Annotated in this window: 101 protein-coding genes (2 of these 101 cut by a window edge); 40 read left to right on the forward strand and 61 right to left on the reverse strand. The window is 50.2% G+C overall.

Translation table 11 applies throughout. From position 1 onward, the window contains the following. From ABD028_RS13845 to serA, 4 genes are all read left to right on the forward strand, one after another. A protein-coding gene (locus tag ABD028_RS13845) for a hybrid sensor histidine kinase/response regulator (RefSeq protein WP_343845666.1) crosses the window boundary here: on the forward strand, positions 1 to 1550 show its 3' portion. 70 nt of this gene lie to the left of the window's left edge; the window shows 1550 of its 1620 coding nt (coding positions 71–1620); its start codon lies off the left edge, out of view; it ends in the stop codon at positions 1548 to 1550. Then, on the forward strand, positions 1528 to 2133 hold the full coding sequence (locus ABD028_RS13850; RefSeq protein WP_343845668.1) for a 5-formyltetrahydrofolate cyclo-ligase: 606 nt from the start codon (positions 1528 to 1530) through the stop codon (positions 2131 to 2133). The genes ABD028_RS13845 and ABD028_RS13850 overlap by 23 nt, the downstream gene beginning before the upstream one ends. A gap of 45 nt (positions 2134 to 2178) precedes the next feature. Further along, positions 2179 to 2832 carry a ribose-5-phosphate isomerase RpiA gene (gene rpiA, locus ABD028_RS13855; protein WP_343845670.1) on the forward strand — a complete coding sequence of 218 codons (654 nt, stop codon included), beginning with the start codon at positions 2179 to 2181 and terminating at the stop codon, positions 2830 to 2832. 174 nt (positions 2833 to 3006) lie between these two features. After that, positions 3007 to 4236 carry a phosphoglycerate dehydrogenase gene (gene serA / locus ABD028_RS13860; RefSeq protein ID WP_343845672.1) on the forward strand — a complete coding sequence of 410 codons (1230 nt, stop codon included), beginning with the start codon at positions 3007 to 3009 and terminating at the stop codon, positions 4234 to 4236. Positions 4237 to 4565: 329 nt separating this feature from the next. Here the strand turns inward: serA and ABD028_RS13865 are convergent, their stop codons facing one another. Beyond that, positions 4566 to 4853 carry a HigA family addiction module antitoxin gene (locus ABD028_RS13865; RefSeq protein WP_343845674.1) on the reverse strand — a complete coding sequence of 96 codons (288 nt, stop codon included), beginning with the start codon at positions 4851 to 4853 and terminating at the stop codon, positions 4566 to 4568. Positions 4854 to 4863: 10 nt separating this feature from the next. Continuing rightward, positions 4864 to 5142, reverse strand: coding sequence for a type II toxin-antitoxin system RelE/ParE family toxin (locus ABD028_RS13870; RefSeq protein WP_102797461.1), 279 nt, complete (start codon positions 5140 to 5142; stop codon positions 4864 to 4866). A gap of 454 nt (positions 5143 to 5596) precedes the next feature. Between ABD028_RS13870 and ABD028_RS13875 the strand changes: the two genes are divergently transcribed. After that, the gene (locus ABD028_RS13875; RefSeq protein WP_343845675.1) at positions 5597 to 5848 is read left to right on the forward strand and encodes a type II toxin-antitoxin system Phd/YefM family antitoxin; all 252 of its coding nucleotides are present in this window, start codon (positions 5597 to 5599) and stop codon (positions 5846 to 5848) included. Beyond that, positions 5845 to 6099: a Txe/YoeB family addiction module toxin gene (locus ABD028_RS13880; RefSeq protein ID WP_343845676.1), complete on the forward strand. Its 255-nt coding sequence runs from the start codon at positions 5845 to 5847 to the stop codon at positions 6097 to 6099. The genes ABD028_RS13875 and ABD028_RS13880 overlap by 4 nt, the downstream gene beginning before the upstream one ends. A gap of 8 nt (positions 6100 to 6107) precedes the next feature. Here the strand turns inward: ABD028_RS13880 and ABD028_RS13885 are convergent, their stop codons facing one another. From ABD028_RS13885 to ABD028_RS13910, 6 genes are all read right to left on the reverse strand, one after another. Then, positions 6108 to 6293, reverse strand: coding sequence for a hypothetical protein (locus ABD028_RS13885; protein ID WP_343845677.1), 186 nt, complete (start codon positions 6291 to 6293; stop codon positions 6108 to 6110). Between the two features lie 72 nt (positions 6294 to 6365). Then, a complete protein-coding gene (locus ABD028_RS13890) occupies positions 6366 to 6824 on the reverse strand; it encodes a hypothetical protein (protein WP_343845679.1) in 459 nt (152 codons plus the stop codon). A gap of 89 nt (positions 6825 to 6913) precedes the next feature. Further along, positions 6914 to 7687, reverse strand: coding sequence for a hypothetical protein (locus ABD028_RS13895; protein WP_343845681.1), 774 nt, complete (start codon positions 7685 to 7687; stop codon positions 6914 to 6916). Positions 7688 to 8854: 1167 nt separating this feature from the next. After that, the gene (locus ABD028_RS13900) at positions 8855 to 9238 is read right to left on the reverse strand and encodes a VOC family protein (protein ID WP_102797465.1); all 384 of its coding nucleotides are present in this window, start codon (positions 9236 to 9238) and stop codon (positions 8855 to 8857) included. Beyond that, complete coding sequence (locus tag ABD028_RS13905; RefSeq protein ID WP_343845683.1) at positions 9231 to 9875, reverse strand: RNA polymerase sigma factor; 645 nt, start codon at positions 9873 to 9875, stop codon at positions 9231 to 9233. The genes ABD028_RS13900 and ABD028_RS13905 overlap by 8 nt, the downstream gene beginning before the upstream one ends. Before the next feature lie 730 nt (positions 9876 to 10605). Further along, positions 10606 to 12420: an alpha/beta fold hydrolase gene (locus tag ABD028_RS13910; protein ID WP_343845685.1), complete on the reverse strand. Its 1815-nt coding sequence runs from the start codon at positions 12418 to 12420 to the stop codon at positions 10606 to 10608. Positions 12421 to 12883: 463 nt separating this feature from the next. Here ABD028_RS13910 and ABD028_RS13915 point away from each other — a divergent pair, with 463 nt between their 5' ends. The 5 genes from ABD028_RS13915 (at position 12884) to ABD028_RS13935 (ending at position 20562) form a co-directional block, all read left to right on the forward strand. Continuing rightward, entirely contained in the window at positions 12884 to 14878 is a 1995-nt protein-coding gene (locus ABD028_RS13915; RefSeq protein WP_343845687.1) for a winged helix-turn-helix domain-containing protein, read from the forward strand. Between the two features lie 62 nt (positions 14879 to 14940). Next, complete coding sequence (locus tag ABD028_RS13920; RefSeq protein ID WP_343845689.1) at positions 14941 to 15582, forward strand: methylamine utilization protein; 642 nt, start codon at positions 14941 to 14943, stop codon at positions 15580 to 15582. Beyond that, entirely contained in the window at positions 15575 to 17938 is a 2364-nt protein-coding gene (locus ABD028_RS13925) for an EAL domain-containing protein (RefSeq protein ID WP_343845691.1), read from the forward strand. Before ABD028_RS13920 ends, ABD028_RS13925 begins: the two co-directional genes overlap by 8 nt. Beyond that, positions 17923 to 19125, forward strand: a complete 1203-nt coding sequence (locus ABD028_RS13930; RefSeq protein ID WP_343845693.1) for a hypothetical protein — start codon at positions 17923 to 17925, stop codon at positions 19123 to 19125. Before ABD028_RS13925 ends, ABD028_RS13930 begins: the two co-directional genes overlap by 16 nt. Positions 19126 to 19305: 180 nt before the next feature. Next, the gene (locus ABD028_RS13935; protein WP_343845695.1) at positions 19306 to 20562 is read left to right on the forward strand and encodes an outer membrane protein transport protein; all 1257 of its coding nucleotides are present in this window, start codon (positions 19306 to 19308) and stop codon (positions 20560 to 20562) included. 48 nt (positions 20563 to 20610) lie between these two features. Here ABD028_RS13935 and ABD028_RS13940 read toward each other — a convergent pair whose 3' ends face one another. Together ABD028_RS13940 and ABD028_RS13945 are read right to left on the reverse strand one after the other, a co-directional pair. Further along, on the reverse strand, positions 20611 to 20988 hold the full coding sequence (locus ABD028_RS13940) for a hypothetical protein (RefSeq protein ID WP_343845697.1): 378 nt from the start codon (positions 20986 to 20988) through the stop codon (positions 20611 to 20613). 108 nt (positions 20989 to 21096) lie between these two features. Continuing rightward, complete coding sequence (locus ABD028_RS13945; RefSeq protein ID WP_343845698.1) at positions 21097 to 21810, reverse strand: tRNA1(Val) (adenine(37)-N6)-methyltransferase; 714 nt, start codon at positions 21808 to 21810, stop codon at positions 21097 to 21099. 186 nt (positions 21811 to 21996) lie between these two features. Between ABD028_RS13945 and ABD028_RS13950 the strand changes: the two genes are divergently transcribed. After that, positions 21997 to 24213, forward strand: a complete 2217-nt coding sequence (locus tag ABD028_RS13950; protein ID WP_343845699.1) for a S9 family peptidase — start codon at positions 21997 to 21999, stop codon at positions 24211 to 24213. Positions 24214 to 24275: 62 nt separating this feature from the next. Here the strand turns inward: ABD028_RS13950 and ABD028_RS13955 are convergent, their stop codons facing one another. From ABD028_RS13955 to ABD028_RS13970, 4 genes are all read right to left on the reverse strand, one after another. After that, on the reverse strand, positions 24276 to 25817 hold the full coding sequence (locus ABD028_RS13955; RefSeq protein ID WP_343845701.1) for a putative bifunctional diguanylate cyclase/phosphodiesterase: 1542 nt from the start codon (positions 25815 to 25817) through the stop codon (positions 24276 to 24278). A 19-nt stretch (positions 25818 to 25836) separates the two neighbouring features. Next, positions 25837 to 26211 carry a PH domain-containing protein gene (locus ABD028_RS13960; protein WP_102797476.1) on the reverse strand — a complete coding sequence of 125 codons (375 nt, stop codon included), beginning with the start codon at positions 26209 to 26211 and terminating at the stop codon, positions 25837 to 25839. A gap of 100 nt (positions 26212 to 26311) precedes the next feature. Further along, positions 26312 to 29188, reverse strand: a complete 2877-nt coding sequence (locus ABD028_RS13965) for an EAL domain-containing protein (protein ID WP_343845703.1) — start codon at positions 29186 to 29188, stop codon at positions 26312 to 26314. A 65-nt stretch (positions 29189 to 29253) separates the two neighbouring features. Continuing rightward, positions 29254 to 30150 carry an aldo/keto reductase gene (locus tag ABD028_RS13970; protein WP_343845705.1) on the reverse strand — a complete coding sequence of 299 codons (897 nt, stop codon included), beginning with the start codon at positions 30148 to 30150 and terminating at the stop codon, positions 29254 to 29256. A 195-nt stretch (positions 30151 to 30345) separates the two neighbouring features. Here ABD028_RS13970 and ABD028_RS13975 point away from each other — a divergent pair, with 195 nt between their 5' ends. Continuing rightward, complete coding sequence (locus ABD028_RS13975) at positions 30346 to 31341, forward strand: serine/threonine dehydratase (RefSeq protein ID WP_343845706.1); 996 nt, start codon at positions 30346 to 30348, stop codon at positions 31339 to 31341. Between the two features lie 58 nt (positions 31342 to 31399). Next, positions 31400 to 33055 carry an amidohydrolase gene (locus ABD028_RS13980; protein ID WP_343845707.1) on the forward strand — a complete coding sequence of 552 codons (1656 nt, stop codon included), beginning with the start codon at positions 31400 to 31402 and terminating at the stop codon, positions 33053 to 33055. A gap of 16 nt (positions 33056 to 33071) precedes the next feature. Here ABD028_RS13980 and ABD028_RS13985 read toward each other — a convergent pair whose 3' ends face one another. From ABD028_RS13985 to ABD028_RS13995, 3 genes are all read right to left on the reverse strand, one after another. Next, positions 33072 to 33830, reverse strand: coding sequence for a LytR/AlgR family response regulator transcription factor (locus ABD028_RS13985; protein WP_343845708.1), 759 nt, complete (start codon positions 33828 to 33830; stop codon positions 33072 to 33074). Beyond that, positions 33827 to 34855, reverse strand: a complete 1029-nt coding sequence (locus tag ABD028_RS13990) for a sensor histidine kinase (protein ID WP_343845709.1) — start codon at positions 34853 to 34855, stop codon at positions 33827 to 33829. Before ABD028_RS13990 ends, ABD028_RS13985 begins: the two co-directional genes overlap by 4 nt. A gap of 143 nt (positions 34856 to 34998) precedes the next feature. Beyond that, positions 34999 to 35748, reverse strand: a complete 750-nt coding sequence (locus tag ABD028_RS13995) for a LytR/AlgR family response regulator transcription factor (RefSeq protein ID WP_343845710.1) — start codon at positions 35746 to 35748, stop codon at positions 34999 to 35001. A 530-nt stretch (positions 35749 to 36278) separates the two neighbouring features. Here ABD028_RS13995 and ABD028_RS14000 point away from each other — a divergent pair. Beyond that, on the forward strand, positions 36279 to 39329 hold the full coding sequence (locus ABD028_RS14000) for a TonB-dependent receptor domain-containing protein (RefSeq protein ID WP_343845711.1): 3051 nt from the start codon (positions 36279 to 36281) through the stop codon (positions 39327 to 39329). A gap of 53 nt (positions 39330 to 39382) precedes the next feature. Here ABD028_RS14000 and ABD028_RS14005 read toward each other — a convergent pair whose 3' ends face one another. From ABD028_RS14005 to ABD028_RS14100, 20 genes are all read right to left on the reverse strand, one after another. After that, entirely contained in the window at positions 39383 to 39595 is a 213-nt protein-coding gene (locus ABD028_RS14005; RefSeq protein WP_343845713.1) for a DUF1653 domain-containing protein, read from the reverse strand. A 3-nt stretch (positions 39596 to 39598) separates the two neighbouring features. Continuing rightward, positions 39599 to 39934: a DUF3703 domain-containing protein gene (locus tag ABD028_RS14010; RefSeq protein WP_343845714.1), complete on the reverse strand. Its 336-nt coding sequence runs from the start codon at positions 39932 to 39934 to the stop codon at positions 39599 to 39601. Positions 39935 to 39983: 49 nt separating this feature from the next. Beyond that, on the reverse strand, positions 39984 to 41540 hold the full coding sequence (locus ABD028_RS14015) for a M17 family metallopeptidase (protein ID WP_343845715.1): 1557 nt from the start codon (positions 41538 to 41540) through the stop codon (positions 39984 to 39986). Between the two features lie 68 nt (positions 41541 to 41608). After that, a complete protein-coding gene (gene dinB, locus ABD028_RS14020) occupies positions 41609 to 42679 on the reverse strand; it encodes a DNA polymerase IV (RefSeq protein WP_343845716.1) in 1071 nt (356 codons plus the stop codon). Between the two features lie 73 nt (positions 42680 to 42752). Further along, entirely contained in the window at positions 42753 to 44750 is a 1998-nt protein-coding gene (locus tag ABD028_RS14025; protein ID WP_343845717.1) for a methyl-accepting chemotaxis protein, read from the reverse strand. Positions 44751 to 45021: 271 nt separating this feature from the next. After that, the gene (locus tag ABD028_RS14030; protein ID WP_343845719.1) at positions 45022 to 46980 is read right to left on the reverse strand and encodes an alpha/beta hydrolase family protein; all 1959 of its coding nucleotides are present in this window, start codon (positions 46978 to 46980) and stop codon (positions 45022 to 45024) included. A gap of 205 nt (positions 46981 to 47185) precedes the next feature. Continuing rightward, positions 47186 to 47419, reverse strand: coding sequence for a (Na+)-NQR maturation NqrM (nqrM, locus tag ABD028_RS14035; protein WP_102797491.1), 234 nt, complete (start codon positions 47417 to 47419; stop codon positions 47186 to 47188). Between the two features lie 8 nt (positions 47420 to 47427). Further along, a complete protein-coding gene (locus tag ABD028_RS14040) occupies positions 47428 to 48435 on the reverse strand; it encodes an FAD:protein FMN transferase (protein ID WP_343845721.1) in 1008 nt (335 codons plus the stop codon). Positions 48436 to 48520: 85 nt separating this feature from the next. Next, positions 48521 to 49753 (reverse strand): NADH:ubiquinone reductase (Na(+)-transporting) subunit F, encoded by a 1233-nt coding sequence (gene nqrF, locus ABD028_RS14045; RefSeq protein ID WP_102797493.1) that lies wholly within the window; start codon positions 49751 to 49753, stop codon positions 48521 to 48523. A 22-nt stretch (positions 49754 to 49775) separates the two neighbouring features. Then, complete coding sequence (gene nqrE / locus ABD028_RS14050; RefSeq protein WP_102797494.1) at positions 49776 to 50384, reverse strand: NADH:ubiquinone reductase (Na(+)-transporting) subunit E; 609 nt, start codon at positions 50382 to 50384, stop codon at positions 49776 to 49778. A 3-nt stretch (positions 50385 to 50387) separates the two neighbouring features. Next, the gene (locus ABD028_RS14055) at positions 50388 to 51020 is read right to left on the reverse strand and encodes an NADH:ubiquinone reductase (Na(+)-transporting) subunit D (protein WP_102797495.1); all 633 of its coding nucleotides are present in this window, start codon (positions 51018 to 51020) and stop codon (positions 50388 to 50390) included. A gap of 13 nt (positions 51021 to 51033) precedes the next feature. Continuing rightward, entirely contained in the window at positions 51034 to 51792 is a 759-nt protein-coding gene (locus ABD028_RS14060; RefSeq protein ID WP_102797496.1) for a Na(+)-translocating NADH-quinone reductase subunit C, read from the reverse strand. Next, positions 51782 to 53008, reverse strand: a complete 1227-nt coding sequence (locus tag ABD028_RS14065) for an NADH:ubiquinone reductase (Na(+)-transporting) subunit B (RefSeq protein WP_343845725.1) — start codon at positions 53006 to 53008, stop codon at positions 51782 to 51784. Before ABD028_RS14065 ends, ABD028_RS14060 begins: the two co-directional genes overlap by 11 nt. A gap of 3 nt (positions 53009 to 53011) precedes the next feature. After that, on the reverse strand, positions 53012 to 54352 hold the full coding sequence (locus ABD028_RS14070) for a Na(+)-translocating NADH-quinone reductase subunit A (RefSeq protein WP_343845727.1): 1341 nt from the start codon (positions 54350 to 54352) through the stop codon (positions 53012 to 53014). A gap of 479 nt (positions 54353 to 54831) precedes the next feature. Further along, complete coding sequence (gene fabV, locus ABD028_RS14075) at positions 54832 to 56010, reverse strand: enoyl-ACP reductase FabV (protein WP_343845729.1); 1179 nt, start codon at positions 56008 to 56010, stop codon at positions 54832 to 54834. 123 nt (positions 56011 to 56133) lie between these two features. Next, complete coding sequence (locus ABD028_RS14080; protein WP_343845731.1) at positions 56134 to 57231, reverse strand: TRAP transporter substrate-binding protein; 1098 nt, start codon at positions 57229 to 57231, stop codon at positions 56134 to 56136. Positions 57232 to 57260: 29 nt separating this feature from the next. Continuing rightward, complete coding sequence (locus tag ABD028_RS14085; protein ID WP_343845733.1) at positions 57261 to 58628, reverse strand: TRAP transporter large permease; 1368 nt, start codon at positions 58626 to 58628, stop codon at positions 57261 to 57263. After that, positions 58628 to 59158 carry a TRAP transporter small permease subunit gene (locus ABD028_RS14090; RefSeq protein ID WP_425542111.1) on the reverse strand — a complete coding sequence of 177 codons (531 nt, stop codon included), beginning with the start codon at positions 59156 to 59158 and terminating at the stop codon, positions 58628 to 58630. Before ABD028_RS14090 ends, ABD028_RS14085 begins: the two co-directional genes overlap by 1 nt. A 95-nt stretch (positions 59159 to 59253) precedes the next feature. Next, on the reverse strand, positions 59254 to 59577 hold the full coding sequence (gene bolA / locus ABD028_RS14095) for a transcriptional regulator BolA (RefSeq protein WP_102797503.1): 324 nt from the start codon (positions 59575 to 59577) through the stop codon (positions 59254 to 59256). A gap of 218 nt (positions 59578 to 59795) precedes the next feature. After that, the gene (locus ABD028_RS14100; protein ID WP_343845736.1) at positions 59796 to 60395 is read right to left on the reverse strand and encodes an alpha-ketoglutarate-dependent dioxygenase AlkB family protein; all 600 of its coding nucleotides are present in this window, start codon (positions 60393 to 60395) and stop codon (positions 59796 to 59798) included. A 27-nt stretch (positions 60396 to 60422) separates the two neighbouring features. Between ABD028_RS14100 and ABD028_RS14105 the strand changes: the two genes are divergently transcribed. Together ABD028_RS14105 and ABD028_RS14110 are read left to right on the forward strand one after the other, a co-directional pair. Continuing rightward, positions 60423 to 61550 carry a methyltransferase gene (locus tag ABD028_RS14105; protein ID WP_343845737.1) on the forward strand — a complete coding sequence of 376 codons (1128 nt, stop codon included), beginning with the start codon at positions 60423 to 60425 and terminating at the stop codon, positions 61548 to 61550. 11 nt (positions 61551 to 61561) lie between these two features. Next, on the forward strand, positions 61562 to 62155 hold the full coding sequence (locus ABD028_RS14110) for a peptidylprolyl isomerase (RefSeq protein WP_425542112.1): 594 nt from the start codon (positions 61562 to 61564) through the stop codon (positions 62153 to 62155). Positions 62156 to 62293: 138 nt separating this feature from the next. On the opposite strand, the gene ABD028_RS14115 is transcribed toward ABD028_RS14110, so the two are convergent. Further along, complete coding sequence (locus tag ABD028_RS14115) at positions 62294 to 62569, reverse strand: hypothetical protein (protein WP_343845738.1); 276 nt, start codon at positions 62567 to 62569, stop codon at positions 62294 to 62296. A gap of 64 nt (positions 62570 to 62633) precedes the next feature. Between ABD028_RS14115 and ABD028_RS14120 the strand changes: the two genes are divergently transcribed. Beyond that, positions 62634 to 62921, forward strand: a complete 288-nt coding sequence (locus ABD028_RS14120; protein ID WP_343845739.1) for a hypothetical protein — start codon at positions 62634 to 62636, stop codon at positions 62919 to 62921. Between the two features lie 16 nt (positions 62922 to 62937). Here the strand turns inward: ABD028_RS14120 and djlA are convergent, their stop codons facing one another. Continuing rightward, entirely contained in the window at positions 62938 to 63783 is an 846-nt protein-coding gene (gene djlA / locus ABD028_RS14125; protein WP_343845740.1) for a co-chaperone DjlA, read from the reverse strand. A gap of 282 nt (positions 63784 to 64065) precedes the next feature. Between djlA and ABD028_RS14130 the strand changes: the two genes are divergently transcribed. From ABD028_RS14130 to ABD028_RS14160, 7 genes are all read left to right on the forward strand, one after another. Continuing rightward, on the forward strand, positions 64066 to 66279 hold the full coding sequence (locus ABD028_RS14130) for an LPS-assembly protein LptD (RefSeq protein WP_343845741.1): 2214 nt from the start codon (positions 64066 to 64068) through the stop codon (positions 66277 to 66279). An 11-nt stretch (positions 66280 to 66290) separates the two neighbouring features. Further along, positions 66291 to 67571, forward strand: coding sequence for a peptidylprolyl isomerase SurA (gene surA / locus ABD028_RS14135; protein WP_343845742.1), 1281 nt, complete (start codon positions 66291 to 66293; stop codon positions 67569 to 67571). 4 nt (positions 67572 to 67575) lie between these two features. After that, positions 67576 to 68565, forward strand: coding sequence for a 4-hydroxythreonine-4-phosphate dehydrogenase PdxA (pdxA, locus tag ABD028_RS14140; protein WP_343845744.1), 990 nt, complete (start codon positions 67576 to 67578; stop codon positions 68563 to 68565). Continuing rightward, entirely contained in the window at positions 68562 to 69368 is an 807-nt protein-coding gene (gene rsmA, locus ABD028_RS14145) for a 16S rRNA (adenine(1518)-N(6)/adenine(1519)-N(6))-dimethyltransferase RsmA (RefSeq protein WP_343845746.1), read from the forward strand. Before pdxA ends, rsmA begins: the two co-directional genes overlap by 4 nt. Continuing rightward, entirely contained in the window at positions 69365 to 69736 is a 372-nt protein-coding gene (gene apaG, locus ABD028_RS14150; protein ID WP_343845748.1) for a Co2+/Mg2+ efflux protein ApaG, read from the forward strand. Before rsmA ends, apaG begins: the two co-directional genes overlap by 4 nt. A gap of 2 nt (positions 69737 to 69738) precedes the next feature. After that, entirely contained in the window at positions 69739 to 70548 is an 810-nt protein-coding gene (locus ABD028_RS14155; RefSeq protein WP_343845749.1) for a symmetrical bis(5'-nucleosyl)-tetraphosphatase, read from the forward strand. A gap of 198 nt (positions 70549 to 70746) precedes the next feature. Further along, positions 70747 to 72771 carry a HAMP domain-containing methyl-accepting chemotaxis protein gene (locus tag ABD028_RS14160; RefSeq protein ID WP_343845750.1) on the forward strand — a complete coding sequence of 675 codons (2025 nt, stop codon included), beginning with the start codon at positions 70747 to 70749 and terminating at the stop codon, positions 72769 to 72771. A gap of 299 nt (positions 72772 to 73070) precedes the next feature. On the opposite strand, the gene folA is transcribed toward ABD028_RS14160, so the two are convergent. From folA to rplU, 4 genes are all read right to left on the reverse strand, one after another. Further along, positions 73071 to 73613 carry a type 3 dihydrofolate reductase gene (folA, locus tag ABD028_RS14165; protein WP_425542113.1) on the reverse strand — a complete coding sequence of 181 codons (543 nt, stop codon included), beginning with the start codon at positions 73611 to 73613 and terminating at the stop codon, positions 73071 to 73073. Further along, entirely contained in the window at positions 73570 to 74733 is a 1164-nt protein-coding gene (gene cgtA / locus ABD028_RS14170; protein ID WP_343845753.1) for an Obg family GTPase CgtA, read from the reverse strand. Before cgtA ends, folA begins: the two co-directional genes overlap by 44 nt. A 172-nt stretch (positions 74734 to 74905) precedes the next feature. Further along, a complete protein-coding gene (gene rpmA, locus ABD028_RS14175; RefSeq protein ID WP_102797516.1) occupies positions 74906 to 75163 on the reverse strand; it encodes a 50S ribosomal protein L27 in 258 nt (85 codons plus the stop codon). Positions 75164 to 75178: 15 nt separating this feature from the next. Then, positions 75179 to 75490 (reverse strand): 50S ribosomal protein L21, encoded by a 312-nt coding sequence (gene rplU / locus ABD028_RS14180; RefSeq protein WP_102797543.1) that lies wholly within the window; start codon positions 75488 to 75490, stop codon positions 75179 to 75181. A gap of 219 nt (positions 75491 to 75709) precedes the next feature. Between rplU and ispB the strand changes: the two genes are divergently transcribed. Then, positions 75710 to 76681 (forward strand): octaprenyl diphosphate synthase, encoded by a 972-nt coding sequence (ispB, locus tag ABD028_RS14185; RefSeq protein WP_343845755.1) that lies wholly within the window; start codon positions 75710 to 75712, stop codon positions 76679 to 76681. Positions 76682 to 76785: 104 nt separating this feature from the next. Continuing rightward, complete coding sequence (locus ABD028_RS14190) at positions 76786 to 78240, forward strand: amidohydrolase family protein (protein ID WP_343845756.1); 1455 nt, start codon at positions 76786 to 76788, stop codon at positions 78238 to 78240. Positions 78241 to 78316: 76 nt separating this feature from the next. On the opposite strand, the gene mdh is transcribed toward ABD028_RS14190, so the two are convergent. After that, a complete protein-coding gene (gene mdh / locus ABD028_RS14195) occupies positions 78317 to 79255 on the reverse strand; it encodes a malate dehydrogenase (RefSeq protein WP_343845758.1) in 939 nt (312 codons plus the stop codon). A gap of 296 nt (positions 79256 to 79551) precedes the next feature. Here mdh and argR point away from each other — a divergent pair, with 296 nt between their 5' ends. Then, entirely contained in the window at positions 79552 to 80019 is a 468-nt protein-coding gene (argR, locus tag ABD028_RS14200) for a transcriptional regulator ArgR (RefSeq protein ID WP_102797520.1), read from the forward strand. 278 nt (positions 80020 to 80297) lie between these two features. Here the strand turns inward: argR and ABD028_RS14205 are convergent, their stop codons facing one another. Together ABD028_RS14205 and ABD028_RS14210 are read right to left on the reverse strand one after the other, a co-directional pair. Continuing rightward, a complete protein-coding gene (locus tag ABD028_RS14205; RefSeq protein ID WP_343845760.1) occupies positions 80298 to 81464 on the reverse strand; it encodes an endonuclease/exonuclease/phosphatase family protein in 1167 nt (388 codons plus the stop codon). Between the two features lie 106 nt (positions 81465 to 81570). Beyond that, on the reverse strand, positions 81571 to 84765 hold the full coding sequence (locus ABD028_RS14210; RefSeq protein WP_343845761.1) for a TonB-dependent receptor: 3195 nt from the start codon (positions 84763 to 84765) through the stop codon (positions 81571 to 81573). A gap of 317 nt (positions 84766 to 85082) precedes the next feature. Between ABD028_RS14210 and ABD028_RS14215 the strand changes: the two genes are divergently transcribed. The 6 genes from ABD028_RS14215 (at position 85083) to ABD028_RS14240 (ending at position 91391) form a co-directional block, all read left to right on the forward strand. Beyond that, positions 85083 to 85952 carry a substrate-binding domain-containing protein gene (locus ABD028_RS14215; RefSeq protein ID WP_102797522.1) on the forward strand — a complete coding sequence of 290 codons (870 nt, stop codon included), beginning with the start codon at positions 85083 to 85085 and terminating at the stop codon, positions 85950 to 85952. Beyond that, positions 85949 to 86896 (forward strand): hypothetical protein, encoded by a 948-nt coding sequence (locus ABD028_RS14220; protein WP_102797523.1) that lies wholly within the window; start codon positions 85949 to 85951, stop codon positions 86894 to 86896. The genes ABD028_RS14215 and ABD028_RS14220 overlap by 4 nt, the downstream gene beginning before the upstream one ends. Before the next feature lie 105 nt (positions 86897 to 87001). Then, positions 87002 to 87625 (forward strand): uridine kinase, encoded by a 624-nt coding sequence (gene udk / locus ABD028_RS14225; protein ID WP_102797524.1) that lies wholly within the window; start codon positions 87002 to 87004, stop codon positions 87623 to 87625. Between the two features lie 24 nt (positions 87626 to 87649). After that, the gene (locus ABD028_RS14230; protein WP_343845763.1) at positions 87650 to 88858 is read left to right on the forward strand and encodes a NupC/NupG family nucleoside CNT transporter; all 1209 of its coding nucleotides are present in this window, start codon (positions 87650 to 87652) and stop codon (positions 88856 to 88858) included. Positions 88859 to 88881: 23 nt separating this feature from the next. After that, positions 88882 to 89721: a 2OG-Fe(II) oxygenase family protein gene (locus ABD028_RS14235; RefSeq protein ID WP_343845765.1), complete on the forward strand. Its 840-nt coding sequence runs from the start codon at positions 88882 to 88884 to the stop codon at positions 89719 to 89721. Positions 89722 to 89765: 44 nt separating this feature from the next. Beyond that, positions 89766 to 91391 (forward strand): alkaline phosphatase family protein, encoded by a 1626-nt coding sequence (locus ABD028_RS14240; RefSeq protein ID WP_343845767.1) that lies wholly within the window; start codon positions 89766 to 89768, stop codon positions 91389 to 91391. 243 nt (positions 91392 to 91634) lie between these two features. Here the strand turns inward: ABD028_RS14240 and ABD028_RS14245 are convergent, their stop codons facing one another. Together ABD028_RS14245 and ABD028_RS14250 are read right to left on the reverse strand one after the other, a co-directional pair. Beyond that, complete coding sequence (locus tag ABD028_RS14245; RefSeq protein WP_343845769.1) at positions 91635 to 92057, reverse strand: hypothetical protein; 423 nt, start codon at positions 92055 to 92057, stop codon at positions 91635 to 91637. A gap of 244 nt (positions 92058 to 92301) precedes the next feature. Then, positions 92302 to 93219, reverse strand: coding sequence for a Dyp-type peroxidase (locus tag ABD028_RS14250; RefSeq protein ID WP_343845771.1), 918 nt, complete (start codon positions 93217 to 93219; stop codon positions 92302 to 92304). Between the two features lie 45 nt (positions 93220 to 93264). On the opposite strand from ABD028_RS14250, the gene ABD028_RS14255 reads away from it, so the two are divergent. Further along, a complete protein-coding gene (locus ABD028_RS14255; RefSeq protein ID WP_343845773.1) occupies positions 93265 to 93465 on the forward strand; it encodes a hypothetical protein in 201 nt (66 codons plus the stop codon). A gap of 300 nt (positions 93466 to 93765) precedes the next feature. Here the strand turns inward: ABD028_RS14255 and ABD028_RS14260 are convergent, their stop codons facing one another. After that, positions 93766 to 95034: an ammonium transporter gene (locus tag ABD028_RS14260; protein ID WP_343845775.1), complete on the reverse strand. Its 1269-nt coding sequence runs from the start codon at positions 95032 to 95034 to the stop codon at positions 93766 to 93768. 20 nt (positions 95035 to 95054) lie between these two features. Beyond that, entirely contained in the window at positions 95055 to 95393 is a 339-nt protein-coding gene (glnK, locus tag ABD028_RS14265; protein ID WP_102797098.1) for a P-II family nitrogen regulator, read from the reverse strand. 251 nt (positions 95394 to 95644) lie between these two features. On the opposite strand from glnK, the gene ABD028_RS14270 reads away from it, so the two are divergent. Further along, a complete protein-coding gene (locus ABD028_RS14270) occupies positions 95645 to 96553 on the forward strand; it encodes a phospholipase A (RefSeq protein WP_245921649.1) in 909 nt (302 codons plus the stop codon). Here ABD028_RS14270 and ABD028_RS14275 read toward each other — a convergent pair. The 6 genes from ABD028_RS14275 to dbpA form a co-directional block, all read right to left on the reverse strand. Then, positions 96522 to 97448: a M28 family peptidase gene (locus ABD028_RS14275; RefSeq protein WP_343845777.1), complete on the reverse strand. Its 927-nt coding sequence runs from the start codon at positions 97446 to 97448 to the stop codon at positions 96522 to 96524. The two genes, ABD028_RS14270 and ABD028_RS14275, sit on opposite strands and share 32 nt — an antisense overlap. Next, the gene (locus tag ABD028_RS14280) at positions 97448 to 98608 is read right to left on the reverse strand and encodes a tetratricopeptide repeat protein (RefSeq protein ID WP_102797101.1); all 1161 of its coding nucleotides are present in this window, start codon (positions 98606 to 98608) and stop codon (positions 97448 to 97450) included. Before ABD028_RS14280 ends, ABD028_RS14275 begins: the two co-directional genes overlap by 1 nt. Positions 98609 to 98815: 207 nt before the next feature. Next, entirely contained in the window at positions 98816 to 100405 is a 1590-nt protein-coding gene (locus tag ABD028_RS14285) for a M28 family metallopeptidase (RefSeq protein ID WP_343845780.1), read from the reverse strand. A gap of 1 nt (position 100406) precedes the next feature. Continuing rightward, positions 100407 to 100832, reverse strand: coding sequence for a hypothetical protein (locus ABD028_RS14290; protein WP_343845782.1), 426 nt, complete (start codon positions 100830 to 100832; stop codon positions 100407 to 100409). A gap of 103 nt (positions 100833 to 100935) precedes the next feature. Further along, positions 100936 to 102765 carry an ABC transporter ATP-binding protein gene (locus ABD028_RS14295; protein WP_343845784.1) on the reverse strand — a complete coding sequence of 610 codons (1830 nt, stop codon included), beginning with the start codon at positions 102763 to 102765 and terminating at the stop codon, positions 100936 to 100938. Positions 102766 to 103103: 338 nt separating this feature from the next. Then, on the reverse strand, positions 103104 to 104480 hold the full coding sequence (dbpA, locus tag ABD028_RS14300) for an ATP-dependent RNA helicase DbpA (RefSeq protein WP_343845786.1): 1377 nt from the start codon (positions 104478 to 104480) through the stop codon (positions 103104 to 103106). Between the two features lie 187 nt (positions 104481 to 104667). On the opposite strand from dbpA, the gene ABD028_RS14305 reads away from it, so the two are divergent. Then, positions 104668 to 105492, forward strand: a complete 825-nt coding sequence (locus tag ABD028_RS14305; RefSeq protein WP_343845788.1) for an ion transporter — start codon at positions 104668 to 104670, stop codon at positions 105490 to 105492. A 14-nt stretch (positions 105493 to 105506) separates the two neighbouring features. On the opposite strand, the gene ABD028_RS14310 is transcribed toward ABD028_RS14305, so the two are convergent. Both ABD028_RS14310 and pyrC read right to left on the reverse strand, forming a co-directional pair. Further along, positions 105507 to 106337, reverse strand: a complete 831-nt coding sequence (locus ABD028_RS14310) for a substrate-binding periplasmic protein (RefSeq protein WP_343845790.1) — start codon at positions 106335 to 106337, stop codon at positions 105507 to 105509. A 4-nt stretch (positions 106338 to 106341) separates the two neighbouring features. Continuing rightward, positions 106342 to 107385: a dihydroorotase gene (gene pyrC, locus ABD028_RS14315; protein WP_343845792.1), complete on the reverse strand. Its 1044-nt coding sequence runs from the start codon at positions 107383 to 107385 to the stop codon at positions 106342 to 106344. Positions 107386 to 107634: 249 nt separating this feature from the next. On the opposite strand from pyrC, the gene ABD028_RS14320 reads away from it, so the two are divergent. Beyond that, positions 107635 to 110571, forward strand: coding sequence for a two-component regulator propeller domain-containing protein (locus ABD028_RS14320; protein WP_343845793.1), 2937 nt, complete (start codon positions 107635 to 107637; stop codon positions 110569 to 110571). 22 nt (positions 110572 to 110593) lie between these two features. On the opposite strand, the gene ABD028_RS14325 is transcribed toward ABD028_RS14320, so the two are convergent. Then, the gene (locus tag ABD028_RS14325; protein ID WP_343845794.1) at positions 110594 to 111925 is read right to left on the reverse strand and encodes a serine hydrolase domain-containing protein; all 1332 of its coding nucleotides are present in this window, start codon (positions 111923 to 111925) and stop codon (positions 110594 to 110596) included. A gap of 134 nt (positions 111926 to 112059) precedes the next feature. Here ABD028_RS14325 and ABD028_RS14330 point away from each other — a divergent pair, with 134 nt between their 5' ends. Together ABD028_RS14330 and ABD028_RS14335 are read left to right on the forward strand one after the other, a co-directional pair. Next, positions 112060 to 112434 carry a hypothetical protein gene (locus ABD028_RS14330; RefSeq protein WP_102797111.1) on the forward strand — a complete coding sequence of 125 codons (375 nt, stop codon included), beginning with the start codon at positions 112060 to 112062 and terminating at the stop codon, positions 112432 to 112434. Continuing rightward, positions 112413 to 114767, forward strand: coding sequence for a fatty acid cis/trans isomerase (locus ABD028_RS14335; protein WP_343845796.1), 2355 nt, complete (start codon positions 112413 to 112415; stop codon positions 114765 to 114767). The genes ABD028_RS14330 and ABD028_RS14335 overlap by 22 nt, the downstream gene beginning before the upstream one ends. On the opposite strand, the gene ABD028_RS14340 is transcribed toward ABD028_RS14335, so the two are convergent. Together ABD028_RS14340 and pdxR are read right to left on the reverse strand one after the other, a co-directional pair. Beyond that, positions 114764 to 114970: a DUF3955 domain-containing protein gene (locus tag ABD028_RS14340; protein ID WP_172449374.1), complete on the reverse strand. Its 207-nt coding sequence runs from the start codon at positions 114968 to 114970 to the stop codon at positions 114764 to 114766. The two genes, ABD028_RS14335 and ABD028_RS14340, sit on opposite strands and share 4 nt — an antisense overlap. A 55-nt stretch (positions 114971 to 115025) precedes the next feature. Then, positions 115026 to 115343, reverse strand: the 3' portion of a protein-coding gene (gene pdxR / locus ABD028_RS14345) for a MocR-like pyridoxine biosynthesis transcription factor PdxR (RefSeq protein WP_343845798.1). The gene runs 1122 nt beyond the window's last position; only the last 318 of its 1440 coding nucleotides appear in the window; the start codon falls outside the window, past its right edge — the gene reads right to left on this strand; it ends in the stop codon at positions 115026 to 115028.

Raw genomic sequence — 115343 nt, forward strand, 5'->3', positions numbered from 1 at the left:
ATACTGATGCTGAGCAGGCCTTTGACGACCTGGCGAAATTGGCCGCCCAATTGTGTCAGACCCCCATCGCTCTGATAAGCCTGGTGGACCCGTCCCGGCAGTGGTTTAAGGCCAAAGTCGGTGTCGAGGCCTGTGAAACCAGCCGGGACATCGCTTTTTGTGCCCATGCAATCTTGCAAACAGAGCTGTTTGAAATAACGGATGCCCGGCAAGATCCACGCTTTGCCAATAATCCGCTGGTCACCGGCCCGCCGCATATCCGCTTTTATGCCGGTACCCAGCTTGTTACCCCGCAGGGCCATGCCATCGGCACCCTTTGCGCCATCAGCGATCAGCCCAAGTCCCTGACTCAGGAACAAAGGCAAGGCCTGGAAAGTCTGGGCCGGGCGGTTATTTCGCAGATGGAGCTGCGCCGCAAACTTAAAGATATCCGTCGTATCAATCAGTACAAGACCGACTTTCTGTCGAATATGAGCCATGAGTTACGCACCCCGCTGAATGCCATTCTGGCCTTTAGCCAGCTAATGCAGGAACAGCTTGCCGCCGGTCAGATGGGTGAACAGTTTGGTGAACATTTGCAACACATTCAGTTCAGTGGTCAGCGCCTGCTGGCACAAATTAACAATGTGCTGGATCTAAGCAAGGTGGAAGCCGGTAAGATGCCACTGCATCGGCAGGATTTTAACGCCAGATTGTTTTTCCAACAGGTACACGGCATGTTAAGCGGTCAGGCCCATCAGAAGGGTTTAGCGTTTGACTTATGCCTGGACGAGCAGCTCCCCCAGTGGCTGCATATGGACATGGAAAAGCTTGGGCAAATCCTGACCAATCTGCTGTCCAATGCGATTAAATTCACTCCCAGCGGCAAATCCATCACCACCCAAGTGCATGTTAACAAAGAGCACCTGTTGGTGGCGGTAAAAGATCAGGGCATAGGGATTGCTGAGGCAGATCAGGCACGGCTGTTTGAACGCTTTGAGCAAGCCGACAGCCCGGCCCGCAAACAAGGCACCGGGCTGGGTTTGTCCATTACCAAAGCCCTGGTGGAATTGATGGAAGGCCGTTTGCAGTTGCTGAGCGAACCAGGCAAAGGCACATTAATTAAAGTGCAGTTTCCGCTGCGACTGGCGATACGCAAAAACAGTGATTCGGTGCTGGAGCTGCCGCAAGCTTACAGAAATCAGCAGATACTGGTGGTTGAAGACGACCCGATAAATCAGGAAGTGGCCAAAGCCATGCTCAGCAGTCTGGGGCTGCTCTGTTTACTGGCCGACAGCGCCGAGCAGGCCTTTGAATTAATGGCACAGTTCGAACCTGACGCGGTGTTTATGGATATGAATTTACCCGGCATGAACGGTTTGCAAGCCGCCAGCCTGGTGCGTAAGAAGCATCCCAAGCTGCCCGTAGTAATGTTATCTGCGGATTTGCATTTACGTGATATTGCCGGGCAGCAGCAGGCCGCCGAACTTGACTTTTTAAGCAAACCCATGGAAAAACAGGCCATTATTTCTCTACTGGTAGACAGGCTTGAAGCTAAGGAATACGCATAATCCACAGGCCCTGCGCCAGGCATTGCGTCGCAAGCGCCAGGCATTAAGCCCGCAACAACAACAGCAGGCCTCCGCCGCTCTGCTTGAGCAATGCCAGCGATTGGCATCCTTTCAACAGGCCAGCCATGTGGCCCTGTACTTGGCTAATGACGGCGAACTGGACCCTGCACAAGTCATTCAGCATTGCTGGAAAGCAGGCAAAGCTGTGTATTTACCGGTCTTGCATCCTTTTTGTGCCGGCAACCTGCTGTTTATGCGCTATCAGGCCGATAGCCTGATGATTGCCAATCGCTATGGTATTGCCGAGCCTCGCCTGGAATGTCCGGGCCTGTGCCCGGTTGGTCAACTGGATATGCTGTTTACCCCACTGGTGGGCTTTAACCAGCAGGGCAATCGTATGGGCATGGGTGGCGGTTATTATGATCGCACCCTGGCCCCGCTTAAGCGCCAGCCAGCCAATGTAGAGGTAGTGGGCCTGGCACATAACTGCCAGCAATGCGATAGCTTACCCGTGCAGCCCTGGGATATCCCTATGCATAAAATTATAACGCCCGACAAAATCTTTCATTTCCAAAGCCAATAACATTCAGGGATGATATAGCCATAGCTGAAAAAGCCGGACCGAACCATGAACCAGAATGAACTAAAAAAAGCCGCGGCCATGGCCGCACTGGATTTTATCCAAGACGATGCCATTGTGGGTGTCGGCACGGGCTCAACCGTGGCCTACTTTATTGAAGGGCTGGGTAATATAAAGCACAAAGTACAAGGTGCGGTATCCAGTTCTGAAGATTCCACCAACAAACTGAAAGCCCTGGGTATCGAAGTATTTGAGCTCAACAATGTTGATAGCCTGGATATCTATGTGGATGGCGCCGATGAAATCACCGCGCATAAACATATGATCAAAGGCGGCGGCGCCGCCCTGACCCGGGAAAAAATCGTCGCGGCAGTAGCAAAAACCTTTGTTTGCGTGGTTGATCAAAGTAAACAAGTGGATGTACTGGGGCAATTCCCGCTGCCGGTGGAAGTGATCCCCATGGCCCGTTCCTATGTGGCCCGTGAACTGGTCAAACTGGGCGGTGATCCGGTCTGGCGCCAGGGTGTGGTAACCGACAATGGCAATGTGATTCTGGATGTACATAACCTGACCATCCTCAATCCGGTGGAACTGGAAGGCCAGATCAACCAGATTGCCGGGGTAGTAACCAATGGCCTATTTGCCCGGCGCGGGGCCGATATTGTGCTGGTTGCAGGTGCAGGTGGCGTCAAGCAACTCTGAGCCGGATTATGCCGGCGCCCTGGGCGCTGGCCGAAAACGCAGCAAAATTCCCTTTTCCAAAGCATTCAGTTCTGTTATTTTAGCCGTCCAGACGCCTATTAAGCAGAATGAACAGGCCGGTATCAAGCCTGCGCCATTCAATCCCAAAGCACGCAAACCAAGTTGGAAAGTTCGATGAGCAAAGTGTCACTGCCAAAAGACAAGATCCGTATTCTGTTATTGGAAGGGTTGCACCAAAGCGCCCTGGAAACCCTCAAAGCCAACGGCTACACCAATATCGAATACCTGAAGACCTCCCTTCCCGAAGCCGAGCTTATTGAAAAAATCCAGGATGTGCATTTTATCGGTATCCGCTCCCGCACTCAGCTAACTGAGTCGGTGATTGATGCCGCGCAGAAATTGGTGGCCATTGGCTGCTTCTGTATCGGCACCAACCAGGTGGATTTAGATGCCGCCCAGCGCCGTGGTATTCCGGTGTTTAATGCGCCCTTCTCTAATACCCGTTCGGTAGCGGAGCTGGTGCTAGGCGAAATTCTGCTGCTGCTACGCGGTATTCCGCAGAAAAATGCCCAGTGTCATCGCGGCGGTTGGGACAAAAGTGCGGTGGGTTCGTTTGAAGCGCGCGGCAAAACCCTGGGCATTATCGGCTACGGCCATATCGGCACCCAGCTCAGCATTATGGCCGAGCATATTGGTATGCGCGTGCAGTTTTACGATATCGAAGACAAACTGGTACTGGGCAATGCCCGCCAGATCAAAAGCCTGAATCAATTGCTGAAAACCTCAGACGTGATCAGCCTGCATGTGCCGGAAACCCCACAAACCAAAAATATGATAGGCCCGGCCGAATTGGATGCCATGAAGCAGGGGGCGATTTTAATTAACGCTTCACGCGGTACGGTAGTGGATATCGATGCCCTGGCCGACAGCATTAAAGAGAAAAAGCTCTCCGGTGCTGCCATTGATGTGTTCCCGGTCGAGCCCAAATCCAATGACGAAGAATTTATGTCGCCGCTGCGTGGCCTGGATAATGTACTGCTGACTCCACATGTGGGTGGCTCTACTCAGGAAGCGCAGGAAAATATCGGCATTGAAGTGGCCGGTAAACTGGCTAAATATAGCGACAACGGCTCTACCCTGTCGGCGGTCAATTTCCCGGAAGTATCATTGCCGGAGCATCGCGGCCGCTCACGCCTGCTGCATGTGCACCGCAATATTCCCGGCGTGCTGACCAAGATCAACCAGGCCTTTGCCGAGATGGATATCAATATCGCCGCCCAGTATCTGCAAACCAATCCTGAAATTGGTTATGTGGTAATTGATGTGGACTCTGATGACGCTGACCAGGCGTTTCAGCGTTTAATGACAATTGAAGGCACGATTAAGACCCGCATTTTGCATTGATTTTTGCTCCCTGCCGGGAGCCGGATTGTTTGAAATGCCGTTCACTTGGTGAACGGCATTTTTTGTCTTGGGTATGCATTAGTTTAGAAAAACCACAGAGGCACAGAGAACACAGAGTGAACTAGCTTCTATTTGGGGTTTTGTTTTCTCTGTGACCTCTGCGTCTCTGCGGTGACAACGTATCTTTGCCGAAGCCATTATTCACCGCTGAGGCGCAGAGAACACGGAGTTTGTACTAGCTTATATTGGGGGTTTTGTTTTCTCTGTGACCTCTGTGTCTCTGTGGTGACAACGCATTTTTTGCGGAGGATAAAGCAGCTTGGGCCGCGTCAGGCTGCAACAAGCTTCTTCACATTAAGCTCTTTGCGATGCTGTTCGGCATGCCAAAGTTGATATTGAGACTGCTGAATTAACCAGCTTTCTGCCGAGGTATCGAAAGCGATAGAAAGCCGGACCGCCATTTCTGGGCTGATGCCAGCCTTGCCATTCAACACGGCACTCAGCGTTTTACGGCTAACACCTAATGCCTCTGCTGCGGCAGTAACAGAAAGGCCAAGAGGCTCAAGACAAAGCTCTCGCAATACTTCACCTGGGTGCGGCGGGTTGTGCATTAACATTGGTGGTACCTCAGTGATAATCTTCGTAGTTCACGATCTCGGCATCTCCGTCTTCGAACCTAAAGGTCACCCGCCAGTTACCACTGACAGTTACTGACCAGATTCCGGCACGATTACCAGAAAGTTCGTGCAAGCGAAGACCGGGTAAGTCCATATCTTTAGCGTTCAACGCTGCATTCAACCTACCGAGAATCAGTCGAAGTCTCCTTTCGTGAGCGGCCTGAATCCCTGCAGTGCTGCCGGACTTGAAGAATTTTGCCAAGCCCTTGTGTTTGAAACTTCGAATCATACCTTGAATGTACCCTGTAACGTATCAGGTGTCAAAGCGGCCAGGACCGCTTAGGGGAGAGCTTGCTGACTTATTCTGGTTATTTCTGCTATACCAACAACGGACGTTTAATTTGGTCCTGACCGTTTAAACAATAATTCACCGCAGAGGCGCAGAGAACTCTTAGTTTTCAATAGCTTATACGTTGGGCTTCTATGCCTCTGCGGTGAAGATTTATCTGCGCAAAAGTATAAAAACCACAGAGGCACAGAGAACACGGAGTGAACTAGCGTCTATTTGAGGTTTTGTTTTCTCTGTGACCTCTGCGTCTCTGCGGTGACAACGCATCTTTGCAGAAGGTTCGTGATAGAAAAAGTGAGCCACCGAAATGAAGTACAGCAAAGACTCATCTGTTGACAAAGTGATTTGACCCGACCAATATACGTACAGATTCATGTACATGTACAGGTTACATATGAATAGCATCAGCTATACAACTGCCCGTAGCAATCTTGCTAAAACAATGGAGCAAGTTTGTGCCGACCACGCCCCCATAGCCATTACCCGCAAAGGTGAAGGCGCAGTGGTAATGATCTCGATGGAAGACTACCAAGCGCTTGAAGAAACCGCTTACCTTCTTAGAAGCCCCAAGAATGCACGCCGTTTAATTGAGTCTGTCGCAGAATTGGAACAAGGCAATGGTAAAGAAAGGGCACTTTCTGAGTGAAGCTAATTTTTGCCGAGCACGCATGGGAAGACTACCTATATTGGCAAAAAACCGACAAGCAAATAGTCAAACGGATCAACCTGCTGATAAAGGAAATATCCCGAGACCCCTTTGAGGGAATTGGCAAGCCCGAACCACTAAAACATGCCCTGTCAGGCTATTGGTCGCGCAGAATTAATGATGAACATAGAATAGTTTATAAAGCCCAGGATGATTCTATTTTAATTGCCCAGCTTCGTTATCATTACTGAAGCCAGGCTTAGAAAAAATCATCATTCTTTTTCACCCAATAATAAATGGGGATAGCTGATATTATTAAGATTGATGTTAGTATTATCGCTTTCCCTGCATCTACTTGTTCTAATTCACCAATAACAAAGAAGAATCCGATCATAAAAACCGAATAAACAGACCATATACTCCAAAAAGCTGTTTTCTTACTCATAACAATCCTTTTTATAAGACGTGTTCTTTCTTAATTAAACATTTAAACACTGCAAACTAAACCAAATATTTATTAGTTCGTTGTAATTTTTTTGTTTGCAGAAATTCTCACTCTATACATATGAGGTTCGCCTTCTTGATAGTGCCATACAGCAAAAACAGCAATTTCATTTTCCCGTTTTCTCCCAGCAACCACAAACCTCTGGCCAATTTCGGTAGGCCAATATTGGTCTTCTTCAAACCAGGGTAAACCATTGATGCCGCATTGCGGTGTTAGTGTGGCATCAATAAAGGTTGAATGGTTTCCTTTGATTCCTTCTTGTACTTCAAACACAAAACCTGTGTAACCTTTCACAAGGTCTGCTTGCCCTGGTTGACGGTATAACCTAACCACTTTTCCAACAAAGACCAACTCTGCTTCTTCAACGGCTAGGAGAAACTTGTCCTCAGCGGACCATCCCTCAAGATAGTTTTGTGAGCAAGCCCATCCCAATTCGCAGATAAACAATAGAAGGAGTAACAGGTGCCGCATGGTGATCTGCTAACGTCTGCCTTCAGCCGACCGCTTGGAGCGAATGACCGAAGGGAAGTAGCGGAAAGTGGGTCGGCTGCAAGGCATTGTTATGCAACAACACCCAAGAGAACCAGCAGTTTCTTTGCAGATGAAGAAATGCTCTCGATAGATTTAAGAGATTCCGCGTAAGATTTTAATAGTGACTTTTTCGGTTTTTCCTTTTTTGCTTCTTCGGTGGCAGCTTCGATTTGCTCGTTAACTTCCTGCTTTTGAGCAGGACTAATGCTTGAGTCATTATCCACTACCGAACGCATATCTCGCAGCAGTTCAACTAGAGCCTTGGATTCTGACTGATGATTTAATTGCAGCGTGTTATTTCCAGATCCGATGGCTAGGTTTGAGTTACTAACACCACCCTCTATCTTTGTAATATTCGTATCATTTCCCATAAGCATTACCTCCTGAGCCATTACGTTTACAATTTGTTGAATTTTTGCCGCTTCACTTAATTCAAGCTCTCCGGTTTTCAGGTCACTTCGAATGTATGGCTCGTCTGAAATTGCCACCCGAAACTCTGCTTCAACACCTAAACTCCGAAATTCTTCCGACCCTAACATTGAAAGAATAAAGCGCTGAGCTTCAGCTGCTGTTCGAGCTTTAACAGCGAACGATATTTTTGTGCAGCCATACCCGCCACCTACAGCTACGAGCTGTATTCGAAATTGCTCAGAGATCATACTCTGAAACCAACGAATACGTTGATAATCCGAGCGATTGAAAGTTCTAAACGAAATCAGACGGACAACAGGCCAATGAGTGTGACTGACGGGCAATGATTCCTTTCTTTCCACCGCAAGTAGTATTTCTTCTAACTTATCCAAGCTAAGGGCCACCCATTAGTTGTTTCTTGTCATAACAGTTTAATAGACGGCGCTTCGCCGCACTTTTACATGTTCATTTTTTAGCATGCCTATAAGCCTTTGCCTAGCATGAGTTTTTTTAGGTTTCACCAAGATAGTGCCGGGGAAAGACGGACTTGTTCCGTACCATTGCTGTTATACGGCTTTGCATCTGAAACTTTATCAACACACAGTTTAAAGTCGTTATCACAAGGTGGCACATGCGCCGCAATCCTCGCACTTGCGATAGTCAAAAATTCGCAGGTTTTATGTAGCACATGTTTTTCTCAAACAGATCGATGATGCCCTTAAGCGGCCCGAGCCGCTTTATCCCCCGCTTAAAATTCCCGGTCGGTTCAGGGCGCTGCTAAAAGGCGGGCAATTTGCTGGGAGAAAATTGAGTGGAAGACGCGTCTGGGATGGCATCGCCCGGAATTTGCGAGAGCGCGCAGCAAATTCAGATGCCATCGAGAGGGCAGAGGATGCCCGAAGTGGACTTTTGATTGAAGGCAGGAAGCCGTAAATCAAAACGTTTTCACGACCGCCTTTTAGTAGTGCCCTGAGCTGACGTAGTTGGGAATCCAGCGGGCGCGCTTTGAAAGCCACGTCCCTGTGGCTTTTCCTTCGGACCAGCATAAAGCTGTCCCAAATTTTTCCTGAAAATTTGGTCTTTGCGTCTCGTTTCTTTACCGCGCAGTAAAGACAATCTGGTCTGGAACCAGATGAAACAGCTTTCGCTGGCCCGTAGGGCAACAGGCAGGACGTCTGTTGTAAATGGGACTGGCGTGCCATGGAGGGCACGTCATAAAAGACAAGGAGGTCATGTATCAAGCATTTTACAGGCAATTATTTCTTTATCACGAAAAGGCCCAAACCGGCCTTCGGCCGATCTTAGAATACCTCTCACAGTGACGCGGAGGCGCAGAGAAAAGCGCGCGGAGGTATATACTGCTTCAGTTGCTCTGAGCTCTCAGCGACTCAGCGAGAAAGGCTTCTTCGTGGTGAAACAGATTTTTTACCTGTAGTGGTATCAGGAACCAGATGAAACAGCTCTCGCTGGCCCAAAGGCAAAGCCAAGCGCACCAAAGTACGCCCGGCTTGCCCGCCAAGTGATAGAACGATCACTCAGCACTACCTAAACAAAAAAACTCACTTAAGCCGACGCGGCACCCCATCAGACTGATACATAGATATCTGATGATTATCCGGGTCAGCAATTTCAGCAGACCAGCCACCAGGTGCATGACTCACCGGCGTGACGATAGTGACACCTTTTTCCGACAGAGCGGCGACCATATCATCAATGCCACCATCGGGCAGGTCAAACACAATAATGGGGCTGTTGCCTGGTCGCGACTCCTGTTTAAAAAACAGCAGTTCCACCTCATTGGCAGTTTTAGCTAATAGCCAATCACCGTCTTCCCCTTCCATTCTCTGAATGTCCAGCCCCAACGCGTCGCGGTAAAACGCTTCGGTCTTTTCAATGTCGTTTACGTAATAACAGATAGCGCCAATTTTACTTTGACTAAACATTGTCTTTTTCCTCTTTTTGGGTTGATATCACCCTATGTTGCCGCGCAGGGCCATTTTGTGAGCCAAGCATAAAAAGATGTCCGTCCGGATCATGACTGGCTAGTGTGACATGTTGCCGACCAGGCAGTTTGAGCAATGCCTGGCGTATCCGGCCAAACGCCAACCCGCTTTTTAAACCTTTAAGTTCCAATACATGGCTGCCGTCGAACAGACGCCAGCGCCGTTTAATCTGCACAATACGTTGGCGCAGTGCCGCATCGGACAATCGCAGAAGCCAGGCAATTTCAGCCTTGGTGTGCCCGGTCAAGGCCAGCAGCGCGGTCGTTTTAAGGCTTGCAGGTAAGGTGTTAACAAAGCACGTGGTGGATACCTCGCTCTGTGTTTGGACATCGCCCAAATAGGCAAAGGAGGCTTCCCGCTTTCGTCGTCTTATTGCCGTTCTGGCACAAAAGGCAGACTGATTGCGAATAGCGCCCATTAACCAACGGCGGTTATCCACACAAGACATATCCGTTCGGCCTGTCTCGACCGCCGCGAGCAGCGCGGTCTGAAGCAGATCCTCGGCTTCATCGGCATGCCAAGCCAGCTTATGGGCATAGCCCAGAAGTTCGCTGTAGTATTTATTTTTTGTTATCACCAATGATATGCCCCAATCTCAGGGTACTGCCAAGCATAGCCAGTATTGAGAAGCACTGTCCTTGTCTGTTGTGGTATTAGAAACCGTTTTATCCCAGTGACGCAAGCCAGTTCTCAGTTCGCAACCCCGGCACCCGCTCAAATTCACTGAGGTTACCAGCCATAAATATCAAGCACGAACCACACGAACTGGCCTTTGGCCGATACCTGAATACTTCTCGCTGAGACGCTAAGGCGCAAGGAACAGCGCGCAGAGTATTTAGCCCCATCAACCACTCCGTGTTCTCTGTGCCTCTGTGGCTTTTAATCTTTCTGCGCAAATGGATAGTCACCACTGAGGCATAAAAGCCCAGCACATAAGCTATCGAACACTTTGCGTTCTTTGCTCCTTAGCGGCTCTGCGAGAAAGTCCCCTGTATTTCGTGCCTTTCGTGGTAGAAATAAGAAGCAGATCACGAACTACACGAAAAGCACGGACTAGCCTTTGGCCGATACCTGAATACTTCTCGCTGAGACGCAAAGGCGCAAAGAACAGCACGCAGAGCATTTAGCCCCATCAACCACTCCGTGATCTCTGTGCCTCCGTGGTTTTTATACTTTTGCGCAGATAAATCTTCACCACTGAGGCACAAAAGCCCAGCATATAAGCTATCGAACACTTTGCGTTCTTTGCTCCTCAGCGGCTCTGCGATAATGACTTTCGTGCCTTTCGTGGTGAAAAAATTGAATGACTACTGCCCCTGCGCCACCAGCCAGTCGATGGCTTGTTGAATCACCTCGGGGTGCTGAAACATCACCATATGATCGGCCTGTTCCAGGCTGATATACTGACCACCGGAAAACTCGGCCAACTGTTTGCTCCAGGCGCTGCCTTCCTGTTGCCACAAACGCAATGCTTTGGCGTTATCCGGATTATTCTGAATATCCTGTTCTTCAAAGTCAGAATCAATCACGCTGACAGGCACAGAAGCAGGCAGAGGCAAAGCGGCATAGGCATCCAAATCGGCACTATAACCAGCAATCTCTCTGGCCCGGGTTTGCTGATGACCAACCAGCAAGCGCTGCTGGCTAAGTACGTCAAAGAAGTTCCAATCCATCAGCGCAGCACTTTGTTCAGGCAGTAAGGCGGCCACTTCTTCTCTTTCCACCACCAGTTTCTGCCAGGTGCGCTCGGTCCAGTTGCCTGCGGCAAGATGCGGTAACAGGGCATCCAGATTGGCCAGGTACCAGTCAGCGGGGTAGCCTTTGTATAGCGCCAGAGAATTGGGCAACGGAATATCCGGGTCAATCCATAACATGCCGCGCAGATTAATATCGGCATGATGATGCTGGTAAAACTGACTGGCACTGATACTGGCATTGGAAAAGGCCACCACAATCAGTTCTTTTTCATTCAATGCGTTTAGAATGCCGTTTAAATCCTGAGCAACACGGCCGAAGCTCACCTCTTCACTGGCGTCACTAAAGCCATTGCCCAGACGATCCATGCTATACACCCGGTAATGCCTCGCCAGATAGGGCTGCAGCAGTGCAAACCAGGCTGAATCTGCAGAGTAGTTATAGTTAAACCCTGGTAACAGCACGATAGCCGGGCCATCATTCGACAATCCCAGAGCCCGCACATGAAACTTTTGCCCCTCTACCTCAATAAGTTGCGAATGCTCGGGTAACTCAGGCTGCTCCAGCGCACCGAAAAAGGCCAGGATCCTGGTGGTGGTATCAAACCCGGCAAACTGCCAGGTATGAGCGCCACCTTTAATACTAACTAACTGGGCTTTTTGCTTACCATTGCTGTAGTGAATCAGGTCGACATTTGGGCCCAGGTTTTTCAGCATCGGATTCGGCAGACTGAAGTTGAGTGCCGCTAATCTGGCGATGGCATCTGGGCTGGATAGCAGACCGAAGTTAGCATGCGTACTGCCCTGATAAGGCAATACGCCGTCGGCTTTACCATGCACCATCATAATAGAAACCGGTTTCTGCATGGCACAACTCAGGGCCAGTTGCCTGGACATCGGCGCAGCAACACCCGCGATGGCTTTTACCTTATGGCCTAAGTTACAAGCCACATTCTGGGCAAATAACGCGCCCTGGGAAAAGCCTGCAGCATAGACTTCGCCTTCCTGGATAGTATAACGCTGGCCGATATCTGCAATAATCTGCTCAATAAAGCCTAAGTCATCCGCCCCTTTGCGATGGGCAATATTGCAATCGCAACCTTCGTTCCACTCCACTTCTTTGGATTTGGGGTAGGCCACAATATAGTCTGAACTATGCCGTTCAAAGCGCGAGAGGCTGCGCATCCCGGCGCTGTCACCGCCAGAGCCATGAAAGGCCAATAGCAGTTTATAAGCCTTGCTCTGGCTGAAGTTGTCCGGCAGCGCCAATAAGTATGTGCGGTCACCCAGCTGAATGGTTTGGGCATCGGGACTCTCCGGTGCGACGGGTGAAGGTGAGGTTCCGCTTTTGTCAGACGAACTACAGGCTGACAGAGTAAATAAGGTGATTGTCAGGGCCAGCAGCCCCCCCAGTGATCGCAGTTTCATAGCATGCTCCTTGTTAAGTCAGCAAAAGCTATCGAAGCGCAGAACATGACGACATCACTGGCACTGATATTTATGTGATGAAAACCTGATGATGGCTAAAATACGGCCAATCGCACGGATAGAAGGCCGCTACCCACTGTTTGCATGGGGTCGCCTTCGCCAATCACTTTTACTTTATCCATCAACAGGTTGCCCACCACAAAGTGCCTTACCAGGCTACAATCACGAAGATCTCAATTGCTTCCGGCAACAGTGTCGCGCCGCTGAACCTAACTATTGTCGAAACAACAACAGGCTGTTAGTTTGAATGGCACCTTGGCCACAACCACCTGCCCTTAACAGACTTCAGCATTAGCGTCATTGTTAAGCCCGCCAAAACCTAAATCAGTGTGACTTTGGCAATATCATTGGCCGTGAACAGAGCTTATGAAAAATAAAAGATACAAAGCATGGAGATAAGCGCTTGGAATTAACCGCCACTGAAATTCAGTTGGGACCTTTAACCCTTTATCGCCACAGCCGCGAGCTGTGCCGTGATAAGCGCAAGCTGATTTTGGAACCCAGGATATATGCACTGCTGGAACAATTACTCAGCAGCCCTGATCACCTGGTAAGCCGCGACCACCTGATTGCCACCGTCTGGCAGGGGCGGGTTGTCAGTGAAAGTGCGATTAACCGGGCCATATCCCAGTTACGCAAAGCCCTGGCCGAACTGGACCCAGAAAACGACTATATTGAAACCCTGCCGAAACTGGGTTACCGGCTAAAAGTGATGCCCAGGCTGACCAGGCCAACTCCGCAACTCACCAATCACAAGTGGCAAATAATGTCTGGCGCTTTGGCGTTACTGGCTGCGCTGTTATGGTTCATCATCCCGGCTGATGCCCCACCCCGTCCGCCCAGCCCTTTGCTTATCGCGGATAAAAGCGTTCACCCACTCACCGGCGATGACGGGCTGGAATTTGATGTGAGCCTGTCTGGCGATGGTCAGTCTGTGCTTTTTCATAAGGCAGATAACAAGGGGCGGGTACAGCTTTGGTTACAGCACAATCAACAAAGCAGCCAACTGAGCCAAAATCCGGCCGAGCACCTCTCAGCCAAGCTCAGCCCGGATGGCAAGCAAGCGGTATTTGTACAACGGCATGAACAAGATTGCCGGGTGATGCTGGCCGATCTGGCGCCTTTTAGCAGCCGTCCGTTATTTGACTGCACCCCGGACAATGGCATTCGCTTTGCCTGGATGCCTGACAATAAAGGCTTCTATTATCGCTACCGGCAGGACAAGACCCAGCCCTATGCCATGTATCTGTATCGTTTGGATACCGGCATGAGTCGTCAACTCACCCTGCCCGCCAATGCCGGTAATGGCTTGGGCGATATTGCCATGGCGGTGGGGAATGAAGGAGACAGCCTGTTAGTTGCCACTTACCAAAGTCCGCAGCAAAGCATTCTGACCTGGTACAACAGCCAGGATATGCAGGTGGTCAGCCGCCACGAACTGGCCATGGGAGTAAAAGATATGCAGTGGCACGCCGCCAGCGGCAGCGTTATTTTTAGTCACGGGGCGTATTTGTATCAATGGACTGGCGAACAGGTTGCGCCTTTATTTTATGCCGGGCAGACGGTGCAATCTTTTGCCCTGGCGGGGCAGCAGCTTATTTACAGCGACCTGTTGCAGCGTACCGGCATCTGGCAGAAGTCGCTGCCCGATGGCGCGTTAGCAGCACAGATCAACAGCTCCAAACTGGATTTGCTACCCAGGGTGAGCTATGACGGACAGCAGCTGGCTTTTATCAGCACCCGTCAGGGCAAACATCAAATCTGGTTGCAATCCGGCCACAGCCCCGCCCGGCTGCTGGCGGATTTACCGGCGGGTTTTACCCGTTTAAGCTGGCAACTGGATGATTCTGCCCTGTTGTACAGCCACCAGGGTGCGGTCTATCAGGTTGAAATTCACAGCGGCCAGGTAACCCAACTGCTACCCGAACAAACCCAGGCGTATGTGGTTAACCCGGCAGCGGATAATGCCTTGCTGTACAGCAGCACAAAAAGCGGCGACTGGCAGCTTTGGCGATGGCATCCTGCAACCGGCCACCAACAGTTAACCGAACAAGGCGGCTATAGCGGTTGGCTATTCAACGGTAAGCTCTATTTCAGCAAGTTTCATCAACCGGGACTCTGGCAAAAACGTCTGGGGGCTGAGCAGGAAACACAGGTTATTGAGGATTTTTCCATCATTAACTGGCTGAACTGGCAAGTTCTGGACGGAAAAATCGCCTTCTATCGTCAGGACCAGGGGGTATTCTTATTTGACCCACAAACCCAGATATCAACATTATTGATGGCCCAGCAGGCCGACTTTATTCACCAATACAGTCTGACCACCGACAGGCTGTTTTTCGTGCGGGCCGACACAGCGCAAGGGGATTTGTATGGTGTAAGGCTAAGCACACCATAATAGGTTTACCCTTTGGACAATACAGGTATAGTAGGAAGCACCTATCGAACGAGCCGTACGCCATGATACTTCGATACGCTATATTGATATCTGCGCTATTCAGTCTGTCGCTACAGGCCGCCAGGCTGGATGTCAGCTTAAAAACCAGTGACGATTCTGTGCTGCCTGGCACCGTGGTTTATCTGACCTCCGCACAACCCCTTCCCCCGGCTTCAGAAGGGGCTACAGCGGAGATGGATCAGGTCAATAAGCAATTTAAGCCGCATATTCTGGTGGTACAGAAAGGCACGCAGATTCGCTTTCCCAATTCCGATTCCATTCAGCATCATGTTTATTCCTTTTCGCCTGCTAAAACCTTTGAACTGAAGCTATATAAAGATCATCACCCCGCCCCTCTGCCCTTTGACAAAGCGGGGCAGGTGGAACTAGGCTGCAATGTACATGACTGGATGCTTGGCTACATTATGGTGGTGGATACCCCCTACTTTACCCAGCTAAACAAGCAGGGCCAGGCCAGTCTGGACGTACCAGCAGGTGATTACACACTGCATATTCGACACCCGCGCATTCAGGATGACGCCGCCAGCCTGGACCAGGCTGTCACCATCAAGGGCAACCAACAGGTGCAACTGCGCCTTAATCAGCCGCTTTTACCCGGTGCCGATGACTTTGAAGATCAGGACGAGTTTTCCGGCTATGAATAACCTCAGCAAATGGCTACCCGACAGCTCATTGCGCACCCGCATGCTGCTGGTGTTTTTGCTGATCCTGGCGGTGATTGTGGTGGTCACAATAGTGACAGTGCAGCAAGCCACCTATCGCCATTCCACCGGCCAGGTATTGGCCCATGCCAAAACCTCGGCCATGGTGGTACAAGACAAAATTCTGAATCAAAGCCGCCAGCTACAGGCAGCTCTAGACACCCTGGGCAAAGATTTCAGTACTAAACAACTGATTGCCAGTGGCAGCGAGGACCCGGCTTCGTTGGTCTCCGCTTTGGGTAATCATCAACGACGTATCAATGCCGATTTAAGCTGGGTACAGAATAACCAACAGCAGATTCTGGCAACAACGGCATCCTTTATCACATCCCCCCTGCCACCCGAATTAGCCAGTAGCAGCAATATCAGTTGGTTTCGATTAGGCAGCGATTACTACCTGGTTCAGGCAGTGCCAGTTCGCTATGTGGAAAGTAGCCCGACCATCAACGCCTGGTGGTTTGCGGCAATTAATGCCAGACGTTTTATCAGTGAGGAACTGGTCACTTTGACCGATATGCAGATCAGCTTGTTTTCGCCCGATGGACAACTGCTGGACAGCACTCTGGATGAAGAACTGAAAAACGGCCTCAGCACTGGGCAACTGCAATGGGACAGCGGTCTCAACCTGGTCAATCTGGGCCAGGGCAAACACCTTGATGAGTATATTTACGCATCATTCAATATCGGTGAGCAGCGGCTTAGTCTCAAGCTGTTACTGGCCAGCCCGGCTGACAATGCTTATCTTTCGTACAACAGTCTGTTGGTACAGCTTATTTTGTTATTGGCCATTGCCGGTCTGCTGGCGCTGCTCGCTGCAGTGATCATCTCCAACGGCATTACCCGCCCGCTGACCAGGCTGGTGCAGGTCACGAATAAAATCAGTCGCGGCCAATATGTGGAAACCGTGCCAGAGTCCTCAACCTCAGAGATTGCGTCTTTGTCTGTGGCCATTCAGGACATGCAACAAGGTATTAAACAACGTGAACTGGAAATTCAGCAACTGGCTTATTTCGATGCCCTGACCGGGTTACCTAACCGTAACCAGTTTATTGACCATTTACAGCAACTTATTCATAACGGCCAGACCAATGCCGCGGTGCTGATGATGGATCTGGACAGGTTTAAAGACATTAACGATACCCTTGGCCATGTGACCGGTGACCAACTTCTGCAACTTATCGCAGAGCGGCTGGCAAACCTGCAATTAAGTAACCTGTTTCCAGCCAGGCTGGGTGGCGATGAGTTTGGTCTTATCTGGCTGTGTCAGGACTCATCGGCGCTTACGCCGTTACTGGAGGCGGTGGAACAGCTTTTTGAACAGCCTTTTATGCTGAAAACTCTGCGTATGGAACTGGATGCCAGCATTGGTGTGGCACGTTTTCCTGAAGATGGCCAGGACCCGGCCAGCCTGCTGCAATGTGCGGATATTGCCATGTACAGTTGTAAAGGTAAGCACCAGGGTCATGCCGTATACAAAGCGGAGTTGAACAAATATTCGGTGCAGCGCTTGAGCCTGATGTCGGAATTACGTGGCGCTCTGGGTGAAGGGCAGTTACAGCTCTATTATCAACCTAAGCTGGATCTGGCACACAACAAAGTGGTGGGTGCAGAGTGCCTGGTCAGATGGATTCATCCCATCCATGGCTTTATTCCACCGGACCAGTTTATTCCCCTGGCCGAGCAAACCGGTGCTATCCGCGAACTCACCCATTGGGCGTTGCGCAGTGCCTTAGTACAGCAGCAGCAATGGCAGGAACAAGGCTATACATTGAATCTGGCGGTGAATATCTCGCCGTTAGATTTAGTTGATATGAAACTACCTGATGTCTTAAGTGAGCTCGCTGACATATTGCAGCAACCGCAATTGAATCTGACCCTGGAGGTGACAGAAAGCGCCGTAATGAGTGATCCAAGCACTGCTATTGATGTGCTGGAAAAGTTGCGGTCGATGGATTTAGTTCTGTCTATTGACGATTTCGGTACGGGTTATTCTTCCATGGCACAACTGAAGAAAATGCCGGTGCAGGAACTGAAGATAGACAAGGCCTTTGTGCTGGATCTAGCCAGTAATGCAGACGATCAGGTAATGGTCAGAACCTTTATCAGCCTGGCCAGACACCTGGGACTGGATACCGTGGCCGAAGGTGTGGAAGATGCGAAAACGCTGAGCCTGCTCAGGCAAATGGGCTGCACTAAAGCACAAGGTTATTATTTAAGTAAACCACTGCCAGCCAATGCGTTTTTCCAATGGTTGCAGGAATACCAGCACAAGGAGACACGGGTTTGCGAGGATGGTTAGCCCTGCTGACAGTTGCGTCCGGCCTGAGCCAAGGTGCTGAAATATCCGGCCTGCTGCAGGTTAACCTGCTGGCCGCTGACAACCTGGATAGTTACCAGCAATATGGTACCGGCATATTACGCGAAGACCACAGCGGTATTCACCTTCAGCAGGCGTTAGTGCGGGTTGAGCAGGATCTGGTCAGCGGCTTTTCTGTGGATCTGGTGGCAAATCTGCATAGCGACGGCGAGCAGCATGTCGGTCTTAGTCAGATGCAGCTTATCTATAAACCTCTGATGCCTTCGCAAACTAAGTTTAAGGGCCGGGCGGGCTTCTTTTATCCGGATATGTCACTGGAAAACCCCGAGCTGGGCTGGCTATCGCCGTATCAGTATACCCAAAGCGCGATTAATTCCTGGCTAGGTGAGGAACTGCGCATCCCAGGTGTAGAGTTTTCCCTCTATTCTCCCGGTCGCCAGCGTCATAGCCCCTGGTCATGGGAAGTCAATATGGGCGCATTTCGCGGTAATGATCCGTTAGGCACCCTGCTTAGCTGGCGGGGCTTTGCTTTGCATGACAGGCAGAGTTTGCACCAGGACCGCATCGCCTTTGCCCCATATCCATCAGTGGTGGATCCTGGTCGCACCAATCACCCCGATTGGGTGGAACCTTTTCATGAAATTGACGGGCGTACCGGTTACTACGCCGGTGTGCATCTGGATTATTATCAGCACAGTAACCTGCGCTATTACTATTATGACAATAATGCCGATCCACTGGCCGCCAATGATCAGCGCCTGTATGCCTGGCACACCCGTTTTCACTCACTGGCCTTGTCCCACCGCTTTGGCAATGACACGCGCATTATCGGCCAGTGGCTGAAGGGCGACACAGAAATGGGCACCCGTTGGGTGTTTGTCAATTTCGACGCCTGGTATCTGCTGCTGAGCCATAAATGGAACAAACATCGATTCAGCTTAAGGCTGGACAGTTTCAAAGCCAGAGAAGACGATAAGTGGGCCTGGGACCCAAATAACAGCGACGGGCGCGCCCTGACCCTGACCTGGCGTTACGACCTCAGTCCTCACTGGCAGGTGGGACTGGAACATCATGTCAACCGCAATACCGCAGCCAATCGCCCTACTCTGGGTCAGACCGCTAAACAGAATCAACAGCAGAGTCTGGCCGTGGTGCAATATCGCTGGTAAACCAGTTCAGCACCGCACCAGGCAACATCACATTAACAAAACTGCTGACATTTGCAGCGAACGCGCCGACATCTATCGCTTAGTTACAGGAAAACTAAGACAAATACCTTATTATCCCCCGCCCTGATTCCGTATGATCAGGCTGTAATCCTTTCCTCTGGCTGTAACTAAAGAGACAAGATGACTTTTAATAAAACTTTACTAGCAAGCAGTGTTGCCCTTCTTTCTTTTAATTCTTTCGGCGCCGCCTTCCAATTGGCCGAACAAAGCGCATCCGGCTTAGGACGCGCCTTTGCCGGTGAAGCCGCTATCGCCGAAGATGCCTCAGTAGTGGCGCGTAACCCGGCCCTGATGTCGGTGTTTACCAACAACCAAATGAGCCTGATGGCCACTTATGTTAACCCGGATGTCAGCCTTAAGGGCACCGGCGCGCCGCCTTATGCCGATGCCAGCCAACTGAATAACGACAGCATTGCGCCTACTGCCATTGTACCGGCTGGCTATCTGGTGATGCCGATTAATGAGCAATTTGCCTTTGGTTTTGGTGCATTTTCCAACTTTGGCTTGTCTACCGAGTTTGCCGATGACTACGCCGCCGGGCAGTTAGCCGGTAAAACCGAAATCGTCACGGTCAATATGAATGCCAGCCTGTCGTACAAACTCAACGAACAATTCGCTATTGGCGCTGGCATTAACTATGTGTATGCCGATGCCAAAATCATCCGCCATATGGGCACCACACCATTACCTGTGCCGGCGCAAACCGAAGCGGTACACCTGGAAGGTGACGACTATGGATTTGGCTGGAACCTGGGAGTAAGTTATCAAAGCGCTCCAGGGCACAGATTCGGCCTGCACTATCGCAGTGAAACCGATATTAAGTTCGCGGGTGAATACAGTAACCAGCTACCAGCCCAGCTTGGTGGCCTGGCCGGGCAAAGTCTGCCTGGCTCGGTGGACATCAGCCTGCCGGCCATGGCTGAGTTTTCCGGCACCCATCAACTGGATAAGCAGATTGCCCTGCACTATAGCGTGATGTGGACCCAGTGGAGCAGTTTCGACAAATTGGAAGCCATGGTGCCTGGCCGTGATACGCCGGTTTTCCATAAGCAAGAGAATTTCTCAAACTCCTGGCGCTACGCCATCGGCGCTGACTACCAGCTGAATACCGACACCAAATTGCGGGTGGGCATCGCTTACGACGAAACCCCGGCAGACGAAAACCATATGTCCATCTCCATTCCTGACACCAATCGTCTGTGGCTGAGCGCTGGCGCCAAGCATCAATTCAGCGCAGCCTCGTCATTGGATGTAGGAGCAAGCATTCTACGCGGCGTGAACCGTCGTTTCAGCGAAGCCGACAGCCTGGGCGAATGGCAGTTTGAATCTGAAGGCAACGCTTATCTGTTTGCCGTACAGTACAACCTGGCGTTCTGATAAGCCTTCTGCAAGATAGAAAAAACCGACCTGATGGTCGGTTTTTTGTTAGCAAAAAGCTCGCACTATATGAGGTACGGCGCGGTGCTGCTTGGACAGGCGGATCTGATCGCGTACCCGGTCAGCGGGATAGCCGAACAGGCCGAAGCGATTACCTTTGTTGTGACTGATCACCACCACGTGGTCCGGCACTTTCTGGATGCAGCCGGAAAACGGGTCAAGAACAGGGATTTGATAAGGTTCCAGTTGGATAATGCCCATGCGCTTTCCGTCAATATAGGAATAACGGTCAAACACCGGCTTATCCAATATGGCATAAACGGCAAATTTGGGGATCTGGACGCAGCGGCCTTGCCACTCCAATTCCACTAGCTGCAAAGTATCAAACAGAGACAGGATACTTTCGGGTAACTTGTTGGCGTACATAGCTTCCCCCCAATAATGTTGTAGTCAGTTCGTCGTCGCTTTTCTCTCTCAGGTAAATAAAAATAAGGAATAAACAATTCTGACTATAGTCGGTTACTGCAATTTAATCTAAAAGTTAAGATAAAAATCCCGGCACAGCTGTCGGTATGCCTGACTATAATCACTATCTGACTGATGTATACAAAGGGTTTCAATCACGGGCTGCGACTCTTTAGCCGCCAGTTCCACCAACATGCGCACCGGTGCTTTATCAGGCTGGCTTTGCAACAGCAGGCAGCGCTGCAACAATAGCCCTACTGTTTTGCCAAGTTCAATCAGCGTTTCAGCTGGTTTAACAGGCAAAACATAGGCGAAACGCCCTTGTCTGGTCAGCAATCCGGCCACCGCCGCTATTAGCACCGAATGTTCAAGCTCACTGGTGTGTCTGGCCTGTTGTCTTTGCCGGGCAAACTGTTGACCGTGGGGGAAGTAAGGGGGATTGCTGATAATCAAATCATAGTGTTTGTGCTGTTGCAATTGCTGCAATGGCCGCTGTTCAAACACCAACTTATGCGGCCAGGGGCTGAGCCTGGCATTGTCCCGGGCTTGCGTGATTGCGTTGTGGTCTATATCTATGCCCAGAATCTGTACTTCGTTGTGGGATTTTTGCGCCATCATCAGCGCCAGCAAGCCACTGCCGGTGCCGATATCCAAAATAGTTTGGGCTTTGTTAGGGTTCACCCAACTGCCCAGCACAATACTGTCGGTACCCACTTTCATAGCACACTGGTCATGGGCGACAAAAAACTGCTTAAAGGCAAAGCCGGGGCGACGCTCAGGCAAAATACTGTAACTCCATCATTTGGCTAATCAACGCTTGTCCTACCAGTCCACTGGCCCCGAGAACCAGCGCAGTAAACGCTTTTGTTTGTGTCACAATGTACCTGCCGAACAAGAATCAATAGAATAGCCTGCGCAATGACCGCCCAGGGCATCAGGCGGCTCTATTAAATCAGGATACAGATAAAAATGAAAAGATTAGCCACCCTACTCGGACTGGCGCTAAGCGTCAGCAGTGTTGGGCTGTCAGCGGAACAGCTCAGTATAGAACGTATATTCTCTTCTCCATCTTTGGATGGCGGTGCGCCGGTTAAACTGAAGATTTCGCCCGATGGCAGCCGGGTGACCTTCCTTAAAGGCAAAGAATCTGACTATGAACGCTACGATTTGTGGGAATACCATATTGAAAGTGGCACTACCCGCCTATTGTTTGATTCCGACCAACTGCACAGTGGCCCAGAAGAATTGTCAGATGAAGAGAAAGCCCGACGCGAGCGTTTGCGTCTGCATGGCAGTGGCATCGTAGACTATCAATGGTCAGATGATGGCAAAGCCTTGCTGTTTCCGCTGGCCGGTGATGTGTTTTATTACCGGCTGGGCGACAAGCAGGCCAAGCGCTTGCTGGAAACGCCGGAGTTTGAAACCGATATCCGCTTTTCACCGAAAGCCAATTACATCAGCTTTGTGCGTGAACAAAACCTGTATGTGCTGAATATCAAAAGCGGTGAGGAACATGCCCTGACCACCGACGGTAAAGGCCCCATCAAGTATGGGATGGCCGAGTTTGTAGCCCAGGAAGAAATGGGCCGTATGACCGGCTACTGGTGGTCACCGGATGAAAGCCAGATTGCTTACACCCGAATTGATGAATCGCCGGTTGAGGAAATCACCCGCAGCGAAATTTACGCCGACTCCATCAAAATGATTACCCAACGTTATCCAAGTACCGGCACAGCCAATGCCAAAGTCGCGCTGGCGGTGGCCAGTCTCAACGACAAACAGCCGCATTGGCTGGATTTGGGGGATAACCAGGATATTTATCTGGCCCGAGTGCGGTGGATGCGGGATAGCCGCAATCTGACCTATCAATGGCAGAGCCGTAACCAGCAAAGTCTGCAGCTTCGCCAGGTCAATACCGACAATTGGGCACAAAAAACCTTATTGGAAGAAACCGCCGACACCTGGGTCAATCTGCAGGATGATCTGACCTTCCTGAAGCACAGCCCCAGATTTATCTGGCCTTCTGAACGGGACGGCTTTAAACATCTGTACTTGTATAACAATGACGGCAAGCTGGTGCGTCAGCTCACCAAAGGCAATTGGGTGGTGGATGACATTGCGGCGGTAGATGAAACCAATAAACTGGTGTACTTCACCGGACGCAAAGACACGCCATTAGAAAAACACTTATACAAGGTCAGTCTGGAGGGCGGCGAAGTCAGCCGGGTGAGTCAACGCGGTGGTTTCCATGGCGTCAGCTTTGACAAAAAGGCCCAGGTCTATGTAGACCGATTCTCCACCATTAACACCCCGCCACAAGTCAGTCTGCATAAAGCTGACGGCAGCCGTCTGGCCTGGTTGGAAGAAAATGCCATAGATGAAAACCATCCCCTTGCCGCCTACCAGACGCAGTGGATAAAGCCCAGTTTTGGCAGTTTTACCACCGACGAAGGCGTGGAACTGTACTACCGTCTTTATACCCCCAAAAAGCTGCAGGATAAGCATCCGGCTATTGTTTATTTATATGGCGGCCCGCACGCTCAGGTGGTCACCAATAGTTGGGCAGGTAGCCGGGGGCTGATGTTCCAATATTGGGTGAATAAAGGCTACGTGGTATTCAGTCTGGATAATCGTGGCTCCAATTACCGGGGTAAGGCATTTGAAGACGCCATTTACCGTAATATGGGCGATGTGGAAGTGCGTGATCAGGTAGAGGGGGTGAAATTCTTACGCCAATTACCGTTCGTCGATGCCAGTCTTATTGGCGTACACGGCCACAGCTATGGTGGTTATATGACCCTGATGAGCATGTTCAAGGCCGGCGACTATTTCCAGGCTGGCGTGTCTGGCGCACCGGTCACCGACTGGCTGTTGTACGATACGCATTATACCGAGCGTTATATGGACCACCCCGACCATAACAGTGATGGCTATGAAAAATCCTCGGTGTTTCCTTACGCTAAGGACCTAAAAGGGGATTTACTGATTTACCACGGTATGGCCGACGACAATGTACTGTTTACCCATAGCACCAGGTTGTACAAAACCTTGCAGGATCTGGCCATTCCCTTTGAGGTAATGGACTATCCAGGCAAAAAGCACGGTATTCGTGGCAAGCAGACCCAAATTCACTTAAACCGCACTATTACTGGCTTCTTTGAGCGCCATTTGGGCAAAAACCTTTAATCTAAGGGCGGGAAAGGCGGTATGCCTTTTCCCGCTGCTCTCAACTGCATGGCCAGTGGCTCTCAGCCTGAAGCACTCACTCCAACCGTTACGCTTTGCTGTTTTTGCATAAAGCTGACCAGCTCTTCTATCCCCATTGGCATTGCCAGTAAATAGCCCTGCGCCTCCTGACAGCCGCAAGCTGTCAGACATTGCAATTGCTCCTGGGTCTCCACACCTTCGGCCACCACACTGATACCAAAGCCCTTGGCCATGGCTGCTACGGCCTCAACAATGGCAATAGTGCGTGGCTGCTTCATCAGGTCACGGATAAAGGCACGATCGATTTTGACTTCATCAATCGGCAACTCTTTTAGCATCATCAGCGACGAATAGCCTGTGCCAAAATCATCAATGGAAAACCTTAACCCCTGTTGCTTCAGGCGTGCCAGTTGCATCACGCTGGCTTTTAAGTCTGTCAGGGCTGCTGTTTCAGTAATTTCCAGTTGCAAGTAAGGTAGTAACGGTGAGGCCTTGTCCAGTTCCAGCTGCAATGCATCCATCAGCGCAGGATTATTAAACTCTAACGCTGAGATATTCACCGACACCCTGGGTAGCCCCTGTCCCAGCAAGTTATAAGATGTCAGATCCAGACAAGCTTGCCGCACAACAAAAGCGGTCAGTGCAGAAATCAGGTTATGCCGCTCCGCCAATTGGATAAAGTGCTGCGGAGAGATCCAGCCCTGCTGAGGATGGCGCCATCTTAACAGCACCTCACAGCCACTGATTTTACCACCTGGTACATGGAACTGTGGTTGATAAACTAACGAAAGACTTTTATTTTCAATGGCCTGACGTAAATCAGCGAGTAAATTCTGGCGTGCCTGTTCGGCTTCTGATAGGGCACGGTTGAATAAACGAATACTGTCCGGCCCCTCTTCTCTGGCACAAGCCAAAGAGGCAGAGGACGCCAGTAGCAGTGCCCGGGCATTGTCACCATCATCCGGCCCCAGAGCCACACCAATGCAACAACTAACATCAAGATTCAGTCCTGCTGCCACATCCGCAAAATAGCCGTTTAAGCTGAGCGCATACTGTTCCCAGTTTTGATTCTGCGCCCTGACCTTGCGAGCTACCACAAACTGGTCTGCACCCAGTCTGGCCAGTAACGTATCGGCCTGGTAGCAAGCCCTTAATCTGTCCGCCAATGCGCGTAAAAAAGCATCGGCTCCGCGATACCCCAGCGCCTGATTGAGGGCTTTGAAATTATCGATATCCAGATGTAGCAATAATACCTTTTCGCCGCCGTTGCGGGCTGATTTGAGCATATCTTTCAGGTAGGTGATAAATTGGTGATGCCGGTAAAGGTTTGTTAATGGGTCGCGCTGATCGAGCCGCTCAAAGCGTTTTAACGCCAGTCGAATCAGCCAGTACAGCAGCAGGGCATTGACCGCCACATAAAACCAGCCTTTGTAAGTTTGCAGTTGGGTGAGCAACTGGGTATCTGGCACCGCGCGCTGCAAAGCCAAGTCAGAAAATAATATCCAACTGGCGCCCAGAATCAGGTACGCAAGAGCAATAAACGCCGCCACACGCGACGCCTTTTTGATGGTAAGAAATGACAAGGAGCGGATCGCCTTGGCCCTAGTTAAACATCCAGTTGGCCAGACTACGCTGTATGCCCACTGCGGTATTCTTTTTCAGTTCCTTTTTGATCGGCTCTGCGCTACCGGAGATCCAGATCTGCAGTTCTGCATCCATATCAAAATGGCCGGCGGTTTCTACCTTAAACTGGGTAATAGCGCGGTAAGGAATAGAGTGGTACTCCACTTTTCTGCCTGTCATACCCTGCTTATCAATCAGCAGCAATCGCTTGTTAGTAAATACATACATATCCCGGATCAACTTATAAACCCGGTCAATCTGTTCAGTATCGGCCAGAATGGGTGCCAGCTCTTCGGCGACCTCACTCTTATCCACTTCCGCAGCATTGCCCAGCAGGGCATCCAGAAATCCCATCCAGTATCCCTTTTAACGTTATGTTCCCTAAGTAATATCAGAGATACGTGGCAATGACCAGATTCAGACTGTGAGGAGCTGTTTATCTTTTATGCCGGATCTAAGATGCCAAAGCAGAAAACTCTCTCAGTAAGCTGTGTAGCGGTGCAGGCTTACCCAAGGCAAACCCCTGACCATAACCAATACCTAATCCGGCCAGCGCCTGGCGGGTTTCCTGGTCTGAGACGAACTCGGCAACGGTCAGCTTACCCATACTGGTGGCAATTTCGTGAATGGCTTTGACCGTGGCGTAGTCACTGCGATCCCGGCACATATTACGTACAAAGGAACCGTCAATTTTTACATAGTCAACAGCCATGTTTTTCAGGTAAGTAAAGGAACTCATCCCTGCGCCAAAATCATCCAGTGCGAAGCGGCACCCCAGATCACGCAGTACATCGATAAAACGGCTGGCGGCGGCCAGGTTAGTCACCGCTGCTGTCTCAGTGATTTCAAAACAGATTTTTTCCGGCGGTACCGACGAATGTTTAAGGCGCAGCACAATCTTATCCAGAAACTCATCATTGCCCAGGGTCATGCCGGATAAGTTAATCGCGCACTTATCCAGCACATCAAGGTGGGCCGGATGTTGCTCCAGCGCGTTGATAGTCTGGTTAAAAACCCATTCATCCAGTTTATTCATTAAGCCGTAGCGTTCAGCCACCGGAATAAATATACCCGGATTAAGGTACTCACCCTGCTCGCTGAGCATGCGCACCAGAATTTCATAGTGACGGCCACAGGCGGGTTGGTTAAGCGGTTCAATGACTTGATAAAATAGTTCAAAGCGATCCCCCAGCAGGGCCTTTTGAATTTCGTTCACCCACTCCAGCTCGCTTTGCTGATAGTTCAGTTGCTGATCGCTTTCGTCAAATACGTGGTAGCGATTGCGGCCAAGGTTCTTGGCGCTGTAACAGGCGTGATCGGCGGCCTTAATCAGTTCTGTGCTGCTGATGGTGCCAGCCGTTATTTCGGCCACGCCAATACTGGCACCAATATGAAAGACCTTATCTTCCCAGACAAAACGAAAACCGCGAATGGCATTCAGCATCTTACCAAGCTTATCCAACACTTCTTTTACGGCGCAATCAGCGTATACCAGACAGAATTCATCGCCTCCAACTCTGGCCAGAATATCGGCAGATTTCAAAGAAGTAGCGAGCAGATTCGCCACCTGCCGGAGCAATTCATCCCCCGCCTGATGACCACAAGAATCGTTGACCAGTTTAAACTGGTCCATATCGATGTAGCACAGCGTCGATACCGACTTTTGTTCACGCACCAAGGCCAGGCGTTCTTTTAGCAGCCTGTCAAAGGCGTAACGATTATACAGGCCGGTAAGCTGATCGTGATTCGCCTGATAATACACCTGCTGCTGCAAGGCTAAATCTGCGGTGACATCCCTGCCAATACCTTCAATGGCAATAAGCTTGTGTTCATGGTCAAACACCGGCGAATCACGATACTCAATATGCCGAATTTCACCATTTTTATTGAAGTACTCCACTACATAGGGATCAGGACGCTGGCCGCTGTGCAGTTGCTCACGAATCTGCTCGATGTTCCCGGGGTTGCGTTTGACGCAGTGTCGGTAGTTCAGTTTAAAATATTCCGGACTATAGCCAAGAATGTCCTGCACGCTGCTACTGACATAGTTAATCCGTCCGGCCAGGTCGTGGGAATAAACAAAGTGACCATTTAAGCCATCCACCAGTCGGCGGAATTTCTCTTCGGACTCTTTTAAGGCCTGCTGATTTAAGCGTCGGGCGGTGATATCACGAATGGTGACGGCGATACCATTACCGGCTTTGACAATTTGAATCTTGATCCACTGGGCCAGAATCAAATCACTGGAGGTTTCCAGATATTGTTCGTGGGCTTTACCGGTTAGGCACACCTGAATACAAAGTGGCAACAGCTCAGCATGTCCCAGGGCTTGAAGCTGCTGCGACAAGGTAGATTGCACCAGATACGGAGAATCGGTGACAAAGATCTTTCGCGCGACCTGATTAGATTCGACCAGTTCAAAATCAATAATGTCTTTGTGAGCGTCCTGCACAGCCTGCAGCACTAAAATAGCATCAAGGGACGATTCACTGGCCGCTTTGTAACGCTCCTGCGACTGATTGAGCTTAAACGCACTGCGCAGCTGACGGCGTAGAAAAATACTGATGACCAGCGACATCAATACGCCGATGGCCATAACAATACGACCGATTTCAAAACCGCCACGATTACCCTGCAGTTTCAGCAGCCACTGGCGACCGGCAAATTGCAGTTGCTGCTCTATGATAGGTTCACTCTGGTGCAGTACACCATTGGCCATCAGGCGATGTTCGCCATCCTGTAACGTCAGACTGAAGTCAGAGCCGATCAGCTCGCCCACCATAACAGCCAGAGTGGCCTCAAGATCAAAGCTGGCGGCCACAAAGCCATAACTGGGGTCATAAGGATTAATCGCGCGCCCGACCACGGCGACATAACGCCCCTTATCGTTGCGTATCAGCGCATTGACAAAATCCACGACGGGTGTTTTACCCAACTCTAATCCCAGGTCGGACAAAGGACGGTACAGCAGGCGGGAGCGATCTGCGCCTTTGATATTCCATTGCACCAGTTGCTGTTCATCGGCCCAGACAATATCGTCAAAGCCCGGCAGGACATGTTGCATGGTCACTGCATGGGCATTAAACCAATCGGTTGGATTAGGGTGATTTTCCGGCCAGGTGATCATCAAATCTTTTAATGCACGCTGGCGGTCAGCAGAGAAAACTTCAATACTGTTTGCCACTTGCTGGGCAACCACTTTGGCTTTGGCTGCCAGACGTCTCTGCTCCTGGTTTTCCAGGTACAGGCTAAACAGGCTGAAAATCAGGCACAGAATCAGAAACAGGGCAAAAGGTAACCCGTTAACCCTGTCCAAAGGCTTAAACCGCATAACCTCTGAATCTACGAAGGCGTTAAAGGCGCAGTCTAGCCCGCTTTGATGACAGTATTATGACCTCAGGGCACTTTGTAGCCGCGCGCGGCTTCCAGCAAACTAAACCATTGCTGACGGGTCAGACTGATAGACAAGGAGGCCGCCTGGGTACGCACTCTGTCGATATTGCCACTGCCAATGATTGGCATAATCTGACCGGGTATGCTCAGCACAAACGCCATTAATATCTGATCGAGACTGGCGCCGGACTCCTCAGCTATCGCACCAGCACAATCCCTTAGCGCCTTATACTGAAAGTCGTGAAATACCCCGCCGCCGCCCAGGCAGGACCAGGCCATAGGTTTAACACTGTGCTGCTGAAGGAAATCCAGGTTGCCGTCGAACAAATAGTCCGTGTGTACCGCGCTGATTTCCAATTGATTGGTCACTAAGGGGAAATCCAGTCTGGATTGCAGCAATGCGAATTTACTGGCACTGAAATTAGACACGCCGAAGTGTTTGACCTTACCGGCTGCTCGTAATCTGATAAAGGCTTCTGCCACCGCATCGGCATCCATCAGCGGATCGGGACGATGGATCAGCAATACATCCAGATACTCTACCGCCAGCTCCTTTAGCGAGCGTTCTGCCGCCGCCACGATGTAGTCGGTGTCATTGTTGTAATGCACCACCCTGACATCGGGCTGTTTGTCACAGGGAAACAAAATACCGCATTTGGACACCACCTCAATTTTATCTCTTAGTCCCGGTGCCAGCTTAAGGGCCTGGCCAAATAAGGCCTCCTGGGTAAAAGCACCATATACATCCGCATGATCGGTCGTGGTGATGCCCAGTTCCAGGCCCTGCTCTACAAAGCGGACAATGTCCTGTGCATGCATATTCCAGTCGGTTAGTCGCCAGTAGCCTTGCACCATGCGGGAGAAACTCAGTTCATTGTTAACCAGTTCTACACGTTGCATATTTGTTCCCCTGCAGCCAGATGGCTTCAATCTTTAGTCCAACCATTGCGGCATGGTAGCAGAATGCCAATGTGCTGGGCTATATGCATCAACCCTGGATTGGTAAACCAGTTGCACCACTCCCGTAGCCATTATTCCCCACCACTTTCACCAGCAAAGATGATAAAGTCCGGCTTCGCCATACGAGGAGCTAACATGCCACTGCCAACCTTCGACGATGTGCTTGCCGCGTCACTGCGTATTAAGCCTCATGTGCACCGCACCCCCATACTGAATTCCAGCCTGCTCGACAGTTGGCTGGGCCACAGGGTGTATTTCAAAGTAGAAGCCCTGCAGCGAATTGGAGCCTTTAAACTGCGCGGTGCCATTAATGTGCTGAGCTGGCTAAAAGAGCAGAACGAACTTCCGCAACAGATTGTCGCCAACAGCTCCGGTAACCATGCCCAGGCGGTGGCCTATGCCGCGGCACAGTTTGATATTCCTGCCACCATTTACAGCACCAAAACGGTTTCCAGGGTCAAAGCTGCAGCAACCCGTTTCTATGGTGCAGAACTGGCATTATTTGATACCCGGGTTGAAGCAGATGCTGCGGTGCAGGAGGCAGCTAAACAACCTGGAACCTTGTGGATCCCACCCTTCAACCATGCGCAAATTATTGCCGGCCAAGGCACCGCCGCCCTCGAAGCCCTGCAGGATCTAAAGCAGGTAGATGGCGTGTTTGCCCCGGTGGGCGGTGGTGGTTTGATGTCTGGTACATTATTAGCCTGCCGTGCACTGTGCCCCGACGCTCAGGTTATAGGGGCAGAGCCGCTGGCAGCCAATGATGCCGCCAATTCGCTACGCGCGGGGAAAATTGTTGCCCTGCCTGGACCTGCCAATACCCTTGCCGATGGTGCGGCCACGCCTGCTGTCGGCGATCTCACCTTCCCTTTCTTACAACAGCTGGATGACTTCTACGAGGTAGACGAAGCCCAGATAGCGTATTGGACACAATGGCTGCAACATCTGTTGAAAATTCATGTGGAACCCACCAGCGCCATGAGCATGGCTGCAGTGGCAAGTTGGCTGCAGGAACAAGACAAACCCAGCACCGCACTGGTGATTCTATCCGGTGGCAACATTGACCAAAGCCGAATGCAGGAGATTTGGCAGACCGATTATCTCAGTCAGCCACCGATCCTAAGCGAATAACAAGGGTTGGTTGTTATAAGGCTTCATGTTAAAAATAAGTAAAAACGGAATTAGCCCTATGACAATCCGCCCCATCTGGTTTGCGACAGTACTCACTTTCAGCTTGTCACTGCAAGCCACCCCCACCGCTATTACGCAAGTAAACGGCTACCACATCACGCCAATGCAGGGCCTAGAACGCTTCGACACCCTGGTATTTAACGAGGGTAAAGTGCTGGCAACAGGCGACGCCGACCTGTTACTTCGCTACCCACAGGCAAACGTTGTTAATGCTAAGGGTAAAACGCTGCTACCGGGTCTTACTGACGCCCACGGTCACCTGTTAGGCCTGGGCGAAAACCTACTGCAGGTTGATTTGCGCGGAATTGGCAGTGCCAGGGACTCGGTGGCCAAAGTCAGTCAGTACTTTGCCCAAAACGCCAAACTTGACTGGGTGATAGGCCGGGGCTGGAATCAGGTGCTGTGGCCAGATAAGCAGTTCCCTACTGCCGCGATGCTGGACGAGTTTATCCCCGACACCCCGGTGTGGCTGGAGCGAATTGATGGTCATGCCGCCTGGGTTAACAGTAAAGCGCTGGCTCTTGCCGGCATCAATAAAGATACCCTGGACCCACCTGGTGGGCAGATTATCCGGGATAACCTGGGCCAGCCAACCGGCGTTTTGATAGATAACGCCATGTCTTTAGTGGCCGAGCGTTTGCCCAAAGCCAATCACAATAAAATGCAATCCGCCCTGACAGCGGCCACTGCGCACTTATTGTCACTGGGTATCACCAGTATGCATGATGCAGGTATCGACAAAGCCACCTATAACTTTTATAAAGCCCAGGCACAGCATGGTAAATTAGCCATTCGCATCTACGCCATGCTCTCTGCCAGTGATACCGAACTGGCCACAATGCTAAAGCAGGGCCGTTACCATGACGCACAAGATAAGCTTTGGGTACAAAGCGTTAAAGCCTATGCTGACGGTGCGCTGGGTAGCCGGGGTGCGGCGATGCTGGCTCCCTATAGTGACGACAAACACAACAACGGCCTATTGCTGACCCCGGAAGATAGACTGCCAGAGCTATTTGACCTGGTATTAAACGCCGGATTCCAGCTCAATGTGCACGCCATAGGCGATCGAGGCAACCGCCTGGTACTGGATAATTTAGCCAGTGCCTATACCAGGGTTGGAGGCCGGAATTTGCGCAATCGAATAGAGCACGCGCAGGTTGTCAGCCTCGAGGATATTCCTCGCTTTAAGACCCTGAATATTATCGCCTCGATGCAACCGGTACATGCCACCAGCGACATGAATATGGCCGAAGACCGTATAGGTAAAGAAAGACTGCAAGGTGCCTATGCCTGGCAAACCTTCTTAAAACAGGGCACGGTATTGGCTGCGGGGTCGGATTTCCCGGTGGAGCTGGCCAATCCCTTCCATGGCTTGCATGCCGCCGTGACCCGCCAGGATCATCAGGGCAGGCCCCCACAAGGCTGGCACGCCGAAGAAGCGCTAAGCATAGAGCAAGCCCTGCGCGCTTTCACCCTGGATGGCGCTTTTGCTGCGCATCAGGAAGACATTCTGGGTAACCTGCAGCCGGGTAAATGGGCGGATTTCATTCTGATTGACAGGGATATTTTTCAGGCGCCAGCTACTGAGTTATGGCAAACAAAGGTATTACAAACCTGGGTGGCCGGTGAGATGCGTTATAAATCTGCACCTTAAGTGTGACTAGCAGGCGTCACTTCGCCAGTAATTCAGAAATGTTAGCCTGAGTCATGCCGGGCAGACTGAAAGCCTGACCACTTGTCAAAGTGACGCTGCATTGCCCGTTATCGTCTGAGCTTAAGGCACTGATTCTATCCTTGCGCACCAGCCAGGTCTTATCAAGGCGGATAAACATATGATGTTGCAACTGAGATGTGACATCGGATAACGAATCCAGATGCAACACTGTGCTACCATCACTTAAATACAGTCTTGCATAGTCCGCCGTCATTTCAATGGCGTCCAGCCGCTCTGTTTCCAGGATACTGAGCCGTCGCTTCTCCCTGATCACCACCTTGCTGTTTAAGCCATTCGTCTTATGCTCGGCAATATGCGCTACCACCCGGCCAATCTCCTGGCAATCTACATACTGTGCATCTTGCAAACGCTGCCAGGCGCGCCTCAAGGCTCGGTAAAAGCGTTCATCATCATAGGGCTTGAGCAGATAATCCACCGCACTCAGTTCAAATGCGTTGATAGCATATCGATCATAGGCGGTAACAAATACAATGACACAATTGTCGCCGAACCTTTCGGCCAATCGAATACCATCCAAACCTGGCATCTGAATGTCCAGAAACACCAGTTGGCACTGATGTTCTTCAAACAATGCCAGCGCCTGATGGCCGTCGGCCGCTTCGAAAACCGCCTCAATTCCAGCCTGATTCTGCAACAACAAGCGGATGGACTGACGGGCCAGACTTTCATCATCGGCAATTAATACCTTGATCACGATGTCGTCTCCGCGGGTAGTTCCAGTACAGTTTGAAAATAACCATTTTCCAAAGGTTTAAGTTCCAGCCGAAACCGCTGGCCAAACATTTTGCTGAGCCTGTCCCGGCAGTTTTTCATGCCTATCCCAAAACCGTTGTGCTCATCCTGTCGCGGCACTTTGTTGATCAGTTGAATACATAGAGTTGTGTTGTTTTTATGAATACTCAGTGACAACAAATTTTTGTCAGATTCTAACTGTGAACCATGTTGTACTGCGTTTTCAACCAGCGGTTGCAAAATCATAAAAGGCACATTTAACGCCAGGCAATCCTCTGCCACCTGAATTGACGTTTCCAGTTTGTGTTCAAAGCGCATCTTCTGAATAGTTAGATAACTTTGTATAAACTCCATCTCCTGCGTCAGACTAATCAGTTGATTTTGTTGATTTTCCAGGACTTTTCTAAGCATTAAACCCAATTCACTCAGGGCCAGTATGGCTTTGTTTTTTTCATTCAAACGAATCAGACTGGCAACGGTATTGAGTGTATTAAATAGAAAATGCGGATTTAACTGTGACTTGAGCGCTTGCAATTCCAGTTGATACAACTGTCTCAACAGGCTTTCATTCCTGGCTTCTTCACTTTTAACCCGTTGATAGTACTGCATAACGAATCCTAAGCTGACAATGGCCGAAAAGATAATGAAATCCAGATGCCAGGCCCCCCGTCGAAGCAATATAGCAAAGGCCTGTTCAATCTCTTCCAGCCCAAAACCGCCAATTTCCACAAAAGCCAGCATCGGTGTGGCCAGAAACACAAATAAGCAAAGTGTCACCAACCATAGCGCGCTTAACCAGGCAGCTCTGAGCACCCAAGTTCTTACATTTTGTGTTGAGATTAATTTGGTCGCGGCAATGATCAGCGGAGACAAAAAAGCCCAGGGGATCCACCACGGCAGGTAGTACAGCCAGACTTGCCCCCATTCGGAATGTTTTCCCGAATCCACCATACTGCGAAAGCTGAGATCGGCTGAGTAGGTGTTCATTAGCAGCCAGAAAACCAGTCCGGACAACCAAAAGCGCCAACCGGGCACTTGCCGTAAAAAAAGTGCGAGCATTCAATGATTCAAAAAGAGGACATCAGAGGGGATTATTCACCGGGCAAGGGGTGAAAAGCAAATCTGCCCGGTCAATCCAACAGCTCGGCGAGCTTATGCTTATTTCGTCTGGAAAGGGTCAGTTCCTGTCCACCTCTTAAAATGACGGTATAGTCTCCTTTCTCATTAGGTCGGAGCTCTACAATTCTGTCCTGACGAACAATACAGGAACGGTGAATACGGATAAAAAGCTCCGGGTCCAACTGTTTTTCCAGGCTGGTCAGGGTTTCCCGATGCAGCAATTGCTTGCCGTCTTTAAGATGAACTTCAGCATAATTTCCAGCCCCCAGAAAATAGTCTACAGACTCAACATCGACCAGACGAATTCTGCCCGGATCACGAATCACCAAACGCGATTTATAGCTTGATATCTTTGGAACATTAGGCATGTTCATCAATCTATGAAAATAGCTCAGTTGTCTGTTAGCCAGCTTCTCTCTGGCTTTATCCAACGCTAGATAGAAACGTTCATCATCATAAGGCTTAAGCAGATAATCCGTGGCATTGGCTTCAAATGCTTGCACAGCAAACTCGTCATAAGCCGTAACAAACACAATAACACAGCGCCCACCCAACCGCTCTGCCAGCTCCAGTCCATTGATTCCTGGGATCTTGATATCAAGAAACAGGATGTCCGGAGATTCCTGTTCAAAAAGCTCCAGTGCATGAATGCCGTCTGCGGATTCCAAAATCCGGGTAAAAAACTCACCCTGCTGCTGAAGTAATAAAATAATGGCTTGCCGGGCCAATGGCTCATCATCAACCACCATTACTTTTGTCATGACAGCCTCCTTTCCATACAACCATCCTTATGGATATCGCCTCAACCTGTCACCCCTCAATACCTATTCATCTTCCTACCAGCAACTATCCGGCACTGGCAGATATTCTCATTACCGGTTGTCAGCGCCCTAAAGGAGCGGTGACAACCAAGCGACAAGCAGACTCTCCTTCAGATAAACAAACGAAGATAATTGAAAGTCATCGATAAATTCGTCGCGATTATTTCTCATTCCTACTTAGCATTGCAACTGCTGACTTGGTAACGAAATGCGTCAAAGAGACGCCAACCGAACAATTCTTACGAATCTTTCACAATCGCCTAGCGCACAGGATTTTGCGACCAGATACAGATACGTCTAATTCATCCCTGATAACCCACCTTTCATCACAGGAAACCCGACAACAACGTATCACAGCTATCCGATTTATCGCCCTCCACCTAGCTTATGGTCAGATACCGGGGCACTACCCGTGCTCCTTGCTATCTGAAAAATAAAAAAAGTAACAATATGTTAATAGGGAGAAACACATGCAAAAGAGGCTATTAGCCAGGTCTGTAAGCCTGGCGCTAACCTTAGGCGCTACCTCGGGAATGTTGTCAACTCAGGCAGTGGCTCAGGAAGGCAATACGGCAGAACAAGCAGTAGAAAAGATTTCAGTCACCGGCTCCCGTATCCGCAACCCGGATATGATTGCCAATAGTCCAATGCTAACAGTCGACAGCGACGAAATCGGCAGCCGAGCAGACATCACACTCGACACATTCTTAAACACCTTACCGCAGGTTAACCCCGCAGGCGGCACAACCTCCAATAACCCAGGCAATAATGGTCAGTCCAATATTGACCTGCGTGGTCTGGGCTCCAACCGAAACCTGGTATTGGTAGACGGACGCCGGGTCATGGTATCTGCATCAGATATGACAGTGGACTTAAACACCATTCCAGCGGCCATGATCGACAGTATTGAGATTATTACCGGTGGTGCTGGTGCGGCCTATGGTGCAGATGCCGTTTCCGGCGCGGTCAACCTGAAGCTGAAAGATGACTTTGAAGGCTTCCAGTTTGATATCAATCACTCCAATCATATGGAAGAGAAAGATGCTGAAGAGTATGGCTTTTCAACTCTGTTAGGAGCCAATTTTGAGGATGGTCGTGGTAATGCCATTATCGCTTTTGACTATTCAAAGCGTGAGGGCATGATTAAGTCACAACGTCCCTTCTCAGCCAATGCGACTTCCACTACCACCTTCTTCCCTGAAGGTATCTACAATATTGGTGGTAATGGTCCCAGCCAGGCAGCGGTCGATCAGGTATTTGGTCAGTATGGTATCGCAGCAGGAGCAGTACCAGCCGGACAAAGTATTATTGGTTTTAATACCGACGGCTCACTATTCTCTGCAGGGGTGTTTAACCAGCCCTATAACGTAGAAAACTGGCGTTATCCGGTGGATTTAGGTGTAAATAGCACTCTATTTCCAGACCGCTACAGCTATAACTTTGATGCAGTAAACATTCTGGTATTACCGCTGGAAAGAAAAACCTTCTCCACCAAGTTTGATTACCAGGTGTCCGATTCAACCGAGATTTTTGCCACAGCCGGATGGACGAACTACAGCTCTGAGGCAGCTTTGGCTCCCACGCCGTTCCCAACGGTATTTATCCAGGGTGTTAATGGTACAGATCCCAACGCTGCCATATCCAAATACGTAGAGCCTGACGGTGCAATTGGTTTTCAGTTAGTCGTCCCCACAACCAACCCCTTTATCCCGGATGATTTCAGAACCATATTAAACTCCCGGACCGGTGATAACCCGAATCTGGTTGGTTCCGGCGCCGATGAAGCCTTCCAAATGCGTCAGCGCTCACTATGGGGCGGCCTGAGGACCTCTGAATATGACAACACGGTTATTCAGTACACCTTAGGTGCGCGCGGTAATTTCAATGACTTCTGGAGCTGGGAAGTCTATGGCATGCAGGGTAAAACTACCGTTAAGGAAAGCCAGACCGGTAACCTGGATACCCAGAAAGTGCAGAACCTGATTGAAGCCGCGGATGGCGGAGCCAGTATCTGTGAAGGTGGCTACAATCCATTTGGCCGTAATGAAGTTTCCCAGGCATGTAAAGACTACATGACCATTGGTGCTACGGTTGCCACTGAGTATGACCAGCAAATTTTGCAGGGCTTTGTATCTGGTGATCTATTTGAAACCCATGCAGGTATGGCTAGCTTGGTTGTGGGTTACGAAGTACGTAAATTTGAATATGACTTCGATCCAGGCTCACTGAGTGGTCCGGTATCCGGTTTTAATACCCAGGATGCGGCTGGCGGCAAAAACCAGTTTAACGATATCTTCCTGGAAGCCTTCTTCCCATTGGTTGACGGCATGCCATTCGCTGAATCTGTCGATCTGACATTGGGCTATCGTACCTCTAAGTCTAAGTTTACTGACACAGTGAAGAAAATTGAGGGTGACTCTGACACCAACTCTGCCTACAAAGCCGAGCTTAGCTGGAACATGGGTGACAACCTGCCCAGAGTCAGGGCGTCTTATCAGCGTGCTGTACGTGCCCCTAACTTTGGTGAGCTATTCGACGGTTCTGCTTCCAACCCGCAGTTCTTCGATCCTTGCTCCGTTACATCTGAGTTCAGAAAAGCAAACGGTGATGCCGGAACGGCGCTTTGTAAGGCAACAGGCGTAGCCGACCCTGCGACTTTCGTGCAGACTCCAGGCGGCCAGGTATCTATTGATATCACAGGTAATGTAGATCTGAGCCCCGAAAAAGCTGATACCTTTACCCTGGGTGCGGTGCATACCTTTGAAAATGGTCTGAGTATGTCTTTGGACTACTATAAGATTGATATTGACGATGCCATTATCGATGCCAACGTTAACCTGATTATTGCCGATTGCTACAATTTCTACGGCAATAATTCCAGCTTGAGCGCAGATTATAACTCCTGTCAGTTTATTCAACGTTTTGGCGGTGATGACATATTAGGTATGGCCAACCCAGAGCCAGGCAGTGGTGGTGCCTTGCCAGGTGTAAACTCAGGCTTTATCAAAACCTCAGGTTTTGACTTCCAGGCCGGTTACAACTTTGAAGCCAGTTGGCTGGGCGGCGCCAGTGTTAACATGAACCTGTATGTTAACCATGTTATGGAATACAAAACCAAAGAACTGCCATTCCTGCCGGCCATTGATTATGCTGATACCATCGCCTACTTTGGTGTAAATCTGGGACAATCCTTCCCAGCATGGAAAGCTAACTTCAATACCATGGTCAGCTTTGACGATTTCGATTTCGCACTGCGTGGACGTTACATCGACGGTATGGACAACCGTCTGAATGTTGAAATGCCGCTGGAAATCGAACCCACCGGTACAGATGCAGTGATGTACTGGGATACGTCATTGACCTACCATATGACAGAGAATCATAGTTTACGCTTGGGTATCAACAACCTGTTTGATCAAGAGCCAGAAACTTATGCGCCTAACGTTCAGTCAGGTACAGATCCGTCTCTGTATGACGTAGTGGGCAGACGTATCACTGTGTCTGCCAGCCTGAGGTTCTAAGGCTAAGACCTGATATAAGTAAACCGAAAGGGTCCCAGATTTGGGACCCTTTTTTATTCTTCTAACAAGGTAAAACGCGAAACATTTTGTCCGCCGACGTGCACCGTCTCGATAAACATGGCCAGTGGTCGAACCCATAGCCCCTTTTCACCATACAAAGGCCTGTATACCACCAGCTCTGATTCATCTTCGCTATGGCGAGCCACACCAATGACTTCGTAGTCCTTACCTTTATAATGCCGATAGCGGCCAGGTTTCACTGACATAGGTTACTCCAGATATTGATTAAGTTCGGGCCTAATCGGCATAGGTTTAATGGCTGAAACATTAGCGCCGCCAGTATTCCCCACCGGCACCCATAACCGGGAAAACAACAAGGAAGCCAGAATGCGCACAGTCTGGCCAAGCCACTCCCTTACATCGCGGCGTTTTATCGCCACCTTTAACATCCACCAATGACTCAGGGTATGGCGTCTGGTACTGGGCTGGCCCAGTACATGGGCGTTCTCCAGATAATAAAACGCGGTTTGCCAGTCAGCCTTGAAATAGGCGGCTCTGGCCAGTTGCATTTGATGCGCAAAGCCTGCTGAACGCTTTGGTGACATAACTGACTCCACGGTTTTACTAAAAGGCAGCGCCTTCTGGCTTACCAGATTAAGCCTTGGGCATGTAACGGGCTGCCAACGCTGTTACCGGGGCAGCGGACGGTTTACCGTGCTGCCAGTCCCCGCCTTCCACACCACTGCCGGCAATATCAATATGGGTATACGCCAAAGGTTTGCTGCTACTGCGTTCGTGTTTATCCAGCCCGGCGGCAATACTTAAAAACGCAGCGGGAAACTGATGACCTCTGGCCGTCACTGCGGAAGGGCCATTATTGGATGACAAAATATCATCGGCTTTGCTGCGAGGCCTGACAAAATCAAAGTCTTCCCGGCGCAGCCGTGAGGTTTCACCCGGGTCGCCCCACTTATCACCGATTTCACACAAGGCCTCACCACATCCATGGCTGCGTGCTGTGCCATTTTCAACATAGGCCGTGTAAGGTCCATATGCTCTGGCGGCATGCCCCGTCAAAGTAGCAACCGAGAACAAGCTTGGGGCCAATGCGTCCTTGGCATCGTCGCGCAGGTGGGACAGCAAATCAGCCAGCACCAGGCGGCCTTCGGCATCGGTATTACCAATGCGCACCCTGACACCTGCATGACTGCGGATAATTTCGTCGGCCACAAACGCATCAGAGCCAATGCTGTTGCGCACAGCGCCTATTTCAGCAATGGCTTTCACGCCTTTAGGCTGATAACGGGCCAGGCTCAGCATAAAGCCAGCCACGGCCGCCGCCCCGCCTTTGTCTCGGCTCATACCGGCCATATGTCCATCGGTTTTAAGGTCTGCGCCACCGGTATCATAGGTTATGCCCTTACCGGCCAGTAGCAGGGTATTTTCAATCTGCCCCTGGCCACAATATTCCAGACGTATGACCCTGGGTTGATGGCGTGTAACATGGGTGGATGCCCTTGCAACGGCATGCAGCAGCGGATAATCCTGTCGCAGTGTTGCATCATCACTGATAACAGACACTTTAATAGATGTGCCTGCAAAGGCTTGCTGGCAATACTCGGCAAAGCGTGGCGGCGCCATACGTTCAGGTTCAGTACCGCACAGATCCCGGGCCAGCCGACGCCCGGCTTCCACGGCTTCCAGCCAGGCACAATCAACAGAGTTGGCACTACACAGGCCGATACTCTGCACCGGCTCTATGTCAGTTTCATCCAGCGCTTCACGCGCTTCCAGAGGTTGCCACAAGGCCTGACAGGCGGCCAGATAAGCCACTTCCATTGCATTGGCAAAGGTAGGTTTATCAGGTAATTCACCCAGAATCAGCAGCGGATTTCGCGCACCAGCGTCTCTGGCCATTAATACAGCCTGCTTGGCCGCATCAGCAATACGTCGCACATCATCGGTATCACGTTCCAGTGTGCCCACAGGGGCGAAAATCAGTCGGTTTCCAGCCAATCCGGCGGCGGCCATCAAAACCACTTCTTTGCCGGTTCTGTTATCCACCTGGCTATGCTGACGAATAACCTCTGTTAATGGTGGATGGTTGATTGTACTGATGTCAGTTGCCAGTACTATCACTGCATCCCAGTTGCTGTTGGTAGATATTGCGAAAGACGGGTTGGATTCAGCCAGAGCTTTAGGAAACGCCATTGATAACCTCATTAACGGATTTGCCAGCGGCAAACGAAAGGAATAGTCAGCCTATTTTGCCTGTGCCGTTAATGACACTCAACAGCAGGCAGGGGAAGTTCCAGTTGTAGGTTGTCAGTTTCTGTTGGCAGCAATACATGTAGTCCAACCAGACGTATTCCACGTCCGGCCTGACGATGCAGCGCTTCACTGAGCAGATCACGAAAAAAATGCTGATCCAGTTTACCCAGACGATGCTCAACGGTGGTTTGCTGAAAATCTGCAAATTTCAGCTTAATACCCTGATTCTGAATGGCCAGATTGGCCTGGCACTGACCCAGCCTTTTGCGCAGACGGGGAAACAACGACTCCACAACCTGCCAGCACTGCTCAAAACTGCGAATATCCTCAGGCAACGTCACTTCCACCCCCACAGATTTTCGTTGTCGGTCATGACTGACGTTGCGTTCATCCAAGCCATGCGCACGTTGCCACAATACCGGACCAAACTTGCCAAATTGCTTAAGCAGCTTATCGAAGGGGTAAGCGCGTACATCTTCACAGGTTCTGAGGCCGAGATTTTGTAACCTTTCCCAGGTGACCTTGCCAACGCCGGGGATTTTCTTCAGTTCCAACTGGCGAACGAAAGCATCCAGTCGAGCGGGCGGGATCACACAAAGACCGTCGGGTTTGTTGATATCGCTGGCAATTTTAGCCACAAATTTACAGGGTGCCACCCCCGCTGAGGCGGTCAGTCCGGTTTCGGTCAGAATGGTCCGGCGGATATCTTCGGCAATGCGGGTGGCACTGCCATCGAACAGACCAACATCACTGACATCCAGATAAGCTTCGTCCAGTGACAAGGGTTCAATATGCGGAGTGTAGCGGTTGAAAATTTCGCGAATTTGCCGCGACACTTCGACATACACATCCATACGGCCACGCCGTAGCACCAGATCAGGACAAAGCTTCAGTGCATGCGCTGTGGCCATAGCCGAGCGTACACCATATTTACGCGCCACATAGTTGCATGTCGAGATAACACCACGTCGGTCTGCACTGCCACCAATCGCCAGCGGTACATGCTTTAAGGCAGGATCGTCACGCATTTCCACCGCAGCGAAAAAACAGTCCATATCGATGTGGATAATCTTACGCACCAGCTGACAGAATAACTGTATATGAATACAGTTATTCTGTCTTAGCTGGAGAAAATGTCAACACCCGTGGCAGTTATACTTTGAATTGCTTGAGGACCTTATCCAAACCAAGCGATAAGGATTTAAGCTGCTGGATACTTTGCTCCACATCTTCCGATTCATGCACCGATTCATCAGCCAGTTCACGCACATGACTGACATTTTTAGCCACCTCCTCGGCTATCTGCGCTTGCTGGCTGTTGGCGGCGGCAATACTGTGCATTTGCTGCTGGATACTGCCAATATCGGTGAGCGCCTGTTCCAACACCTGGCGGATCCTGCCAACCTGCTCAACGCCGCTGTCCGCCTGTTGATTACAGCTCTGCATAGCTTGGTTTGCCTGACGGGCACTGGCTTGCAGGCGTTCGATAATCTGTTGAATAGAGCGGGTGGACTCATGGGTACGGCTTGCCAGCGTTCTCACTTCGTCAGCCACCACGGCAAAACCACGTCCTTGTTCCCCGGCTCTGGCCGCTTCTATGGCGGCATTCAGGGCCAGCAGGTTAGTTTGCTCGGTGATATTACTGATCACTTCCAGCACTGAACCAATGGTATCGGTTTCCTGCTCAAGCTCGGTAACGACCTGCGCAGACTGACTAATCTGGGTAGATAGCGCTTCTATACCTGCAACAGCCTGAGTAACCTCTGCGCTGCCTTCTTCCATTCGTTGCCGGGTTTGATCAGATACCAGCATGGCCTGTTCGGTACTGGCTGCCACATCGCGGCTGGTTTGCGCCATTTCCTGACTGGCATGGGCGACGGTTTCTATTTCGGATTTTTCATTATTCACCAGCCGCACATTATGTTCGGTAATACGCGACACTGTGTCGGTAGCCTTGGCCACCTCAGAGGTAATATCCCCCGTCTGTTTAACCAGCCCCTGAATTTTGCCAATAAAATCGTTGAATTCTGTGGCCAACTGGCCAATTTCGTCTTCCCGTCGCACCTCGATACGCTTGGTTAAATCGCCTTCGCCACGGGAAATATCCCGCATCGCGGCTAACATACAGCTCAGGGGTTTAACCAGTGGGCGGATAATCAAGGTCATGGAAAGCGTAATCACCACCAGGATAACGAGCAAATAAAGCAGCGTGGCACGGGTTTCAGCCCACACCGGCGCTTCAATCACTGAATCCGGCACCATAAAGCCCAGCTTCCAGTTCATATAGGGGTAGTCACTGGCGACCGACGTAAATACCACCTGATAATGCTCACCTTGCCAATTAACATCGGCTACACCACTGTCCTTGTCAGACGTCATTTGTTGTAATTGGGCAAAACCACTGGAGTCACTGAACTTTTGCTCTACCTGCGCCATGCTGCTGCCAGGCGGAAAGTCCTTGTCGAAGCCCGGAAAATACACCAGTACCCCTTTGTCTGTGACCAGAAAAGCGTTGCCCACTCCCTGGTACTTAATGCGGCCAAGCAACTGCTCACCGATAGTAGTAATCAGGATGTCCATACCGCCGATGCCGATAAAACCACCATGGTGGCGAATCGGCGTTTTTATGGTGGCGGAGATAGAGCCATCATTGGCATCTACCGCCGGATCAGAGACATACAAGCGCCCCTGCTTTTGCGTCTCTGACCACCAGGGACGCTTATTGGTATAGTAATTGGGGTCGCCCTCATAGCGACCATCCAGATCAAAATACTCAAAGGTATTAGCAGAACCAAAGAATACACTTTTAATCGCATCATCCTGCTCGGATATATAACGGAAGTATCCCTTCACCGCCTGATAGTCGGTATCATTGGCAATGTTACCGCCACGCTCACGGTAACCATCAAACCAGTCCAGCACCTGAGGACTGGCAAACAGGCTATGCACCACCTGCCCCTTGGCATTAAAAAAGCCAGTAATATCGATAGCATTTAGCTGAACCAGGGCACGAATATCTGACAGTACCTTAGACTCAGTGTCCTGGTTCACTTTCTGAACCTGCCAGACGCCATACAGGCTGAACAACACGGCAACGGAGCTCACACAGGCAAGGATCAAACGCCTGCTTAGGGAGGTTTGGTTTTTCATAGTCGTCCTCTTGTTATTGTTATCCCCATCCCACAGGTCATAACATAACCAGCCACAGCTTAAAGCGCCAGAGAAATATCTTGTGAAATTATACAGTTACATGCACTCCAGAGGTAAAACACGTAACTTGCCAAAATAGCAACGACTATCATTGGCCAGTTCCTGACTTGGTACCAGTTACAAAAAAATAATATTCAGAAAGAGAGGCTTAGCCAGCAATAAGGATCTGTTGACTAAAAAAGAAAAGGCGACCCTTTGGCCGCCCGACGGGTTACTGCAAATGCCGATGCAAAAACTGACTAACCGTCTGAAAATAGTCTGTGCGGTTGGCCTGGTCATAAAAACCATGGGTTTCCGTGTCTTTTACAAACCATTGATAAGTTTTACCAGCCTTGTCCATGGCTTTACGCAGTCGCTCAGCATGTTTTATGGGAACCCGGCGGTCTTTCTCGTTGTGTGCAATCAATACGGGCGCTTTCAGCTTGTCCACATTGTAAATCGGTGAATAAGCTTTCAGCTTTGCTTGGTCGGTACCCAGCACATCCTGCAGATAGCTCTCTCCGTACGAGCGATCAGGAATGTCTCCCTCTTCAAACATCAGAGGTAAGTCGTAGACCCCCACAGTACCGATCACACATCGGTACATATCTGGCACCAGGGTTGCCGCTTGGAGGGCAGCATAACCGCCGAAGCTGGCCCCCATAATGCAGACTTTCTGTGAGTCAACCCGCCCTTGCCCGATAACCCATTGGGTGCCTTCGATAATGTCCTGCAAAATGCGCCCGCCCCATTGCTGGTAGCCTGCCACCTTAAATGCCTGGCCATAGCCACCTGAGCCACGGTAATTCACCCTCAGCACCGCATACCCCTGCGAAGCCAGCAGTTGCACTTCCCGGTCGAAGTCCCAGTAATCTCTGACACCATGTGGCCCGCCATGCACCAACACGACCAGCGGCACTTTTTGGTCAGCTGGCCGCGACTGTGGATACGTCAGATAACCGGGGATACGAAGTTTATCAGAGGTCTCAAATTCAATGGGTTCTGAGGGCGACAAATGCTCACTCTGCAGATTTGCCAGATTGGCAAACATCGAAAACAGGCTGTTTTTTTCTTTGTCGTACAAGTAGTAAGTACCGGCGTCAACATCATTACTGGTATAGATCATCCACAACTTGCCATTCTTGCTTTTACTGGTAATCCTGACCTTGTAGCCTGGAAAAGTTTGCAAAAACTGCCGATACATAGCGACTTCATCATTGTCACGACCAAGCATGACATAGGTGGGATAATCCGGGTCTACCCGCAGGGCATAAATACTGTCACCGTCGGCGCTGTAGGTTACAGAAGTAATATCCACTTTATCATCGGTATACACTTCTTTCTTTTCACCGCTTTGCATATCCAACTGGAACAGCCCTTTAAGCGCCTGCCCCTGATTGTCCAGATAATAAAGTTTGTCGCCCTGTTCATTGAGCGCTAACGGGTAAAAACCTTTGCCAAAGTCTGCACTGATCTCGGTCCACTCGTCATCTTCGTATCGGTAGGTGCGCCTGTTGTTGGTATCATCCAAACCTATGGCCAGTTTCAGATGACCTTTGCCATCGGCAACAAAATCGGCGTAAGACACCGGTGAACGGGTAATGGGATAGCTTAATTGACCGTTAAACACATTAAGCTTATGGATACTGGCCTTGCGCTCTCCACCTTGTGACATGGGTGTGGAGGCTATCAGGATATGCTTTTCATCATCCGGCAGTGTACTGATAATCTCGCCCCAGCCGAAGGTATCCTGTTTCTTTTTAAGCCTGGAGCCGGTTTGCATTTCCCCCGCACCCACGCCATAAATCAGTTCACCATTTTTGCCGTTATAGTCCACCGCATAAAGCTGCCCATAAAATTTCGGCTCTTCATCCCAGGGTTCGCTCTCTAAGAGTTTTATCACCAATCTTTGATCTGTGACCCAATAAGCCTCACCGGCTTCCTGACGGCCCGGAAATCTGGCACCACCGACAATTTTGCGATCCTGAGTACGAAAGACCGCCAGTTGGCGTTTACCCTCATGCACGAGAGTGACTGCTAACAACTGACCATCGGGGGAAAGCTTGGCATCAGTAAAAGCATAATCGATGGCAAAATCCGCAGGCGAATATTGTGGCTTCGCTGCAACAACGGCAAAAGACATAAAGCTGAAGATCAGGCACAAGGCCCGACAATAAAACATACCTGACATGGCAAAATCCCTTTTAATCTATTGTTTGGTATTGAAAGTGGTGCCACCAGACTATTATTCCGGCATAAATAATAATCTTTTGGCAAGACCACAACTGGAACTTAGCAAATACAAACCGGACAAGCTAGAATCGGCGGTCAATACTTAATCGGCATAACGTCCGTTGAATATAAAAAAGGCCTGGATGCCAGGCCTCAGACAGACATCAAATAATTTGATTACGCTGCCATTCCTTGAGCTTCTCCTGGCGCGCCTGTTCGCGGGCCTCTCTGGCTTTTTTCCTGTCACAGGGCTCGGGGCAATCACAAGCCTTTTCAATTCCCAGCGCGCCTAACCCGCCGCAACTGCCGGAAATGGATTTCTTCTGCAACAGGTAGCCGATAGACATGGCAACCACAATAACCAGAAAAAAACCGAAGGCTAGAAAAAAAGTACTCACGTCACTTCCTACTGCAAAAATGGCTCAAATTCCGGGCTATTATACGCTTTAAATCCATCTTTTTCTCGGGTGATCAGCAAAACAGCCAATTTATGTTCCGTGGCAAAGGCAACCCCCTGTTCAGCGCCCATGACATTAATTGCCGTCGCCAGACCATCGGCGGTCATACTGGAGGGATGTACCACAGTAACGGAAACCAGATTGTGTTGAATGGGGTAACCTGTGGTGGGATCGATTAAATGCGAATAGCGCACACCATTTTCTTCAAAATAATTGCGGTAATCACCGGAAGTAGCGACGGCATTGTTACCCACACTAATGATTTGCTGCACCGCACGTTCACCGGACAGCGGCTTTTCTATGGCCACCCGCCAGGCTGAGCCGTTGGCTTTTTGGCCTGACAAACGCATTTCCCCGCCAATTTCCACCAGATAGTCATGTAAGCCCCTGTCATCCAGTATATCGGCTACAACATCAACCCCGTAGCCCTTGGCTATGGTGGACAAATCCACATACAGATCGGGTTGGCTTTTACTGGCACTGTCTGCATGCAGATGTAACTTTTCCAATCCCGTTTGTGCTTTGGCCGCATCGATGACCTGTTGTTCAGGGACATGCTCCGGCCTGGCCTTAGGGCCAAAGCCCCACAGGTTGACCAACGGGCCGACCGTGACATCCAGTTTACCGGCACTGATTTGCCCTAAGCGTTTAGCTTCTCTCATAACCGACAGGGTTTGTGCGGATAAAGGAAACGGCTCGCTACTTTGCCACTGGTTAAAACGGGATAGTTCAGAGTCCGGGTCATAAGTGGACATCTGCTTGTTCACCAGCGCCAGGGCAGCATCGATATCCGCCTGCAGTTGTTGTTCATCCAACCCTTGGTGATTCACAAACTTAATATGGTAAGTGGTGCCCATGGTCTTACCAGACAGGGCAGTTTCACTTGGTGCCGGGGTACAGGCCACCAACAGACAGAGCAGCAACCATAGAATGCTGCCGCCGAGTAATCTTTGCATATGTATTTCTCTTAAAACGCTAGCATGGAGCCAATAGCGCTCATTTAACCGATAATGACAAAAAAGGGGCCGAAGCCCCTTTTAATTATCCGCCGAAGTCATCCAGCAGAATGTTTTCATCTTCCACGCCCAGATCCTTGAGCATCTTGATGACGGCCGCGTTCATCATTGGCGGTCCACACATGTAGAACTCACAATCTTCCGGTGCAGGATGATCCTTCAGGTAGTTTTCCAGCAATACCTGGTGGATAAAACCTGTGTAGCCTGTCCAGTTATCTTCTGGCTGTGGATCAGAGAGTGCCACGTGCCATTTGAAGTTTTCATTCTCTGACTGCAAGGTGTCAAAATCTTCCACATAGAACATTTCGCGCAGAGAACGTGCTCCATACCAGAAGCTGATCTTGCGCTTGCTGTTCAGACGACGCAGTTGGTCGAAAATGTGCGAGCGCATTGGCGCCATACCGGCACCACCGCCGATAAAGACCATCTCAGCATCGGTTTCCTTGGCAAAGAACTCACCAAAGGGACCAGAGATAGTGACCTTGTCCCCTTCCTTCAGGCTCCAGATGTACGAGGACATCTTCCCGCAGGGCAGGCTAAGGTTATTCGGTGGCGGCGTTGCGATCCGTACGTTCAGCATAATAATGCCTTTCTCTTCCGGATAGTTCGCCATGGAGTAAGCACGGATAGTTTCGTCATCGACCTTGGATTCCAGCTTGAAGAAGCCGAACCGTTCCCAGTCGCCACGGAATTTTTCCGGTACATCGAAATCCTGGTACTTCACGTGATGGGGTGGCGCTTCAATCTGAATATAACCACCGGCACGGAAAGGCACACTTTCACCAGCAGGAATTGCCAGCTTCAGCTCTTTGATAAAGGTCGCTTTGTTATCGTTGGAGATAACAGTACAGTCCCATTTCTTGATGCCGAAGATTTCTTCTTCCAGTTCGATCTTCATGTCCTGCTTGATAGCTACCTGACAGGACAGACGGCAACCTTCGCGCGCTTCACGCTTGCTGATATGGTCCAGTTCAGTAGGCAGAATCTCGCCACCACCATCGTGGATATGCACACGGCACTGGCCACAAGAGCCACCGCCACCACAGGCAGAAGACACAAAAATACCGGCATTGGCCAAGGCGCCCAGCAGCTTGTCGCCTGGCTGCGCCTTAATGGCTTTGTCGGGATCGTCATTGATCAAAATGGTCACTTCGCCGGCAGGCACCAGTTTGGACTTGGCGAACATAATAATGAACACCAGGGCCAATACGATGGCGATAAACATGCCGACACCCAGATAAATTTCTATTTGATTCATCAGAACCTCCAAGTGCAGCGCGTTACAGGGAAATACCGGTGAAGGACTGGAAGCCCAGCGCCATCAAACCAGCGATCATAAATACCGAGCCCAGGCCACGCAGACCATCTGGGATATCGGCATACTTGAGTTTTTCACGTACCGCAGCCAGCAAGGTAATGGCCAGAGCCCAACCGATACCGCTACCTACACCGTACACAATGCTTTCGGTGAAGTTGTACTCACGCTGTACTGCAAAGGCCACACCACCGAAAATGGCGCAGTTCACGGTAATCAGCGGCAGGAAAATACCCAACGCGTTGTACAAAGCCGGGAAAAACTTATCCAGCGCCATTTCCAGAATCTGCACCAAGGCGGCGATAACACCGATAAAGGTCAGGAAGTTCAGGAAGCTCAGATCAGCATCCGGGAAACCGGCCCAGGCCAGTGCGCCAGGGGCCAGGATACTGGTGTAGATAACCTGGTTAACAGGCACAGAAATACCCAGAACCACCACTACCGCCACACCCAGACCCATAGCTGTTTTTACTTTTTTGGAAACAGCCAGGAAGGTACACATGCCCAGGAACAAAGACAGGGCCATGTTCTCGATAAAGATCGAACGAACAAACAAACTCAGATAATGTTCCATGCGTTACTCCTTGGGCTCAACTTGCTGCGGACGTATGGTACGGATAAACCAAATCATACCGGCAATCAGGATAAATGAGCTGAACGGCAGGATCAGCAAACCGTTACCCTGATACCAGCCACCATTTTGTACCAGTGGCAGGATTTCAAAGCCCAGAATAGTGCCGAAACCAAACAGTTCTTTAATAGTGCCGATGACAATCAGGATAAAGGAGTAACCCAGACCGTTACCGATACCATCCAGGAAGCTCATCATGGGTGGGTTTTTCATGGCATAAGCTTCAGCCCGCCCCATAACGATACAGTTGGTAATAATCAAACCAACGAATACCGAGAGCTGCTTGGAGATCTCGTAGGAATAGGCCTTGAGAATCTGGTCAACAACTATTACCAGTGACGCGATAATGGTCATCTGAATGATGATCCGCACGCTGGACGGAATCTGGTTACGAATTAACGAGATGAATAAGTTAGAGAACGCGACCACGGCGGTCAGCGCCAGTGACATGACCAGTGCCGTCTCTAACTTAGTAGTAATTGCCAGTGCCGAGCAAATCCCCAGTACCTGCAATGCGATAGGGTTGTTGTCCAGAATCGGACCAAACAACACCTTTTTGGTTTCTTTAGACATTGCCATTTAGTTTGCCTCCTCAGGACTTCCAGGGTTGCTTGGCCAGAAACGGGCCAAAACCTTGCTCACCCAACCAGAAATCCAGTGTATGTTGTACACCGTTGCTGGTCAGGGTGGCACCGGACAGCGCATCGACAGCATGTACATCATCGGCTGAAGCATTCTTCTTCACCGCAATGGCCACTTTGCCATCTTCAAACAGCTGCTTACCGTCCCACTTGGCTTTCCAGTCAGGGTTCAGTACTTCACCACCCAGTCCAGGGGTTTCCTTTTGCTGGTAATAAACCAGTTCACGAGCGGTTTTACCATCGGCATCAACCGCCAGGAAGGCGTACATCAGATCCCACAAACCACTGCCGTGCACGGGCAGAATGATACGGTTAACCTGACCGGCATCGTCTTTCACCAGATAAACAGACGCTACGTTAGGCTTGCGTTGGAAACCAACTTTGCTACCTTCCAGTTTAGTGCTGGTAGCAGGGTCCTTAGCCGCCTTGTACATGTCGTAGCTATCAGATGGCTTCTCGACATAGTCACCAGAATCCAGATCCACATAACGCTCTTCAACACGCGCTTTGTAAGTTCCGGCAATGTCACCTTTGGCGTCAGCCAGTAAACCGGCCGCTTCCAGAATATTGGTTTGTTTGTCCAGTGCCGCATTGTGCTGCTGCAAAGACCGCAGGCCTACGGCAGCACCGGATACCACAATGGAACAAACCAGACAGACGGCGACAACAACGCCAACTGTCCTTCCTAAAGTTTCTTTTTTAGCTGACACGCGCCATCCTCCGTTTGATATTGCCTTGAACAACGAAGTAGTCGAACAAAGGTGCCCACAGGTTAGCGAACAGGATCGCCAGCATCATACCTTCAGGGAAGGCCGGGTTGAGCACACGAATCATTACACACATAAAGCCGATTAACAGGCCATATGCCCATTTACCTTTATTGGTAAAGGAGGCAGACACCGGGTCAGTGGCCATAAACAGCATACCAAAGGCAAAACCACCAGTGACCAAATGCCAGTACCAAGGCATGGCGAACATGGCATTGGTGTCGCTTCCAATCATATTAAGCAGGGTGCTGAACACCGCCATACCCGCTAACACACCCAGCACAATGCGCCAGGATGCAATACGCAGATACATAATGAACAGACCACCAATCAACAAGGCCAGTGTTGAGGTTTCACCAACAGATCCTTGAATGCTGCCGAAGAAGGCATTCCACCACTCAGCGTTTAAGCTCCAATCGGTAATCTGGCCAGAAGCAGCTTGTCCCAGCGCCGTCGCACCAGAGAAACCATCAGCCGCAGTCCAGATTGCATCCCCGGAGATTTGCGCAGGATAGGCGAAGTATAAGAACGCACGACCAGACAAGGCGGGGTTCAGGAAGTTACGGCCAGTACCGCCAAACACTTCTTTGGCAATCACCACACCGAAACTGATACCCAAAGCAACCTGCCATAGTGGAATAGTTGCTGGTAGCGTCAGGGCAAACAGTACGGAAGTAACGAAGAAACCTTCGTTAACTTCATGCTTACGAATAGACGCAAACAACACTTCCCAGAAGCCACCCACCGCAAATGTCACGGCGTAGATTGGCAGGAAGAAACAGGCGCCATAGCCAAACATGGCCAACCAGCCAGTAGTTTGGGTGCCCAGTTCACCGCCAAGGGCAGCAAATAAACCCGCCTGCCAGTACCCTTCCACCGTTGCAGCCCAAGTGACTGCATCGCTGCCAAGAATAGCGTGGTGCGCTTGATAGCCAACGTTGTACATACCATAAAACATGGCTGGGAAGGTCGCCATCCACACCATAATCATGATGCGTTTCAGATCAATGCTGTCACGTACGTGAGTACCTGTCTTATTAACCAAACCAGGCGTATAGAAAATGGTCGCCGCGGCTTCATACAAGGCATACCATTTTTCGTATTTACCACCCGGCTCAAAATTGGGTTCGATTTTCTCGAGATATTCTTTCAAGCTCATGGATCAGCCCTCTTTCTCTATCTTGGTCAGGCAATCACGCAGCACAGGACCGTAGTTGTACTTGCCTGGGCATACGTAGGTACACAAACCAAGATCTTCTTCATCCAACTCAAGACAGCCCAAGGTTTGGGCACTGTCCGTATCGCCAGCCAGCAAGTCGCGCAGCAGCAAAGTGGGAAGAATATCCAGAGGCATTACGCGCTCGTAGTTACCAATTGGTACCATGGCACGATCAGAACCATTAGTGGTAGTGGTCATATTGAACAGACGCTTAGGACTGAGGTGACCTAAGTAGGCACGGGTGACAGAGTGTTTGTCACTACCTGGACGCAGCCAGCCAAACAGTTCTTTCTCGCGCCCTTCCGCCAGCAAGCTAAGTTGCAGGTGGAAACGTCCCAAATACGCATGTACGCCCTGAGCGTGAGTACCACACAGTACCGAACCCGATACCACGCGAACTTCACTACCTTCAGTTTCACCTGCGGTCAGCTCTTCAGTACTGGCACCCAGAACAGTGCGCAGCAAACGTGGATTTTTGGCCGCAGGGCCTGCCAGGGCAACCACACGACGATTATCCAGCTCACCTGTGGTGAACAGGTGGCCAATGGCCATCACGTCCTGGTAGTTGATATGCCAGACCACTTTGGCAGCACCGGCAGAATCCAGGAAATGAATATGCGTACCTACCAACCCTGCTGGGTGGGGGCCAGCGAATTCATTTACCTCAGCCTGCGCGCTGCCAGTATCAATATTGGCACCCGGTGCTTTACTGACATACAGCTTACCTTCGGTAAGACGGCGCAGCACGGTCAGACCATTGATAAAATCGTCTTTACGTTCTGCGATGATGGCAACAGGGTCAGCGGCCAGTGGATTGGTATCCATGGCATTGACAAAGATGGCGCGTGGAGAGGAACCCAGTGCCGGCGCTTTACTGTATGGACGAGTGCGCAAGGCAGTCCACAGACCAGAGTCGACCAGATTCTTCTCAACGTCATCCCTGCCAAGGGACGCAAGCTGAGCGGCATCATATTTGGCAAAGTTTTCCTGCGCATCGCCGGACACTTCAATAACAACTGACTGCAGCACACGCTGGGCGCCACGGTTCACTTGTTTGATGGTTCCTGCTGCAGGAGCGGTGTATTTAACGCCGGGATTTTTTTTGTCTTCGAAAAGCACCTGGCCTTTCTTAACAGTATCGCCTTCGGCAACGGCCATAGTAGGCCGCATTCCGACGTACTCTTCCCCAAGAACAGCAACCCGGGTGATCCGGGGCCCTTCATGGATCTGTTGTTGTGGCGCTCCCGCAATGGGGAGGTCCAACCCTTTGGTGATTTTTATCATACGCAATTGCACTACTTATTTACTGAATACTCATCAGGATTTGCCCTGATGTCCCACCAAGCCCCATCCTGATGAGTATTCGAAACTAACCCCACCTGTTGTCTGTCATCCAGTAACAAGCGCCTGCAATTCTCTTTACGACTTCCCAACCATTCCCGGTTGGCTGTTGCAGCCAGATAGACCTCAACAACCCGTTGACCAGCTGATCACCAGCCAACCACATCCTGTGCTCAAGCTTTGCCCGTTTATGAAAAAACGCACAAAACCAGTTACAAATGGGAGGGATCTTTGAAAAAGATAGACCTATCTCTCAAACCCGGCATTTTAGCATTAAACACAGCCATTTCGCCATGCAAATGTTTGTTTATCCCACGCATTCCTTGCGACTTTGGTATGACATCCATTGCCGAAATAGCGCCACGGCAAGGAAAATGGCAAACACAAAAAAGCCGCCCGAAGGCGGCTGAATCAAGGGCTATTTACCAGTCTGCCAACGGACTGACATCGGCGGCATAATCTACATTGTCAAAGCCAAAGCCGAATAGATGCAGAAATTCACGGTGATAGCTCACATAATCGGTCAACTCATCGATAGTCTCAGTTTGCACCTTATCCCAGATTTGCTGAACACGCTGCTGCACATCATCTTCCAGTTCCTTGTAATTCTGGAACAAATGGCCGCCTGCATCAAAACGGCGCTGCGTGCCATACAAATTTTCACAGAACAAGCCATGAATCTGTTCAATGGTACCCTCGTAGGTGCCGTCTTGTTTCATCACTTTAAATAATGCAGAAATATACAGCGGCATAATAGGAATAGCAGAGCTGGCCTGGGTTACCACCGCATTCAGGGAAGAAACAAAGGCTTCGCCAATAAGATCTGCGGTATTGTTGCGAATCTCAAGTGTGGCGCGATCCAGGTCTTCCTTGGCCTTACCAATAGTGGCATGACCATAAATAGGCCAGGTCAGCTCTTTGCCGATATAAGTGTAAGACGTGGTGATAAAATTGTCGGCCAGCACGCCAGCCTCTTTCAGGGCATCAATCCACAGCTCCCAGTCTTCGCCGCCCATCACTTTGACGGTATTGGCCACCTCTTCAGGATTGGCCGCTTCTACTGTCACCTCGTCAATAATACGCTTAGAGGTATTGAGGTTTTTAGTGGTAACACTGCCGCCTATTGGTTTGAGCGTTGATGAATAGACTTCACCACTGTCTGGGTCGGTGCGACGTGGAGATGCCAGACTATAAATAACCAAATCCACCTTCCCTAAATCAGCCTTAATGGTGTCGATGACCTGCTGCTTGATTTGATGAGAAAATGCATCACCGTTAATGGTTTTGGCATACATCCCCTGTTGCCTGGCTTTGTCGTGATAGGCTGCGGTGTTATACCAACCCGCCGTGGCCGTTTTGGTCTCGGAGGCTTCTTTTTCAAAGCACACACCCAGGGTAGCGGCACCATAACCAAAGCCCGCTACGATACGTGATGCCAGGCCATAGCCGGTAGAACATCCCAACACCAGTACCTTCTTTGGTCCCTGACCACTTACGCCCTGCTGTTTTACATAGTCGATTTGCTTTTGCACATTAACCGCACAACCCACAGGGTGCGCATTAGTACAGATAAAGCCACGGATTTTCGGCTGAATAATCATAAGGACCTTTCCTTTTTAAGAAGTGTCGCCATTGTAAAGACAAGACACAGAGAAACAACTCTGAACACTTAAGGATTGTTGACTATCCATAAAGCCCGTTACGGGCTTTATGGATTTTATCAGCTAGTTACCCTGACGATTTTTATAGTACTCCATTTCAGATAACCGGTGATAAGCACTGACCTGCTTCTGGAACGCGGCATAGGACGCATAGACTTTGGCAAACTGCGGATCCTGATCTGACTGCTCTTTCAGTACCTCAGCCGACGCCTGCCGCAGGGCCTCCATCACATCATCAGGCAGCGGCAGTATTTTGATGCCGTGCTTATCACGCAGCGCTGCCATGGCTTCGTTGTTACGTGCGGTATACTCGTCCAGCATATCCTGATTAACCGCCTTGGTGGCAACCTCAACAATACGCTGCAAATCGGCAGGCAAGCTGTTATAGGCCTCGGCATTAACCGTGAACTCAAGCATGGCGCCGGGTTCATGCCAGCCAGAATAATAGTAATATTCGGCCGCTTTGTGCAGACCGAAGGCCAGGTCATTATATGGGCCCACCCATTCGGTGGCATCAATGGCGCCGGTTTGCAAAGAGGTAAAAATCTCGCCACCGGTCAGTGCCACCGGCACTGCTCCAACCTTTTTCAACACTTCAGCGCCAAGGCCCGGCATCCGTATTTTCAGGCCTTTAAAATCCGCGATGCTGTGAATCTCTTTTTTAAACCAACCGGCCATCTGCACGCCGGTGTTACCACCAGCAAAGGGGATGACGCCAAAAGGCTGGTAAACTTCCCGCCACAGGGCCAAACCGCCACCATAATGCAACCAGCTGTTGGTTTCGGTCACGTTCATGCCAAAAGGTATAGCGGTGAAAATCTGCGCAGCGGGTGCCTTACCCTTCCAGTAGTAGCTGCCAGCATGCCCCATCTGTGCCGTGCCATTTGCCACCGCATCAAACACCTCAAAACCCGGCACTAACTCGCCGGCACCATACACTTTGATCTTCAACCGGCCGGCTGACATTTCTTCCACCATAGTGGCAAAGGTTTCAGGCCCCCGCCCCAGGCCCGGGAAGTTTTTAGGCCAGGAGGTAACCAGCTTCCATTCAAAGTGCTGCTGTGGTGCTGCGCCTGTCTGGTTAGCTGTCATTTCTTTCCCACATCCCACCAGTACCAACATGGCCGCGACGGTGAGGATGGCGTATTTAAGCCGCTTCATTGCTTGTTCTCCCAAATTGTTGTTGATATTTATCCGTATAACTGTGCGGGCAACCAGGTAGCTAACTGCGGCCATATTGCCAACATCACCAACAGCGCTAGCTGTATGACGATAAATGGCACCACCCCTTTATACATATCACTGGTTTTTACCGAAGCCGGGGCAACCCCGCGAAGATAAAACAAGGCAAAACCAAAAGGTGGGGTTAAAAACGAGGTCTGCAGATTAATAGCAATCATAATGCCCAGCCAAACCGGGTCCACCCCCATAGCCAGCAAGACAGGCCCAACAATGGGCACAACCACGAACGTGATCTCGATAAAATCCAAAATAAATCCCAGCAGGAAAATCACCAGCATAACCAACAGCATTGCAGCGAAAACCCCGCCTGGCAGTGCAGCGAAGAAATCTTCAATCAGCGCTTCGCCACCAAGCCCCCGAAACACCAGGGAAAACACCGACGCGCCAATAAGAATCAAAAACACCATGGACGTGACTTTTGTGGTGCCCAGCATTACTTCTTTTAAGGTTGCAATGCTCAATTGTCTGGAAATGAGTGCCAGCAGCAATGCACCAAAGGCCCCTACCCCTGCCGCCTCGGTCGGTGTCGCCAAACCAGTCAAAATAGAACCCAAAACCAGCAGCATTAATAACAGTGGCGGCAGCAAGGCTTTAAGTAAGGGCAGCAACGTCAGTGGTGCGGCCGCCGTGACGCTGGATTCAAACCAGTGCGGTTTAAAACGACTGCACAGCAACACATAACAAAGATAAAGTACAACCAGCAGCAGGCCGGGCAATAAAGCACCGACAAACAAATCTCCGACAGACACAGACTCCGGCGAAAAAATCCCCATATCCAGTTGCGCCTGTTGGTAGGCACTGGATAAGACATCGCCCAGCAGAACCAGGGCGATGGAGGGCGGTATAATCTGACCAAGGGTGCCGGTCGCACAAATGCTGCCAGTGGCAAATGCCGGGTGGTATCCGCGGTTAAGCATGCTAGGCAGTGACAACAACCCCATAGTCACCACAGTCGCACCGACAATGCCGGTACTGGCCGCCATCAACATCCCCACCAAAACCACCGAAATGGCCAGTCCACCGCGAAAACGCCCAAACATCTGCGACATCGCTGCCAGTAGCAGTTCGGCCACTTTGGACTTTTCCAGCATAATGCCCATAAACACAAACAGCGGTACGGCCAGTAATGTCTGATTGGTCATAATGCCGTACAGCCTGCTTGGCAAGGCATGCAGGTACGCCATATCAAACACACCAAATAGCGCACAAACCGAAGCAAACAACAGCGCCGTGCCAGCCAGGGCGTAGGCAACAGGATAGCCAAGCATTAACACCAGACACACCAGCACAAATAAAATCAGGGCCAGAAACTCCATCAGGCCTCCCGCTGTGTATTAGCTTGAGCCTGTTTAAGCTGTTGCCAGTTTAACCAGCTCTGTGCGAGCGCCTGTAGCGTCATTGTCAGACAGAAAATGGGGATTAGGCTTTTCAGTACAAAAACTAACGGTAGGCCCCCTGCCTCTGGCGAGGCTTCCAGTAGCAACCAGGAACTGCTGACATAATCCCAGCTCATCACAAAAATAAAACCGTTAACCGGCAGCAATAACAACAAAGTGCCAGCAATATCAATCAGGTTGCGGGTTCGAACTGACAATCGCCGATAGAAAATGTCCACTCTGACGTGTTCATCCGCCTTCAGAGTGTGTGCAGCCCCCAGCATAAAGACCATTGCATGCAGATACATGGCGGACTCCTGCATGGCAATCCAGCCCAGGTTAAAGCCATAGCGGAGTATCACAATAAGGAACACCAGTATAACCATGGTCAGGGTCAACCAACTGACGCCCTTACACAGGTATAAATTGATTCGATCTATTCGTTGGCAGGATGATGTCAGCAGCGGCACTATGGATATTTATTGTTGTCCTTTTGCTAAAGCTTTTAACAAAAAGCTTACCGGAATGGAACGGCGAGCCGGTCAACAGACATAAAAAAAGTGTCCTAAGACACTTTTCGTTTCAAGCCGCCCAGGCAGGCTGGCGAATCTGGCGCCCCGCCATATAAACCTTGCCACTCACTATCTGTATAGGTATGCAAGGCCAGGGCATGAATATGATTAGCTAATTCATCTTTAAGTACGGCATTCACCGCTCTGTGTCTGTTGATCAAACGCTCACCGTTGAATGAAGGACAGACTAGCACCACTTTGAAGTGGGTTTCAGCGCCAGCAGGCACATTATGCTGATGGCTTTCATTAATGACTTCCAGATAAGCCGGCTGAAAATGTGTCAACAGTTTTTCTTCGATAGTGTTTTGAATGTTCATCTCTCAACCCCTGTATACTACTTAATTGTGGCCAGCCCTTGAGGGCATTCTTGCCACGGATGTGTGTCCCTTACAGGTTTAAATTTAGTCTTCGCCACCAAGGTTACAACCAAATTCCAGGCTGGCTATGATAACCGTCTGAGCCTTCGAGATATATTTTTTCTGACAGGATATATAGCCATTTATAACCTTCCTCTGGCCAAAAGCCCGCAGTGAAATCAGCAATAGATATAACGAAAGGTCAGATTGATACGCTCGCCAATCACCCTGCGGGTTTTAGCAATTCCATGCTGCCAATGGCTTTGCGTCGGCCCGGACATGATCAATAAACTGCCGTGTTGCAGCGGCAGTCTGTGGGTTTGCCCGGTACCTTTATGGCGGAAATCCAGGTTGCGACAGACCCCCAGACTCACAGAGGCGATCACCGGGTTGCGCCCCAGTTCAGGCTCATCATCTGAGTGCCAACCCATGCTGTCGTCGCCACTACGGTACCAATTCGCCAGGACCGCATTAAAGCGTTGTCCGCAGGCTTGCTCACATGCCAGTTTTAGTGCGCTGAGCTCGGCAGTCCAGTGCTCTGGTGACAAGGTCAATCCGGAATAACGATATTGTGTGCCAGCATCCCCATACCAGGCTTGCAACCTGGGGATTTTCACCACTTTGCCGTAGAGTTTGATATGATCCTGACGCCAGGCCAGACTGTCACGAAAGCAACGCAGCAATCCGTCAGCACTGCACTGGTCAAGGAAATCCGGTCTATAGTCCAACTCAGCCTGAGGTAAGGTGATTACACCGGTATCGAATAACGACTGCTGCACAAAAGCCTCAAAGAGATCTGCCGTATCATGAAGGTAATTCTAACCGCAAATGACCATAGCCTTAAGCTGCATCGCTACCCAGCCCGCCTGCAGGACAAAAATGAACAGGCCTGGGATGCTGCCGATGAGTTACTGCTTGAACAAATGCAAGCGCAGCCCAAACCGGCCAGATTACTGATATTCAATGATGACTGCGGTGCATTAAGCTGTTTTCTTGCCCATTGGTCACCATCCTGGATTAGCGACTCTCAGGTTGCCAGACTGGCTTGCCAGCAAAATTTAGCTGACAACAATATCGCCCCCCATAAGGTCAGCTTTTATGACAGCCTGACCTTACCCGAAGGCAAAGCCGATCTGGTGCTGATGAAAATCCCGAAAACCCTGGCACTGCTGGAACACCAGTTAATTCAGTTACAGCCCTGGGTTGATGCCAACACCCGCATCATTGCTGGTGCCAAGGCCAATCAGATCCAAAAATCCACCCTGGCCTTATTTGAAAAATACCTGGGGTCAACCCACACCTCGCTGGCCAAAAAGAAGGCCAGATTAGTGTTTTGCCAACCGCAAACGCGCACTCCAGTGCCTTCGCCCTATCCAGATATCTGGCCACTGGAAGGCACAACATTGCAGATACACAACCACGCCAATGTGTTTGCCAGAGCGCAATTGGATATCGGTGCCCGCTTTCTGCTACAGCACCTTCCGGATGCCAGCAATAAGCGGGTAATCGACCTGGGATGTGGCAATGGCGTGCTGGGACTGAGCCTGCTGGCCCGCGCACCAGTGACTAAACTGCTGTTTGTTGACGAGTCATTTATGGCCGTCGAATCAGCCAGGCTGAACGTACAACATAACCTGCCGCACAAACTTAACGACTGTGAATTTATCGCCAGCAATTGCCTGGAGCAGGTGCCACAGCAGCAGGTTGATCTGGTGCTGTGTAATCCGCCCTTTCATCAACAGCAACGCATTACCGACCATATTGCCTGGCAGATGTTCAATGACGCCCGGCGTTATTTGCGTTCAGGCGGAGAGCTGCGGATTGTCGGCAACCGCCATTTAGGTTATCAGGACAAACTGAAACGGTTGTTTGGTGGCTGCCGCCAGGTTGCAGTCAATAATAAATTCGTTATCTTATCTGCATTTAAAAACTAAGGAGGATTGTCATGTATCGGATGATAGCCGCACTTATCTTGTGTTTTTCTACCTTAACACTGGCCGCCGATGACGGCTCACAGCTGCAAAAAGGCAATCTGTTTCCACGGGTTAAGTTAGATACCAATATGGGCAGTATTGTAGTTGAACTGGACCGCGCCAGCGCCCCCATTACCACCAATAATTTCCTATTGTATGTGGATAAACGCAGCTATGAAGGCACAATATTTCACCGTGTTATTCAGGACTTTGTGGTGCAGGGCGGCGGCTACGACAAGGACTTTAATACCAAGCCGGTGATGAAAACCATCTTTAACGAGTCGGGCAATGGTAATAAGAATGAGCTGTATACTATCGCCATGGCCAGGGAGAACGATCCCCATTCCGCCGGCCGTCAGTTTTTTTTCAATATGAATGATAACCCCAGCCTCGATCCGGGTCGAAAATGGGGCTATGCGGTATTTGGCCGGGTAGTAGAAGGCACAGAGGTGCTGGACAAAATTGCCGCCGTAGAAACGCAGGTCCATCCTACCTGGGGCTGGCCAGATGTGCCGGTAGAGCCGGTGATCCTGGAAAAAGCTACGTTGTTACCGCAGACGTTCTGACGACCAAAAAACAACCAGACAGGCGTTGTTTTTTTATTTAACAACGCGCTATTCTGTTTGCTCGTTTTTGGCATTGGACGCCCAGCAGATGAAATCCGTTTTAATAGTTAGCATTGCGTTAGTCGTCGCGGCAGGTACTTATGTAGCGCTAAACACTAATGAACCCGGCTTAGTAACTGAAAATGAATTGAATAATTCAGATAGTGAAAGTCCTTCCCCATCTTTGCCTTCGAAGCCAAGCTTTTCAGCTGCATTATCTAGCAGCACACCGTCAAAACCTGATTCCCCTGATACCCTGGCAGAGCCTCTAAGCAGCGTAACCTGGCAGAATAAGGCTTCATTGGATCCAAGCCGTTTTAGCTCAGAACAAGCGCTGAACCAAAGCTTTATATACCCCGATAATACTTTATCCAAAACCTCACTAAATGGCTTTTTTCTACACTCCGACTTTCATCAATGGGTAGACAACATTAGCGCTATGCAAAAATCCCAGGCCAGTATTGAAAGGGAAATCAAACTGTTCGAGCAGCTAACCAACAAGCTGGGGGGCAGAGTGTTTGGCGAGGAATATGCCTGTGCCGGGCGAATTTGTGTCGTACAGTTTTCCTATGATGCCGACGTCAGCAAAGAAGAGCTGTCGGACTTAAGCGAATTTGATAAAAACTACGTGTTTATGAACCATGCTGCAGACGCTGGCGAAGGGCAACAATTCCGGGCCATCTACATTCAAACCGATGACCCTTCGACCCTGACCATTGGCGATTGAAAAACTGCCGCTCCGCTTAACCTTCGCGCTGTTTACGAATTAATTCATAAGCGGCCTGGATATCCTGGGCTTTATTTTTAGCAATTTCCATGGCTTGCTTTGGCAGGCCTTTGGACACCAGTTTGTCCGGATGGTTTTCGCTCATCAGCTTGCGGTAAGTCTTTTTAATCTGCGCCATATCATCGGTTTTACTTACCCCCAGAATCTTGTAGGCGTCTTCCAGGCTATTGGCGTCAGTATAACTCTGCTTAGGGCCAGAATGGCTGTAGGTGCGCCGATGATGGCTGCGGGTACGAAAACGCAGTTCGGCTTCGTAAACGGACAGCAAGTACAGCAGTTCATGTTTGCGAAAGCCAAGATGGCTGGCCGCTGTCTCCAGTACTTTTTGTTCTGCACTATCCAGACTGCCGTCGGCATAAGCCGCCTGAATAAGGATCTCCAGAAACACCTGCATAATATCCCGTCGCCCGTGACAGGACTCGCGAAATTCCAACAAAATATCTTTAATGGGAAAATCTGCGGCTTTGCCTTCCCGAAATGCCTGTTGTGCTTCTTTGCGGGTATCACCGCTCAGTCCCATTTGATCCATCAAGCGGGTGGCCATCTGAATCTCTTCATTGGTGACTGTGCCACTGGCTTTGGCCACATGTCCCATACAGGCGAACAAAGCATGAAAAAACACCGCCTGGCGCTTAAAATCATCGCCCTGGCCAAAAAAACGCCCAAAGCCGCCCATCTGATCAAAATTCTGACTATAGCCCTTGTCAAACAAGTGTCCAACAATAAAACCCAGTACCGCCCCTGGTAGTCGGCCGAACATAAAGCCAAAAAACGTACCTAGCAATTTACCCCAGATGGGCATGCGCAATATCCTTGTTGAAATTAAGCGTCATCAAAAAACTGTTTGTATCTATCGGTTATGCAAGCCCGTTGCGCGGCTAATATATCGAATCGCCCAGAGCAATTGAAGCGGATTCCCTTAGGTTTCAGGGCAGCAATCAACACGATAGCGGCCAATAAACAAAAAAAAACATATTATAAGCCCGCTTTTCTGCAACTCTGCTGGTAAAACTGGTCGAAACCCTTAAAATCTGGCCATCATGCAAATGTCACAGATTGTTATCAAAGGGATTTCCATTCGCCTATGAGACTAAAGCGCCTGCCCCTCGCCATATTCTGGTTGCTAAGTACGTCTGCAACGGCGCAACAGATGGAATGTCCTATCCCCGAACGGCAGATATTGCCAGACGCTCCTGTCACCAATCCAGGGGATATTCATGTCAAGGCAGGAAGAACGGAGATCCAACAGGACAACCTGGCGCTGTTCAGTGGCAATGTCGAAATTAACTCTGAGCAGGGCTTAATTCAGGCACAACGAGCCAGGATAGACAAGACACAGCGTGCACTGCATGCCGACGGTAATATTCGTTTTGCTGACCAGCAGATTCAGGTCAACAGCGATCAGATCGACATTAATCTGGCTTCAGGTAAGTTACGGCTGGAAAACACCGAATATCAGATGCTGGGCTTTCAGGGACGAGGTCTGGCCGATAGTATTCAGTTGGATAGCCAGCAAGGCTTAGAATTGCAAGAGGTGAGTTTTTCAACCTGTCCGGCAGGTGCCGAAGACTGGCTTATCAAGGCCAGCAGTCTGCAGTTAAGTCCAGATGACAATTGGGGGACGGCGCGCAATACCCGGTTCTACCTGGGTGGTGTACCGGTTTTCTACCTTCCGTATTTTAAGTTTCCGGTTACAGATCAGCGCCAGACCGGCCTGTTGTTTCCCAGGGTGTCCACGTCAGACAAAGTGGGGGTCAGCTACGAGCAACCCTTCTACTGGAACATTGCGCCAAACTACGATGCCACCATCAGCCCCAGAATCATGACCGACCGCGGGGTACAGTTAAAAACCGAGTTTCGTTATCTGACAGCCGCCCACAGTGGTCAGTTGGACCTGGAATATCTGGCTGATGACAGGCGCTATGAGCCGGACGATGCCCGCTATTTTTACCGCTTTATGCACCAGGGTAAGCTGTCTGAAAACTGGCAAATCAGTGCACAGGTAAATGGCCTGAGTGACGACAATTATATTGTCGACCTGGGTTCTGACTACTACAACCGGGGAGATACCCATCTGTATCAGACCCTGGCAGTAAACTACTTCTCAGATCCCTTGGATTTTTCCGCTGAAATACGCGACTTTGAGGTCATTGGTGATCACCCCAGTGCCTACCGTGCGGTACCGGAATTGAAGTTACATTACCGCCAGGCACTATCTGACTATTTAAATTTCCGTCTGCGCAGTGAATTAGCCAGATTTGAAGATGGTCGCAGCGACACCCCCTCGGCCAGCCGCCTGCATCTGATGCCTACCCTAAGCCTGCCTTTGCAAAACGCCTGGGGGGAGTTGTTGACTGAAGCCAGTGTGTTGCAAACCTGGTACAGGCAGGATTTGCCGGACGGTTCAGCATTATCTGAGAATGTCAGCCGTACGCTTGGGCAGGGGCGCATTTACGGCGCCATCAATTTCGAAAAACAAACGGAACTCTTTGGCGACAGCATGACTCAGACACTGGAGCCAAAATTTCAATATTTGTATACCAGCTATGAAAATCAGGATGCCATCGGTCTGTATGACAGCAACAGGTTATTGAACGACTACACCGGCTTATTCAGAGGTCAGGAGTTTGTTGGTCTGGACAGAATCAGTGATTCCAATCATCTGACATTGGGGGTCACAACCAGGTTGCTCGACGCCCGAAATAAAGAGTTATTCAAGCTTAGTCTTGGACAGATATTTTATTTCAATACCACCAGACTCACCGAATACCGACGTGAAGATGACCGTTCTGCACTGGCAGCGGAGCTGGATTGGCGCTTGAGCAGCAAATGGATGGCCCGCTCCGCGATACAGCTGTCTGCATCTAACCAGAAAGTAGAACGCAGCAATCTGACGCTGGACTACCGACTTAGCGAAGACAAGTTGTTACAGATTAGCCACAGGTATGTGCGAGATATTTCCGGCGAGGAAATCAATCAGTTGGGCCTCACCGCCAGTTGGCCACTGGCGCAAAATTGGCACTGGGTGGGACGCTGGTACAAGGATCTGCATAGCAAACGTACCATCGAAAGCTTCACTGGCATACAATATGAGTCCTGTTGCTGGGCTATTCAGGTGGGCAGTATGCGCTACCTGAGCAACCGCTTCGATGCATTGGGTGGCCAAAGCACAGAGGAGTTTGATACTTCCATCATGTTAGAGTTTGTATTTAAGGGCGTGGGCAGCAAGAAAAGCTCCCGCACCATGTTAGATGAAGGTCTGTTTGGCTACAGGCAACCATATTTTTTGCATAATTAATGAAGATAACTATGAAATTAAAAGCAGTATTGTGTTCGGCATTGGTGCTGGTAAGCACGCTTGGCCAGGCCAAACAGGTTGAATTGGACAAAGTGGCGGTGATCGTCAACCAAGGTGTGGTACTGGAAAGTGAAATCAAAGAATTGGTCGCGTCGGTTAAGAAAAATGCCCTGACTTCTGGCCAGGAACTGCCCTCAGATGCCGCCCTGCGCACACAGGCAACAGAGCGCTTAATTCTGACCAATCTGCAGATGCAGATGGCTGAGCGGATGGGCATTCAAATTAGCGATCCGCAACTTGAACAAACCATTGGCAACATCGCGCGCCAGGAAGGTGTTTCTGTGGAAACCTTGCGTCAGAAACTGGCAGAAGAAGGCATAAGCTATGACAGTTACCGCGAAGAAATCCGTCGTGAGCTCATCACTGGTGAAGTGCGCCGGGCCAACGTGCGTCGCCGTGTTTATATTACCCCGCAGGAAATTGACAGCCTGGTTAAACTGATGGAACAGCAAGGCCAGCAACAAGCCGAATACCATTTGGGTCACATTCTGGTGGGCTTTCCTCCTGAGCCCACTCCAGAAGATATTGACGCCGCGCGCGAACGGGCCGACAAGGTTTTGGAACTGCTGAACAACGGCTCTGATTTTGCCAAAATTGCCATTGCCTCCTCATCTGGTGCTAAGGCGTTGGATGGCGGTGATATGGGCTGGATGAACATTAACGCTATGCCCACACTATTTGCTGAAGCCGTGCACAGTAAAAAGAAAGACGATTTAATTGGCCCTATCCGCAGCGGCGCAGGCTTTCATATTCTTAAAATTATCGACCTGCGTGGTGTGCAAACGGTAGAAGTAACCGAAGTCAACGCTCGTCATATCCTGATTAAACCGTCGGTGATCCTGAGCGAAGAAAAAGCCGAACAAATGCTAAAAGACTTCCGCGCTCAAGTCCTTGCTGGTGAAGCAGACTTTGCCGCTCTGGCTAAAGAGCATTCTGCCGATCCTGGCTCAGCACTTAAGGGCGGTGAGCTGGGCTGGGCTGACCCGAATATCTACGTGCCGGAGTTTCGCGATACCCTCAACAACCTGGAAAAAGATGAGATAAGCCAACCGTTTCGCACGGTGCACGGCTGGCACTTGGCACAACTGATCGATAAGCGCACTGGCGATGCCACCGATAAGGTGCAGCAGGAAAAGGCTTATCAGTTGCTGTTTAACCGAAAGTTTGCCGAAGAAACCGACAACTGGCTGAGAGAGATGCGTGACGAGGCCTATATCGACGTTCTGGAGTAATAGCTTGAGTCTACCTCCAGTACGTATTGCCATCACGCCCGGAGAACCGGCCGGTATCGGGCCGGATCTCACTGTGCAGCTACTGCAACAACAATGGCCAGCCCAGTTGGTGTTGTTTGGTTGCGGGGCAATGCTGCAGCAGCGTGCGGCGCAGTTAGGGCTGCCATTACAACTGTTGCCGTATGACCCTGATGTTCGAGCAAGTCAGCAACCCGGCCAGGCATATCTGGTGGACATTCCTGTCACAGCAACAGTAGTGCCGGGGCAGTTAGATAGCAACAACGGCCACTATGTGGTGGAAACCCTGCGTCAGGTCAGTGAAAAAAATATCAGTGGTGAATTTGATGCTGTAGTAACAGGGCCAGTACATAAAGGTATTATTAATCAGGCCGGGGTGTCATTTAGTGGTCATACCGAATATTTTGCCCAGCAGGCCAACACTCCTGATGTGGTGATGATGCTGGCTACTGAAGGTCTGCGTGTGGTGCTGGCGACCACTCACATCCCGCTGGCCTATGTGTCCAAAGCTATTACCCGTGAGCGTCTGCACAAGGTTATCCATATCGTCAATACTGACCTGATTCTAAAATTCGGAATTCGCCGCCCTAATATCTATGTATGTGGGCTGAATCCCCATGCAGGAGAAGGCGGGCATATAGGTCGGGAAGAACTGGATGTGATCATCCCGGCGTTGGATGAACTAAGAGCAGAAGGTTTAGAATTGATTGGCCCACTACCCGCCGATACCATTTTTCAACCCAAATATCTGCAACAGGCTGATGCGGTACTGGCCATGTACCATGATCAGGGTCTGCCGGTACTGAAATATAAAGGCTTTGGCGCCTCGGTAAATATCACGCTGGGCTTACCTTTTATCCGTACCTCGGTGGATCATGGTACGGCCTTGGATCTGGCCGGTAGCGGGCAGGCAGATGTTGGCAGTTTTTCTGTCGCTTTACACAGAGCCATTGAACTGGCTGGAATTCGTCAATGAGTAAGCAACATTTAGGGCATACCGCCCGTAAAAGATTTGGCCAAAACTTCCTGCATGACCAATATATTATTTCACAAATCGTCGACGCAATTGCACCGATGCCGGGTCAGAATCTGGTCGAAATAGGTCCGGGGTTGGGAGCGCTCACCGAGCCGGTTTGCGAACAGGTGGACAAATTAACCGTGGTGGAATTGGACCGGGATCTGGCTGCCAGATTGCGCACCCACCCTTTTATTGCATCCAAGCTCAATATTGTGGAAAGCGATGCGCTGAAGTTTGATTTCAGTCAGTTGGTAGAACAAGACCGGCCACTGAGAATATTTGGTAACCTGCCATATAATATTTCTACCCCTTTGATGTTTCACTTGTTCAGCTTTGCCGACCAGGTTCAGGACATGCACTTTATGTTGCAAAAAGAAGTGGTCAAACGCTTAGCGGCCGGTCCTGGCGGTAAAGACTATGGGCGTCTGTCGGTGATGGCGCAGTACCACTGTCAGGTGATTCCTGTGCTGGAAGTACCGCCTGGTGCTTTCAAACCAGCACCAAAGGTAGATTCTGCGGTGGTTCGCCTGATACCCCACAAACAGAAGCCAATCGAAGTGCAAAGCTTGCAAAATTTGAATCAGGTCTGTGCCATGGCGTTTAACCAGCGACGTAAAACCATCAGAAACAGCCTGCGTAACCTGATTGACGATAACACTTTTGAAGAATTAGGCCTTAAGCCAGAGCTTCGTGCCGAGAACCTTAGTTTGGCAGATTTTGCAGCCCTGTCTGATCGCATCAAACCATTGGACCAAGCGTGAAGAGTCCTATCGTTATCCAGGTGAAAACCGAATATCTGCCCGGTAGTTCAAGTCCTGCACAACAGAGGTTTGCCTTCGCTTATCACATCAGCATTACTAATATGGGTAACGAGCCCGCTCAATTGCTCAACCGCTACTGGCTGATAAGTGACGCCAACGGCAAAGTGAGCGAAGTCTCAGGTGCAGGAGTGGTCGGCAAGCAACCTCATATTGGCGTGGGAGAGACTTACGAATACAGCAGTGGCGCTATTTTGGATACACCTGTCGGCAGTATGCAGGGATACTATGAGATGCAACGCCCGGATGGAGAAAGGTTTCAGGCCCCCATCGCTATTTTTCGCTTGGCCGTTCCTAATTTGATCAACTGAATATGGCAACCTTTATCGTTGGCGATGTGCAGGCTTGCCTCTCTCCGTTAAAACAATTGTTGCAACTGGCGGGCTTTACTCCAGAGCATGATCAGCTTTGGGCGGTTGGCGATCTTATTGGACGCGGTCCGGACGCATTGGCAACATTACAATTCCTTGACGGGCTGGGAGCCAGTTTTAACACAGTGTTAGGCAACCATGACCTACACTTTCTGGCCGTTTATGCCGGCATCAAAAAGCCTAAACCCGCCGATAAGTTTGATCAGTTGCTGGACTCCCCTGACTGTGCCAAATACGCCGACTGGCTGCGCCACCGGCCAATGGCAACCTTGCTTAATGAACAATGCATGTTGAGTCATGCCGGTTTGTATCCTGGCTGGAGTATCAGCGACGCGCTGTATTGGGGCAATCAGGTGGCCAGTGAATTACAGTCAGACAACTGGAAAACCCTGTTAGATTCCATGTATGGCAGTGAACCACAAGCCTGGTATGACTGCCAAAGCCGCAGCCAGAAGCTGGTTTTTACCATTAACGCTCTGACCCGCATGCGTTTTGTCAGTGATAAGGGGTATTTGGATTTCCAGTCTAAAACCGGTTTAGACCAGTCTCCCCCTGGTACTTTTCCCTGGTTTAGTCACCCTCAACTTAAATTGCATCCGCACGCCAAAGTGCTGTTTGGCCATTGGGCAGCCATTGAAGGTAAGACCGGCCATTCGCAATGCCTGGCGCTGGACACCGGCTACATATGGGGCGGCCAATTGAGTCTTTACGAACTTCAATGTGGCAAGTTTTACCGCGTTGGTCATCAATAGGCTATATTTTGGACTGTTTGCAACGTACCATGATTTTTCCGGTATAGAATTAATTCTTTGCGTCGATACAATCAGTTAGATTATTGTTGTAGTAGTAACAAAAAGTAAAAAATAACCCTTCCGTCGGTTTTCAGGTGAATTGACACTGCAAATTTGTGACAATCAGCAGGTCTCGAGCCGTTTGTTTGGAGAGCCCGTATGAATCTAACAGTAGCAATGCGTGTTATCGGTGGTTTTGCCATCATCACTCTGTTGCTTTTTGTCGTCAGTATTTCCTCCCTGGTTAATTTAAATGATGTGGACAGCGCCACTGAAGAGGTGAATACCCTCGCCTTACCTACCCTTCAGGGCAGCAGCGCATTGAAAGTATCTTTTGTTAATATGGGCAGAATTACCTTTGAGGCTTTCTACGAAGCCGAATTATCTGGCCTTGATGATGCGTTGCAACGTTTCTCATCCAGTCGCAGTAATTTTGAAACAGAAATGCAGAAGCTTAAACAGACGGTGAGTAGTCAGCAGGAACTCAAGGCCACCCTGGCCAGGGTTGAAAGCGTATACAACGACTACAACAACAATGTTACCCGCATGTTTGATAACCGTCGTGCTGATCTGGAGCTGGGACAAAAGCTGGGCGGACAGCTATCGGACCTGGAAGATAACACAGACGATACCTCTACCTTACTGCTGGACTTCTCGGATTTAAGTCAGGCCCGGGGTAATGGCCCGCTGGCAGAAGCAGCCAAAGTCGGTAGCGAGCTCGAAACCGGTTTGATGTCGTTGGTGACTGTCGGCAACCAGTACAGCCGCACTGAAGACCTAACCAAGGCCGAGACTATTGGTAATGAACTAAAACTGCTGCTGGACAATGCCAAGAGTAGTGCAGAAAAAATGGAAAAATCGGCAGCAGGGCGCGATAGCAGCGGTATGCTGGCCGAAATCCTGGAAATGGTGGAAAGTATCGACAATACCATTTCTTCAAATGGCGGTATTTTAAAAAGCCAGGTAGAAAAGCTTAATCGTCAGGCCGACGCCGTCAGTGCGCTGCAAAACTCAGAAGCCAATATCACCTCAGGTATCGCTGACTTGGATAATTTACTGAAGCAGGCCAACAGCATTACGGCCAGAGTAAAAAGCGATGTGTCCGACTCTGTGGCCAGCGGTACTACCAGTACCTACCTGATTATGCTGATCTCCGCATTTGCTGCGGCCGCTATCGCCTTTTTCAGCGTACGCGCCATTACCGTACCGCTGAACAAAGTGAATGAGATGCTGCATGTGGTCTCATCCGGCGACCTGACCCAAAAACTGGATGACAGCTCCAAAGACGAGTTTGGAGAGCTGGCAACAAACTGTAATAACCTGATTGAAAGTCTGAAAGCCTTGATCTCCGGGATCAGCTCCAGAGCCACACAACTGGCTGCGGCTTCCGAAGAAACATCAGCAGTGACTTCCCAAACAACCCGTTCAATTCAGGAGCAGAAGTCACAGATTGCTCAGGTAGCTACCGCGACCACGCAGATGAACAGTACCTCGCAGTTGGTATCACAAAGTGCAGAAGACACACTGAACCAGATTCGTCATGCTGATGCAGAAGCGGAGAAAGTGAAGGCCATTTCTCAGGAAAACAAAAGCACGATCATGGTATTGGCCCGTGAAGTGGAAAAAGCCGCCGAAGTTATCAATAAACTTCACCAGGACAGTGCCAGCATTGGTGGCATTCTGGATGTTATCCGTGGCGTAGCGGACCAGACCAACTTGCTTGCCCTTAACGCCGCCATTGAGGCCGCCAGGGCTGGCGAACAGGGTCGAGGCTTTGCCGTGGTAGCGGATGAAGTGCGCACCCTGGCCAGCCGCACTCAGGAGTCCACACAGGAAATCCACTCCATGATTGAAATGCTGCAGGCCGGGGCTGAAAAAGCCGTGTCGGTTATGCAACAAGGTAAGCAGCAGGCAGAACTGTGTGTCACACAAACTGAAAAAGCCACCTCTGCCCTGGATTTGATTACTAACGCGGTACACAAGGCACACGATGTATCCAGCCAGATTGAGCAATCTGCGCGTGAACAGTATCAGGTGTCGCAGGAAATCAGCGAGAAACTGGAAAATATCGTCGCCATTGCTGAAGAGACGGCAACCGGTGCCGAACAGACAACAGACTCCAGCCATGAAGTGGCGCGTCTGGCAGATGAACTGCAAGGCTCGATTCGCCAGTTCAGGGTTTAATAACCTGAAAGCCACATAAAAAACGCAGCATCAGCTGCGTTTTTTATGTCCAGGGATGGACGGTATGTCGATGTTGTAGGGAACACTCATCGACGATGTCCAGAATGGGCGATTGTCGATGTAGTCGGGAACATTCATCGACGATGTCCAGGGATAGACGGGCAGAAAGACTGCTCCTCGGCTTTGTGTCCTGAGTCGCCCTACCTCCTCCATCCATGGAGTCGTGCGTTTTCTGCACTTCCACCATCCATGGCGGGCGTATGTCGATGTAGTCAGGAACATTCATCGACGATGTCAGACTAAATACGCTCCAACGTTCTAAACGTCAGGTTATGGGGATTGGCGTCATCAGCCGGTCGAACCTGAGTGTCCAGCTCACGCCACTCGGCCTCAGCCATATAATCAGGAAAGCTGGTATCACCTTCCACCAACAAATCAATGTCGGTAATGTACAGGCGTGTGCAAAGAGGTAAAAAGTGCCGGTATATAGCGCCGCCACCAATCACCATTAACTCTTCCGTCTCGCCTTGCTGTGCAACCTGCACAGCAAGTTCGGGAGAAGATACCACAGTGATCCCATCCGCCTTAAAATCTGTGTCGCGACTGATAACAATATTGTGTCGTCCCGGTAAAGGTCGGCCAATGGATTCGAAGGTTTTTCGCCCCATCACCACAGGTTTACCCAGGGTAACCTGTTTAAAATGTTGAAGATCGGCGGGCAAATGCCAGGGCATAGCATTGTCTTTGCCAATCACCCGGTTTTCGGCCATAGCCGCAATCAGCGACACACGCATCCCGCTATCTCCTGTAGATGACTTCTGCACCATCTTCGTCGTCTTCATCCCAGTCATCATCATCCCAGTCGTCGTCATCCATTTCTTCAGAATGCGCACTGTTCGGCGTATCCCAATTAAACGAGACATTGATGGCGTCTTGCTGCTTTTCTTCGTCCGCCGGCAAGGTATCGATATAGTTCATAACCTCTTGTGCCAGCTTGTCGGTGCCTGTGGCACTGATAGCAGAAATACAAAACACCGGACCTGTCCATTGCATCTCGTCGATGATGCGCTGCTTGACTTCTTCCAGCTCTTCCTCCAGCAGCAAATCGGCCTTATTGAAAACCAGCCAGCGGGGCTTTGCCGCCAATTTCGGACTGTATTTTTCCAATTCAGCAATGATTGCCATGGCATTGTGTGCCGGATCTGAACCATCAACAGGCAGTATATCCACCAAATGTAACAAGATACGGCAGCGCTCTAAATGCTTAAGGAAACGAATCCCCAACCCTGCGCCGTCAGCTGCACCTTCTATCAGACCTGGAATATCAGCCACCACAAAGCTGCGATTGCTGTCGACCCGCACCACGCCTAAATTGGGAACCAATGTAGTAAAAGGATAATCAGCTACTTTAGGCTTGGCTGCAGAGACAGAGCGAATGAAAGTAGATTTGCCTGCATTGGGTAAGCCCAGTAACCCAACATCGGCCAGCAGCATCAGCTCCAGTTTCAGGTTGCGGATATCACCAGGACTACCATTGGTTTGTTGCCTTGGCGCCCGGTTTACACTGCTTTTGAATCTGGCGTTACCCAGACCATGAAAGCCGCCTTTAGCCACCATTAAACGCTTGCCATGACGGGTCAGATCGCCCAGTACTTCGCCAGTATCCACATCAGAGGCCCTGGTGCCCACAGGCACGCGCAACTCTAGGTCAGCGCCACCACGGCCGGTACAATTGCCACCAGCGCCATTCTGTCCACGCTCAGCGCGGTGAATGCGCTCAAAACGATAATCCACCAAAGTATTGAGGTTTTCGTCAGCAACTAGATAGACACTGCCACCGTCACCGCCGTCGCCGCCGTCAGGACCGCCAAAGGGGATGTATTTTTCCCGGCGGAAACCCACTACGCCATTACCACCGTCACCCGCTTCAACACGGATCTCGGCTTCATCTACGAATTTCATTGTTAAACCTCATGAGGACAATATGAATACTTTAGCAGAAAGGCGTGATGCAAACATTGAAGGCTACCACGTGTGTCAGGACGATATACTATCACCACCAGGGCAACACCTTTCTCTTCGTCATATAAAAAAGCCCCGCATGGCGGGGCTTTTAGTACGTTAGCAGCGCTGATTACTCAGAAACGATGCTCACATACTTACGGTTTTGAGGACCTTTCACTTCGAACTGAACTTTACCGTCAGACAAAGCGAATAAAGTGTGATCCTTACCCAAACCTACGTTAGTGCCCGCGTGGAACTTGGTGCCACGCTGACGCACGATAATGCTGCCAGCCAGTACAGACTCACCGCCAAAGCGTTTTACACCCAGGCGTTTGCTTTCTGAATCACGACCGTTACGGGTACTACCACCCGCCTTCTTGTGTGCCATCTTTCAGTACTCCTCTTAGGCGCTGATGCTGGTGATTTTCACTTCAGTGAACCACTGACGGTGGCCCATCTGCTTGCGTGAATGCTTACGGCGACGGAACTTAACAATCTTAATTTTCTCGCCACGACCATGGGTTACCACTTCAGCCTTGACTTTACCACCGTCTACAAAAGGTGTGCCGATCTTTACGTCGTCACCGTTGCTGACCATCAGGACATTGTCAAATTCGACAGTTTCGCCTGGTGCAACTTCAATCTTTTCAAGACGAACGGTTTGGCCTTCAGCCACACGGTGTTGTTTACCACCACTTTGGAAAACCGCGTACATACTTAACTCCGCTCTTTGCGCCCGCAGGACGCCAACAATTCTAAAACAGGGCGCGAATTGTACGTGAAGTGTGCAGGCATCGCAATAGCAATTCTCCATAAATTTAGCCACATTAATGCTTTGCGGCCAACGTTTGGGGAGATTCGGTTTAACCCGCTGGAACAGTACGGCAATTTCTGCAAAAATGCCGCCAGTTTTCAGTCGATGTACCCAGTGCCAATGAACAACCAACAGATACGCGATCTTGCCGAACAGGATATGCAGGCAGTCAACCAGTTGATTCAGCAACAGGTAAGCTCAGAGGTCGCGCTGATCAATCAGTTGGGTTTCTACATTGTCAACAGCGGTGGCAAGCGTATCCGGCCACTGATCACTGTACTGGCCGCCCGTGCGCTGGGCATTGAGGGTACAGCGCATCACACCCTAGCGGCCATTATTGAATTTATTCACACCGCCACCCTGCTGCACGACGATGTGGTGGACGAGTCTACCATGCGTCGCGGTCGCGAGACAGCCAATGAATTATTCGGCAATCAGGCCAGTGTGCTGGTAGGAGACTTTCTCTATACCCGTTCATTTCAGATGATGGTCAGCCTGAAACGTATGCGGGTGATGGAAATTCTCTCAGACGCGACCAACGTTATCGCTGAAGGGGAAGTATTGCAGTTAATGAATTGCAATGACCCAGAGACCTCAGAACAAAGCTATATGCAGGTGATCTACAGTAAAACCGCCCGCCTGTTCGAAGCCGCTACCCAACTGGCTGCAGTACTGACAGACCAATCTCAGGTGATAGAGCTGGCGATGCAGAACTATGGCAAATACCTCGGCACCGCGTTCCAGTTAGTTGACGATATCCTCGACTACGCCGCCGATGCGGCAGAAATGGGCAAAAATGTCGGTGATGATCTGGCTGAAGGAAAACCCACCCTGCCATTGCTTTATGCTATGTGGCATGGCAATGCACAGCAGGCTGCGCTGATTCGACGCGCCATTGAGCAGGGCGACGGCTTACCTCACCTGCAAGAAATACAGACGGCCATGGCTCAGACCGGTGCGTTACAGTACACCCGTGCTAAAGCATTGGAAGCCAGTCAGCAAGCTGTTGAGGCCCTTAGCCCTCTTCCTGACAATGAATTCAAACAGGCCCTGATTGGATTGGCCGCTATTGCGGTTGAACGCATGGCCTGATCTCCGTCCCTTCAGGCAAAGATCTTCGCAGAACAAAATTTGTGCAAAACTAACAATGACTGCTAACGTTTTATTTCTGCATCTGCACAATCAGGATGTCGAAGATGAAACCGCTGCCTTCCCTGCCGATCAAACTGGACAGTACCTCAAACGGCGAATTTTGTCCGCCCAGGCTGAGTGAGCGAGAGGAAAGTATTAACTTTCTCGCCCGTCAATGTATCGAAAGTACCCGCAAGAAACTGGGATTAAGTCGCCGGGACTTTATGCTGACCAGCAGCGCCGCGGCTCTGACTTTGCTTTGTGCCAACCAGGTCAACGCTGCCCAAGGTCTTAATGGTGGCTTTTATGCGCTGTCTGAACTTAGTGCGTTTGAACCACAAATGGCAGATAGCACACTAGCAGGCAACGAATTTATCTTCGATATTCAGGGCCATTTCGTTGACCCCAATGGGCGCTGGCTGAATCAACTCCCCCAGGATGCCAGGCCGTTTTCGAGCATGCCATATGCTGACTGTCCACTGGCTGACTTGGCCGGCGACAGGAGCTACTTGCAATGTCTGGGGCCCAGGCAATTTATCAAGGACGTGTTCCTGGATAGCGACACAGACATAATGGTGCTGTCTTTCGTGCCCTCAATGCGTCACAGCGAGCCTTTAACCATTGAGGAGGCTGATGCTACCCGGCGCATCATTGACGAGTTGGAAGGCCACCAGCGCTTGCTATTGCATGGACGGGTCAATCCTAATCAGGATGGCGACCTGCAGGGCATGGAGGAACTGGCCGAAAAATGGCAGGTCAGCGCCTGGAAAACCTATACGCAATGGGGACCAGATGGCAATGGCTTCTTTCTGTATGACGATGTGGGTATCGCTTTTATAGAAAAAGCCAGGCAGCTTGGCATTAAAAATATCTGTATCCATAAAGGCATTCCGTTTGGTGCTCAGTCATACCAGCACAGTCTGTGCAGCGACATTGGCGTGGTAGCTAAACGCTATCCGGATGTAAACTTTATCATCTACCACTCCGGGTTTGACCCATCCGTGGAGGAAAGGGCGTATACCCATGGCTCACACCGTGCCGGCGTGGATAGTCTTATCCGCTCTTTGCAGGAAAATCAGGTGGCGCCTAACACCAATGTCTATGCTGAACTCGGCTCCACCTGGCGTTTTGTGATGCGCCACCCCGAACAGGCTGCGCACTTGCTAGGCAAATTACTCAGATATGTTGGAGAAAACAATGTGCTGTGGGGCACCGATTCTATCTGGTATGGCTCCCCTCAGGATCAAATCCAGGCCTTTCGTGCTTTTCAAATCAGCGAGGCTTTTGTTGAGCAATACGGTTATCCAGCGCTGACCCCTGAGTTAAAAGCCAAGATCTTTGGCCTGAATGCCTGCAAACCTTATCAGATATCACCTCAGGAAGTGGCGCTGCACAACCGCCAGGATAAGCTGGCTAAAACCCGGGAAAACTATCGCAATCAGCCTAGTCCACACTTCCAGACCTATGGACCGAAAAACCGTCGTGAGTTTCTGAATCTGATGCGCTGGCAAGCAAGTTAACGCAACTAATCAGCACCTGCCTCAAACAAAAAACCGGCCATTCAGGCCGGTTTTCGCAATATAGCTGAATCAGCTATCAGGCTTTATTGACGAAGTCTTCGCCCAGTTGAATATCACCACGCAGGCCACCCAGCATATCTTCTTTGGCTTTTTGCTCAAATGCGCTCAGTTTGCCGTAAGACAGAATTTCTTCCACACCATTGGCGCTCAGGCGCACAGGGTGGGCAAAGAAACGGGCATCATCACTGTTGGTTTCAACATAAGTGTATTCCACCACATTTTCGCCACGCATGGCCGCCACCAATGACAAACAGAAACGCGCCGCCGCCTGTCCCATGGACAATGTGGCACTGCCGCCACCTGCCTTGGCTTCCACCACTTCGGTACCGGCATTCTGAATACGATGCGTCAGGCTGGCCACTTCCTCGTCACTGAACTCCACACCTTCAACCTGAGACAGCAATGGCAGGATAGTGGTGCCAGAGTGGCCACCGATTACAGGCACATGTACGTTGGCAGGATTCAGGCCCTTCAATTCAGCAACAAAAGTTTCGGCGCGAATAACGTCCAGGGTCGTCACACCGAATAATTTGTTTTTGTCATATACGCCTTTGGCTTTCAGCGCTTCGGCGGCAATAGCCACAGTGGTGTTAACCGGGTTGGTAATAATACCGATGCAGGCCTTTGGACAATTGTCAGCAATGGCATCCACCAGATTACGCACAATGCCAGCATTGATATTGAACAGATCTGAACGATCCATACCCGGCTTGCGCGGTACACCGGCAGGGATCAAGACGATGTCACAGCCTTGCAGTGCGGTATTCAGGTCATCCTTGCCAAACCCTTTAACTTTCACATCGGTAGGAATATGGCTCAGGTCCACGGCCACGCCGGGTACCACAGGGGCAACGTCATATAAAGACAATTCAGAGCCGGCAGGCAACTGAGTTTTGAGCAACAGTGACAATGCCTGGCCGATACCGCCGGCAGCACCTAATACGGCTACTTTCATGTTTATCTCCTGTGAATGTGAGTAACGTTTTCGACTGACAGCGCAGTCTGTGAAAAATGTTAGGCTACTAAGCCACTGACAACCCGGGAAATGACCAGATCTGACATTTGAGCCGGATTGCGGAAAACATTGGGGGCAGAGTCTACTTTGTGGCCGGGGGCTTAGCAAGCTGCCTGCAAATCGACTCTAATTCATCAGCAAGTTTAGCGGAATAAGACCAAGGTATAAAAAACATTGATTCGTCAGGTCTGGCAGGTAAAGTAACGGCTTGAATTGATAGCAGTGTAAAAAGCGGGATGGCAATGGCAGGTAAACAAGAAGAACTGATTAAATCCTTTAAGGAAATACTCAAAACCGAAAACTTTGGTTCGCAAGGCGAGATCGTCGAAGCGCTGAAGGAACAGGGCTTTGATAATATCAGTCAGTCGAAGGTGTCCCGCATGCTCAGTAAGTTTGGCGCGGTGCGTACCCGCAATGCGCTGGGTGAAATGGTCTATTGTTTACCGCCGGAACTGGGTATGCCCACGGCCAAGAGCCCGCTTAAGCAATTAGTGCTGGATATCGTACACAACAATGTGATGGTGATTATCCGCACCAGTCCGGGGGCTGCACAGTTAATTGCCAGACTGCTGGATTCATTGAGCCAGGCCGATGGTGTACTAGGTACTATTGCCGGCGATGACACTATATTTATTGCCCCGGCCGACGTCACTCGTATCGATGACACCCTGAAGCGGGTTGAGGCACTGTTCGAAAACGTTTGATTCTTATTCTCGCAGTGCCGCTGAGGTCACAGAGAAAGGATGAGACTCATTGGATACGCAATAAAAAACTCCCTGTTCTCTGTGCCTCTGTGGTGACATCTACTGGTAGGAAACGAACAGGCTCTACATGGCGGAAGCAACATGAAGAAGTACTTCCACTGCTGCCCCGCACAGAACACTGGAAAGGCCGGTTAACAATAAACTATTGAAAGCTCTGCGAACTCGGCGTCTCTGCGATGAATATTGTCGGGTTTATCCAGTCAATACAGATTCAGCACTTACTTAAATGCCAATTCCAACCAAACCATACGATGATCGGAAGAACTCTTACGATCTTTAACCAAGCGATAAAGCGCATCCTCTTTGGCAGGCCAGAATACGCCGCCATCAACAATGTCCCAGCCTGCTTCAGAAGGCAGCACATAGTCGGCGCGCATACGCCATCCAGCGGTGTGGGTAGCGCCAAGCGGATTGTCAGGGCTATGTGCTTTACCACCAGCGCTGCGGGGAACGAACTGACCATTGACCTTGTCATGAGTAATCAGGCCAACAATGGCATCGCGCAACGAATCACCTTCGGTCATGGATGAATTCAGGTCACCCAGCACCACAAAGTTGCCGCCTTTAAAGCCCCCCTTGTTACCTTGATCGTCATAGATATAGGAGGCCTGAGTACCGCCGGATAAATAATCCACCCAGAAACGCACCTCATCGTGGTTACGTTTACCGTTTCTGTCCTCGGGGCCATCAAATACAGGTGGCGTAGGGTGACTGGCCAGTACATGTATCGTTCTACCGTTCACCTGCACCGGAATATCCCAGTGGGACTTAGAGGATAGCCTCAACACATTCTGCGCTTCTGGTGAGTACCAGGGTTGACCATTTGTCTTCACCACAGACGTCATCAGATTGCCAGGCATGTCTTTCCATAAGAAGCGCTGGAAAGTGCGCACATTGGCGGTATCAATAGGAAAGCGGCTAAGCACCACCATGCCGTACTGTCCGGGATACTTACCATATCCGAAAGCATCATCTTCGGTGCCGGAGGCAACGCCATCCCCGCTTAAGTCCACGCCGGAGTCTACGCCGGTGTTGACTGGTGCGACAAAATAGTAGGGATAATCAATCGACTGCGCGCCCTGTTGACTCTTGTTCAGATATTGGCGAATAAATGCCAGCGGCCCCTTCTCAGCATCCGCATCATAGTCAAACTCATTGAGCAGGATAATATCCGGCCTGACCCGCTGAATTATTTCAGCGGTGTTGCGAATCTGCTTGTGTTCGCCGTCTTTCAGTAACTCAAATAATTCCTGTCCCGTAACAGGCTGACCACGCTCAACATAGTTGTCGGCTTCCATACTGACGTTGAAGGTAGCGATGCGGATATCTGCCAAAGTTTGGCTGGCTGCGAACATAAGTAACAGAGGTAGAAGGCGTTTAATCATTGTTATCAATTCCGTCGGCGATGTCACGGCAGAGCGTTGTTTTCTGCCATGCTTTGTTACTGAAAAAGCCGGCACAAGGCCGGCTTTGTTTCAGCGTTATATCAGCTTAGAAGCTATATTTCACGCCCAAACGTACTTCCCACAGAGAGCCTGGATTGTATACAGACTCTGCAGCGTTCTCAGGGTTAACGCCGTTGATAGTGTAAGTACCATCATCGTTCATTTCTGCATCGACTACAGAAGCAGCATTGAACGGACCGCGACGCTGAATACCCCAGTCACTGTTAAGCAGGTTGCCAACATTCTTGATCACCAGGAAGGCATTTGCACGGTGGTCAGCAGTGAACGCAGGCAATTCCTGGTCGAAACGCAGGTCGAACCTGGTGTACCAGCTGGACTCGCCAGCATTACGAGGTACGATCTGTCCACGGTACTTCTCAAGACCAGCCTGTTCAACGAATGAATCAAATTCAGCCTGTACATCGGCAGACGCGAAAGTGACATCAGTACCATATTGATCAACGGTTGGCACATACAACAGTGAGCGATAATCGGCCAGGTCAGAGCCTGGTTGGAAGTTATCAAAGGTGTAAGAGAAGTTACGACCTGCTTTCCTGTTACCAAACAAAGAGATAGTTGTATTGTAACCGTCGAAGAACTCAGCGGTATAACGCACACTCAATGTAAAGTTATGGGGGATTTCATAGTTTGAAGTCGCCACACCCGGGTCATTCTGATCCGCAACTGCGATGTTGGTGAAGTTAGAATACGCCACTGAACTTGTCATTGGGTTGTAGTCTTCTGACTTGTTGTAAGCGTAACCCAGTTGGAAATCCAGACCAAAATCGTACTCTTTTTTCACCGCCAAAGAGATAGTGGTAGAGCTACCATCTTTAGGTGCATTGGTCAGCAGCAAGTCGCTGTAACGAGTGTTACGAGTGATCTCACGCCCGTCAACTGTAGCCAGAACCATCTTGTCGTAAATAGGACGACCATCAATGGTGTCATCACCAGTATCGAAGCTGCTCAAATCAACAATAGTGGCTGAGTCTTGCTTCTTGGTGTAAAGGAAATCGGCAGAGAAGATATAATCATCTTCAGTGGCGTAGGTGACACCAATGTTGTATTTCCACTCAGACGGCATATCAAAATCAGGGTCCACCGCGTTGGTAGAAGGTTCTTCACCCAACGGCGGATTATTGGCCGTGACCTGATCATACATTGACTTGATTGGATCAAACACCGCACGCCCGTCACCAATCTTCTCAGCATCTAAGATATTAATATCAGGACGGTAAGCATCTATATTGGTTATACCATCGTTGGAGTAGCTGTTAGACAACCATACGTTAGGGTTACCGCCAGAATACAGACCAATACCACCACGTACTTCCAGGCTGTCGTCAACGGCCCAGTTAAAGCCAAAACGAGGCTGCAGCAAGTCTTTACCATCGAAGCTCGCCTGATTGGTCATGTTGTAACGTTCTTCAAATAGCGCATTGTGCTTAGGCTTGTCGCTGCTGGAAATCCAGTCATAACGCAAACCAAAGATCAGCGTCACATCATCCAGAGTCCATTTGTCCTGAATATAGGCAGCATGCGTAGAATAGGAGAAAGAAGCTGCTGCATCATTCGGATTATTGGTGCCGGCGGAGTTATTGTAGTAAACGTCATCAGCAATACCTAACTCATAATCATCCAGGCCGCTGGCGCCACCGTTGGTGTTGCGGTTTCTGTCGCCACCAAAACGGTACTCACCAATGGTGTGCTGCATAAACAGGTTAAAGATATCCAGGTTTTCCTGCTCATAACCACCAGTGATGGTGTGCTCATCCAGGTAGTATGTACCAGCAACTTTGAACGTCGTGTTTTCCCAGTCCAGATCGTTAGACTGACGAGAATCATCCGGACCGATAAAAATGGTTCCGCCGTTTTCCAGTGAGCTGATCTGAATTTCACCAAAGCCGCTATCTGCATCAGTGGAACGCTGCTCGTTATCCAGCTTGGTGTGCCCGATACGCACTTCTGTGGAGAAATTGTCTGTCCAGTCTGAATACAATGACATTACCACTGCATCCAGTGTCGCACCTTTCTTATAGAAGTGGTTTGACAATGTCAGGTTTTGGCTGCTGTCATCGGACTGATCGATTTCGTAACCATCGTTGTAGTTGTACACCAAAGAGGCACGGTGTTCGGCATTGATGTTCCAATCCAATTTAACCAGGATCTTCTCATCTTCCACAGGTGCGGACGCTGGAAGACCACCGGCATCATAACCATACACATCTTTGGAAATCTGAATAGCACGGTTAACTTCGTCCATCGTTACAGAGCCGGTTTGCAGAGCTTCGTAACTGAAAATCTGAGCACCTTCCAACTTCTCATAAGATGCGAAGAAGAACAGCGTATCTTCAATCAGCGGTGCACCAACATTGAAACCGTAGCGCTTAACCGTAAAGTCGCCCAGGTCTACTTTTTCGTCTTCAACTTCATCACCGGTCAAAGAATCACTAGTGAAGTCATAAAACACACTTCCGTGTATTTCATTTGTGCCAGATTTAGTGACCGCATTAACGTTACAGCCGGTAAAACCACCGTACTGCACATCAAAGGGTGCAATTTCAACGGCAACCTGGTCTATGGCGTCAAATGAGAACGGCATACGTGTAGTAGGATAGCCGTTGTAATTCAAACCAAAACTGTCGTTCATGCGCACGCCGTCAACAGTCAGGCTGCTGAAACGCGGGTGACTACCGCCACAAATAATGGATTCAGAACCATTGTCTTCGGAGATGCTGATACGCGGGTCAATACGCACCAAATCTTTAATGTCACGATCCGCAGATGCAGCTTGTTCCAGATCCGACAAGCTGAAAGTAGAGCCCGGACTGGTGTTACCAAACTCAATGCTGCTCAGTTTAGATGCTGTGACAGCAATACGCTCAACAGATTGCTCCTGTTCCAGCGTCACGTTCAAAGGCAGAGGTTCACCTAATGTCAGATAGACGTCAGTCACTGACGTATCCTGAAACTTGTCAGAGTCCACAGTGATGGAATAAGGACCGCCGACACGCAGACCTTTGGCAGTGAATTGACCAGCGTCATTTACAACGGCCGTTTTCACTGTACCAGAAGGAATATGCGTAATGGTAATAACTGTACCTGGAGCAGGATTACCTTTAGGTCCAACGACCTTCCCGGTAATACCAGAAGATGTTTCCTGAGCCATTGCTCCGGCGGACATCCCCACTGACAGAGCCACAGCTAACGCAACGCGATTGAGCTTGGATTTAGTGAACATTGTGTTTTCCTAAGGTTTGTTGTGTGCAATTCACAGTTTAAGAGGCGATTATGACAACTTTGTTGTAGTAGTCGCTGCTGCGGAAAAGTCAAATTTCCGGCAACCCAAACTGAACAAAAATCATCCGACGCTTCAGATTTCCGGAAGAAATTGTCCTTTCTCTGGTTAAAATAGGAAGGCTTCATAAAGATTCATAACTTCTTGTTCATATATGTTTTAAATCAATAAGTTATGCCTTTTAAATAATTTTACCCATTGAAACAAGTAAGATTAACTGGTGAAATGTATAGCCTTACTCATCGGAGTTCTCTGATTTCATGATGTTATCGGGTTTGAAGCTGTCGAAAATCAGTATAGCGACCATTGCGGTGTTGCTAATCGTACTTATGTGGTTGATTGGCAATGAAAATATCGATAGTGCAACGGCAGAATTCCCGCCCGTTATTGAACAATTTTCCGAATGCAGCACCCATGGTGACAACTTAAGTGCCACATTAGTGGTTTTTATCAACGCCGAGTACCTGGCTAAAAACTTGTCCGCGGCGCTGTGCCAGGACCCGGTGGTGGTCAAACAATACGGCCAGGTGAAAGCCGTCTGGAATCATAGCGAAGACCAGGTCCTGCAATATGTAGGCAAGGGCATTGCCGATTTAGCCTTGGTTAAAGAGAACCTGATGGAAGCGGTAAAGGGGGAATCGACTTATGGCTACCGTGTAGTCGCAGCCTACCCTGACTATTCAGCCTATTTAATTTCCACCCGTGAAAAACCCTTGTTGGATAAGGCTTACTTACTGGGCAAGCGCATCGGCTTATTGGATTACCCTACCAGCAGATCAGGACATCTGATTCCCATTCGATTATTTAAAGAGCTCGGGCTGAGCCTGGATAACCTGCAAATCAGTTATGCCAATTCCCATACCGAACTGAGAAATATGCTGACCAGCGGCAAAGTGGATATTATTTCCTCCTATTGGCAGGACAGTGACGAAAACATTTTGTCACGTAACTATATCACGCCGATTGAGCAGCAAGTCAGTGGCAGCAAGTGGTATCTGAAGATGGAAACCAACAATATCGATTTATTCTGCGCCGTGCAGCGCACTTTAATCCATATTGCGAAAGAGCAAAACTCCAGCTATTTCAGTCGTTTGAGCCCAGAGCCAGATTGCCAGGTACAACCTCAATGAGATTAGATCCGCGTATTACCCCAGCCTTGTTGTTTATCGGTAGTTTACTGGTATTGCAGATGGTTTACTTTTTTGCCGCTCGTCAGGCCCATTACCAACAGGCTGGAACGCTGGCATTGGCGCTGGAAAAACGCATTGCCTTGGATCTCCCCTGGCTCAGATTGCCTAACGATGTCATGAATAATGTCGCAGACGAGGAATCAGTACGCCAATATTTGAGTAAACTCAATGAGTTATCATTACTAAAGGGGTATTCCATCCGAGTGCTTGCCTTGCAAGGCATATCGGCTTCTCAGTCCAAACCAGAATTTGACGGCATCATTCAGCAGCACAAACTGCAGATCCCGGGGCAAACCCTGACGCTGCAATTGGGGGTTCAGCACTTTCCCTTAGCCAAAGCATTTTCCATCTTTCCTTTATTGGCGGCCCTGCTTTTCACCCTTCTGATCAGCAGTTCGCGCAGAGAAACCACCGACGAACAGCTAGAGCCAGGTGAAAGCCCCAGTGAACCTGCGTTGCCCAGACTTATCGTTAACTTACAGGAGCGCACGCTGAGCAACAGCGTAGATAACCGACAGATACAGCTGTCGAATAAGCCATTTTGCTTTTATGTGGCCTTGCTTGAATATTGCCTTCAGCATGAAAATGCCGCACTTAACCACAACAAGAACATCCCCGAAGAATTATTGGAACTGGCCAATCGCTATTTCTATCGGCTGATTGAGTTAGGCCATACCATACGTAAACGTCCGGATTTCAGCAGCAATCTGGACAAAATGCTCAGTGAAATTCGCGCCGCGCTGGATGATGTATTTCGTGATTGTCCGGAATTTAAGGCCGCTTTCTATCCCCCAAAGGCACAGGGAGAGGGGTCACGTTCTAAGTTGCACAACTATGCCCTGGAACAGTTGCAGGCTGAAACATTAGAAATTATTGGTAAGTAATTTCTTTACGTAAAGCTAATTCTGTACATAATTCAGCCAGTCTCTGGCTTTTTTTCCCATCGCTGGTACTCTTGCCGGACCTGTCGTTGCTCACTATTCCTTAACATGTCTAATACGCGAATTATCGCCATTTCCGGTGGCTCAGGCTCTGGGAAATCTCTTTTTACCAAAACCCTGATAGCCGAAATACTTGATGAAGGAATGGATATCCGTGTGCTGTGTGAAGATCACTATTATCGTGATCAGACTCATCTGAGCATGGAAGAGCGGCTGCAAACCAATTATGACCATCCGCAAGCCTTTGAGCATGAGTTACTGGAAAAACACCTGGCGCAATTAAAGGCCGGTGAAACCATAGAGTATCCGGAATACTGCTTTAAGACCCATACCCGCTTATCGCAAAGCCAGCCCATCACGCCCGCTTCTGTGATCATAGTGGAAGGCATTATGTTACTGGCCAGTCCGGAACTACTGCCCTATTTTGATTTGAAGGTTTTTATCGATACCCCACTGGATATTTGCCTGCTGCGACGCATTAACCGCGACGTACAGGAACGGGGGCGTTCATTGCAATGCATCAGTGAGCAGTATGAAAATACCGTTAAACCTATGTATCACAAATTTGTCGCGCCCAGCCGTTTTACCGCGGATGTGATTGTTACCCAGGGTGGCAAAAACCGCATCGCGCTGGATGTGCTGAAATCGCATATTCAACAAGTACTCAAATAATAACAACAAAGGAATTGGCACCCTATGATTAGTCTGCTTGGAATTCTGCTGCTACTTGGCCTCGGTTATCTGGTCTCCACCAATCGCAAGGCCATTCGTTGGCGCACAGTGCTGGGCGCCTTTGCCCTGCAAATTGGCCTGGGAGCGCTGGTGCTCTATGTGCCCTTTGGCAAAGACATGCTGTTGTCTGTGTCCAATACGGTTTCACAGATTATTGGCTACGCCTCGCAGGGCATCGACTTTCTGTTTGGCGATTTAGGCCGGATGAAAATGGGCTTTATTTTCGTAGTGCATGTTTTGCCGGTTATCGTGTTTTTCTCTTCTTTTATTGCCGTACTCTACTACTTAGGCATTATGGGCTGGGTGATTCGCCTGATTGGCGGTGCCATCCAGCGGTTGCTGCAGGTTAGTCGCCCGGAAGCCATGTCTGCTACCGCCAATATATTTGTCGGTCAGACCGAAGCGCCACTGGTCGTCAAACCCTTTATTCCCACCATGACCCGCTCAGAGCTGTTTGCCGTAATGGTGGGTGGTCTGGCATCGGTGGCTGGCTCAATTCTGGCCGGATACGCCGGTCTGGGTGTTGAACTTAAGTACCTGATAGCGGCTTGCTTTATGGCAGCGCCAGGTGGCCTGATGATGGCTAAACTGATTCTGCCGGAAACCGAAACACCGAAAAATGATCTGACCGATCTCAGTCAGGCAGAAGAAAAAAATGTCAACGTTATTGACGCAGCAGCTGCCGGTGCCGCCAGTGGATTGCAGTTGGCGCTTAATGTGGGCGCCATGCTACTGGCCTTCGTCGCTCTGATTGCTCTGTTAAATGGCATAATCGGTTGGGCGGGCAGCTTCTTTGGCGAAGGCGATCTGACCCTGCAAGTTATTCTGGGTTATCTGTTCCAACCCCTAGCCTTTATTATTGGCGTGCCCTGGGAAGATGCGCAACTGGCTGGCAGCTTTATCGGCCAGAAAGTCGTTATCAACGAGTTCTACGCCTACGCCGACTTTATCAACCAAAGAGCGCAATTGTCTGAGCATAGTCAGGCCATTGTGACCTTCGCGCTGTGTGGTTTTGCTAACTTCAGCTCCATCGCCATACTGTTAGGTGGGCTGGGCGGCATGGCACCTTGTCGCCGCCATGATATTGCCCAACTGGGCCTGCGTGCCGTACTGGCCGCTACATTGGCCAACCTGATGAGTGCGGCCATTGCCGGGTTTTTCCTTTTCCTCTGAATATTGCTAAGACAGGTAACATAATGAAACTAGTCGCCGTTGACTTTCATGCTGACAATGCACAGCAGCTTTTTGTGGAATCACTTCACCAAACCGGGTTTGGGGTACTGAAGAATCACCCCATACAACAGGCCATAGTGGATGCCATCTACAAAAACTGGCAAGCCTTCTTTGATGGTGAAGAAAAGCAGCAATATTTGTTTAAAAAAGACACCCAGGATGGCTATTTTCCTCCGTCAGTGTCGGAAACTGCCAAAGGGCATAAAGTCAAAGACATCAAGGAATATTTCCATTATTACCCTTGGGGTCGTTGCCCTGACGCACTGCGTCAGCAACTGGCCGATTACTATCAGGCAGCCAATGCCTTAGCTGCTACTCTGCTGTCCTGGGTTGAGAAACACTCACCGACAGAGGTATCAACACGCTATTCACAGCCGCTGTCCAGTATGATTGAAAACAGCGATAAGACCCTGCTCAGGGTGCTGCACTATCCACCATTGACTGGCGGGGAAGAGCCCAGTGCTATCCGTGCCGCGGCCCATGAGGATATCAACTTGCTGACCATACTGCCGGCCGCCAATGAACCGGGCCTGCAAGTGAAAAGTAAAACGGGAGAATGGCTGGATGTGCCTTGCGACTTTGGCAATCTGATCGTCAATATCGGCGACATGTTGCAGGAAGCATCTGGCGGCTACTTCCCTTCTACAACCCACCGGGTCATTAACCCCCTGGGGGCGGACCAGTCCAGGTCAAGAATTTCACTGCCGCTGTTTTTGCATCCCAGACCCGATGTGGTGTTGTCTGACCGGCACACAGCCGACAGTTATCTAACCGAGCGCTTGCGCGAACTCGGCGTAATCTGAGAACCGGGCGGCGCTGAGCGCCGCCACACAATCAAGAGGATAGTATGAACAACGCGATACGCATCCTGGCGCTGTGCGCCTGTTTCAGCGCGCCGGCGCTGGCAGACGCGCCCAGGTTGATAGTACAAATCACGGTAGACCAATTGCGCGGCGATCTGCTGCACAAGTATCAAAGCAATTTTGTGGATAAGCGCAATCAAAAGGGTTTTAAGCGTTTCCTTGATGATGGCGCCTTATACACAAACGCGCACTACCGTCATGCCACCACGCTTACCGCAGTGGGTCATGCCACCCTGGCCACCGGTGCACTTCCCTCTCAACACGGTATTCCGGCTAACAGCTGGGCAGACCGGCTCACGGCTGACAGTGTTTATTGCGTTGCGGATAAAAATACCCAGTTGCTTGGTGCAGACGGATACAGTGCCTCGCCGGCCAATTTGATGGCATCCACTTTTTCCGATGAGCTTTACCAGGCCAGCAGCGGCAAGGCCAAAATATTTGCCGTGTCCACCAAAGACAGAGGCGCAGTGTTGACGGGCGGGCACTTTGGCAAAGCTTTTTGGTTTGACAAAGGTACCGGCAACGTCGTCACCAGCAACTATTATTTCGACCAGTTGCCGGTTTACGCCGAAGAATTTAATCAATCAGGCCTGAAAGACAGTTTTGCCGGTCAAAGTTGGGCGATGATGCTGGATGAAGGTCAGTATCACAACAATGCCGGCAATCGACCTTTTCAAATTCCCCCCAAAGGTTTTAAGTCGGGATTCCCACATCAGATGCCGACAGAAACCGATAAAGACTATTACGGCATGCTGGCCTATACGCCATTTGGTGACAAGCTGACAGCCGAATTTGCCAAACGCTTAGTGATTCAGGGCGATATGGGTAAGGATGAGATCACGGATTATTTGTCTGTCAGCTTCTCGGTGAATGACTATGTTGGGCATATGTTTGGCCCTAACAGCCTGGAAGCTGAAGACAACCTGCTGAATTTGGATCGTACTCTGGCGGATTTTTTCAGCTTCCTGGATAAGCAGGTTGGCCTGAAAAATGTGCTGATTGCATTGTCAGCCGATCATGGCGTGGATTCCATCCCTGAGTATAAGAAAAGCATAGGCTTTGCCGGATTCCGTGGCAATACGGGTAAACAGTTCAACGCTATCAATCAACAGTTAGCCAAGGAATTTGCTATTGAAGGCAAACTGGTACGCAAAACCTCCATGCCTTTTTTGTATCTTGATCTGGACTTGATTGCCGACAAAAATCTGGATATTCATGCCGTACAAAAGGCCGTCGCCGCCCACGCGGCTAAGTTGCCCGGCGTGGCTAGAGTGTTTACCCGCCAACAACTGATGAGTGAAGATTTATCTTTCGATCCCATCGCCAGCAAAGTACAGAACGCCTATGTCCCAAGCAGAGCGGGAGATGTGGTGTTAGTGCAAGAACCTTCCAGTATGTTTGAAGGGTACTCGGCCGCCACACATGGCTCGCCGTACAAATATGATACCCATGTGCCGCTGTTTTTTACCGGTTGGAAAGTCAAACCTTACAGCAGTAGCCGCCAGGTTTCACCTGAGGACTTGGCTGTAACCTTGTCAGCGTTACTGTCTATCACTTACCCGGATAAAGCCACCGGCCATCCTTTAGCGGAAATTGCAGAACTGCGTTAAACCTTGTGTGTTCGACCACTACCAAAAAGCAGCCCAACCGGGCTGCTTTTTAATCTGTATTCCCAGCAGCGTCAGGCTCTCTAATTAGCCAATGCGGTTAAGGAATTGTGGTCACTTTCAGGAGTGCAGAACCTGTAGTGGGTCGGATTTAAATCCAACAACCCGGCTGGTTACTAAAAAAGCAAAGGCCCCCAAAAGAGAGCCTAAAGAAGACCAAACGTTTCAGACGACAAGCCTGTTTGCTTAGTTAGCCTGGTAGGCTTTTGCAAAAGAAGTTAAACGCACGCCATTGCAAAATATGCCGTCCATCTGGCGACGTGTCAGTCCCAATGACTCCACACCAGCAGACACTGCCTGCTTGCACAGCATAGATTCTGGACGCTCGTCCGCCACAACGAATTGATAAACTACGTTATTGGCCTGCACTGGCGCGTCGGCTCTGAACTGGCGAGCAAACTGGCTAATTGCCTGGCCATTGCACTTGATATCCTGATTAAACTCACGAGGTGCAGACTTACGGGCGGCTGCCACACCTTGTTCTGCGGCAATCACACAGATAGATGAAAACGGGCTGTTGTCAACCGCAACAAAGCGAAGATTGCCTTCTGACGCGAAAGACTGAGCACTAATAACTGTAGCCACTGCTGCAAATACAAACTTTTTCATTACTACCTCGACAAGTCTGAATGTGAAATTTAATTACCGAACGAGGCAGATCCTACTGAAGAAAAGTGCATTAACCAAGCATTTTATGTAATTTTATTACCAAAAAAACCTTTTTAACAGAAATTTAGCACAAAGATGGCAGAGGAATCACAAATAAATGTAATTTAATTACAGAATGTATTCATCCTAACATGCCTCCACAATCTGTTCTCTGTCAGGCGTGGAGTTTGTGCAAACTCAACACCTATGCCTGGCGTTTAAGAAACTGAATTGAGGGGGCAAAAAATGCGGCACCAGTTTCAGGTACACTGTAATCCAGCAATCGATCATAATTGCCCTGACGGTCGCCAAAAATGCGGCTGTGCTGAATTTGCATAAAAGGTTTCGGGCTTTTGCAGCAGGAAACAAAGAACAGCCCCTGATTCTGCATATCGCCATAAGGCATGCTTTGACGCAATATCTCAATGGGTCGGCCCGACGTATCCACTAAGTTGGTGCGAGTGCTGTGGCTGTAAGCAACCCGGTCTTCCAAAGGAAACTCCACGTCATCTTCCCTGGTACGCCCCATGATGACTTCCTGCTGGGCAATACTCACCCGGTTCCATCGGTCCAGGTCATGTCGGTAGCGCTGCACATGCACATAACTGCCACCGGCAAAGTCACTGTCTTCATCCCCTACAATGGCAACGGCGAGTTTTTTCATGCCTTTGGGATTGGTACTACCATCAACAAAGCCGGTCAGGTCACGTCCATCCAGATAACGAAACCCTTTAGTTTGTTCCACCAACTCGGCCTGTTCCTTCAATAGCTCATAGACCTCCACGCCAATGGCATGACAGATATCAGCGCGATCTGCGCGTATTTGGATAAAAAGGTCGCAAGGCACCACGGGAGCGTGACGGTCGTCACAAGTTAAATCCGGGAAGGGCGTTAGTTCACGCGGGCTCAATCCGGGATAAAGATCGCTCCAGTAATTACTGCCTATCGCCACCATTCCCGACACCATGGCCTCGTAGTGCTCTTCGTCGTAATGTTCGAAGATATCCAACATTTTGGCCAGTTTGCTACGAATCATTTGAGTGTCATCGTCTGTTACGTTAAACAGCAGATATAAGGCATGCAGATTAGGCTCTGCACAGATCCCCTTTTGCGGCTGCGACATGTGGTTCCTCTTGTATTCCCCGAACAGACAAAGGCCGGGAATCTGATGTCCCCTTTGCAACGCCTTTCTCAGAAAGTTGCCAAATTTATCGGCAATTGGATTATTGCTTTACAACTTATTGAAAATCAAATTGTTATTATACGCCAGAATGCGCAGGTGGACAGTTACGGCACACCACCAAGGAAGGCCGAAGCGCAGAAAGTTCAGGAGCACTATAGCGTATGGAAGGCTATAGAACAGCTTTAGCTGGCCTGCTATGCAGGTAAGCTACAGGGAGGTAGCTTATAGTTTTCTGCCCATCCATCCCTGGATATCGCCGGTGACTGTTCCCTACCACACCGGCATACCATCCATCCCTGGATATCGCCGACGAATGCTCCTGCAACGTCGGCATACCATCCATCCCTGGATATAAAAAGCCCCGGCAGAGCCGGGGCAAAAGGACACAGTGGAAAAGCTCACCAGTATTACTGGCGTTGTTCCTTTATCAGGAACCCGGGAATGCCGGCGTTTATACTTGTTTTAATTACACCAGCATAAATTGAATTACTTACGCGAACCGGTGAAATCGGGATAAGCTTCCAAGCCACAATCCACCATATCCAGCCCCTGGTATTCGTCTTCCTCACTGACGCGAATGCCCATCACGGCCTTAAGCACACCCCAAACCACCAGACTGGCACCGAATACCCAAACAAAGATGGTTACAGCCCCCATAATCTGGCCACTGAATGTCGAGCCGTCATTGGTCAGAGGCACAATCAACAAACCAAACAGACCTACAGTACCATGTACGGAAATGGCACCAACTGGATCATCGATTTTCAGTTTATCCAGACCGATAATCGACAGCACGACTATCACACCGCCAATGGCGCCAAAGATACTGGCTTGTAACGCAGTAGGTGTGGAAGGTTCAGCAGTAATGGCGACCAATCCGGCCAGTGCACCGTTTAGTGCCATCGTCAGATCGGCCTTTTTAAATAGGATCTTAGCCAGTATCAGTGCTGCGACTGCACCTGCAGCGGCGGCGGCATTGGTGTTCAGAAATACCATTGCAACGGCGTTGGCATTGGTGATATCGCCCAGCTTTAACACCGAACCACCGTTAAAACCAAACCAGCCCATCCACAATATAAAGGTACCTAAGGTCGCCAGGGGCAGGTTAGAGCCAGGGATGGCATTAATTTTACCGTCTTTGGTGTATTTGCCTTTACGGGCCCCCAGCAGTAACACACCGGCAAGTGCTGCAGCCGCTCCAGCCAAGTGGACAATACCTGAGCCGGCAAAATCAGAGAAGCCCATATCACCCAGCACATACATGCCGAATACGGCTTGTCCGCCCCAGGTCCAACTGCCTTCCATAGGATAAATAAAGCCGGTCATTGCCACTGCAAACAGCAGGAAAGCCCAAAGCTTCATACGTTCAGCCACTGCGCCGGAGACAATACTCATGGCCGTAGCGACAAAAACCACCTGAAAGAAAAAGTCCGATGCTTTGGAATAGATTGCCCCGCCTTCAAAGCCATCTTCACGGCCGGCAAACTCGCCCAAGGTGGCGCTGACATCCACATTACCAATACCAGCCAGGAAAACTCCGCCATCGTACATAATGGCGTAGCCACAGACCATGTACATAATGCAGGCAATAGCATATAAAGCGACGTTTTTGGTTAGTATTTCGGTGGTATTTTTAGCTCTGACCAAGCCGGCTTCCAGCATGGCAAAGCCCGCCGCCATCCACATAACCAAGGCGCCGCAAATCAGAAAGTAGAAAGTGTCGAGTGCGTACTGAAGGTGAAATGATTGTTCCACGTTATTGTCTCCTGCTGCGGTTAGATGGCGTCGTTGTCAGTCTCACCGGTACGGATCCTGACTGCGTGTTCCAAATCAAAGACAAACACCTTGCCATCACCGATTTTTCCGGTTTTGGCGGCGCTCACAATGGCCTCAACCAAGCGATCTACATGATCGTCCTGCACGGCAATATCCAGTTTTACCTTAGGTAAAAAGTCCACCTGATATTCGGCGCCCCGATACAGCTCGGTGTGCCCCTTTTGACGTCCGAAACCTTTAACTTCGGTGACGGTCAAGCCGTCAATGCCGATTTCGGAAATCGCCTCACGAACATCATCAAGCTTGAATGGCTTGATGATCGCACTGACTAATTTCATCTTGTTGCTCCTGAGATAATTGTTATGTGTCGACACAGGAACATAAACAAATGCCGTGCCATTTGATTTATTCATTATTAATCAATAGGTTAATCTTTTTACTCGGTGTTAACTGGTGATAAATTGCACCATTGAAGTGCTCACCCACAAAAATGCACCACTGCGGTGCGAGCCTGTCGTCAGCTAGTTTTCCTTTGCCCGGCATTTCTGCGTTACACTGATGCTGCACATCAATAACCAAGGAAAACGTTGTGAAACTCAGGTATTTACTGCTGGTGGGGCTCTTTCATGGGGGAGTTTGTGCACAACAGGCTGCTGAGCAAGATAATGTCGCAGAGGAGCCCAAAAGCACGCTGGTAACCGAAAGACTGGTCTCTGACAGTGCCGCCCTGGTGAACCCTTACGCCATCACCCAACATAAACTGAACTATCTGTTACCCTTTAGCTACCAACGAAATCCTAATCAAATAGGCTCTGATGGTTTTACTCAGGGCAATATTGACCACACCGAGGCCAAGTTCCAGATTAGCGTCAAAATGCCGGTCTATCTGCCGGAAGAAAATCTGGGTATTGAAGGCTTGTATTTCGGTTTTACCGCCATGTCTCTGTGGCAGGTCTATAACAGTGAGATATCCAAACCCTTTCGCGAAACCAACTATGAACCAGAGGTTTTCTACAACTTTCAAACCGATCTGAGTTTACTGGGGTATCGATTTAATCTGGCGCAGATTGGCCTGGTGCATCAGTCTAACGGGCAAAACCAGTTACGCTCGCGCAGTTGGAACCGTTTGTACGGTTCACTGCTGTTTTCCGACGAGGATTCATTTTATTTTTTAAAGGCCTGGTACAGAATCAAGGAAGATGAAAAAACCGATCCACTGGACCCGGCGGGCGACGATAACCCCGACATTACGCATTATTTGGGGCATATGGAATTTGGCTACGGCACCCAACTGGGTAACTTCAAGTTGATGACGCAAATCCGCAATAACCTGAAAAGCAGCGACAACAAAGGCAGTATTGAGCTGAACATCAGTTACCCCTTAACTAAACGCTATGAGATCCTACTTCAATACTTTAACGGCTATGGTGATTCACTGATTGACTACAACCGGCACCAGCAACGTATCAGTCTGGGGATCCAACTGGCGTATTTTTAATCCCCAATTGGTCTGATTCCCTTAGCAGCACTAATGCCGTTTCGGCCGCTCTGGTAAAAAAGCGGCGGTCGATACGGCCAATCTCATCGTACTCAGTATGATAGAAACGATGTTCGCCGACTCCCAGGTATAAAAAAGCGATACCCTGTTGATCAAAAGCGGCATGATCACTGGCCCGGCGATAATCAATCCAGCCTTTTCCCTTATAGCCTCTTGCCAGCCCTTCCAACCCCAGTGATAGCGTTACAGGCGCTTGCGCTATGGCCCTTTCCACGGCACTTAACAAATGCGGATAATGCCTGGTTCCCCCCACATAAAGTTGCTGCTGACGCCCGCCATAACCCAACATATCCAGATTCAGATTTAACTTAATCGCACTCAAAGCAACAGGAGGGGATGCAACAAAAGCCTGCGCACCATAGAGTCCGGCTTCCTCTGCATCGGTAGCCAGAAAAATGACTGAATGCTCTGTTCGCTGCGCGTGTAAAACAGATGCAAGATACAACATAACCGCCACACCTGATGCATTATCATCGGCGCCATTAAATATACGTTTACCTTGTTTGCCCAGATGATCATAGTGCGCGCTGACAACGATATATTGCTGCGGCTTGGATTTTCCTGGCAACCACCCCAGTATATTTACCCCGACAAGCTCGCCAATGGCGAATTCATGACGAAATGGCATCTCATAGTTTTCAGCAAATGCCTGCAGTTGGTTTTGCCTAAACACCTGTTTTATATAATCACGGGCCAGCTCTGCGCCGCTACTGCCGGTTTTACGCCCTTCCATGGCGTCACTGCTAAGTATCTGCAAGTGTTGCCAAAGTTGTTCATTTGCTGCAACTGGCAGGCATATCAGCCAAATCAGCAATAGCGAACTAAAATGCTTCATCAAAGCCTGGTCAGCAAATTCAGCTTATTCTGATAGCGGTGTTCGTCCTGATCGTGTATCGAGCGGCGTTTGGCCAGCTTAAGATAACGTTCAGCCATGGCCAGATCGCCCATTTCGTAGTAGCTCTTGGCCAAACCAAAGTAAAATTCATGTTGCTGGGGATTCAGGGCAATAGCACGACGATAGTGGCTAATGGCATCAGACCAATGAGCCAGATCGTATTCCTGTTCGCCCAATAAGAAGTGATAAAACGGATTATCGGCCCGCTGGCGCTCCAGTTTGTTGAAGATGTCCTGTGCCATCTCCTCACGGTCAGTCATATTGTATAGCACCGCCAGGTTTTCCAGGGCACTGCGGTTGTTCTCGATTGTGATAGCCCGTTGATAGCTCTTTTCAGCCGCGGCCATCAGGTTATTCTGACGGTACAATACGCCAAGATTGACCCAGGCCTCACCCAGGCTCGGATCAGCTTGCAGAGCCGCTCTTGAATAAGCATACGCCTGCAAATGTTGATTATGCACCAGCGCATCAGCTGCCTTGTTATTGTAAAACATGGCTAATACCCGGTGTTTGTCGATAGTTCGGGTAGGAAAATGAGCACTCATGGACTGTGGATCAAAATCCACCTGCACGGTTTGGCTGGCGAAATACACGGTATTAGGGGAAATTCTGGGTAAAATCCGCAGGTTCACATGGCCGTTAAGCAAGCTGTAGCCATCACGGCGCGTCCAGAATTCGGGCACATCCACCTCCTGAAACTCAATTTGCATGCCGGCATGCTCGCCAAGAGCATAGGTCATAATGGACATGGACAGACAATTGGCAGAACGGTTATGAAAGGTGTCACGGGCCACAGTATTGGCTTCGTTGTCGTACAGTAGATTCATATTGGCGCGGCCGAAGATGGCGCGTAACAATTTCTTGGCCATCAATTTAGCTTCGCCGGAGCCGCCCACAAACTGCTCGGCAAACTCCTGCATTTCTTCGTCCAGGGCAAAGACGTCCTGTTCCGATTCCACCGCCACCTGTGCAAAACCGGCGAACTGCTCATCCATGAACAAACCCTGGGGCGATTTAACCTGCGTAGTTTGTGGCGTACTGGTACAAGCCAGCATGGCCATACATATCCATACCAGTGTGATTGGGCGATACAGCTTCATATTGCGACTCCCGACAAGGGGTGGGTTACTTCAGGCTTTAACTGTTAAGTTAGTCCCCTGTTAACATCTTCTCAACAACTTTCAGCCCATCAAACTGTAAGTTGTCGTAACCACAGGTTGTCAGTCTCGTCTGGCAGAGGAAAAAGGCAGAGCAGTGAAAGTAACGCCAGATAGCTCTGGCGTTTGATGACTTGACCAATAGTGCAATTAGCGGGTGGCCAGATCGGCATCCCGCGCAGGCTTAAACTCAGCGCCAACTTTCCAGGCAGGCCAGGCATCAGAATTACCCAGTTTCTCGGTCAGCGTATAAATCAGCTCCAGATCCTGGCGCACGCCGCCATATTGCCAGCTATCCAGAAATTCATCGCTGGGCTTATGATAACGATTGGCAATATAGTCAGGATCGCTGTCACCTAAATCCATAAACAGCAGTCCGGGTACCCCCTGTTTGGCCAGCGCAAAATGATCGGAGCGAAAAAACAAGCCGTTTTGTGGGTTGGCATCCGGCTTGATATGGCGGTTTTGCCCCACTGCAGCGTCAGCCAACCAGTCTTCCAGTTCCTGCAGTCCCTGGCCATACTGAATGACATAGTCTGACTCACCCGTCATATTCATGCTGTCGATGTTCATCAGTGCCACCATGTTTTTGGTGGGGACGGGAGGCTGGGCAGCGAAGGCCTGCGCCCCCAGTAAACCGGTCTCTTCAGCGGTAAAGAAGGCCAGCAGCACCGAACGCTGCAGTGGTTGCTTGCGCTGTTTAAGCATTCTGGCCAATTCCAGAACACCGGCCACTCCGGTGGCGTTGTCCACCGCGGCATTGAAAATATTGTCGCCTTTTACACCAACCTTTTTGCCAAACCCGTCCCAATGAGCCGACAAAACCACATACTCGTCGGCACGGCTGGTACCAGGGATCAGGCCAATCACATTGCGGCTTTCGCCCATCTGATGCCAGTGGCGGGTTTGCAGATCGGCATGAATGCCCAGGTCCACGGCTTTAAAACCCGGCTGGGCAGCTGCCGCTTTCAATTCGTCGAAATCCAGGCCTAGCTGGGTGAACAATGCACGGGTGCTGTCGGTTTGGATCCAGCCCATCGCCTCCAACTCCCCGGCGTTATCATTGTCATCCACCAGGGTGAATTTTGTGCCGGTGGCACCGGACTCCACAACCGACCAGGGGTAACCCGCCGCGCCAGTTTCGTGCACAATAAACACGCCAGCTGCGCCGCGACGAATGGCTTCTTCATATTTATAAGTCCAGCGCCCGTAATAGGTCATAGCATTACCGCGGAACACCTCAGGATCCTGAGTTGCGTAACCGGGATCATTCACCAGCATCAACAGGGTTTTGCCCTTAACATCCAGCCCCTGATAGTCATTCCAGCTATACTCCGGGGCATCAATGCCATAGCCGACAAACACCACAGCAGAGGATTTAAGCTCAGTACGGGACGCCACTTGCTGGGTGCGGGATACAAAGTCCTTGCCAGGCTTAAAGGTCAAGGGTCCCATTTTTAGCTGCATGTCCTGGGAAGCGGCAATCCCCGCCATCGGTACTTTCTGCACAAAGTCACCAAAATAGCCAGGCTGCACTCCCAGTGCTTTTAATTCCTGAACAAGATACTGAATGGTTTTCTCTTCACCTGCAGACATAGGGGCCCGGCCCTCAAATGCATCAGAAGCAATCGTTTTTACCTGCTGCTGATAATTGTCGGCGGAGAAAACCACCTTGTCCGGCGTCGCCAATACAGAGGCTGACAAGCCTATACAACCTAAAAACAGGTATTTTCTTAACATCTCACCCCCCATTCCCCGTCACTACCGAGGATGCGTTTTTAATTTGTTCCAACAGCCACAGATGCGCAGACTGCTGGTCGGCAAAGAAAGCATGTGGCATCTCTGCGCCCTGGTAAATTTGTCGCCATAACTGTTCCACCAGGCCCGGATAATTGGCATCGGCCAGCACCACCGCCGCAGCCACCATGCCGCTCGCTTTGGAACGGCCAATAGAGATATTCATCAACTGCACCGCATCATGGGTCAATAAGGACTCACCATGCAGCACCACGAGATTCCCCCAGGGCTGACCCGACAAAGCCTGACGATACTCCTGCACAGCCTGCTGATAACTTTCGATCAACTCCGCATTGCCGGGGCCTTCACCATGCAGCAACAAAACTCGCCCATCAAGCGCTAACGAAAAACTTCCATGTGCCCTGAACATATTTGCCATTCCAACCTGATACTCGCGGTACTGTTTTTAGATTGCGTCATTGTAACCAAGCGCCTCTGTGCTGCCAGCAGATTGAACAGCACGTCAGACCAGCCTAGTCTAAGCCAAGAAATCCGCCGGTCTGATGCGCCCATAACTTGGCATAGATACCCTGCTTTGCCAGCAATTCTGCATGAGTACCGGATTCCACCACCCGGCCCTGATCCAACACCAGCAGTCTGTCCATAGCCGCGATAGTGGATAGCCTGTGGGCAATGGCCAGCACGGTTTTGCTTTGCATAACCTTGTTAAGACAATCCTGAATCGCCACTTCCACTTCAGAATCCAGTGCCGAGGTGGCTTCATCCAAAATCAAAATGGGCGCATCCTTGAGCATCACCCGAGCAATAGCAATGCGCTGACGCTGCCCACCGGACAAGGTCACGCCTCGTTCACCCACATGGACATCGTAGCCTGTGCGGCCATGTAAGTCCGAAAGATTCTTAATAAAATCATGGGCTTCAGCTTGTTTGGCAGCCTTGATCATATCCTCTTCGCTGGCATCCATGCGGCCGTACAGAATATTCTCACGAACCGAACGATGCAGCAGTGAAGTATCCTGAGTCACCATGCTGATATGTTCGCGCAGACTCTCCTGACTGACATCGCGAATATCCTGCCCGTCAATCAGAATCTTACCTGAGTTGAGATCATAAAAACGCAAAAGCAGATTAACCAGGGTGGACTTGCCGGCACCAGAACGGCCCACCAGCCCGACTTTTTCGCCGGGATTGATCTGAATCGTTAATTCATCGAACACCTTGTTGCGGTTGTCATAGGCAAAACTGGCCTGACGAAATTCTATGCCGCCACCTTTGATTGTCAGAGGTTTCGCATCAGGTCTATCCAGCACCGCCACGGGTTTTGACAGGGTGTTCATACCATCCTGCACGGTGCCAAGATTTTCAAACAAGCCAGCCACTTCCCACATTATCCATTGCGACATCCCGTTCAGACGTAGTGCCAGACTCACTGCGACGGCAATGTCACCGGGGCTGGCAAGTTGCTGTAACCATAAGTAGATGGCCAGCGCACTGGTGGAAAAAATCAGTAGCGCATTACTAAACCAGACACAGGCGTTTAATACCGTTACCAGGCGCATTTGCGGATACACCGTGGTCAGGAAAGTGTCCATACTGTCTCTGGCGTACTGGGTTTCCCGACTGGTATGAGCAAACAGCTTGACCGTGGTGATGTTGGTGTAACTGTCCACCACTCGACCTGTCATTACCGAACGCGCGTCAGCCTGGCGCTCGGAGATTTTCTCCAGACGCGGTAGCAATACTCTTAGAATCCCCACATAAACCAGAAACCAAATTCCCAGTGGCAATGCCAGACGCCAGTCGACCGCAAACACCACTATAAAGGCACTGATAAAATAGACGCTGACATAAACCATCAGGTCTAACAGCTTGAGCACCGTCTCTCGCACCGACAGCGCCGTCTGCATCACTTTGGTGGCCACCCGACCCGCAAACTCATGCTGGAAGAAGCCCAGACTCTGGCTAAGCAGATAGCGGTGAGCCTGCCAACGAATGCGCATCGGGAAGTTACCCAGCAAGCCCTGATGGTGAACCAGTGAGTGCAGTAGCACAGCACCGGGCAGCAATAATAAAATTACCACGCTCATCAACAGCAGGCTCTGGCTTTCCTGCTGCAAAAAGGTGGCTCTGTCCCGGGTTGCAAACCAGTCCACCATTTGGCCCAGGTAACCAAACAAGCTGACTTCCAGAATAGCAATCAGGGCGCTGAGGATGGACAAACTGATGATCACCCGTTTGGCACCACGGCAATAGTACAGACAAAATGCCAGCATTGTGCCTGGCGGCTTGACAGGTGCTTGTTCGGGAAAGGCTTTTACCAGCCGCTCAAAAATAGCAAACATTTTATTCCTTATCTAAAACCACTGAGGCACAGAGAACACAGAGGGGTTGATGGGCCAAAACTCTGCAGGCTTCTCTCCACGCCTGAAAGCCAAGAGCATCCCCTGAAACCTCCGTGCTCTTCGTGCCTCGGTGGTGACAATCTATCTGCGCAACAGTATAAAAACCAAAGAGGCACAGAACACAAAGTGATTGTAGATTTTGCCACTGTGCACCTTGCTTTGCGCACTCAGCGGCTCTGCGAGCTATCTTCATTCACCGCCGAGGCGCACAGAGCGCAGAGTTTTTAAGGGCCTGTGTAAAACCCTATATGGGCTGCGTAAGGCTAAAGTAAAAATCGTTAAAGCTTACGAGCGCGAAAGCGCCGGCCTTTAATTTTACCCTCACGTAAGTAAGCAAGTGCTCGCTTAACACTGCGGGCTTTTATCGCAACATAGCTGTGAGAATCCAATAAACTAATTTGGCCAATATCCACACCTTCCACCCCACCATCTTTGCTTAACGCGCCAAGAATATCCCCTGGCCGCAATTTGTCTTTACGGCCTCCTTCAATGCACAGGGTTCTGAAGGCAGGTTCACGAATGGCCCGACCGTTATAACGCACTTTGCTGATATCGGCCCAGGAAATGGCCTGCTGCTGCAGATCTTCTATGGCTGCAGCCCTTGATGCTTCCTGCGGTGAACACAAGGTTAGGGCCAGGCCCTGACTGTCAGCCCGGCCGGTGCGGCCAATACGATGAATATGGGTTTCAGGATCGCTGGCCAGATGATAATTCACCACTACAGCCACATCCTTAATATCCAGACCACGAGCTGCCACATCGGTGGCCACCAGAATATTCAGACTGCGGTGAGCAAACTGCAACAGTACTTCCTGGCGCTGACGCTGTTCCATATCGCCGTGCAACGCCAAAGCGCTAAAGCCTTTTTCATTCAGGTCGTCTGCTACTTGCTGACATTCTGCCCGGGTATTACAAAATACCATGCAGGACTCTGGTTCAAAATGCGTCAGCAAACAACGCAGTCCATGCAAACGCTTGTCGTCACTTATTTCATAAAAGAACTGGCGGATCTTACTTTGACTGTGCACGGCTTCAACCACAATGCGTTGCGGCTGTCTTTGTAAGGTGCGACTAATCTGCTCGATAGCAGTGGGGTAAGTGGCAGAAAACAGCAAGGTCTGCCTGCTGCTGGGCGTGGTACGAACCAGTTTGTCCAGGTCTTCAGCAAACCCCATATCCAGCATGCGATCGGCTTCATCCAGAACCAGAGTGTTCACCTGACTCAGCGATAGATTACCGCGCAGCACATGGTCTAATACCCGGCCCGGCGTGCCCACCACAACCTGAGCCTGATGTTGCAATGAACTCACCTGCGCAGCCATGGGTACGCCGCCATATAATGCCAGTACTTTGATATTGTCCCGAAAGCGCGCCAGTCTGCGGATTTCACCACACACCTGTTCGGCCAGTTCACGGGTCGGACACAACACCAGGGCCTGCGTCGCTATTTGTTCAGGTGTCAGGCGATTCAGTAAACCAATGCTGAATGCAACGGTTTTGCCACTGCCCGTGCTGGCCTGAGCAATAACATCCTGCCCGGCCAGAATGACTGGCAGGCTGGCGGCCTGTATTTCGGTCATCTGCGAATACCCTAAGGCAACCAGGTTATCTTGCATGGCAACGGGTAAAGACAGGGCTGAGAAGGCAGTGCGCATTGAGTTTATCCGGGACGAAGAAAAAGACCGACAAGTTTACCTTATTGGTCAGCTAAAAAGCGTAATAATTATTGAAAACCATCTTGTAAATTATTGCATTGCCCTTACTTAGGGGCTGTTCATTTCTTGATTATGATGTTGCCAGAAATAAACAGCCCCTCGTGTCAGCTACAACAGACGGAACACTATGCAAGCACAGTCACAAACAATTCCGACACCGGCATCCACTTCTTGGCTTATCCAATTGGTAGAAAGCCGCTGGTTCAGTAACAGCATTGTCGCCCTGATCCTGTTTAACGCCGTTACCCTGGGTTTGGAAACCACAGCCTTTGGCCAGGCCAATATCGCCGCCTTACATATGGTAGATACCGTTATCCTGTGTGTGTTTACCCTGGAATTACTGCTTAAACTGGTTGCTTATCGACAGCAATTTTTCCGCGGAGGCTGGAATTGGTTTGACCTGATTATTGTGCTGCTGTCATGGCTGCCCACCAGTGGCCCATTAGCGGTGCTGCGAGCCTTCAGGATCCTACGGGTACTGCGCTTATTTTCTGTGGTGCCGCAAATGCGCAGAGTCATAGGTGCTTTAGGTCATTCACTGCCTGGTATGGCATCCGTGGTAGGCGTGCTGGGTATTATCTTTTATGTTTCAGCCGTGCTGGTAACGAAACTCTTTGGTACTCATCCCGATGCCAATATGCAGGAATGGTTCGGCAGTATCGGCGCTTCGGCTTATACCCTGTTTCAGGTGATGACGCTGGAAAGCTGGTCGATGGGAATCGTACGCCCAACCATGGAATTGTTTCCCTGGTCCTGGTTATTCTTTGTGCCTTTTATCATTATTACCAGCTTCGCGGTACTCAATCTGTTTATCGGTATTATTGTCGATGCGATGCAGGTAATGCATGAAGAAGACGCCAGTAGACACCCAGAATCCGCTCCTGCCAGTAAAGAAGATGTCGCCGCACTGCAACAGCAACTTCAGGACATCATTGCGCGGCTGGACAAATAGCGCTGAGGCGCAGCTCAGGGCAAATGCGGTTCACGGTCAATCTGTTTGGCGGGCCAGAAGTTCAGGGTGCCGTTGTGCAGATGCAATGGAAAGCCATAGTCTCGCCGGTACCGCGCTGCCCAATTCTCAGCCAGCATGGTAAATGCTTGCCCCTGCTTGTATCTGGTGGCGGCACTGCGCCATTGGTCTACCAGCTCTGCTGATGTCCCCTGCCGTGACATGGCCAGATAGGTTGTTTCTATCTGATGCTGGTACACATTGGCAACGAAATGACAGTCTTGCTGCAGTTGCATGCAGTAATAATTGATTCCCGCCGAAGAAAAAAACAAAGCACTCACACGCCCTTTCAGCAGTGCACCTACCGCCTGAGCCCAGGTGGTGTAAGACACGATGTTCTCAAGCCCGGCCTCAAGCATCATCTGTTCACGAAAGTCGCCGCGTTGTACACCAATGGCCGGTAACGCGGCAAAATCCTTCAGGGTATGGATATCGGTTCGCAGTGGGCCGTTGGCAAACAGGCCATGCATATTGCGGGTGATAGGCGTAATCCAGTGAAACTGTGATTCCCGTTCTGCACTGCGTACCATCGAGAAAACCAGCAGATTGGGCTCGGTGCTGGCCCGATAAAAAATACGCGCCCAGGGGTGTAACAAAATAGGGGCGGGGCTTTTGGCTTCATTCTGAATACCACGGACCAGTTGCACGGCATAACCATCCAGGTCCCCTTGAGCATTGCTGTACACAAAGGGCGGCTCCTGATGCGTTAATATCGTTAACGGGGCATCCTGTGCCTGGGTATACGCGCCCCACAACGAGCACAATGCCAGCAACCATCCATGCTTCAATGCCTTACTCCTGGGTCAATTGCAACTTCCAGTTCACGGTCTGACCTGCATGGAACGGCACAATAGGGTTACCATTTGGCAACACTATTTGCTCCGGAATTTGCCAGGGCTCACGTACCAGCGTGATTTCATCGGTATTACGCGCCAGGCCGTAGAAATCTGCCCCATAGTGGCTGGCAAAACCTTCCAGTTTATCCAGACATCCCAGATCTTCAAAAACCTGGGCATACAGTTCAATAGCACTCCAGGCACTGTAACAACCTGCGCATCCACAGGCAGATTCTTTACGGTGTTTCTCGTGAGGGGCTGAATCTGTGCCTAAAAAGAATTTGGCTGAACCGGAGGCGACCACATCCCGCAAGGCCTGCTGGTGGGTGCTGCGTTTTAACACTGGCAGACAATAATTATGCGGTCTGATCCCCCCCACCAACATATCATTGCGATTCAGCATCAGATGTTGAGGCGTAATCGTCGCCGCCACTTGTGCGGACGCCTCCAGCACAAAGTGCGCAGCATCGGCTGTGGTAATATGCTCAAACACCACTTTAAGCTGGGGGAATGACTCAACAATTCGGCGCAGATGGCGGTCGATAAATTCCTTTTCCCGGTCAAATATATCCACATGCTTGTCGGTGACTTCACCATGCACCAGCAGCAACATACTTTGTTCGGCCATTTCAGCAAATATCGGAAACAACGCATCCAAAGCCGACACCGCCGCATCAGAGTTGGTAGTCGCACCTGCCGGATACAACTTTGCGGCCACCGCGCCAGCGGCCTTGGCTGCACGAATGTCTGCTGCCGTTGTGCTGTTGGTCAGGTATAAGGTCATCAGGGGCTCAAAAAGGCTGCCTACGGGCCTGGCGTCAATAATACGCTGGCGATATTCAGTCAGCATCTGGGCATTCGTTACCGGCGGTACCAAATTAGGCATGACAATGGCGCGGCGAAAACAACGGGCCGTCGCAGGCACAGTTTCACGTAGCATGTCGCCATCGCGAAAATGCAAGTGCCAGTCATCAGGCGTGGTGATGGTCAATTGAGTCATGAAGTCCTCTTGCTGGTCTATTTTGTCCAGTTGTCCTGAACATTAGCGTGTCACTTATTATGCCAGAACTACTCGGTATGTGTTGTGCCCGGTAATTAAAATTGTCTGCTTTATCATAAGGTGACGTATGGCCAGGTAGCGCGTAAACTGAACAGGTCAGAAAATATTGCAGATTTGCCAAGAATTATTTCCATAGTAGTGGCAAAGCCAGTTGTGGCTGACTGGTAGCAAACCAGCCAAGGAGGAATATTGTTGAAGTATTTTGGTTCCCGGCTGACGTTACTGATTATTTTATTTGGCTGTATCAGTAAGCTGCAGGCTTCTTCCACGCCCCTGACTGATTACTTTGCCGAATCCTGGACAACCCAGGATGGCCTGCCTCACAACAGTGTCAACAGCATAGTACAAACCCCTGATGGTTACTTATGGTTTGCCACCTGGGAGGGTGTCGTACGTTACAACGGTAGACGTTTCACCCATTTTGGCTGGGGAACAGATACCCACTTACGTGATTCAGGCATACGAACCTTAGCGATAAACAGCAAAGGGGAATTGCTGGCGGCAGGTTCCAGAGGCAGTTTTGCCCGCTATGCCAACCATCAATGGCACCCGATGCCACAATTAGATGTACGCATCAACCAAGTGCTGACAAATAATGCCGGTGAACTTTGGATTGCCACTAACAATCAGGGCTTGTACCGGCAAACGGCGAACGGCCAGTTACAGCATTTTGACAGTTCGTCCGGTCTGCCTTCGCAAAGTATCAAAGCCTTGTTTGAAGACAATAACAGCCGGATTTGGGTTGGCACTACTGCCGGCCTGGCCTATCTGGATAGAAATAGTTTTCACGTCCATACGGCCATCCCTGATATTCCGGTTGTGGGCCTGACAGAGGATAGTCAGGGGGCCTTGCTGGTCGCCTCTGAACAGGGCTTATTTCGTCAAAGTGGTCAGGATTTTGTGCCTTTTTATCAGCATATCCTTTCCCGGGGCGTGAGTCAGATTTTGGCCGATAACCAAAATGCGTTGTGGGTCGGCACAGTGAACGACGGTCTATACCGGCTACACAATGGCCAGATTGAACATAAAGGAGTCAACGACGGTTTACCAGACAGCCGCATCAAAGCCTTGTATCAGGATCGTGAGGGCAGCATCTGGGTGGGGACTAACGGCGGATTGGTGCGCCTCAGAAAAGCCAACTTTACCACCATCAGCAGTAAAAGTGGCCTGGTCGGCGACTACGCCCGAACCGTCCTGGTAACAGAATCAGGTTCAATACTGGTTGGCACCAGCAATGGCTTATCCAGAATTGACAATGGCCAGGTCAGTACCATCGACATACCTATGCCAAATGGCGACACCCCTTCGATACTCAGTCTGGCCGAAAATGACCAGCACTTTTTACTCGGCACCTATAGTCATGGCTTGCTGATGCTGAATAAGCAAAACGGCCAGTTGTCACAGATGAATACCCGCGATGGGCTGTTAGCCAACCATGTCCGCTCATTGTTGGTTGCCTCTGACAATAGCTTATGGATAGGCACAACCAGAGGATTAAATCACCTGACGGCCCAGGGCATACAGAGCTTCGATAAAAGTAACGGGCTGACGGACGACTATATCATGGCCATAGCGCAAGACCCCCGCGGTGGCATCTGGATTGGTTCAGAAATGGGGGCACAAATTATTCATCAACATAAGGTCGTCAGCCTGGAACTGGCGAATCTGGATGAGACCCGTTCTGTGTATGGCTTTCATGCAGATAAGGACGGGCAACATATGTGGCTGGCCACCGACCGGGGTTTGATTCGGTATCGATATACCGACGGTCAGACCCGTCTGATTGGCAGGCAGCAGGGCTTACCTATCAACAAGTTCTGGCAGGTCACCGAAGACAATCAGGGTTTTTTCTGGTTAACCTCCAATCTGGGTATGGTCAGAATTCCCTATAACGCCGCCCACCAGGCGGCAGACCACGAGTCAGACAAAGTTCGCTACCGGGTGTTTGCCGATGGCGACGGTATGCAAAGCTTTCAGGCCAATGGCACATCCAGTCCGGCCATCGCCAAAGACCAGCAGGGCAATATCTGGGTAGCCACGGCCAAAGGGGTGGTGCGTACCCGGCCTGAGGGTATCAGCAAACTGACTACCGCCAGCTTACCGATGCAAATGGAGGCCATCTCGGTGGACGGCAAGACATTTACCCATAACCTGCTGAGTCCACTTCCAGCGCAAACCAGCAGGATCCGCTTTGAGTTTGTCGCGCTTGGCTACATTATGCCACAAACCATCCAGTACCAGACCAGACTGGTGGGGTTTGATCGGGACTGGATATCCCGGGATACCGACAACACCGCCGAATATACAAACCTGCCACCAGGGGATTATATCTTTGAGGCTCAGGCCTCTTACCCGGCTTCAGATGCAGAAATGGGGGTTGGCAGCTTGCGTCAGGCATTCAGTATCAAGCCGGCGTTCTGGCAACGTCTGGACGTTATATTGCTGTTTTTTGTGTTTGTTATTGTACTGCTGCTGATACTCATCCGTACCCGCGAACATCTTCTCAGGGTTCAGTCGCAAAAGCTTAAGCAACAAGTTCAGGAACAAACCCAAGCATTGCAGGAACAGGCCCAGCGTTTTGCTCGTCTGGCCCTGCAAGACCAGCTTACCGGCTTGGAGAACCGCCGCTCCTTTGACAGTTTTTTAAAATCGCTGGGCAGCCAGGCCAATCGCAATGTGCTGGCTTATGTGGCGATTATGGACATTGACCATTTCAAACTGGTTAACGACAACTGGTCACATGATGTTGGCGATCAGGTCATTCGTGAAGTGGGGCGAATCATTGCCGCGCATTCCCGCCCCGGCGATCACGCGGCCCGATGGGGTGGCGAAGAGTTTTCACTGATCATTAAAGATGTGGATGAAACCACGGCCGTGGAAATCTGCGAGCGTATTCGCAAACAAGTGGCCAGTGCCGACATGAGCCATATTGCCAGCGGTGTCAAAGTGACACTGAGTGTGGGTATTAAACAATGCGACGATCCGGACAATTACCACAGGACTTTGGTGCTGGCTGATCAGGCGCTGTATCACGCCAAAGCCAGCGGCAGAAATAAAGTGCAGCTATGGCGCCCCGATTTACCCAGCACCAACATTCCTTATGTTTCGTCAGTGCGAAAGAACTAAGGCACCATCTGTGAACCTGAGGTCAATGCATTAAAGCGCTGATGTTCTCAGCTGTGGGGTAGTCACTTTTACTCCATCCAAGACGCACAAACACCAGGTTCCAACTGGGGATCACCATGACCACCTGCTTACGATTGCCCAGCATCGCATAGGCATCCGCTGGCAATTGTGGCCAGCGCCGCGCGTCTTCCGCTTTGTTTCTGCCAGCATTCAACCACAACTGATAGCCATACCTGTCATCATTTTCACTGGAATTAGGCTGGGTTGCCCTGAACAGCCATTCTTTGTTCAATAATTGCTGGCCCTGCCAGTTGCCGTTATTCAGCAACAATTGACCAAGGCTGGCCCAGTCTCTGCCAGAGGCATACAAATAAGAGCTGCCGACAAACACGCCACTGGGGTCGGTTTCCAGATAAAAGTGTGACAAGCCAAGCGGCTGGACCAATTCCTGATGCAAGAAATCCAATGCCGCCTGGTTGCCGCCTAACTGCTGATTCAGATAGCGCATAATCACATTCGTGGTGCCAGACGAATAGGCAAAATGACGGCCTGGCTCATAGGCAATATCACTGTGCAAAGGCAGGGCTGAGGCATCATGGGCAATAAACAACATATTGGCCGCATCAGTTCCTGGTGCATAGGTTTCATCAAAATCCAAGCCGCTGGTCATCTGCAATAGTTGGCTGAGGCGGATACTGGCGCGCCGGTCAGACCGCCATTCATCAAACAGCGACATATTATTTTCATTGACCAGGCCAAGCTGCTGCATGCGCCCTTGCATTATGGCCGTGACGCTTTTAGCCATCGACCAACCCAGTAGCGGTGTATAGGCGTTATATCCTGTGGCATATGACTCGGCCACCAATTTACCGTCTTTAACCAGCAGTAACGCCCGGCTGTCCAGGCCTTTTGCATTGTCAGCCGCTAACAGGTCATCCAGCTTGCTTTGCCAACTGGCACTTATTTGCTGGGGCAACCCGGGAGAAAGGTCTGCCTTAGCGGAAGACAACTGCAAGCGATCGAGTGGCTGGGTATCCCCAATATCCAGCGTACAGCCCAGTCCCGGTCTGTAGGTTGCGCTGGCCTGGCGGATGCCAAGCAGATTGGCAGCGACGTTGCTGGATGAATAATGTAATTCAAGCAAACTGTTAGCCGGTGAATAAGAAGCCAAATCTTGCAGAATCTGCTGATTATCCTGACCGCTGATAAAGTGCCCTGAACAACCGAGTTTCGCCCCCATACTGGCGGACACCTGCAAGGCGTCGGCGATCCGCCACAGACCAAACCCCAGCCAGATTGGTGACGCCACCACCGCCACGGTCAATATTGCTAAAGCCCACCAACGTTTTTTCACTCTGAGTTTCCCGGCAAAGACCATTTTTATCCATCATCCTGGGGACTTAATTCGAGCAAGTCAAAAGCAATTTTCACTGGTAATAGCCTCGCGCTTATTTGATACTGAACCTTGTTCTGACAGTGGATTTCGCTATGACCAGGTCGTTTTACTATGATTGCCACTATGACCCGGATATTCTTGCCGTCCGGGTAAGTACCGGTGGTCTGGCCGAGCCACAGGATATTCACACCCTGTATCAGCAAGCCCTGGATGCCGGCCGTGAAGCCAATTGTTATAAATTGCTGTTGGATGTGCGTGAGCTGGCGTTGGATTACGACAGTGGCAAGGTGTTTCAGGTGTTAAGGGATATCAGCCCAATACTGCAGCAGTTACAGGTGGCAAGACTGGTCACACTGTCCGAGTTCAAGCATGATTTAATTGAAGAATACGCTAAGGAACAAGGGTTCAACCTTAAAAACTTTACCGAACAACATCAGGCCCTTGAATGGTTGAACGCCGCAGGTTAGCCAAGGGACTGGGTCTGTGGTTACTGTTACTGATGCAAGCCGCCTGCAGTCGCCCGGTTGAGCCGATACCCGAGAGGCTGCCACCACCAGCGCCACAACCACTGTCTTTCTCACAAGATATTAAACCCATATTAGACAAGCGCTGCCTGACCTGTCACGGCTGTTTCGACGCCCCCTGCCAACTTAAGCTGGAATCTGCACAAGCCTTGCTGCGCGGTGCACATCATCAGGAAGTCTACAACGGTACCCGCAGAGAAGCGCAATCCCCTACCCGTTTAGGGATTGATGCCCAGACAGAAGCGCAATGGCGGGAGCTGGGTTTTTATTCGGTACTCACGCCCGACATGCATGGTCAATCCTTAATGCAGAATATGCTGGCACTGGGTAAGCAACATCCATTTAAGGCCAATCAGAAACTGCCTGAGCATATTAATCTGGGATTACAGCGACAAAACCAATGCATAGACAACAGCGGTTTTGACCAATATGCGCAAACGCATCCTTGGGAAGGCATGCCTTTAGGTATGACGGCATTAAGTGACGCAGAATATGCCGCGTTAAGTGGATGGCTGAACCAGGGGGCCACTATCGATTGGCAGGACAGGCCATTAACCGCTCAGCAACAGCAATATGTTGCCTCCTGGGAAGCCTATCTGAATCAATCTGAGCCGAACCGGCAACTGGTGGCACGCTGGCTTTACGAGCATTTGTTTCTTGCCCATTTATATTTCGCTGATCAGTCTGAACAGACCCAGTACTTTAGTCTGCAACGTTCCCTAACCCCGCCAGGGCAACCCATAGTACCGATCACAACCGCACAGCCTAACGGCGATGCGCAACAACAGGTTTACTATAGATTAAGCCTTATCGACGAAACCCTGGTACATAAACGCCATATAGCCTTGCGCTTTGACGATGCCACACAAGCGCGTATTGACCAGCTGTTTTTTGCCAGTGAGTGGCAACCCGGGCAACTGCCAGGTTATACCTATGCAGAGCGGGCCAATCCGTTTGTTACCTTTGCCGCAATTCCCGCCAGGGCACGCTATCAGTTTATGCTGGACAATGCTGAGTACTTTGTACGAACTTTTATTCGTGGCCCGGTTTGTCGCGGGCAGATAGCCACAGATGTGATACGCGACCATTTCTGGACGCTGTTCCAGCACCCGCAACAAGATCTTTTCATTACGCATCCAGACTATGCTGCCAAGGTGATGCCGTTGCTTGGCATGCCAGGACAGGACGATGACTTGCTGGATGCCGGCAGCAACTGGTTAAAATATCGGGAAAAACGTAATCAATACGCACAGTTGCGCAGTCAAGCCTACCAACAGCAATATCCAGATGGACCTGATCTGACGCATATATGGCATGGGGATGGCAACAATACCAATGCGCTGCTGAGTATCTTTCGTCATCACGACAGCGCCTCGGTAGAACGGGGCTTAATTGGTCAGATCCCTCAGACAATCTGGTGGATGGACTATCCACTGCTGGAACGCACTTACTATGAGCTGGTAGTCAATTTTAATGTATTCGGTAACCTGGCTCATCAGCTACAGACCCGTCTTTACTTTGACCTGATTCGCAATGGTTCTGAGCAGAATCTGCTGCGATTGTTACCGGCAAAATCCAGAGCTGACTATATGCAGGCCTGGTATCAGGGCAGTGGTTTATTAAAACGTAAATTCAGCTACGCACCGCTGGACGATACCACGCCAACGGCTTTGCTCTATCAAAGTGAGGATCCCTACCAGGAACTGGCACAACGTTTGTTGGCTGACTTTGACGACATAAATGCAATGCGAAAGGATCCGTTAAATCGTTGCACAAATAGCCCTTGTGCACGCCAGGAGCAAGCCGCTTGGATGCAGCAAACTGACAACCTGCTGGCCGGACTTTCCACCCAAACCGCTGACAATTTGATGGCACTGCGCTGGCTGCCCGATGTGACCCTGCTAAGAATTAGTAATGGTGAAAAAGACACCTTATATAGTCTGATCCGCAACCGCGCCCATTCCAATGTGGCTTTTATGCTGGGAGAATCTTTGCGTTATGAAGAGGAAAAAGACAATCTGACCATTTTCCCCGGCTTACTTGGCAGCTACCCCAATTTCATATTTGATTTGCCAGCAGCGCAGCTAGGCAGTTGGCTTAAGCAAATGCAGGCCATCAGTAACGAGGCAGAATTTGAAAAGTGGATCAGCCAATGGGGGCTCAGGCGCACTCATCCGCTATTCTGGCAGACACTGGATAACATCCACCAATGGCACAAACAGCACCGGCCGCTGGAAGCCGGTGTGCTGGATATTAACCGTTATAAAAACCTTTAGCGATTGCGTAACAGGAATACTAAGCCGACCACACAACCCATAAAAATCAGGCTCCAGCCCACAGACAGCAATACATAAGGCTCAGCCAATACACCCGCGCTTTGGGTCTCGTTGCCCCATACTTCCAAGGTTAAAAGGCAGGTAATTCCTGTGCTCAGAAACAAGCCACAGAGTCCGGGAATGGTTAACAAATTGCGCAACACTTCAACCTCCTTGTTAGTTGCAAAAAATTCGATTGCAGGGATTCCGTCCCTAACATTAAGCGGAAGAGGATAATACCTCTTGCAGGCACTGTTTGAAAAGCCCTACAGCGTACTTCATCTGCGTCTCGTCGAGTTGTGAATAGCCCAGCACGAAGCCACTTATCGGGTTTCCTTGGAAGTAATGTGCCGACAAACAATTCAGTTTAAGACCGAGTTGTTCTGCCCGCTCGGCTACCTTGGCATCCCAAGCTTTCCCGTCTTTCGCTAGTGTCTGCCAGGGAGACTTTAAATAGGCTACCAGATGCATACCACCGGTGTTTTTCTCAAAGGTTAACCAGGGCGTAAGACAGGCCAGAGTGTTTAGTAAAAGGTC

The sequence above is a fragment of the Bowmanella denitrificans genome, from assembly GCF_039522935.1.
GTDB lineage: Bacteria > Pseudomonadota > Gammaproteobacteria > Enterobacterales > Alteromonadaceae > Bowmanella > Bowmanella denitrificans.

What these genes read in the sequence shown, in the direction of transcription:
- rpiA (WP_343845670.1), top strand. Translation starts at nt 2,179, where the DNA reads ATGAACCAGAATGAACTAAAAAAAGCCGCGGCCATGGCCGCACTGGAT.
- serA (WP_343845672.1), top strand. Translation starts at nt 3,007, where the DNA reads ATGAGCAAAGTGTCACTGCCAAAAGACAAGATCCGTATTCTGTTATTG.
- ABD028_RS13865 (WP_343845674.1), bottom strand. Translation starts at nt 4,853, where the DNA reads ATGTTAATGCACAACCCGCCGCACCCAGGTGAAGTATTGCGAGAGCTT.
- ABD028_RS13870 (WP_102797461.1), bottom strand. Translation starts at nt 5,142, where the DNA reads ATGATTCGAAGTTTCAAACACAAGGGCTTGGCAAAATTCTTCAAGTCC.
- ABD028_RS13875 (WP_343845675.1), top strand. Translation starts at nt 5,597, where the DNA reads ATGAATAGCATCAGCTATACAACTGCCCGTAGCAATCTTGCTAAAACA.
- ABD028_RS13885 (WP_343845677.1), bottom strand. Translation starts at nt 6,293, where the DNA reads ATGAGTAAGAAAACAGCTTTTTGGAGTATATGGTCTGTTTATTCGGTT.
- ABD028_RS13890 (WP_343845679.1), bottom strand. Translation starts at nt 6,824, where the DNA reads ATGCGGCACCTGTTACTCCTTCTATTGTTTATCTGCGAATTGGGATGG.
- ABD028_RS13900 (WP_102797465.1), bottom strand. Translation starts at nt 9,238, where the DNA reads ATGTTTAGTCAAAGTAAAATTGGCGCTATCTGTTATTACGTAAACGAC.
- ABD028_RS13910 (WP_343845685.1), bottom strand. Translation starts at nt 12,420, where the DNA reads ATGAAACTGCGATCACTGGGGGGGCTGCTGGCCCTGACAATCACCTTA.
- ABD028_RS13920 (WP_343845689.1), top strand. Translation starts at nt 14,941, where the DNA reads ATGATACTTCGATACGCTATATTGATATCTGCGCTATTCAGTCTGTCG.
- ABD028_RS13925 (WP_343845691.1), top strand. Translation starts at nt 15,575, where the DNA reads ATGAATAACCTCAGCAAATGGCTACCCGACAGCTCATTGCGCACCCGC.
- ABD028_RS13935 (WP_343845695.1), top strand. Translation starts at nt 19,306, where the DNA reads ATGACTTTTAATAAAACTTTACTAGCAAGCAGTGTTGCCCTTCTTTCT.
- ABD028_RS13940 (WP_343845697.1), bottom strand. Translation starts at nt 20,988, where the DNA reads ATGTACGCCAACAAGTTACCCGAAAGTATCCTGTCTCTGTTTGATACT.
- ABD028_RS13950 (WP_343845699.1), top strand. Translation starts at nt 21,997, where the DNA reads ATGAAAAGATTAGCCACCCTACTCGGACTGGCGCTAAGCGTCAGCAGT.
- ABD028_RS13960 (WP_102797476.1), bottom strand. Translation starts at nt 26,211, where the DNA reads ATGGGATTTCTGGATGCCCTGCTGGGCAATGCTGCGGAAGTGGATAAG.
- ABD028_RS13965 (WP_343845703.1), bottom strand. Translation starts at nt 29,188, where the DNA reads ATGCGGTTTAAGCCTTTGGACAGGGTTAACGGGTTACCTTTTGCCCTG.
- ABD028_RS13970 (WP_343845705.1), bottom strand. Translation starts at nt 30,150, where the DNA reads ATGCAACGTGTAGAACTGGTTAACAATGAACTGAGTTTCTCCCGCATG.
- ABD028_RS13975 (WP_343845706.1), top strand. Translation starts at nt 30,346, where the DNA reads ATGCCACTGCCAACCTTCGACGATGTGCTTGCCGCGTCACTGCGTATT.
- ABD028_RS13980 (WP_343845707.1), top strand. Translation starts at nt 31,400, where the DNA reads ATGACAATCCGCCCCATCTGGTTTGCGACAGTACTCACTTTCAGCTTG.
- ABD028_RS13990 (WP_343845709.1), bottom strand. Translation starts at nt 34,855, where the DNA reads ATGAACACCTACTCAGCCGATCTCAGCTTTCGCAGTATGGTGGATTCG.
- ABD028_RS13995 (WP_343845710.1), bottom strand. Translation starts at nt 35,748, where the DNA reads ATGACAAAAGTAATGGTGGTTGATGATGAGCCATTGGCCCGGCAAGCC.
- ABD028_RS14000 (WP_343845711.1), top strand. Translation starts at nt 36,279, where the DNA reads ATGCAAAAGAGGCTATTAGCCAGGTCTGTAAGCCTGGCGCTAACCTTA.
- ABD028_RS14005 (WP_343845713.1), bottom strand. Translation starts at nt 39,595, where the DNA reads ATGTCAGTGAAACCTGGCCGCTATCGGCATTATAAAGGTAAGGACTAC.
- ABD028_RS14010 (WP_343845714.1), bottom strand. Translation starts at nt 39,934, where the DNA reads ATGTCACCAAAGCGTTCAGCAGGCTTTGCGCATCAAATGCAACTGGCC.
- ABD028_RS14015 (WP_343845715.1), bottom strand. Translation starts at nt 41,540, where the DNA reads ATGGCGTTTCCTAAAGCTCTGGCTGAATCCAACCCGTCTTTCGCAATA.
- ABD028_RS14025 (WP_343845717.1), bottom strand. Translation starts at nt 44,750, where the DNA reads ATGAAAAACCAAACCTCCCTAAGCAGGCGTTTGATCCTTGCCTGTGTG.
- ABD028_RS14030 (WP_343845719.1), bottom strand. Translation starts at nt 46,980, where the DNA reads ATGTCAGGTATGTTTTATTGTCGGGCCTTGTGCCTGATCTTCAGCTTT.
- ABD028_RS14040 (WP_343845721.1), bottom strand. Translation starts at nt 48,435, where the DNA reads ATGCAAAGATTACTCGGCGGCAGCATTCTATGGTTGCTGCTCTGTCTG.
- nqrF (WP_102797493.1), bottom strand. Translation starts at nt 49,753, where the DNA reads ATGAATCAAATAGAAATTTATCTGGGTGTCGGCATGTTTATCGCCATC.
- nqrE (WP_102797494.1), bottom strand. Translation starts at nt 50,384, where the DNA reads ATGGAACATTATCTGAGTTTGTTTGTTCGTTCGATCTTTATCGAGAAC.
- ABD028_RS14055 (WP_102797495.1), bottom strand. Translation starts at nt 51,020, where the DNA reads ATGGCAATGTCTAAAGAAACCAAAAAGGTGTTGTTTGGTCCGATTCTG.
- ABD028_RS14065 (WP_343845725.1), bottom strand. Translation starts at nt 53,008, where the DNA reads ATGAGCTTGAAAGAATATCTCGAGAAAATCGAACCCAATTTTGAGCCG.
- ABD028_RS14070 (WP_343845727.1), bottom strand. Translation starts at nt 54,352, where the DNA reads ATGATAAAAATCACCAAAGGGTTGGACCTCCCCATTGCGGGAGCGCCA.
- fabV (WP_343845729.1), bottom strand. Translation starts at nt 56,010, where the DNA reads ATGATTATTCAGCCGAAAATCCGTGGCTTTATCTGTACTAATGCGCAC.
- ABD028_RS14080 (WP_343845731.1), bottom strand. Translation starts at nt 57,231, where the DNA reads ATGAAGCGGCTTAAATACGCCATCCTCACCGTCGCGGCCATGTTGGTA.
- ABD028_RS14085 (WP_343845733.1), bottom strand. Translation starts at nt 58,628, where the DNA reads ATGGAGTTTCTGGCCCTGATTTTATTTGTGCTGGTGTGTCTGGTGTTA.
- bolA (WP_102797503.1), bottom strand. Translation starts at nt 59,577, where the DNA reads ATGAACATTCAAAACACTATCGAAGAAAAACTGTTGACACATTTTCAG.
- ABD028_RS14105 (WP_343845737.1), top strand. Translation starts at nt 60,423, where the DNA reads ATGAAGGTAATTCTAACCGCAAATGACCATAGCCTTAAGCTGCATCGC.
- ABD028_RS14110 (WP_425542112.1), top strand. Translation starts at nt 61,562, where the DNA reads ATGTATCGGATGATAGCCGCACTTATCTTGTGTTTTTCTACCTTAACA.
- ABD028_RS14120 (WP_343845739.1), top strand. Translation starts at nt 62,634, where the DNA reads ATGCAAAAATCCCAGGCCAGTATTGAAAGGGAAATCAAACTGTTCGAG.
- djlA (WP_343845740.1), bottom strand. Translation starts at nt 63,783, where the DNA reads ATGCCCATCTGGGGTAAATTGCTAGGTACGTTTTTTGGCTTTATGTTC.
- ABD028_RS14130 (WP_343845741.1), top strand. Translation starts at nt 64,066, where the DNA reads ATGAGACTAAAGCGCCTGCCCCTCGCCATATTCTGGTTGCTAAGTACG.
- surA (WP_343845742.1), top strand. Translation starts at nt 66,291, where the DNA reads ATGAAATTAAAAGCAGTATTGTGTTCGGCATTGGTGCTGGTAAGCACG.
- rsmA (WP_343845746.1), top strand. Translation starts at nt 68,562, where the DNA reads ATGAGTAAGCAACATTTAGGGCATACCGCCCGTAAAAGATTTGGCCAA.
- ABD028_RS14155 (WP_343845749.1), top strand. Translation starts at nt 69,739, where the DNA reads ATGGCAACCTTTATCGTTGGCGATGTGCAGGCTTGCCTCTCTCCGTTA.
- ABD028_RS14160 (WP_343845750.1), top strand. Translation starts at nt 70,747, where the DNA reads ATGAATCTAACAGTAGCAATGCGTGTTATCGGTGGTTTTGCCATCATC.
- folA (WP_425542113.1), bottom strand. Translation starts at nt 73,613, where the DNA reads ATGAAGACGACGAAGATGGTGCAGAAGTCATCTACAGGAGATAGCGGG.
- cgtA (WP_343845753.1), bottom strand. Translation starts at nt 74,733, where the DNA reads ATGAAATTCGTAGATGAAGCCGAGATCCGTGTTGAAGCGGGTGACGGT.
- rpmA (WP_102797516.1), bottom strand. Translation starts at nt 75,163, where the DNA reads ATGGCACACAAGAAGGCGGGTGGTAGTACCCGTAACGGTCGTGATTCA.
- rplU (WP_102797543.1), bottom strand. Translation starts at nt 75,490, where the DNA reads ATGTACGCGGTTTTCCAAAGTGGTGGTAAACAACACCGTGTGGCTGAA.
- ispB (WP_343845755.1), top strand. Translation starts at nt 75,710, where the DNA reads ATGAACAACCAACAGATACGCGATCTTGCCGAACAGGATATGCAGGCA.
- ABD028_RS14190 (WP_343845756.1), top strand. Translation starts at nt 76,786, where the DNA reads ATGAAACCGCTGCCTTCCCTGCCGATCAAACTGGACAGTACCTCAAAC.
- mdh (WP_343845758.1), bottom strand. Translation starts at nt 79,255, where the DNA reads ATGAAAGTAGCCGTATTAGGTGCTGCCGGCGGTATCGGCCAGGCATTG.
- argR (WP_102797520.1), top strand. Translation starts at nt 79,552, where the DNA reads ATGGCAATGGCAGGTAAACAAGAAGAACTGATTAAATCCTTTAAGGAA.
- ABD028_RS14205 (WP_343845760.1), bottom strand. Translation starts at nt 81,464, where the DNA reads ATGATTAAACGCCTTCTACCTCTGTTACTTATGTTCGCAGCCAGCCAA.
- ABD028_RS14210 (WP_343845761.1), bottom strand. Translation starts at nt 84,765, where the DNA reads ATGTTCACTAAATCCAAGCTCAATCGCGTTGCGTTAGCTGTGGCTCTG.
- ABD028_RS14215 (WP_102797522.1), top strand. Translation starts at nt 85,083, where the DNA reads ATGATGTTATCGGGTTTGAAGCTGTCGAAAATCAGTATAGCGACCATT.
- ABD028_RS14220 (WP_102797523.1), top strand. Translation starts at nt 85,949, where the DNA reads ATGAGATTAGATCCGCGTATTACCCCAGCCTTGTTGTTTATCGGTAGT.
- udk (WP_102797524.1), top strand. Translation starts at nt 87,002, where the DNA reads ATGTCTAATACGCGAATTATCGCCATTTCCGGTGGCTCAGGCTCTGGG.
- ABD028_RS14230 (WP_343845763.1), top strand. Translation starts at nt 87,650, where the DNA reads ATGATTAGTCTGCTTGGAATTCTGCTGCTACTTGGCCTCGGTTATCTG.
- ABD028_RS14235 (WP_343845765.1), top strand. Translation starts at nt 88,882, where the DNA reads ATGAAACTAGTCGCCGTTGACTTTCATGCTGACAATGCACAGCAGCTT.
- ABD028_RS14240 (WP_343845767.1), top strand. Translation starts at nt 89,766, where the DNA reads ATGAACAACGCGATACGCATCCTGGCGCTGTGCGCCTGTTTCAGCGCG.
- ABD028_RS14245 (WP_343845769.1), bottom strand. Translation starts at nt 92,057, where the DNA reads ATGAAAAAGTTTGTATTTGCAGCAGTGGCTACAGTTATTAGTGCTCAG.
- ABD028_RS14250 (WP_343845771.1), bottom strand. Translation starts at nt 93,219, where the DNA reads ATGTCGCAGCCGCAAAAGGGGATCTGTGCAGAGCCTAATCTGCATGCC.
- ABD028_RS14255 (WP_343845773.1), top strand. Translation starts at nt 93,265, where the DNA reads ATGTCCCCTTTGCAACGCCTTTCTCAGAAAGTTGCCAAATTTATCGGC.
- glnK (WP_102797098.1), bottom strand. Translation starts at nt 95,393, where the DNA reads ATGAAATTAGTCAGTGCGATCATCAAGCCATTCAAGCTTGATGATGTT.
- ABD028_RS14275 (WP_343845777.1), bottom strand. Translation starts at nt 97,448, where the DNA reads ATGAAGCATTTTAGTTCGCTATTGCTGATTTGGCTGATATGCCTGCCA.
- ABD028_RS14280 (WP_102797101.1), bottom strand. Translation starts at nt 98,608, where the DNA reads ATGAAGCTGTATCGCCCAATCACACTGGTATGGATATGTATGGCCATG.
- ABD028_RS14285 (WP_343845780.1), bottom strand. Translation starts at nt 100,405, where the DNA reads ATGTTAAGAAAATACCTGTTTTTAGGTTGTATAGGCTTGTCAGCCTCT.
- ABD028_RS14290 (WP_343845782.1), bottom strand. Translation starts at nt 100,832, where the DNA reads ATGTTCAGGGCACATGGAAGTTTTTCGTTAGCGCTTGATGGGCGAGTT.
- ABD028_RS14295 (WP_343845784.1), bottom strand. Translation starts at nt 102,765, where the DNA reads ATGTTTGCTATTTTTGAGCGGCTGGTAAAAGCCTTTCCCGAACAAGCA.
- dbpA (WP_343845786.1), bottom strand. Translation starts at nt 104,480, where the DNA reads ATGCGCACTGCCTTCTCAGCCCTGTCTTTACCCGTTGCCATGCAAGAT.
- ABD028_RS14305 (WP_343845788.1), top strand. Translation starts at nt 104,668, where the DNA reads ATGCAAGCACAGTCACAAACAATTCCGACACCGGCATCCACTTCTTGG.
- pyrC (WP_343845792.1), bottom strand. Translation starts at nt 107,385, where the DNA reads ATGACTCAATTGACCATCACCACGCCTGATGACTGGCACTTGCATTTT.
- ABD028_RS14330 (WP_102797111.1), top strand. Translation starts at nt 112,060, where the DNA reads ATGACCAGGTCGTTTTACTATGATTGCCACTATGACCCGGATATTCTT.
- ABD028_RS14335 (WP_343845796.1), top strand. Translation starts at nt 112,413, where the DNA reads ATGGTTGAACGCCGCAGGTTAGCCAAGGGACTGGGTCTGTGGTTACTG.